A 115,343-nucleotide genomic window follows, 5' to 3' on the forward strand; every position below is an offset into this window, starting at 1 on the left:
TCACGCCTTAGACAAGATTCCCTTTTTGTTTATAGTTGTGTAGACATCATCTAGAGCAGGCGAGCGCTCCTCCCTTATCAGAAATGATATTGGCTTCTTGAAACGTGGTTTTATGGTTTCAAGAAGTCACTACTTCAGGCCATAGAGAAACTAGAGGGTTATCTCTCGAACGCTCACGGCGTCGGTGCGAGTTTCTGCTACGGTCGAAACTTGAGTACCTGGTAGTGCTGCAGCAGCTGAGCCTTGAGCTACGGCTTGTACTAAACATTCCACGGGGGTTTTGCCGAGTTCGTGGGCGATTAGATAGCCGGCAAGGGCGCAATCCCCTGCTCCGACGGTGCTGCGGACTTTTACAGGTTCGTGTATGGCGTGCCATGCGCCTTCTCGTGTGACGAGAACAGCGCCATTGCTGCCGAGGGTGGCGAGGACGGTGTCGATGCCACGGTCGACTAGCTCTTTAGCTGTACGTGCGGTGAGTTCTGCGTCTTTTTCGAGGGATTCCCAGGCTTCTGGTGTGCCGACGAGTTCAGCGAGCTCTTGGGCGTTAGGTTTGATGAGGTTTGGCATTCCGTCTTGTCCGGTGACTGCGTCACGTAGGGCGGTACCGGATGTATCGACCGCGATGAGTGGGGCTTTTTCTCCTTGAGCTTCGCGAATAGCGCGACCGACTACTGCGTAGTAGTCGCTGGGAACACCCGAGGGTAGGGAGCCTGCAAGAACTAGCCATGAGGCGTCGTGAGTCTCTTTAATTAGGAGGCGTGTGAGTTGTTGTTGTGCCACGTCGTTGAGAGGTTCACCGGGAGCATTGATTTTGGTGGTGGTTCCGTCTGGTTCGACGATGGTGATATTTGAGCGTATGGGCGCACCGATGGGCATGTTGGTGAAGTTGACGCCTTCTTCGCGTAGGCATCCTAGGACGGCGTCTTCGTCGTCGCCGGGAAGTATCGCGACGGTGTCGAAGCCAGATACTTTGAGGGCGCGGGCGATGTTGACGCCTTTTCCGCCGGGGTCGTCTACAGCGTGTTCAGCTCGTATGACTGCCCCTCGTTGGAGGACTCCGGGCAGTTCTACGGTACGGTCCATGCTTGGGTTAGCAGTTAATGTGATGATCATGCGATCAGTACCTCTACATTGGATTCTTCAAGTGCGGCAGCTAAATCACCGTCTGGAGCTTTATCGGTGATAAGGACGTCGATGTCTTCTAGCCCCGCAAAACGTACTAGTGATTCTCGTCCGAACTTTGCTGAGTCGCAGAGGAGTACCACTCGACGCGCAGATTTTACAATCGCGGTTTTGACGGTTCCTTCGTTAATTCCGGGGGTGCTGAGTCCGAAGTCTGCGTCTAGCCCGTTGACGCCGATAAAAGCGATATCGGGGCGGATGGAGGCAAAGTGTTCTGCAGTGCGTGAGCCGATGGCGGCCCACGTCATTTTTCGGACTTGGCCACCGATGAGGTCTAGAACGATGCCGTCAGCTTCAGCTAGTTTAACGGCGATGTGTAACGCATGAGTGATGATGAGACGGTCTGCCCCAGATTTGAGGCTGAAGTCTTCTGCTGCGATACAATCAGCGAGAATCTGTATCGTTGTTCCAGCGTCAAGAACGATAGCTCCGGCATCGGATTCTTGAAGGAGTTCGTATGCTTTGCGCGCAATACGATTTTTTTCTGGATTGTTTTCTCGCTGGCGAGATGCGATAGAAGATTCTACGGAGGTAGATTGTTCTACGGTTACAGCACCGCCGTGGACTCGTCGTAGGCGTCCCTCAGCTTCGAGGGCTGCTAAGTCTCGGCGAACTGTTTCCATTGTGACTTCATAACGGCGCGCTAGTTCTGCGCCATTGACTCGACGCGCGGTGGCAACGAGCTTCGCGATTTCAGCGCGGCGTTCTTCAGCGAACATAAGAAAATCACCTTGTATTGTGGAAATGAATAAGCCTTGTGAATTTGATTTTATGTGGGTTTATGTTGTTTCGTCAATGTAATAAGAGACGAACCCACACAATAATATGTGTTGTTATTCTCTCACCCGAGTTAAGCCCTACGACGCAACCGATACGAGGAATACTTCAACGTTACCACCGCAAAGACCCAACCGAGGGAAGCTCCTAAAGTATTAGCAAGAATATCTAAGAAAGAACTTGTACGCTGTGGTAAAAACAACTGAATACACTCAATCGTACACGTTACCAAAAAACCCACAAGCGGCACGTAAGAACGGTATCGTCGCCGAACGAGTAAAGTACCCAGAAAACCTCCTGGCACAAATAAAATAACGTTACTCAACCATTCCACAGTCGAATACGTAAACCAAGACGGCAACCATCCCGCTTCGTGCGAGTGTGCTAAGAACTCAGCCAGCCATAAACCGCCGCTATTATCATCAATATGTCTTGGCCAAAGGACGATAAAACCCAATGCCAGAAGATATAGCCCAAAACTTAGCTGAGCTGCACGGTATAACAGCCGTTGTGCAGATGGAACAAACATCAAGACCTCGTACTCAAATACCCTATGGTTTACCCACCAGAAGAGGTTCGTTCTCTTCTGCCCAACGGAACAAGCCATCAAGAGGAATCTCCAGAGCCTGAGCATTAGGTACGGTTTCTTTCCATTCTTCTCCTCGAGAAGCACTTAGCACACGACGAATCAGTGAACCGTGAGAGACCGCAATAATATGTTGTCCAGGATAGTCTGAGACAATCTGACGTAAAGTTTTGATACCGCGAACGTACACTGAACGTTCTGATTCGACTCCTTGATAAAAGGCGTCTGGTTCACGGCGAGCTTCAAAAGAAATATCTTGCCCTTCAGCCTCCCCATAATGACGTTCAACAAGGCCCTCATACGTTCTCGAAACCTCCACACCCAAATAGTTGCCAACAATTTGAGCGGTTTCTAAGGCTCTCGATAGCGGAGAAGACACTATCACATCACAACGAATGCCCTCCTGAGTTAGTTTCTGAGCGGTGTCGAGAGCTTGTTCACGACCAACTTCGTTCAGTTCAATATCGCTAGAGCCTTGCATGAGACTTTTTCTGTTCCAGTCTGTTTGCCCATGACGAATCATTAGCAAAGATCCCGTCAGAAGAGGCTCTACATCATGCATATTTTTTCCTTCGCGCGTTAGTAGGAGTATAAAAGTTCTATCCTTGATAAGACTCAAGGGTGTGAAGTGGCAGTTCAGTCACCGAAGCATTCTCGGGGATACTGTGTTCTTCACCAGTCAACGCCGTCATGATTTGAGCAATCCATAGACCATGGGCCACCACAATAATATGGCGGTTAGGATGCTTGGCAACGATCTCTTTAAGAGCGTTAATACCGCGCTGAATCATCTCAGAAAGAGGTTCAACGTCGGGGAATTGCTCTTGAATATCACGCCAGTGATATTCAGTTGCGACGAGCCCTTCCGCAGCGCCGAAGGAGCGTTCTTGAAGTCCTTCATGTGTACCAGAAACATCTAGGTTTAGATGCTCACCAATGATTTTTCCTGTCTCATAAGCGCGCGAAAGCGGAGAAGTGACGATTAGTTCCCAAGCAAACTCAGGAGTGTGTTCACGTATCTGTTGCTGGTAGTCAGTGAGATTTTGAGCGGCTACTTGTGCTTGCCCTCGGCCTGTATCATTCAACGGAATATCGCTACGGCCTTGAAAACGACGCTCAACATTCCACGCTGTTTGCCCGTGACGAATCAATACCATGCGAGCAGAAAAATCAGAAGATAAAGAACCCATGCCTCTTATTATCTCAAACTCTTAGAAGAAGCGAAGAGTTTGAAGTATAGAGATAAGGCACAGTTCTTGGTGTATCTTCCGCCGACTTCATGAATATGAAACAATGAAGCTATGTTTACTCATTCTGTTGACCCCGCATGGTTTCCTACGTGTGCCGTCTTCGATTGTGATGGAATACTCATCGATTCTGAACGCAGCTGGAATGCCGTCCAAAAACAAATTTTCAAAGAGTACGGAACAGAGCTAACTCCCGATATTGAACGGCAATTAGTCGGGGCGGCAGCTCCCGCGGTCGCCCGCACCCTCGCAGATAAGACACTACCCAACGACGCCACCGAGACAGCAGCAGAAGAACACTACCAGAAAATTCTGCATCATTTAATGAGTGTAGAACACGATGTGATTCGTGATGGAGTTCAGCTCATACCAGGAGCTCGAGAAGTCATGGCATTACTAGCTGAAGTCATGCCGGTTGCGGTAGCTTCCAATAGCAGTCAAGAATTATTGACATACAAAGTCAATCACCACCAATATAGCCAGTACCTTCAAACATGGGTTGGTTCAGATGCGGTTGCTCAACCTAAACCAGCGCCCGATATGTATTTAGAAGCTATCCGTCGCCTCGGCGGAAACCCTGCAGACACCCTCACCTTTGAAGATTCCGCAACGGGAACACGTGCGGCTCAAACAGCTGGAACCGTCACCATGGTGTACACCCAAGATATTGAGCATGCTCCAGCAGCTCAGGGGCATTTCGATAGCTTCCGTGACGAAAAGTTCCTCACCCAAATTAAGCGATGGATAGAGCTATACCGTGAGCACCACCCCAACTCCTAAATCACCCCAACACAACGGGAAGTACGGTCTTCGCTTCGACCAAATGGACGAAGAAGAACTCGAGTATTACCGCGAGTTCTGGGAGATACCGCAAACACCCGAAGATACCAACACCGTTGTATCTGAGCAAAGACTTATCAACGCAAAAATGCGAATGGTTTCGGGGCTGAGCTTCACGGTCATTCTCATTGGGTTGTTAAGCACCACATTGGGGTTCCTGAGTTCCTATCTTGTTGCAATAGTCGCAGGAATTGTCATTGTCATCGTCGGGGCCACGATTTTAATGATGGCAAGGCGCCGTTATACGAGGCTTCTTGGCACAAGCTATCGAACATTGCACATTCATCGGCGCCATAAACGGTGGTTTCGTATCGCCCATGTTCTAGCAGTTCTTGGGGTGCTGTGCGCCATAGCAAGTATGAGTATTATTCCGAAGATTTTTGAGCATGAAGAGATTGCTCTTACCCGAAGCCACGTTGTCCTATGGAATGAGCTTTCATTGCTCTTTCTTCTGGTTGCAGCACTTATCTACGGTATTAACTTCTTATCGGTTTATACCCCTGTCGACGATGATGAAAGCATCATTCGCCCTACCGATTATGCGCAACAACGTCTAGCTCAAGATCTTGCAAAAGATAAAAAACGCCATGACGATGAAGATTTCTACGATTCATCATGGATTAGTGGACGATAACAAAAACACTGAACACACTAGAAGGGGTGGGGTGAAACTCTTAGAGAGTTTCACCCCACCCCTTCTCTTTAACAAACCTTATCGGCGCATCACTTTACGAGCTAACGTGTTACCGACAAGCTGAATGAGCTGAACCAAAATGATAATAATAGCGACAACAGCCCATGTAATCGCATCGTTGAAACGCTGGTAACCGTCGACCAAAGCGACTTTACCAAGACCGCCACCACCGATGTAACCGGCCATTGCAGACATATCAACCACACCGATAACTAAGAAGGTGTATCCAAGGATGAGAGGGCCAAGTGCTTCTGGCACCATGACGGTGAAAAGAATACGCATCTTGGATGCTCCCATAGCACGAGCTGCTTCAATCACACCAGGATCGATAGAAACCATGTTTTGTTCAACGATACGGGCAATAGCGAAAGAAGCTGCAAAGCACATCGAGAAAATAGCAGCATTCACACCAAGGCGAGTGCCCACAACAATTGAGGTCAACGGCCCTAAAGCTGCCAGAAGGACGATAAAAGGGATAGGGCGAACAATATTAACAATGACGTTCAACAAGATGTTGATGGGTCGATTTGCCAGAATATTCCCTTGTCGTGTGGTGTACAGCAAAGCGCCAATTACTAACCCCACGAAACCAGCAATAATCATCGTAATCGAGACCATATAGATGGTGTCGAATAAGGCGGGAAAGAGTTTTTGGGGTAAGAATTTATCCCAGTCCACGTCATTAGCGGCAAGAAGAGTGCCATTAGCAGTTGTCAAAGCGCTCATCATTTAGCGAACCTCTCTTACGGCGGTAACGGTGGCAAGTTCAGCAACAACCGCATCAATACTTGTAACGTCCCCAACGAGTTCGAGGGTTAGGTTTCCGTAGCTTTTACCTTGTAGGGTTTCCATACCACCTTGTACAAAGTTAAATTGCACCCCACGTGCGCTAAGGTTAGAAAGAATTTTACCGATACCGTAGTTTCCTTCTGTCACCTCGATGTTAATGAGGTATCCACGGTGTTGTCGGCACAGTTTCTTAGCGTAATTGCCACGTGGAGTTTGTTTAACGGTGGTGGCGACAAAGCGTCGAGCAACTTCTGTGCGAGGGTTTGAGAAAACGTCATAGACGTTACCGAGTTCTACCACTGCACCTTTTTCCATGACAGCAACACGGTCGGCGATGGTCGAAACAACGTCCATCTCATGTGTGATGACAACGACGGTAATTCCGAGTTCTTCATTAACTTTTTTGAGAAGAGCAAGTACCTCGTGGGTAGTCTCTGGATCTAGTGCAGATGTTGATTCGTCTGCTAATAAGAGAGAGGGCGATGTTGCGAGCGCACGCGCAATACCTACACGCTGTTTTTGTCCTCCGGAAAGCTGATCGGGGTAGTTTTTCGCTTTGTCGCTGAGTCCCACAAATTCCAGCATTTGTTCGACTCGTTCACGGCGTTTTGCTTTATCCCATCCAGCAATTTTGAGGGGAAATTCGACGTTTGCTGCAACTGTTCGGGAGTTCATCAAATTAAATTGTTGGAAAATCATGCCGATGTTATGTCGAGCAACACGAATCTCAGATTCTTTTTTTCCAGAGATGGTGAATCCGTCAACGCTGAGGCTTCCAGAAGTCACGGTTTCTAATCCGTTGATTAGTCGGACGAGAGTTGATTTTCCGGCGCCAGAGTATCCGATGATAGCGAAGATTTCTCCACGCATAATCTCTAGTGAAACGTTGTTGACGGCGGTGACGATGTTCTTTCCGACGGTAAATTGTTTGGTGACGCCGTCGAGAACAACCATGGGTGTGGGGTTCTCCTGCTGTGCTGCGGTACTCATACTGATGCTTTCGGGATGTTGTTCGTCTCTAGCTATGCTCTATACAAGGCAAAGCGGTAACTGATATTGCAATCTTTGGTAGGTCCTTAAGACTGCCATAAAAATCAGCTACCGCTTTACTTATGTGAGGAAGATTAGCTTTGACGTTTCTCGTCTTCTGCTTTCTTGAGTGCTTCACGAAGGTCTTTGACGTCGGTGTTTACTTCTACAGCGGTTCCTTCAGTGTCTTCTTGGACGACTGCCTGAACTTCTGGGGTGTGGAAAAGCTTGACGATTTCCTTATATTTTTCGTTGTCAGCGTTATCGGCTTTGGCAACAAATAGGTTGACGTAAGGCTTCGCGGAGTCATCGGCTGGGTCGTCTTGAGCTAAAGCGTCTTTGGGGTTGAGCTTTGCGTCGCGGATGAAGTCATTGTTGATTACTGATGCGTCAACAGATTCTAAAGAGAGCACTGTTTGTGCAGCGTCAACAGGAGTAATTTTAACCTTTGACTGTGCGGTGTCGACATTGTCAACGGAAGGGTTTTTCACGTCATCGGAGGTGAAGGTGACGAGGTTATTTTTCTTGAGAAGAAGTAGCGCTCGCGCTTCGTTGACGGTGTCATTGGGGATGGCGATTTCTGCGCCCTGAGGGATGTCGGCTACAGAAGTGTGTTTCTTGGAGAACAGTGCCATGGGGTAAATAACGGTGGGACCGACAATTTGGAGGTTGTCGTTTGCTTCGACGTTGTAGTTTGAGAGGTATGCGATGTGTTGGAACCAGTTGAGGTCGATATCGCCGTTATGTAGTGCGGGGTTGGGCTGAGTGTAGTCGGTGAACTCTTTGTATTCGATGTCGATGCCTTTATCGGCAGCTACTTCTTTGAGTTTTTCGTTGACGGGGTCTGCCCCGACAACTCCGATGGTGATTTTGTTGTCTTCTGCTGGGGTTTGAGTGGAACCGCATGCAGAGAGCCCGAAAGCTAGCGGTAGGAGAGCCAAAGTGGCAACAAATTTCTTCACGGCTATGAATCTTTCTGTTGTTGTGTGCTTGTTGTGCAACCACTTTTTGAGCAGAACCTTCTGGTAGCTCTACCGCTAATCAAGTGGTGTCCTCCTGTGTTTGGTAAGGAGGTAGTTATCATTCAAACATGATGGAGCGATGAGTGCGAACTCGTTACGTTACGAGGTCGTTTTTCATAGTTTTAACGAAAAGAAGCGCAATAATGTCACAAAACGTAATATTACTGTTCTCCGTATTTCTCTTCTAATTTCTTCCGCACTTCACGACGCAGGGTCTTACCCAACATGGAACGCGGTAAATCATCAACCTCAAAGATTTTGCGGGGCACTTTATACCGAGTAACAAGACCGTAGCAATGTTCACGCAGCTCATTTTCATCTATCGCGCAGCCCTCTACCGGCACTACTGCGGCGACAACCATCTCGCCGCCACCAGGCTGAGGCAGACCCACCACAGCAGCATCTTGAACCGAATCATGTTGACGTAAAGCGACCTCAACTTCAGTGGGTGAAACGTTGAAACCTCCCGTAATGATGACTTCTTTAATGCGGTCTACCACGTATAGGTAATAGTCTTCATCAAAAGTCACGATATCTCCGGTGCGTAACCACCCATCCGGAGTAATTGCTTTCATCGTTGCTTCTTCACGCTTCCAATACCCGCGAAAACGTTGTGGGCCTCTAACCCATAGTTCGCCTTCGTCCCCAAGGGCAACATCCTCTAAGGTTTCAGGATTCACGACCCGAATATCTACCCCAGGAAACGGCACACCAATAGATCCGGCTCGCCGAGTATCGTTGAGGGCGTTACAGGTCACCAGAGGAGCACACTCAGTGAGCCCGTACCCTTCAATAAGGTACCCGCCAGATTGTTCTTCCCATTCAGCAACAAGTTCTTTCGGTAAGTTCATCGCACCAGAGACAGCATACCGAATTCCCTTGAGGGAGAAATTTTGTTCCTTTGCACGGTCTAGTAAACGACGATAAACCGGAGGAACAGCAGGAAGAATCGTTGGCATAACTTTCTTCATTGCTTTGAGGATCAAGTCGATATCGACTGTTGGAAAAATCACGAGACGAGCTTGACAGACCACTGCAATCGTCAGTCCAAGTGTCATCCCGTAGGCGTGGAATAGGGGAAGTACCGAATAGATGACTTCATCGTCCCCTGGTTGAATCCACTCTTCTCCCATACGCGCATTTGCTTCGCAGTTACGGTGCGTAAGCATTACGCCTTTGGGCTGTCCAGTAGTGCCTGAGGTGTAGAGCAACAGTGCTAAGTCATGAGCGGTTGGTCGATGATGTGAAGGGTCAATCGGAGAGTTTTTAAGGAGCGTTTTCCACGGCGTTGTTCCGCGAGCAGGTGCTGTAAGTTTTGCGCGGGAGGAACGAGCAGTCTTGAGCGGAAGTTTAAGAGCCGCACGCATATGCAAAGGCATGGCCTCTAACATGTTCACTGAATAGATACGTTGGGGGCGTACGTCAGCTGGCAAATTAGTCACGTTTGTTGCTGCTTTATCCCACACAATTGCGACTTTTGCTCGGTGGTCTTCGAACATATGGCGGAGTTCAGCAGAGGTGTATAACGGGTTATGTTCTACTACCACAGCACCCAAACGCATCACCGCATAGAAAGCAACAATATGCTGAGGGCAGTTCGGAAGAATGAGAGCAACTCTATCCCCCTGATTCACGCCCGCCAGACGAAGCCCCTCAGCTACACAACGAATTTGTTCGCCTAGTTCTGCATACGTTGTTGTGGCTCCAAAAAATTGTAAAGCAACTTTTTGAGGGACTTCACGCACTGCTTTTTCCATTAGATGACTTAGCGAAGTATCAGGAAGGTCTAAGTCATAAGAAACACCAGCACAATAGTTCTTGTACCAGGGACGATGAGCTAACGGAAAATCATTCTGAGCAGTGTTATTAGCTTTTTGCATACCTATGATTGTGCCACGAAAACCACTATGCGGGCATAACTCTCTCAGGGGAACATCCTTGAAGAGAGATACTTCATCTTTCTCTCCTGGGACAGTCTTTATACCATTTATGGCTATTCACTGACATACTTAGCTATATGGCTAAAAAACTTCCACCTATTACCGAAGAAGAGTTCAGTGAGCTGATTCGTCATATCACAAAAAGAATGTTGATTGGTGGGGCTATTGCGATTCTGATTGGGGTTGCCATCATTGCAATAACCGCATTCTTTAACAGCTGATACATCTTAGGTTTGAATAGCACACCCGTTGTCCACAAAGTCCAAGGCGCTGAAGATGAATAGAAATCATAGTTCGCAGAATCGTCCTGCCGGTCAAGACCCTTATCCGGCTGATGATGACGCCACTCGTATCATTCCCTCCTATGATGCTGGGTTCTACGACGATACCCCTACAGAGGTACTCTCTCATGAGGATGGGCCAACGCGCCCTTTTAATACTCGTAGCACGCAGAAGGGTTCCTCCTATGATTTTGACGCCCCCACTCAGGTGATAGGCGGAGCATCGAACTACCATCAACAAGGACACGGACACTATATGGAGGAGCCTCCAACGGCTCCATTCAATCAGTATTCGGCTTCGGCTCCTCCGCAGAGGAACTCTTCGCAGCCTTCAGGTTCTCAGCCTCAAACAAGTCATGCTATTCACCCGAAGACTGGTATGCCGGTGCGCCTGATGCAGATGCAGTTATTACCGTGTTTCTTGGGTTGGATTGTTGGCTACACCCTTTTTGGTTTTCTTCTAAACTTCTATGACCTTGCAATATCGTTATTAGGGGATCGTTTCGGTTTAACATCCTCTTACGGTTCAGAACATACAAGCGCAATTCAGGCAATGTTAACAGCGTCTGAAAGCACTATGAGCAACATACAGTTATGGGTGGTAAGCACCGCATTGCTCTATGGTATTGCTTTTTCTTTTGCCGGTTATACGGCAACTCGTCTGACACGAGTTAGCCCGTTTAAACAGTCTTTGGGCATTATGCTTTGGCACGGTCTTTTCGTTGTCATCACGGTTATTTTCTCTTTTATTCCTGTGGTCGCTCAGCCGTTCCATATCCCCTCGCTCACGCTATTATTTGCAGAGAATTTCCCGTATGGGTTCTTGCTATTTGCGGGGTCGGCTATCTGCATTTTTACGGGTTCGTTGTTGGGCTCTTTCTTTGGGCTAAGGTACGGCAAGCAGGTCGTTCAGGAGCAAGAACGTAACATAAGAGATTAAAATTTTTATTAGGCTTGCGAAGTATAAAATTTAGCACGTCTTATTAACTAAAGTTGTAAGATGTTACTACATCTAGCTGAACCTAGTTTTGGTTCACAAGAGCATAAAATAATTCATATATTTTAATGATCATTGAGGTGAACTGAACCCATATCCCACGCAGCGCGTGAGTTGGCAGGAAACCAGAGTATCTAACGGGGAAAAAATGACTCTTACACGAGTAGCAATTGTCGATGACCATGAAGTCGTGCGCGAAGGTATGCGTGCAGTAGCAGAAAAAGCAGAAGCAGTTGAGCTTGTAGCAGCTTCCCCTACCGTCAATGACTTATTAGTAGCTTTAGGGCGCAACCCCCGTAACCCCAGCACTGCAGACCTTGGAAAAATTAAACGAGACTGCGATGTTGTACTTTTAGACCTGTCGCTCCAAGACCGTTCCCGTCCTAGCGAAAACGTGGAATTATTACGTCAAGCCGGAGTCAAAGTCCTCATTTTCTCCATCGGTGAGAACCCCGCACTGATTCGTGAAGCGTTGAAGTCTGGCGCACTTGGCCTTGTCCGTAAATCTGAGCCTTTAGAACATGCACTAGCTGAGGCAAAAAATATTGCTGATGGTAAAGCTGTTGTCACTAAAGAACTCGCCGCAGCTATCGACGGAGACCACGAGTTCTCACGAGCAAATCTTTCTCCTCGAGAGCAAGAAACTTTGCGTCTATACGCTTCAGGATTCGCGCAAGTACAGGTAGCACGCCGTATGGGTATCAAACAGTCTGCGGTTAAAACTAATATCGATCGTATTCGTGAAAAATACGCGCGCGTAGGCCGTCCTGCCCCCACGAAGATTGACCTTAGAATTCGTGCTATTGAAGATGGACTGGTCGACACTATGGAAGATATTAGCAGCGCAGAACGTTACTTCTAATCAGGTAAGCACCGCAAAACATAACTGCTATACTGTTCTCTGCATTAGTAGAGATCGTAGCCCCCACTATAGGAAATAGGTTGAATAGACTCAGAACTGGAGCTACAAAAGACCTGTCACGCTCCTTGCAACAGGGTTTTTCGCTCCGGACCTTATTCTCTGGGGAATCCCGGCAGCACCGCACAGCCAATGACCTGGCGACGACCTATACTTTTGAGGTATTTTTTGCGCCCCTAGCAGTAGCTCTACTAGTACAAGGTCTTGCAATACCTAGTCACCATGTCATTGATTTTGCCCTCTGGCATATTATTTTCGCCTTATGTGTATTACTGCATTCTGCCAGTCTGATTTATCTGGGAATGCGCAAAGATGATTCGCCGAAGGTGGCTCTCTTACCCCCGTTGTTCATTGCCTACGCCGCATATCTGACCTGGCCGCTAGCAGTAACCCCTGAAACGAGCACTGCTCTCATGCCGTGGTGCCGTTTTCTTGGTCTTTACGGTCTCATCACACCCATCTGTCTAGGAAATTTCCGAACCGTTATTTATAACGTTATAGGACTTTCAGCAGCTCTTTTTGGCGGACTGATTTTTGCGTCTTATCGAGCGACATCAGAAATTCAATTAGATGAGGCTCTTGGACGAACAGTAACGTTTACGATAGCGGCGCTTATCCTCGGTACGATGTTCGCATATATCAAAGATTTTGCACGACGAACGGACTCCGTATATTCTGATGCACTCTCATCAAAACTTCAGCTTAACCGTTCAAAAGACCAGTCAAAAGACCTTCAAGAATTCGATAAGCTCGTCCACGATAATGTGATGGCAGCTCTCCTCGATGCCAGCCGTATGGCTGGACCGGTAGCAGATAGAACACGTACGCTTGCTCAACGAGCCATTAGTGTTCTTGAAGAAGAAGCCTATAAAGCTGAACCAAAGAGTTTTATCACCTTCCAAGAGCTCACCGAACAAATTGCCACAGGTGTATATCCTTGGAATACTCGTTTACGTTTCGTACCGGAAAAACGACAAACCTTCCCACGCGCTAATCCTAACAGCACCATACCAAACGACACTGCACGCGCTTTTACTCATGCCGTCACGGAGGCCGTCTCTAATAGTGCGCGACATTCTGGGACTCGAACGACCTTCATTAGTATTCGTACAGAACTGCGTAGACCGAAAAATTCCACGAAACGTGTCGATGAAGAGAAATCTTATATTTACTGCACCGTTAGCGATAAGGGGCAGGGCTTTGACCTTAAGAATCTTGATATTCGTCGCCTTGGTGTGCGCGTATCAATGATTCGTTCTATGGAAGAGGCTGGAGGGAGTGCAACTATTGAGTCAGCACATCATAGGGGCACGACCGTCACCATTCAATGGCCGAGTGATGACCATGCATAATACTCGTCAAATGTTCAATAAAAAATACCACAATATTACAAACGTTAAAAAGTATTATAATGCGCCGGCCTTCCGCGTCAGCTCACTAGCAATTTTTGTGCTTCTCTCTCTGGGATACCTTACATGGCATATATCATTAGCCGCTATCCCGCTCGGCAATGATGTAACCCTCATTGCATGCATTGTGTTGAACATGATTTTATTATTGTTCCCCACACAAAAAAGCATAAAACTCCCGCTCATTCTTTTACCAATCATCATGTTCGTTTCGATGCTTATTACGCAGTTAGCACTGAGCGACTTACCACATAACCTACGGCCTTTCTGGCTACTCTGGCCCGTTTCTGTCACCCTGATTACTTGCATTATTCTAGTGCTCCGGGAGCGCACCTATACTGCTGTTGCCATCTATATTATTTCGGCTTTATTAGTCGCTAAATGGCATCAAAATCTTTTTACCTCAACGCTCACCATTTTGGCAGAGTTCATCATTCCTGCATTTTTGATTAGAGCGGCATATATTTTCCGACAACAAATCGCTTCTATTGACAGCGTCCTCCGCCAAACAATACGACTCATTAAGCGTTTGCAATCTAATAACGCACAAGAACAAGATATTAGTAATATTGCCGCTCAACGAGTTCAAGAAGTACGAGCTTTGACCGAAGGCATGTTACACCGTATCGCATATAACGATGCTCCGATTACAGCTGAAGAAATTGATGACTTTCGTTTTACCGAGGCACAGCTGAGAGACACTATTCGTGGTCGATATATTGCGAATCGTTCCATTCTCGACGCTGCCCTTAAAGCTCGACGCAGAGGCGTCAAAGTGGATATTCTTGACGAGCGCGGTTGCTCACTCCCAGAAGCTGTTGAAAGCTCTCTGACTGAATGCGCGCTTGATTTATTAGGTCGCGCAACAGGCGGAACTATCACGATTCGCGCTTTTCCAGCCAACGACAAAGTTGCTGTCATGGTCGTTCATGATGGCAATGACGAAGATGACGAAAGCCCTTCAGCTATCGAGATTATGCAAGGAACTGGAGAAGTTATACAGTTCTAACAAGGCTGTTTCTCTCCTCTTCCCAAATAGCATATTTCCGAAGCCCCCATCGCCCATATGACGAATAACATACGATATCTTCTCGTAACGTGGAGTAAACGGCGCGAAAACAATACTTTGTAGGCTTATTTGCACTATAAAGTAAACAAGTTTAGGGACATACATTTTCAATACTTTTTGGAATAATTATTTTTATGTTGAGAGAAGTGGCAACCTCATCGGGAGGTACCAACATCTAAAAATTCTCTGGGAATGTTGGGGGACGGACCCAGAAAATATTCAACATACAAGGTGTAACACCAGGTTCTTATCAACGAAGATTGAAGAATCTTTTTGACCGTTGAGAAAGTTCTTGGGGGAGAACATCTCAACAACTCATATAAGAACACTTGTCATTCTGGGTAGTTCGCACTCATCATGAGTACCGCAGAGAATCCAGAATATAAGGCTGGTAATACACCGCCTTGACGTAAGGCCCGCAGGTTCTCGTACCTGCGGGCCTTACGTTGAGAAGAAACTCTCCCTAAATATTAAAAATATCAACCTCTGACTATTCCAAGAGCAAAGCTGGCTCTTCCAAGATGGCAGCAACATCCGCCATAAAACGAGCAGATAAATCACCATCAACCACACGATGATCAAAAGACCCGCCAAGAGTCGTCACCCAACGAGGAATCACCTCACCATCAACCACCCACGGCTTTTGCTTAATCGTGCCAAAAGCAATAATGGCAACTTCTCCCGGATTAATAATCGGAGTTCCCGTATCAATACCCAAAGCACCAATATTCGTAATGGTCATCGTCCCCTGAGCCATCTCACTCGGCTGTGTTTTACCTTCACGGGCACGAACCGTTAACTCATGGAGTGCTACAGCAAGTTCCTTCAACGAAAGCTCTTGAGCATCCTTAATATTAGGAACCATCAAACCCCGCGGAGTCGCTGCAGCAATACCCAAATTCATAAAATGCTTAATAAGGATCTCTTGATCAGTCCATGTCGCATTCACCTGAGGATTTCGAGCAGCTGCCCAAATAACAGCCTTTGCCAAAATCAACAAAGGCGTCACCTTAACCCCCGCAAACTGCTCTGAAGTTTTAAGACGTTTCACAAACTCCATGGTGCGAGTAGCATCCACATCCACAAAAATAGAAACATGCGGAGACGTAAAGGCAGACTTCACCATAGCCTTAGCAGTAGCTTTACGAACACCACGTACTTTAATCCGTTCAATACGGTCGCCACCAGAGCCCTGCGGTATCCAAAAAGACTCAGGGAAAACTTGCTCCGTTGTCGAATCTTTTTCACGCAGATGAGCCACATAATTTAATAAATCACTCTTAGTCACCTGACCATGATTTCCAGTAGGAACAACATCCGCAAGGTTAACCCCCATATCCTGTGCAGCTTTACGCACCGGAGGTTTCGCCAACATCTGCGGACGAGGAATAGAACCCACCGGCTGGTTAGCAACCGGTTCCTTCTCTACAACAGGAAGACGTTTAAGCCCTTCTTCCCACAAAGCACTCGCTTTTTCTGTCAAGGCGCTCAACGACGCCCTCGAAAAACGTCGTTCGTGAGAATCTTCCTGAACCGAATCATCAGATACTTGAGGCTGAGCAGATAACGCAGGCTGATGCTTCACCCCATCTGCTACACGGCGTTTACGGGCACGACGCTTGATAGGGTCAGCTTTAGGCCCCGAACCAACCAAAGTACCCTGGACTGAACTGCCCTGAGCGTTATTGTCTTCAGCAGCTTCGTGAGAGTTCTGCCCCGTAGACTCAGAATCCTTTTCGGAAGACGAGATAGTAGCCAACGCAGCACCAACCTCAAGAGTTTGCCCCTCCTGAGCGTGCAACTCCTGAACCACACCCGCATAAGGGGATGAAAGTTCCACCACCGATTTAGCAGTCTCTACTTCAACCAGCACATCATTAATCGCAACAGTATCACCGCAGGAAACCTTCCACAGAAGAATCTCTGCTTCAGTGAGGCCCTCTCCCACATCGGGAAGTCTAAATACCTGAGACATCGTTTGTATCCTTTCGTCTGAGGGAGATGGTTCTAATACAAGAACGAACGGTCAATAGCATCAAGAATGCGGTCAATACCGGGTAAAAATTCTTCTTCAGCTCTTGGTACCGGATAAGGCATATGAAAACCACCTACACGTAATACAGGAGCTTCTAGAGAGTAGAAGCACTGTTCTGTTACAGCAGCACTTAGCTCTGAAGATAATGACACAAAGGTACTCGCTTCTTGAACAATCACAGCACGCCCCGTCTTGTTCACAGAACCTGCAACCGTATCAACATCCAGCGGAGAGATAGAACGCAGGTCAATCACTTCAATATCGTGTCCATCGTCTAAAGCCGCTTCAGCTGCAGCTAAAGCAACCGGAACAAGAGCACCGTACGTGACCAAAGTCAGGTCTGTACCTTCTCGAAGTATCGCTGCATGGAACGGGTCATAATCATCTGCAGAAAAGTCGACATCACCCTTGAGCCAGTAACGACGTTTAGGCTCCATAAAGATTACGGGGTCGGGGTGTTGGATACTCTTTCGAAGCATCCAATACGCATCATGTGAAGATGACGGAGCCACAACACGCAACCCCGGCGTATGAGCAAAATAAGCTTCTGGCGACTCTGAATGATGTTCAATAGCGCCCACTGCCCCACCATAAGGCAAACGAATGGTTACAGGAGCACTCAACTGACCAGTAGAGCGAGTACGGATCTTAGCAAGCTGAGTTGTTATCTGGTTAAACGCAGGAAAAACAAAACCATCGAATTGAATCTCTGGCACAGGGCGTAACCCGCTCATGGCCATACCAATAGAAGTACCGATAATTCCAGATTCTCCCAAGGGTGTATCTAATACCCGTTGTGGCCCAAAATCTTGGTAAAGACCATCCGTTACACGGAATACTCCCCCGAGCTTTCCCACATCTTCACCTAAAACAATCACCTCTTCACAAGCTGACATCTCATCAGATAAGGCACGAGTAATCGCTTTAGATAACGCTAAATTTTCGTAAGTCATGTGTTTAGTCCTCGTCCTCAAAACCTTCGACATATTCACGGTAGAATGCTCTATCTGCTTCTGTTTGTGCATGCGGTTGTGCATAGACGTTATCGAAGTTTTTCTCAAAATCTTCTGGCTCAGAATTGAGTGTATAGTCTCGTACTCGTTGAGCTATCGTCGACGCTTCCTGCTGTACCTGTTCAAAAAAGGAATCTGCTACCGCATAGTAGTTTCGTAAATGCTTTTCTAAACGGATGAGAGGGTCTAGAGCTAAATATTCTTGGAGTTCTTGTTCTTCACGATATTTCGTAGGGTCATCAGCTGTTGTATGCGCACCTAAACGGTAGGTCTCTGCCTCAATCAAGACGGGGCCTTCTCCTGCCCGAATTTTTTCGAGAGCATAGCGGGTTGCTGCGACGACAGCTAAAACATCGTTGCCGTCTACTCGTAGCCCTTCGAAACCGTACCCTTGTGCTCTCGTTGCGATGGGCACACGCGACTGTGTTGTAAAAGGAACAGAAATAGCCCAACGGTTATTTTGCACGAAGAATAATACGGGAGCGTCGTAAGAGGCTGCGAAAACCATTGATTCATGAACGTCACCTTCGGTAGAGGAACCATCCCCGAAATAGACGGCAACTGCCGGTTGGGAAGAATCGCTCTGCAGTGAAGACAGACGTTTCAGGCCCATTGCGTAGCCAACAGCTTGAGGTACTTGAGCTGCAAGCACAACAGTATAGGGGTGAAAACGGTGCTTTTTGATATCCCACCCGCAGGTTCCAGAACCACGAAAAAACGGCATTAAATGTTCGAGAGGAATACCTCGAGAGAAAGCTAACGCATGCTCTCGATATGAAGGAACCACATAATCTTCGGATGATAGAGCAAACCCTGAGGCAACTTGAGCTGCTTCTTGTCCTCGGCTAGGAACCCATAGTGATAGTTGGCCTTGGCGTTGTAACGCGGTTGCTTCATCGTCGAAGCGACGAACAATCACCATTTGACGATAGAACTCTTGAAGTTCTTCTACCCCAATGTCTTTGACGTATTCACTGAACACTTCGTGTGAGGTTAGTTGAGCTGAAGCATCCATCAATTGGATCAACGGTGGAATATTGCTCGTACTGTGGTGACGTTCTACCATCGTTCCGCCTTCGTACAGATTAGTGGGTGTTACCTCCTTATACACTATTCCTCTTTGGTGGGAATACTCTGAATACTTGATGTTCTGCGTGTCCTTATTAAAGCGGTCTCACCAGTACAAATAAGCATTTTATGGGGTCATCAGAGCACTCCCACACAACGCTTCTTCACCCTCCTTAAAGGGAGCTAAAAATGTGTTCCTTCTGGGCGCTGAGGTGCATATTCAACCGATTCGCAGAGCGCAATCAAACGGTCGTTAGCTTCATCTTCTCCAATAGAAACACGAACCCCCTCGTGAGCAAAAGCACGCACAGATAAGGCACATGATTCAGCTCTTTGCGTAAAATCTGCAGTATTTTCACCAAGATTAAGCCACACAAAATTGGCTCGAGTCGTAGGAATCCACCACCCTAAATCCTGCAAAGCATGTACCACACGCTCACGTTCAGCAACGAGATATCTCACGCGTTCCATCACCACGTCACGGTGTTTAATGGATGCAATTGCGGCTTGTTCAGCGATACTGCTCACCGCAAAAGGTGTTGCTGCAACTCTCAGATATTGTGTTAGCTGAGGATGAGAAATGGAGTATCCGACGCGTAAACCGGCAAGTCCTTGAGCTTTTGAGAATGTCCGCAAAATAATAACGTTTGGATAATCAGGATAAACCGATAGCCCGTTGACCGGAGGTTCTTCTCCCGCCATAACCGGCGAAGCCTCACAGAACTCAAAGTAGGCTTCGTCGATGACCACCACAATATGTGAAGGGACCCGATCTAAGAAGGAACGGAGCTGGTGTTCTGTAACAGATGGCCCAGTAGGGTTGTTCGGTGTGCAAACAAGAATGACACGAGTTTTCTCAGTGATAGCTTCGACCATCGCGTCTAAATCGTGTGCGCCCTCAGCAGTGAGAGGGACCTGAACACTCTTCGCCCCAGCTAACCCCACACAAATAGGATATGCCTCAAAAGAGCGCCAAGCATAAATCACCTCATCTGCACCACCCTCAGCAGATGTTCCAGCGAAGGTCGCAAGAATCTGATTGAGTGCACCGAGGCTACCAGCACCGGTTACGATATCGTCAGCAGGTACTCCGTGTTCCTCGGCGAGCGCGTAACGTAGTGAGCTACACAGGGGGTCGGGGTATCGGTGAGCTTGAGTGAAGTTCTCAAGAATATGCGCCACTTCTGGTACTGGCCCGAGAGGGTTCTCATTAGAAGAAAGTTTATATTGTTCAAGTCCAGGTACTGGTTGTGGTGCTTTACCAGCAGAATATTGAGGTAATTGGGAGAATACTGCCCGTGGAGAGGGCAGTTGAGTGTTGTTATCGCAAGAAGGATTGTTCATAGTTTCGAGTGTAGTTCTTTCTGTTTTTCTTTTACACCTCCGTCTTGTTCATCTATGTTGGGGTGTTGTTGAAGTGTTGACGTTTTGTCTTATCTTTTTGCAGGATGGTAGTCATACCAGTATTCGTTGAAGGGGTTTTCTTCTGGCGTTAGGTAGTCGTTGCTGATGTCTTCTATTTTTTGGTGGGTGCTCGCGATTTTTCCGGCTTCTCCAGGAAGGTTCTGGGCAATAGATGAAGCAAAATGTGCCCCAACATGTGTGCCTGTTCTTAGGTCGTGAGCAAGTATTTCGGGTTTGCTGAGGTTTCTGGGCAATGTGGATCCAGCAATAACCGACAGCTTGGTTTTATGCTGTTTTTTCGAGAACTTTTTCATCATAGGTAGAGGCTGGTGCGCTCGTGGATAGTTTTCGGTGCTGATACGGTATTGGCGGTATCCGTGTTCGGTCGGGGCATGACGGCTCACTAATCCGGCAAAATATGATGTACTTCCTTGCCATATGGGGTAATGTCCAAAAATTTGTGTTGTTTCTCGAATTTTTTGGGCACGTTCTTGAGTTTCTTGAGCGCCGGTAGGAGTTTCTCTGTAGTGTGTCTCTAACATTGAGACGTTTGGGGTACGTGTGCTGTTGAGCGATGTTCCTTGGATACGGGTAACGCCGTCATCTTGGTCGGCAAGGACTTGTATGGGAATGTCTGTCGCTAGGGGCAAAGAACCGATGGGTGCGCCTTGAAGATATATTCCTTGTACATTGTGTTTTTTACGGAATTGTTGATGTGTTGATGCAACTGCAGCTATTGCTCCGCCTTGGCTAAATCCGGCTAAGTAGATGGGTGTATCTGATGGCAGGTTTGCCTGTTCTAAGGCAGTATCTAATAGTTGTAGTCCAGCAGAGCTTTCTTCCATCGGTGTTTCTGGTGAGTCTGTGACGGAGCTGAGGTTACTGGCGACACCAAGAGGACCACCATGTAAAGTGATACCGTCTGTATCGGTTCCTGGGACGTAAGCAACTACACCGTGGAGGTGTCCTGATTCGTCTTGGATGTGTTGTAAAAAGACGCCGTCGTATTCGACGTTGATTCCTTCTTGGTGTTGTAACTCATCAATAGTGTTGACGCCAGAGGATATGATATCCAAGTTATGTGCGTAATCAGCGGGGCTTTGAGGAATAACAAGTTGCTGTTCTATGTGTTCAAAGGTTGCATTGTCAGAGGCATCGTATGTTTGCACTCCTGATAGGTTTAATGTTCTGAGGTATCCTCCACGGTGGAGTTTATCTTCAACATATTCTGTGGCAGTTCTGCTGAGGGAGCTGATACCGTAAAGCTTCATTTTTTCTGCTCGACGACGGTTTGCGTATTCTTCACCGTTATATAGGTAGTCTCCCCAATACCCCATACCGAAGAAAATTCGTTGTCCTAAGAAACTCGTGATTGGACCAGCAACGGGCATCAGCGTTGTTGCGTCAGCAAGTGGACCGCCTGAACTAAAGAGTGAGCCCATCCAATACATGGCTGCCGGTAGTTGGGTTTGGCAGGTGCGTAAAAGCTCCGTAGCAATGTAATCAGCTTGTTCGTAGGCGATACTTGTTTGTTCGAGACGAACGGCAAGGTCTAGTTGTTCACTGGCGCGCTGTGTGCTGCACTGAGATAGTTCTAGGATTTCTGTGCCCAGAGAAAGACCTTGAGGGTGTAGGGCAAGTAGCTTCATCACATCAGCAGATATGATGCTCAGTTCTTGCGCAACCTGTTGATTTATTTCGTGCGTGCGGTGTAGGTGTGTTGAGTATTCTTTGAGGCTTGTCGTGTCTACTCGCAGAAGGGTGGTGTGCCCTTCTCGGATATTTCTCATCACTGTAGCGTGAGATTCTTTCAACCTTATAAGAGAAGAAGTCATGATGGGGGCTTTCTACGAGTAGGTAGGCAGGAAGTTCATCAATGGGTGGTGAAGGAGAGACTCTAGAGCTATTTGAGTATTTCTAACACTCTGTGTGTGGAGGATTTCGACACCGGTTATTGCAGCGTCACCGTATCGGTGTGCTTCTATGATGGCGTGATCTACCGCAACACCAGTAGCAGCGATAAGAGCGCTAAGTCTTTCTGCCTGTTGTGCTAGTTCTTCGCCAGCATGGATGAGGTCATGAGATTTTTCTTGAAGTTGATGTTCTAGATACTGTTGTGAGTGTTCTTCCTCTTCGATGAGCCGGTAAAAGTTTTTAGATGCGAGAGAGTCCCATTCCATCTGTGTTTTTAGGTGGAGGGTGCGTTGAATCTGTCGTTGATTTTCTTGTTGTTGGTCGAGGCGTTGGGCAAGTTGTTGTGTTTGTTCGCGGATGTGATGTCCAAGGTGAAAAAGTCCTTCAGCAGCAGGAGCACTTCGAGAAGTTCCTAAGCCATGCTGTTGTGCAAGAAGAAAAAGGTGTCGTTCTTCCATATCCATATGTATGGTCTCCTCAAAGGTGCATTTCTCTGGTGTAGGTGTTCTAGAGATACGCTAAATGAACAGTAGCAGTGAAGGGGAAAGAGAAGAAAAATTGTGGATAATATCGAGGCAAATGATGTTCTAAGTCGTATTTTCCACAAGATTGAAAGACAAGGTTTCTTGAGTATGACGCAACAGTAACTGCGCTTTTGACCTTTTCTGAGTTATCTCAACCGCAACTGGCATATCCCATGACAGAATAGAAATATGTCTCAACCTGATCTTTGCATGACTCTACCCAATGGACGACGTAGCCTCACTGGCTCAGCTATCGCGTTAGGCCCACTGGATGGCCGTTATAAAACGGTAACAGAGCCTCTCGTCGATTACCTCTCAGAAGCGGCTCTTAACCGTGACCGTATCCACGTCGAAATAGAGTGGTTCATCTACCTCTGCAAAAATAGTGTGCTTCCGGGGCTTTCACCCCTCACCGACGAACAAGAGCTCGCATTGCGTAGCATTGTCACCGAATTCTCTCCTGAGGATATTAACGAACTAGCGGAAATTGAAGCAACGACCGTCCACGACGTCAAAGCAGTGGAATATTTTATTGGTCGCCGCTTAGCAGCTATCGGGTTAGAACATCTAACTCCGCTCGTACATTTTGGGTGTACCTCAGAAGACATCAATAACCTTTCCTACGCTCTAGGTATTAAAGACGCAGTACACCACGTATGGATTCCACAAGCTGAAGAACTCATCACACAACTTCGCACCATGGCAGAAGATTCCGCTCATACTCCCATGTTGAGCCGAACCCATGGACAGCCAGCGACACCAAGTACCGTAGGTAAAGAATTAGCAGTCTTCGCCTACCGTCTTAATCGCCATCTTAACGCCGTCAAAGAAGTGCAGTTTCTCGGCAAAATCAACGGTGCAACAGGTACTTTCTCTGCACATGTCGTTGCTGCACCTAACGCTTCGTGGCTTAAAATCTCCGAAGAGTTTGTCACTTCATTAGGGCTAAGCTGGAACCCGCTCACGACCCAAATTGAAAACCATGATTGGCAAGCAGAGCTATACCATGCCATGTCACGGTTCAATCAGGTGCTACACAACCTCTGCACCGATATCTGGAACTATATCTCTATCGGTTTCTTCCGTCAGATTCCTGTTGCCGGAGCAACAGGTTCTTCAACTATGCCGCATAAGGTCAATCCCATTCGCTTTGAAAATGCTGAAGCGAACCTTGAAATTGCGAATGCTCTTCTTGGCACGCTCAGCGCCACATTAATTCAATCACGCTGGCAACGAGACCTCACTGACTCATCCTCACAACGTAATATCGGTATTGCCTTTGGCCATTCTGTTCTAGCAATGTCTAACGTCGTCAAAGGACTCAAACGTCTAGATGTTGCCGATGATGTGATGGCTCAAGACCTTGACCAGAACTGGGAGGTACTTGCTGAGGCCATCCAAATGGTCATGCGTGCCGAAGCGATCGCGGGTGTTGAAGGAATGGAAAACCCGTATGAACGCCTCAAAGAGCTCACCCGCGGACAACGTGTTGACGCCCAACGCCTCCAAGAATTTGTTGCCTCATTAGGGTTAAGCGCGCAGGCCCAGCAACGCCTATCCCAGCTCACCCCCGCACTGTACACCGGTATCGCACCCGACCTCGTACAGTTTATGAACCGTAGCAACTAAAATAGTGGTATCAACGGCTGAGGGTTGCACACCTCGTTATGAGGTGTACAACCCTCAGCTATATCTATGAAGCGATACGACCTACCCGAGAATTATTCTGCAATTTCTCCCTGAATAATTGAAGAATCTTTCTGCGCCTGTTGTTGAGCCTGAACAGAATCTTCAAAACGTGGTGCTCGCTCTGCAAAAGAAAGCGAAGCAGGGAACATCGGTGGAACCTCACCAAACGCTTCATGAGCTGCTTCAACAACTTTGCGTCCTAACGCCAAGTTAGCTCCACCGCCGACCACAGCACCAATACCAAAAGGTAAAGCACGGCCCAAAAGAGCACCTGATTGGCGTGTTAAGAACCGTTTCACAAACATATTGCGGATAGTGCGTTCTACACTAAAGAACTTCTGAGAATCTTTGCCCATCATCAGCCCCCACTTATTGGAGATACCGGCGGCCTTACCAGTCTGAGACATCAAAGTACTCATCAGAACAGCACCATCATCACCTAACATGATGCCCATGACCATGGCGCGTGCAGCTTCAGGGTTATCAACGTGTACGCCGTGAAGCTCCGCTAACGCTTGTACGTATAAGGCGGTACGTTCAAGATAGCCTCCTACCGCGAGGGCTGATAAGCCAACGGAGGTTGCAGTTCCCACACCGGGAATAAAAGCTGAAGCACCTACAGCACCACCACCGATGGTGATATCACGTAGATAAATAGTCTCCAAACGTTTTGCAATTTGTGCCGGTGACTCTTCAGGATGGCGTTCGCGAACTCGCATCACCATCGACACCACCAAAGGACGCTGAATCCTCAAAATGGTATCAAGGCTTTTCGTCAACGCCGGTTTTGGTTTACCGTCAGTATCAAAAGGGTTCTTCATAGAATCAAACATGCTTTTAGTAAACCACCTTAGCTACTATTTTTCAGCTTAAAAACGCCTATTCGGCGCTAGCAGTCACCTGAACAAGAATGTCTATAAAACTTTTGTTTTCTCAGAACATCACCAAACATCCAACAGGTCTGCATATTTCTTGTAATTACAAGGTTCTTCTGAACCGAAAACTTAACGCTAAAATAACTATTCTGCTGTTACACCCCATAACCGCAACCACGACCTCCCCCACTACCATCTGCCGAAAAGAAAGTAAATTTGTCTACATTACCGCTACGTACGATACGCCCCTCTGCACACACCGCCGGAGTATGGCTCGTCTTAGGTTCTTGCTTCTCACTACAATTTGGCTCAGCCTTCGCCGTCCACCTCTTCCCTCACATTGGCGCATGGGGTGTGAGCCTCTTACGCCTAGGCTTCGCTTCACTCATCGTCTTAGCATTCATCCGGCCTAATGTTAGAGTATGGAACACCCAACAATGGAAAGCTACCATCCTCTTCGGCATCTCATTAGGTCTCATGAACGGGTTCTTCTATCAAGCAATCGCCCGCATCCCTCTCGGATTAGCGGTCGCTATCGAGTTCGTGGGCCCACTCGTCTTAGCCATCGTCCTCTCTCGACGACTCATCGACTTTCTTTGGGCGCTCCTTGCCGCCACAGGACTTATCATTCTCGGAGTAGACGCCCTGAACGACTCTTCACATGTTGACCTGCTAGGCGTTCTCTACGCTCTAATTGCCGGCGGTTTCTGGGCGGCATACGTTATCACTAGCACCCGTTTAGGAGCCGTCATCCAAGGCAGTTCAGGACTCGCCGTAGGACTCTTCATTGCGGCACTCACATTATTACCCGTAGGAGCAGCCGGCGCCAGTATCGTCTTAAACGACATCAAACTACTACTCTTTGCCTTAGCCACCGCACTATTCTCATCACTAGTTCCAGCAACCTGCGAATTCGCGGCGCTGCGCAGAATACCCCAAAATACTTTCAGCATCCTCCTCAGCTTAGAACCAGCTATTGCGGCACTTGCCGGTTGGATACTGCTTGCGCAACATACGGGTCTCTACCGGTGGATTGCAATTATCCTCCTCGTTATAGCAAGTATCGGAATCACCGTCAGTTCCCGTTCAAAAGTTGTCGGGGCAAACGTCACCCTTCGCAGAAAAAGAAAAACCTCATAGGCTCTTCACAAAATCAGCAACCTGCCATGTATCTAAAACTGCACCAGGATGTGGCCCTGCAGCCTCTAAAAAGGCTCTACTCGACTCATCTAACACATGACGACTACCCACCAGAATCAAGTTGCCAGCCTGTTTCGCCGTCAGCATTGAACATTCGCATAAACACCACACATGCTCAAATACCTCTAACATGTGTTGAGCTTGAGAAGCAAAGAAGCTCAAACCGGGATCATCACCAACATTCACTAAAAGAACACCATCATCACTCAAAACACGTTGCGCTGATTCATAGAATCCGCGTTGCCGTAGATGTTCAGGAGCATCCCACCCCGAAAAAATATCGAGCACTATAGCGTCTACACCAGCTGGACTATCTAATAGTTGCGGTATCTGCGCTAACACCTCACGAGCATCAGCAACAACAGACTCACATTGCGTACCCGGCGGCAACGGAAGATGAGCAGTCACAAATTCAACGAGTTCTCGTTCAATATCGACAGCTACCTGGACAGAGCCAGGACGTGTTGCTTGAACATAACGCACAAGAGTTAACGCACCAGCACCTAAATGGGCAATACGCAATGGCTCCCCAGCATCAGCAAGCACATCAATCACATTGCCAATACGACGAAGATACTCATAAAAAATAGTCTCCGGAGACAACAAGTTAACATGAGACTGCTCTGCAGCACCAAGACAAAGAATATACGACCCTTGATTCATCTCATCAGGAATAATACGGGCCATAAGCCCCGATGTTGATAGGCGAAGAGAAGGATAAGCCACCGAGAGTCCTTAAGGAAGATTTCGATAATGTTGCTCAGAACCAAACGATTCTGGTTCTAACTGAAAAGTAGAATGTTCGATACTAACATCAAAATGTTCTGCTACACAGGCTTGTAAATGACGCAAAATCTCAGCACTATGACCCGAGGTAAAACATTCTTCTTCTAAAAGAATATGCGCTGTCAACACCGGTAAATCCGAAGAAATCTGAGAAACATGCAAATCATGTACCGCAACGACGTGTTCTTGAGATTCCAAATGTTTTTGCAATTCTTGAAGATCAAGATTACGAGGAGTCGATTCCAAAAGAACCTCAAATGTATCGCGAAGAAGCAACAACGTCCGAGGAACAATCAGCACCCCAATACACAAAGCAACAACAGCATCTGCACCGTACCACCCCGTTGTGCTCATCACCACCGCAGACACAATAACAGCAACAGACCCCAGAGCATCATTAACAACTTCTAAGAAAGCAGCCCTCATATTAAAGTTCTGGTGATCACCACCGACCAAGATAACAATCATCATAAGGTTGCCGATAAGACCAACAACACCAAAAATCAGTACTTCAGCGCTTGCGATAGGTTCTGGGGAGAAAAAGCGGCGTACTGCTTCAACAATGACGAGTGCCCCAACCCCCAATAGAATCGAGGCTTGGAACATTGCAGAGATAATTTCGACACGTTTCCAGCCCCATGTGCGACGGTGTGTGGAAGGCCGTAGTGCAAGCCGTGAAGCAATCAGAGCAACTGTCACACCTAGTGCATCGGTTAGTACGTGCACGGTATCCAAAAGAAGAGCTAAGGAACCAGTGAGAAAAGAACCAAAAAGTTGCGCGGCACAAAGCCCCCATGCAATAGCTGCAACGGCTAAAAGCTTACGGGGATTTGTCGAGGAATGAGAGTGATGATGTCCCTGATGAGAATGGTGTGAGTGTTCGCCCATAAATGTAATTCTTTCCCGATAGTCTTAGGGAAAATATGCTATCACTTAGGGTACGAAGTGAGGAGAGGAAAAGTCTGAAATCACACCGTTTTAGAGATTGGTTTTGAGCTGGCGTTGTTGAAGCAGAGGGAGGTTCTCTCGGGTGCGGTTCACCTGTGTCAGGTCAATATTGACGACAGCTAGAGCAGAGGTTTCGCCCAGTTCACAGAGAATTTCTCCATGAGGTGCTATGGCACGAGAATAGCCGATACCGGTGGGCATGCCGGAGCTCGGTGTCGGTGATAGTGCTTGGTCTACAGCAATAACATATGAGCCGGTATCAAGAGCACGAGCGCTGGTCAGTGTCTGCCATTGTTCGCGTTTATGAGGGCCATCTGCCCAAGATGCAGAGACGACCATACATTGTGCGCCGACCGCTGCCAAATGCTGGTAGAGCTCGGGGAAACGTACATCGTAGCAAGTACTGAGCCCGATACGGACTCCTTCGACGGTAACGAGAGTTGGTTCTTTACCGGCGATGATATGTTCAGATTCGCGGTATCCTAGGGCATCGTATACGTGTATTTTGCGATAATATTGAAATCTTTGCTGATTATCCGAATTTTTCGTATTATCTAGGGGAAATGCGCAACTGAGTTGGTTATAAACTCGGTGGGCGTCTAAGGGTTCAGGGGCGAATCCGCCAGCAATGATGTGGATACCGAGTTCTTGCGCGAGAGCAATAAGATTTTGTTCCCAATAGTAGTAGTGACAACGAGTTTGAGCGCGGAGGTCTTCCCCAAAGGGGAACATTGTTGCTTCGGGGAAGACCACCAGCTGAGCACCTTGTTGTTGAGCTTGTTCAGCGTAGTCTTGAACCGTTGTGAGATTTTCAAAAATGTTCGGTGTTGAGTGTATCTGCGCTAAAGCTATTTTCATGGTGCGTTCTCTGATTAGCTTCTGTGTTATTCGGTGATTCCAGCAGCCTTTTTAAATTCTTTGACCATATCGGCTGCGTCGGTTGAGGAATTGACATTTTCAAGGACTTTTCCATCTAGCACGAAGCTTGGAGTTCCTCGTACTCCAATTTTTTTACCTTGTTCAAAGGATGCTTTGATGATTTCTTCTGTTTTGCTGGCAGAATAGTCCGTTTTGAATTGGTCTATGTTAAGGTCGAGTTCTTTAGCATAGTCAGCGAATTTTTGGTAGGCGGCTTCTTCATTTTCAGATTCGCCCCACATCTTTTGTTCAGAGAAGACCTTTTCGGAGAAAGGGATGTATTTCTTCTGGTTTTGTGCACAAATCATTGCGCGTGCTGCAGAGATAGAGAAACGGTGCATAGGTAGTGGAAAGTTTTGAACGGTGACGTTGAGGATACCGTCGAGTTTTCCGGCTGCTTCGAGGTAGGCGGGGTCAGCTTTTTTGCAGTAGGGGCACTGGTAATCGGTAAAGAGTGTGACGGTTGGTTTGTCGTTGAGAACGGTATTGAGGTGGTATCCGTTGTCGTCTCGTACACCGGTGTCTACGGCTTTGGTGTTGCCGTGAGATGAGGCGGTGCTATCTGTTGTTCCGCAGGCGGTGAGTAGGAGTGTTGTAGCGGTGAAAGCGCTGACGCCAAAGAGAGTACGTCGGGTGTAAGGGGTATTTGTGTTCATGGTTGGTTCTCCGTTCCTATGATGGTGCTATTACTAGAAAACCATAGTGTATTGGTGTTTCTTGAGCACGCACCGTCATGAGACACAAAATATTTGCTGTGAACTGGCGTAAGAACGGGTGTTCTGGTACAGTGTTTTTCGTTCACTTTAGGGTGGATTAGGCCTCCATAGCTCAGGGGTAGAGCATTTCCCTCGTAAAGAAAAGGTCGTCGGTTCAAATCCGACTGGGGGCTCGATATTCAGCGCTTTTACCATGGTCATGGTAAAAGCGCTGTTTCAGTTAACGGGCTTTCTTTTTCGTTGAACTATTCGTCGAGGTGTCGTTATTAGGTCTCTTTGAACTCTTTTTAATGCTTTCCCAAGAAAATATATGTTTGCTTTGTGTGCCTCTAGATACAGTAACTATAAAGCGTTATTGTATTAGTACACTCGCTTTTAAAATTTTCTCATTTTGGAGGAAACTCTCTCATGCAACGGGAGCATTTCACATTCGATAAGCATCGAACAGGACTCCGTTATTCGCGCGGTTTTATCCTGCTCTTTTTAGTCGCACTCCTACCCTCAGCAGGTATCTGGTTCTTTTACCGTTCCCTTTTTCCTATAGATTCGTCTCTTGTAGGCACAGTAATCCTCACTATTGTTACAGCATTATCTTGGGCGTACCTCATCGGGTATGCAGATGACCGGCACACTGCAGGTTAACAGTTAAGGCGCTAATTACGCCACAATCCGTAAGTTTTCGCAAGTTCAGAAACTTTACGTGCACGCGCCAAACGTGGAAGGTATGAACCGTCTTTGGGAACTGCACCATTTGTTGATTCGGCTAACATTTCGCGTGCCCATTGAATTTCTTCTTCACTAGGAGCAAGCGCAATATTAATAGTTTCTGCTTGCTGAGGGTCAAGAAGTAATTTTCCGGTCATACCGTGGCTTGAGGTCACAGCGCAGTCACTCATCAAAGAGCCACCGTGTTTACCTAGCGAAGGGCCGTCAATAGGACCAGGCAAGCCGCCAACACGTGACGCTAACACAAGTTGAGAACGCGCGTAGGATAAGGCGATAGGGTCATCCGAGACGCCTGTATCTCGACGAAAATCACCCACTCCGAAGGCTAGACGGAACGTCCCCGGTGCACGCGCAATATCTACCACGTTCACCATACCTAAGGCAGATTCCACTAATGCAATAACCGGTGTACCAGCTGGCATCATCATCGCAGTTCGAGTCACTTCATCGGGGTGCTCAGTTTCTGCCAACATGACTCCGCGTAGTCCTTTAACGTTGCTGAGTGCTTGAACGTCTTTCTTCCAGTGTTCTGTTCTCATGCCGTTGATTCTGGCCCAAGTACTGACTTCCCCGTTGAGCAGTTCAACAATTTTTTCACGCGATTCGTCTTTAAAATCTTCAGGTGTCCCATCTTCAAGATCGATGAGGATGGAATCTGATTCTGACTCTAAAGCATTTGCGATATTTTCTTCAGAAGAAGCGGCTGAGACAAGTAACCAGCTGCGAGATAGGCGGGCAGGCAACGATGCGGCACGTTCATTGCGGTGAAAATGTGGCATGAGAGCTGTACTCCTAATGAGCCGATGATATTGTTCATCTCCAGTGTATAGATAGAGTCCTCAAGACTCCTAGAACTATGACGGTCTGAGAGCAGCTTTATCGAAAATCAATAGCCCTTGTCATATCCTCTAAAAATAGTTAAAACATCACATTTAAGATTCCTTACATCATAAGGTGTTTTATAGAACCTCGGAGTAGAGTGAATAGGTCGTAGCCTCGGCCTCTGAATATTTAGGAGTTTTAGTGCCTTCACCTGCATCACCTGATATACACGGTAGTTCTTCGTGGCTTGTTCCCGGTTCTCGTGAGCTACGCATGATTCTTATTGGACTGTTGTTAACGGTTCTTTTAGCTGCGCTAGATCAGACCATTGTTGCTACCGCATTGCCCACTATTGTTGGTGATTTAAACGGATTAGAGCATATTTCGTGGGTTATCACGGCATATATGATTTCTTCGACCATTACCTTACCCATTTACGGTAAGTTAGGTGACCTTTACGGACGAAAAACTCTCTTTCTATTTTCGGCGGTGGTTTTTCTTGTCGGTTCAGTGCTCTGTGGTGTGGCAGGGTCTATGTGGCAGCTTATTCTTTTCCGAGCAGTTCAAGGCATCGGTGGAGGTGGAATTTTTACAGGTGCAACAGCTATTCTTGCCGATGTGTTAGCGCCACGCGACCGTGGACGCTATATGGGCCTTATTGGGGCAGCTTTTGGTATTGCGTCTGTTGCCGGTCCTTTATTAGGTGGTTTCCTAACTGATGCGCTGAGCTGGCGTTGGGTCTTCTACGTGAATCTTCCATTAGGTGCTCTTGCGTTGTTCTTTATCCTCAAGTTTTTGCATCTTGGTACACCAAAACACGCTACGCCGCCACGTATCGACTATCTCGGTATTATTCTGATGGTTCTTGGTTCATCATCGCTTATTCTGGTGTCGAGCTGGGGCGGAACCGTGTACCCTTGGGGTTCTCCACAAATCAGGGCTCTCATCGCCTTAGCGGTAGTCAGTGTTGCGCTCTTTATTGCGGTGGAGTTACGCGTTAAAGAACCGTTGATTCCTTTAGGTATTCTCAAAGACCCTAATGTGTGGGTTTGCGTTTTCATGGGAGTCGGTGTCTCTGCTGCGATGATGAGCGTGGGCGCGTACCTTCCGACATTTTTCCAAATGGTGTGGGGTGTTTCTGCAACTGTTGCTGGTCTGATGATTCTTCCTATGACTTTTGCTCAAGTTGCCGCCACAATCATTTCAGGTCGTCTAATTTCTGCTACAGGAAACTATAAGTTGTATCTTGTTGCTGGGCCGGCTTTGATTATTCTGGGGCTTTTTGGGTTTAGCCTTATCGACCAGCACACATCGTACCTATGGTTATCGGTGTTGATGGTCGTAATTTGTGTTGGTATTGGTTTTACGTTGCAGAATACTCTGCTGGTTGTTCAAAATAGTGTTCCTCCACGTGATATTGGGGCAGGAACTTCTACAACAACATTTATCCGACAATTAGGGGCTTCTCTAGGAATTGCTGTTTCAGGGTCTTTATTTATTGGTAATCTCACGGCTTTTACACAACAACATTCTGCTCAGATGACAGCGCAGTCTCTCAACGCTCAACAACTCAGTTCGCTTACTCCACAGGTTTTGGCGTCTTTGCCGGAGACTGCTCAACAGCTAATTGCTGAAGCATTTTCTACGGCGATGCCTCCTATTTTCTTGTTCTCTATACCAGCGGTATTGTTGAGCTTTGTTCTCAGCTTTTTCATCCGACAGGTACCTCTACAAAAATAGGGGTTGAGAGATGTTCAATGGGCAGAATCTTCGCAAGGGAAGGTTCTGCCCATTTTTCTCGATGGATAGTCCGCTATATTTTCTAAAGTTTACGGGCTTTTTCTTATGCGCTTTTTTGCTGAGCTTTTGTATGTACGGACGCAAAATGCCGATCTTTATACCGTAACGCGGGAACTTCAATGCACCTATACATCAGGATGCCAAGAGTTAGACCGCTTGCTACGAGTGTTAGCACTAAGGCTGGGCGGGGAAGCATTTCAAGGTGTGGCTCAAGAAAATGGTAAAGAACATCGTGAGAGATATAGATGCTGTAGCTTGCTAGTCCTAAGAGTTGTAGGCCTTTCCACCGTAAAATATTCATCAGCTGCTCACCAAGTTTTTCACGAATCGCAATTTGCCCCCATAGAATCATCATGGCTGCGGCAATAGCTTGAATGGTGTAGCGAATTGTTTGACGGAAGAACTCATCGCGAATGAGCAGAGACACAAGATATAGAAGCACGGCAAGAATCACGATTGTGTTACGCCCCATGAGAGGAACAGTTCTACCGTCGCGGATTCTTCGCGTATTTCGGAACCGAGTACCAACGACACGGCGACCTTGAACTGCTGGAGTATTGCGGTAGGTAAAGAACCATAGTGCAACTAGCGTCCCTAGCGCAATAGCTTCAACACGAGTTCCTGTACCAAAGTAGATACGGTCTCCGGTGGCGTGGTGAAGGCTTAAATATATGCGAGAGCAGATTGAATAGATGATAGCGGTTGAGGCAATGCCTGCCACAATTTTTTTATAGTGTTTGCTTTTCACTGCGAAGAGCCAGATGAGTGCAAAGACAAGGTAGAACTGTTCTTCAATAGACAGGCTCCAGGTCACAACAGAACCGGGTAGAACTGTTACCTGTGAGTCTAGGTAACGCCAGTTGAAGAAGAAGAATATTTGTCCGAGGAAGTCGATGATATCGATTTTTCCGCCAAGGCTCATATAAATCAGCGTGGGGATAATTAACGCTAGGAGCATAGGTGGGAAGATTTTGATGAGACGTCGCATGTAGAATCCGCTGACGTCAAATCCTCCGGTTTGTTCTCGCTCTCTCAGAAGTAAGAATGTGATGATGAAGCCGGAGATGACGAAGAAAATGGTGACGCCAGAACCGCCAGGGACAAAGCTAAGACCTGCATGGGAAAATACGACGAGTAGGACGGCAAAAGCTCTCATAGCGTCGATGTGGGCGTAGCGGTTCATTGTTTCCTTTGAATTTGGGTTGATATCAGCGGTGTTATTTGTCGTACCGTATCCATGAAACCATAGCTCAGAGGTTTTTCTTCTCTACTCTGTAGCCACATTAATGGCTACTAATGTGGCGGGTTGAGCCACGTGTTGTGTTGTATGTGCCGGTTGAGTATTTTTCCGAGGTATTCAGCGCCGATAGAGCACATGAGGAGCGGCGCCCATAACTCCATCGGCGCGTGGGTGAGTTCTATGGTAAATAGTGCCCCAAAAAGTGCTGATGATTCGCTAGCAGATAATAATGATGTCGCGCCAAGGAGCATGAAGACCGGTAGTTGTTCGGGTGTTCCGGATGCGAGCGCGATATAGGCACCGATGCTTGCGCCAGTAGCTAACGCGGGTGTGAGGGTTCCGCCGGCGGCACCAGCTCGTAGGCTCAGAAGTGTGAGTAGTGGTTTGGTGATGGCGAGGATGAGGAAACTGCTGAGGGTAATTTTGTGGTGGAGTCCTTGTTCAATGATGAGGACACCGTTTCCTAGAATATTTGGCTGGTAGGTGGCGATGACTGCGGTGAGGAGCATGAGTGAGCATAGTTGTGCAGGTAGTTTCCACCAGTGGCGGGGGTGTTCTTTGCGTATTTTTTGGATGATGTTTTGGCTGATAATACGAAAGGTTGTGCCAAGTATTGCGCCGATAAGGGTGGCTCCAATCACCCATATCCAGCTGGAATATTCGAGTTTGTATGTTGGTAGTTGGTAGTAGGGTGTGGCTCCGTAGATGGCTCTAGGGATGAGGACTGCAAGATAACTGATCGTTAGAGCGGTGAGGATTTTGCTCCATTTTTTGGTGGGGGAAACGATGCTGATGGTGTAAGCGGCTCCAGCGTATGGGGTGTTGTAGACTGCCCCGAGTGCTGCACCGCAGGCGGCGGCGGTAAGAAAGTTGCGTTCTTCTGGGGTGAAGTGTTGTGGGTGGTAGAGACGGTGGGCGATGGTTGCTGCAAGTTGTCGAGGGGCGGCTTCTCTGCCGATGGAAGCTCCTGCGCCGACGAGGAATACTTGTGTGAAGGCGTCAATGGTTGTTCTGGTGAAGGGGTAGTGTTGCGCGCGTGTGGTGATGATGTCTTGGGTGCTAGGTAGGTTTTTTTGGCGTAGTTTCCACCAGCAGATTCCGCTGATGGCCCCGGCGGTTGCCATCATAATAGGTGTTAGGTGGGGCACCTGTTGAGTTTTGCTGATGAGGTTTTCGATGAGGTGGAGGAATTCGGTCAGGAGCACGCCGATGATTCCGGCGCTAAGAGCAACGGTGAGGGCGGCGAGGGTGAGGAGTATGTATTTGCGCCGTGGGTTGGTAGGGTGTTGTGGGGTGTTGCTCATCGTGTTTTAGTTTAGACGTTTTGGGGTCTTTGATGAGTACTGGCAGTGTTTAGGCGGATGCACTAATTTTTTGTTGTGCGTATTCGTTGTGTCGTTGTGTTGTTTCGTAGTGTGCTTGTTGCAGGAGTTCTTCTGCACGTTCAATGTGTTCTCGTACGGTTTCGACACGTCGCATGACGATTTCTTGTCGGTTGCATTGGAATTCGCAGCTTCCGGCGCAACGTACCATGGCAAGGGCCTCTGCGCATAGTGCGACGGAGTTTCCGGCACGAGATAGACACCGATGAAGTTCTGAGTAGATGCCGCTGGGTGATGCGGGGATGTCGGTGCTGTTGCTGGGCGCTAGTTGTTGGGCGCGGGCTGCGATTGTTCGTACGCGTGGTAGTAGATCGGCTAGGGCGTTTGCTTCTGGAACGACGAGTTCAAGGGTTCCGTCGTCTGGTAGTTTTTCGAGGATTTGGTGGAATCTGTCGATTCCACGGTTGAAGCGGTCGTGTGCGCGTCTCCAGATTCCTTGGCCGAGTTCTGCGTCGTTACGGCGTCCTTGTAAGAAGTCTTTGAGGCTCACGTTCTCCCCCTTTCATCTACTTCCTTTTTCTTAGGTTACCCTAAATTAATTTGCTGACACTATGTCAAACGCAACACTACGTTAAGAAGATTGAAAAATCACCTAGAGAGGGGCCGTTTTTGACTCGTGCACCTTCACGATTCATCTAATATTTTATGTTTTCTGACACAATGTCACCGTCAGATTTTGTATTCCTTTTGATTCTCTGATAGATTCTTCTACGGATGGTTGTCCGAGCGGCCGAAGGAGCTGGTCTTGAAAACCAGTAGGCGGTAACCCCGTCTCAAGGGTTCAAATCCCTTACCATCCGCCACGTAAAACCGTGTTTCTCATGAGTGGGGGACACGGTTTTTCTTTTAGGTTAAAGAACGGCTGGCTCTGACAACAGAATTATTTGACCACACCCCACAAAACAGCTAGTATGGTGAATGCTGTATTGCGGTTGAGTCAGATGTTGACGGGCTAAACACGATACGGTGTTGGAGACGTGCCAGAGCGGCCGAATGGACTTCACTGCTAATGAAGGGTCGGGGTTAAACTCGACCGGGGGTTCAAATCCCCCCGTCTCCGCCACATAAAAATCCCTGGGTGCTTTCATATGAAAGCACCCAGGGATTTTTATGTTCTCCTCAAAACTTAGAAAGTTCTAAAAGAAACTAGTCGCGCATCGTGATCTAATAGTTCAGACCAAGAAGTCTCCACCTCAAAGACCGCAATCGAAGAGGGCGGAAAACCATAAGAGATATCCATGAGTGATTCGTAGTCAGATGTTGAACTCATTAAATCCATTGCTGCATCTTGTACGCCCGGCAAGTGAGCCACTAACATCATTGAGCGAACAGAATCGGGGGTATTCTCAATGCACTGACGCAGCATACGAGCTGGAGCGTTATAGAGCCTCTCGTCGAGGGAGGCAGTTGGGGCTTTTTCTCCGAGAGCTTCGCATACCCATGTTGTTGTCTGCCGAGTGCGCAATGCAGCAGAAGAAACGATCATTTCGGGAAGAGTTCCTGTATGGTGCAGCCATTCGCCCGCGGCTCGGGCTTGAAGGTGCCCGCGAGAGGTGAGGGGGCGGTTGAAATCGTCCATACCCCAGTCAGCTTCAGCGTGACGCATCATAATCAGCGTTCGCGTGTCATCTGGTCTTTGTGAAAGTTCTTCAGCCATAAGCACCATCTTAGCCGGTCTCTAGCTTTGAGCTAGAAACTTTTTGAGGGCGTACACGGTCTCTTCCGGCTGGTCTGCGTGCACCCAGTGTCCAGCATTTTTAAACACAACTTTTTGCACACGTGGGAAGAGGCTCCTCATAACAGGGGTATCTTTTGATGTGATATATGGCGAGCACCCTCCTGCAATCCATAGCACCGGTCGGTTGAAGGAAAGGTTGGGGTTTTGCCATCCCATAATTTTCGGCAGGTTTTCAAAGAGCATTTGTAAGTTGGGTTGCCAAGAGAATCCTTCTTCTGTGCGAATGAGGTTTTGAAGTAAGAATCCTCGCACGCTAGAGTCTGGCACGGCTGGTGTTAGCATTCTATGGGCTTCGGCCCTCGTCGAGAATTCCTCGATAGGAAGTTTCAGAAGAGAGCCAAGCAGATGGGTAAAGTTTCCGTTAGAAGCTGAGGGTGCAATATCTAAGACTACGAGCTTTCGCACGAGTTCTGGATGTCTTAACGCTAAGAGCATTGCGACTTTTCCTCCCATGGAATGTCCAACGACATCAACAACGGGGGCGGGTTCGCCGTGGTATGCGCAGATAGCTTGTGCGACGCTATCTGCCATGTTGTTATAGTCGAAGGATTCTGTCCATGGAGAGTTTCCGTGGTTGGGAAGGTCGATGAGCAGAATTGTAAAGTCTTGTTCAAGGTTCTTTGCAATTGCGGTGAAATTTTTGCCACGTCCCATGAGTCCATGCAGAAAGACAATAGTTTTTGAGCCTGTTCCTAGAGACGTTATTGAAAGAGTTGGTGTGTCAGCCATAGTTTTTGTTTTTTCGTGTTTCTCTTTAAACCCGTATAGGCGCCTATTTTCTAGACGCCTACAGGGGTTTTTATACTATACGTTAGTTTAGATAGAGTATTCCGGAGCGGCCCAAACAACAACTTCGGGGTGCTCATAGAATCGGTAGCCTTGTCCTCGTACAGTACGTACCGTGTTAGCAAGACGCCCCAATTTTGAACGGAGTCGGCGAATATGAACGTCGATAGTTCGTTCATTGGGTGTTTCTTCAGCATCTCGCCAGAGGCTTGCGAGTAGTTCTTCTCGCCCAACGGTGCGTGCACCGTTTTCAACGAGGTAGTTCAAGAGTTCAAATTCTTTGTAGGTGAGGTTGAGGACTTCCCCATCTAGGAATACTTCTCGACGGGATAGGTCAATAAGAACACCAACGGAGTGAGCGGGTTTGTGCTCTTGGGATGAGTATTGTGTCGAGGAGAATGGCTCAGGCTGGTGGTGCACGGCGGTTGGGTCACCTAGTGCGTTGCGTACAACTTCAAGGTCTGTGCCTTCTGCGCCGGATGGTGCCAGCGCAACGGCTGCGTAGGAGTCAGCTTCTGGCACGATACCTCGGGTGTAGTCGCGTAGTTCTTGTACGATGCGTACGAGCGAGGTTCCGTTTGATGCTGCTGTTTCTTCAGAGAGCCCGACATAGATGACAAAACCGCGTGCTTCGCTCTCGGGGTGGTTGAGTTTTGCTGGTGGGTTGTCAATGTGAGGTGTTGTCATAGGACGCAGGTTTGCGGGGTGTTTGGGCATGTGACGTCCCTGAGTTAGGTTGGTCGCAGTGCGTTGAGTTGATACTCTGTTCCGCTGGGAGATATGGACGTATCCAGGTGCTCCGGACATTCTTTTTACCTGTCTTCTTGTGGTGGGATAAGAGCGCGCATCTAGGTGGTTGGTGCAGGATCTTCTGCTTTTCACGTATGAGGCTCTTGATCGCTTTACCGTTTTATCGTTGTATGATTTCGTCGATAAATCAAGTAACATTCCTCTGTTTTTTGGACGTTTGAGGGAAAAATCTCAAGAAATGATGTCTATACAGGCTTGCTTTTTCTCATATTTTGATACATAAAAATTCGCAAATATTATTTTTTATACACAAACAACCTGTATTTTCGGGGCGTACACTTTTGTTTGATATACACCAACCAACAACACCATGTAGCACTAGCGATTTGTCAAGACTAACCTCAACTTTTCTCCTTTTTCGTCCCTACTAACACCAAGATCAATAACCAGTCCCAAACTCACCCAGCCTAAACCACACAAGACCACATACCTCACAAAAAGCTCCCACCACCATCGCATTCTTCCAAGATTCACAACAAAGCACACGTACTAAATAGGTACACTAAGCGACCACCAACACCGAGCGACCCCAACATAACAACACCAAAACTCATCCACAAAGTGGGGAGCACTCCTTCATGCCAACACTTTCCCACATTTATCCCAAGAGTGTAGAAAAGAGCCTCTAAACACCACCCCAGCAACCCAAGATAATCTCACAAAAAATTACATTCAAACACTACGCAAAATATTAAACAACACGGTTTATACATTTTGTATGCAAATGGGGGTATAAGAGCGTGAACTCTTATACCCCCATTTAATAAGGTCAAAAATTTTTTAATGACGAAACGCCAGACGGTCCAATATCTGGCTACTGAGCAAGACCATATAGACGGTCACCAGCGTCGCCAAGACCAGGAACAATATACGCCTTATCGTTGAGACACTCATCTTCAGCAGCCAAGAACAAATCAACGTTCTCGAACCCATCAATGCCCTCACGTAAAGCAGCAATACCCTCAGGAGCGCCGATAATACACAAGCAAGTAATCTGCTCCGCACCACGAGCACGCAAGAACTTAATAGATTCGATCAACGTTCCACCCGTTGCAAGCATCGGATCAAGAACATACACCTGACGCCCCGACAGATCTTCAGGCAAACGCTCAGCATAGGTCACGATATCTAGAGTCTGCTCGTTACGAGCCATTCCTAAGAAACCAACCTCAGCAGTAGGAATCAAACGAGTCATACCCTCTAACATTCCCAAGCCAGCACGCAAAATAGGAACAACCAACGGACGTGGCTTCGTCAGAACCTTACCAGTTGTCGACGTAACAGGAGTGACAATCTCACGCTCTTCAGTACGAATAGTACGAGTTGCCTCATATGCCAAAAGTGTCACAATCTCTTCAACAAGCTGACGGAAAATTGGAGACGGTGTGTTCTTATCACGAAGAACAGAAATTTTATGTGAGACCAACGGATGGTCAAGGATGGTTAAACGCATACTCTCAAGCTACCATTTTCAGCCCAAAACTGTACCGCTGTCTCGACGAAAAACACAGGCTGTGAAAAAGATAATCACCACCGCACCACAAAGTCAGCATAAAAAGAGCCTCTCCACACTGACTTGCAGTATAGAGAGGCTCATCATCGCGGTGACGGAGGGATTTGAACCCTCGGTACGGGGTTACCGTACACAACATTTCGAGTGTTGCACCTTCGGCCGCTCGGACACGTCACCAACTGTGGCAAGTTTACCTGTTAATACCAAACATTCTCAACTTTTGAGCAGAAAAATTCGTCTCACACAGTTCCTCAACGCAAAATACACATCCTAGTGCGCAATATAAGAATCAACCGTCAACATCACAGCACGAGTAGCATCCTCAGAGGTACGCTCAGCAGCATGAATTTCACGGTCCATTGCAAGCATAAAAATAGACCCAAAAATAGAAATAGATACGGCCTCTGGATCTTGAGCATGGTCCACAGGGTAGCGAGTCCCAATCGCTTTGACCATATTTTCTAGTTCGCTCACCAAATCCTGACGAGTCTTCACAATCGCCTCAGACCAAGGTTCTTTACTGCGCCAAATCTCAGTAATCCACAAACGCGCAAAACCAGGATGCTCAGCCAAATATTCAAAAGCTTCCTTAATACCAGCCCTCATCGCCTCACGCGGATCAGACTTTTGAGACCCCTGTTGCACCCGAGTCTTCAAAAGCTGCGCACCATATTGAAGAAGCTGCTCAATCATCGTCTTTTTAGAACCAAAATTATAATAAACAGTTCCTTTAGAAACTCCAGCTTTAAGCGCTACTTCTTCCACCGTCGTCGCCTCAGCACCCTTCTGGCTCATAATCTCCAAAGCAGCCTGAAAAAGCTTGAATTGCGTACGGTTAGTACGCCCCGGACGGCGCGTTACCGCAGCAACCGCAGGGGTAGGATACTGAAAATCTGAGACAGATTCATCTTGAGTATGAGACACCGACATTAAACTGCAATCTCCGGATTAAGTTTCTTCAAATTCCATGTGCGATTCTTATAGGTTCCAATAAACCCTAAGAATAAACCGAAAACACCCCATGCGGCGAGAACAAGTACATCACCTGTAATCGCACCATAATCAATTCCATAGGCCAGACGGCGTGTACCGCTGAGAGCATACCCCATCGGAAGGAACGAATGTAACCAACGAATAGACATAGGTAACGTTTCATAGGGCATCATACCGCCAGCAGTTACCAACTGTACAATAAGCACCACAAGCGCTAAAAGCTTACCAGGAGCAGATAACAAAGCTACAAAACCATAAATCACAGCGGTATAAACACAAGAAACAAACGTTAAGAACAGCAACAAAAGCCACGGATGTTCCATCTTGAAACCAAGACCAAAATGTACCGCCAAGAACAACAAAAGAGTTTGTAATACGCCAAGAACAGCAAAAGGCCCCCAGCTACCAATAGCAATACGTAAGGTCGGAGCAGAAGACGCCAAAGCTCGCGTATTCTCTGGTCGTAGCGTTTGAACCAGCATCAAAGCGCCAATCCATAATGCCAATACAATAAAGAACGGCCCCATGCCTTCACCGTAAGTGCTTCCAGAAGCTAACGACGTCTCCTTAAGCTTGACAGGATGAGACATCACGTTCGCAATACGACGTTGCTCTTCCTCATTCAGTGAAGGGACTTTGTTCGTTCCCTCCTCTAGTCCTTCAGAGAGTTCTCTGGCACCATCTTGAAGCTTTTGAGTTCCCGAATGAATCTCTCCAGCACCCTGATCCAGTTTTGAGGCCCCGTTGTGAAGTTTCTGAGCACCAGAATGAACACGGTCAATTCCATCGTTGAGAGAATACTGCCCAGAAAGTGCTTGTTGCTCACCGTCAGCAAGCTGTTCAGCACCCTGAGCAAGCTCCCCCGCCCCCGAAGATAGGCGATGCGTTCCATGAGCAAGCTGCTCAGCACCATCAGATAATTTTTGTGAACCGTCAGAAAGCTGGTGTGTACCATCAGCGAGTGTCACAGTTCCTTGACTCAATTGAGAAGTACCTGCGACAAGGTCTTGAGCACCATGATGAAGTTTCTGAGCGCCCAAAGATAATTGGTGCATATTCTCAGAAACTTTTTGAGTACCATCAGCTACCTGTTGAGCACCTTGGAAACTCTTTTTTGCACCGTCAGCTAGTGAAACAGCACCAGTCTTAGCTTGTGTTGTAGCGCCTGCAAGCTTTTGAGCGCCTTGAGACAACTCCTGAGTAGAAGAAAGTAATGTGTTGATATGTTCGCCAACCGTTGACGTTCCATTCTCACATAGAGAAGAAAATTCTGTCATTTGAGCAGATATACCTTGTAAGACGGCAGTGTTAAGGTCTGTCAAAACCGCCTTATTTTCTTCTGACCCTAAAAGTTCAAGCATCTGCTGTGCTTGTTCTGGAGTCAGAGTTCCCTCTTGAACAAGAGCTTGCAAACGCCGTTCAATGTTCTGGTGAAGTTGTGCTGTCACGTCATCTGTCAGCTGGTGAGCATAGTGAGCTACTTGCTCTTCTGAGGTAGGAGCCTGACACATGGCGTTAAGCCCCGAAGCTAGTTCAGGTAGTGGGGAATCTGCCAGAGTTTTGTCTAAGGTTGTGTTTCCCTCAGCTAAACGGGCGGCACCTTCGTCGATAGCTGTTATACCGTCTGCAAGTTTTTGCGCCCCCGTAGAGAGCGCTTCAGTACCGTTTGCTAATTTTTGTGCACCATCGTTGAGTCGTATAGTGCCTTGGTCTAGCTGTTGAGCACCATCTGAGAGCGTTTGAGTGCCCTGAGCCAGTTGTTGCGCTCCACCATCGAGTTTTAAGGCACCTGTTGCAAGTTTTTGTGCACCTTCAGCCGCTGATTCGAGATGAGTGTTAAGCGTGTTTGCGCCATCGGCTAAACGAGAAGCCCCGTTCTGAGCGTCTTGCGTACCGTCTGAGAGCCGATGTGCGCCCTGAGCAAGTTTGGCAGATCCGTCCGCTAGTTTTTCTTGTCCGGTAAGAAGCTTAGTAGAACCGTCTTTGAGCTGTATTGTTCCGTCGCTCAGTTGTATTGTTCCGTTGTTGAGCGTGCTAGTTCCATCTTTGAGTTGCCCAACAGCATCGCTGAGAGTGATAGTTCCTTGGTCTAGTTGGTTGGCTCCATCGCTAGCTTCGTGCAGGTTTGAGTGAATGGTAGTGAAACTTGCGAGTAAGGCATTCGCTGTTTTATCGCCGACTTCCGATGCCACAGAGTCACGAACAGCTGTTCCAGCTTTTGCCACGATATTTGTCAGAATATAGTTGTTTGCATCGTTAGTAACTACTTCAATCCCCGCAGCTTGGGGGTCAATATCAGGAGTTTTGCCGTTTTCGTCGGGTACAAAAGACCCAGCAGATTGCAGTTTCTGAGAAAAATCTTGAGGGATAATTAGCGCAAAGTCGTAGACTCCTCGAGTGACATCTTCAACAGCTTGTTCTCGAGTTGATACTTTATGCCACGAAAAATTCGCTTTATCAAGGAGAGTTTTTTCGACGTCTTCTCCGATATTTATGGTTTCGCCGTCTTGGGTGGTTCCACCGGAGTCGAGCATGACTAACGCACCAGGAACGTCATCTACAGAATCGTAGGGGTCCCAGTTTGCGTATAGATATATTCCGCCATACAGCAAGGGAATACAAGCCATCGCCATGAGAACAAGTTTTGGCAGTATTCCTGCAGTGAGGCGTTTGAGTTCAGCGAGAGTAACTCTGAGGATGCTCATTTATTGTTGTTCACTCTCCTTTGCTGTATCAGGTTTATCTTGGGGAAGTTCGTGTTCTTTTTCTTCGTTCGAGAAGTTTGTTTCTGGATGTGAATCTTGTTCTTCGTGTGTTTTCACGTTTTCTTCGTTGAGGAGTTCATCGTGTGCGCTTCCTACCACGGCCTGTTTGCCGTCCCAGGTGGAGGAAATATGAGGGACAACAGCGACGACCGCGCGGGGGCGCTCTTCGTTTTCAGCTAGTTGTAGAAGGTATGGTAGCCACATGCGTGTGTGGTTGAGGTGCCGTGAGGGGGTATCAAAAACGAGTAAGTCTGCGTGCTGATAATTGGCGGCAAGAGTCGTCATAAGGCGAATATTTTGTTCTCCGGTTACTTGTTCATTCCAGAGGTTATCGAGGTCTTCCAATCCGTGTTCTTTAAGCCATTTCCCAGAGCGTGGTCTGGTAAATGGCCCCATGGTGTAGCTCAGCATTTCTGATACGTAATCACGAACTCTCATATGGTTTTCTGGTTCGTTGATGTTCGGAGAATCGATCAGTTCTGAACGACGACGAAGCTTTTTCATACTGGATTCTTCTCGGGAAGGCTTTTGAGGGTCTGTCCAAAGAATAGTTCCGCCAGAAGGTTTCATTCGCCCTGTGAGTGTTAGCGACAGCGCGGTTCTTTCGAGCTGGCTATCTGCTTGGATGAGGATGACTTCTCCGCGGTTGAGGGTGAAGCTTGTACGGCCAAAGAGCGCATTATGCCGCCCTTTGGCCCAGATGTTATCGACGATGAGCATAGTCTTCTCCCCCTATGAGCCACGTATTCTTCTCTGTGAGAAAATCATAACTTGAACTCGTCGGTCAGTTTCGGTGTTTTGGTGTGAGATTTTCAACCAACTACTGGCAGAAATATCACACCGAGCACTCAGCACTAGGGGTAACTTTCATGAACACCAGTCGTGAAGAACCTCAAAAGTGACCAGATGGACCGTGACTTTCTGAGCGTTTCTTTTCAAAAAAAGTTTTCATAAGAGATGCGCATTCTTCTTCTAAAACACCAGAATACACCTCGACAGAATGCGGGTATCTTCTATCACGCAGAACGTCATATAAGCTCCCTGCCGCCCCTGTTTTTTCTTCCCATGCACCAAGAACAACAGTTGATATTCTGCTCAACAAAATTGCGCCAGCACACATAATGCACGGTTCAATCGTCACAACTAACGTGCAGTCCTCTAAACGCCACTGTCCACATTGTTCGGCAGCTTCACGTAGAGCAATGATTTCAGCATGAGCGGTAGGGTCTTGGTTTTTTTCACGCTGGTTGTATCCACGACCAATAACACTTCCATCTGAAGTAACGACCAAAGCGCCGATAGGCACATCTGAGCTTTCTAAAGCGTGCTCCGCTAAAACTAAAGCCTCTTGCATCCATTTATGATGGTCTTGCCGTTTAACGCCACGCGCATGAATATATTCTGTGTTACACATATAAACTACTCAAATACTATTTTTATCTAGGAAACAGTTAAAGCAAAAGGATAAACACTATGTGCTCCAGCCCGATGCAGCTGACGAGCAATAACCGTCATACTCCATCTAGAGTTCACACAATCAGAGACAAGAAGCACCCTCGGATGATGCGCCTGCAAAAAATCTTTCATCGAGTCAGGAACCACATAAGAGTTCCACACCCCTAAACAACGAAAAACAGAATTGCCTTGCTCATGCGAGGTTGGGTGCACCAGCTGCACATCTCCTAAATCTTTAAGGCGCCCTGTTTGAGCAAGACCACGAGCAAGAGAAGACGCTAAACGCGGACGACGTTCAGATGGAATCCCAATCACAACCTGAGGACGATCCTGCCAGTCCCATTGAGCAAGCACTTTCACGCAAGCTCTACCTAATTCAGTAGATATTTCACCATCTTCAGCATTTTCTTTAAATATCTCTCGTAGGACATTACCCCACCCAATATCGCTCAATCGTGCCAGTGCTCGACCTTCACAGGCGCGCTCTTCATCGGGAATTTTTGAGCCCTGCGGTATATCTACGTCATCTTCAGCAAAGATACTTTGTTCAAGAAGTTTTTTAAGTCCACTTGGCCACATGCGACGAGGCTCAATATGAACACCAACTTCGCCAAAACTTTGTTCAGCAATATGACGAGAAGTGGAGCTAACCTGTTGTGGATACCAAATTCCTGAACAATTATCACAACGCCCACATTTCTTGGCAGTAGCGTCATCTAACTCTTGTGCCATGTAGACCATACGACATGAGGAAGTGTTAATGTACGAAACCATTGCTTCTTGCTCATGCTGACGCGTTTGCGCCACCTTTGCATATCGCTCATGATCGTATTTCCATGGTGTTCCAGTTGCCACCCAACGTTGAGAAACTCGATATACGGTGCCTTCTACAGAAAGTACCTTTAAAAGAAGTTCGAGGTTGCTGCGACGAATATCAACCATAGTTTCTAACGCGCTAATAGTCATGGGTTGATTCTGTTGCCGAGCTACTTCTAAGGCAGAAAGAACGGCAGAACAATTTTCTTCAGTGGGCATAGAAGCAGTTGCAAAGTATTCCCAAATATCTTGGTCTTCTAATCCTGGTAACAATAAGACGTCTGCTTGTTGAGTGCCGCGTCCGGCACGACCGACTTGCTGATAGTAAGCAATGAGACTCGATGGAGCGCCACAGTGAATCACAAAACCCATATCTGGCTTATCGAAGCCCATACCTAACGCACTTGTGGCAACGAGAGCTTTAACCTTATTAGCTCGCAGTGATTCTTCTGCTTCGATACGTTCTTCAACCGACATCTTCCCGCTATATGGTTGCACAGCGTATCCGGCAGTTTTAAGAATCCGCGCAATATCTTCTGCAGCAGACACGGTGAGAGTGTAGATAATTCCGGAGCCGGTGAATGTCTTAAGGTGCTCAACAAGCCAAGCGATGCGCTCTGTCGGATCTTTCATCTGAAGAACCCCTAGCCGGAGGGAGTCACGAGAGAGAGGACCACGCAGAATGAAGATATCGGAGCTTTGTGGAGAAGAGTTTTTTAGTGTCTTGTGAGAGTAGTTAAGCTGTTCTGCAATGTCTTCTATCACTCGTTGGTTTGCAGTGGCTGTTGTTGCCAGTATAGGAGTAGTGGGCTTTAGCTCTGCAATGATATTCCGAATACGTCGGTAATCTGGGCGAAAGTCATGCCCCCAGTCAGAGATGCAATGTGCTTCGTCAATAACGAGCAGCCCAAGGGATTCGACGATTTCTGGTAACCAGCGTTCGCAGAAGTCTGGATTGTTGAGACGTTCTGGCCCGATGAGGAGCACGTCTAGAGTGTTATCACGTAGTTGTTGTTGTATTTCATCCCAGTCAGTGACGTTTGATGAATTGATGGTGGCAGCTTTGACTCCAGCACGAGCGGCTGCTTGTACTTGGTCACGCATCAGAGCTAGTAGTGGAGAAATGATGAGAGCAGGACCTGCCCCATATGATCTCATCAGTAATGAGGCGATGAAATATACTGCAGATTTTCCCCATCCAGTACGTTCGATGACGAGGGCTCTACGACGATGTTGCACAAGAGCTTCGATAGCTTCGTACTGTCCGGGGTGGAAGGCTACGTCATTTTTTCCTGTGAGTTTTCTGAGAAGTTTTATTGCTTCTGTATGTAGCTCAGGCTGATGCGTCTGCGAGTAATTCGACATATCTTGTAGTCTACGGAAGCTTTTATGGATGCTAAAGCCTTTGGGAAGAGATGTAGGTAATCTTATGTTCTCAGCCTATACGGAGCTTTTACCTAGTAGAATCGGCAGGAGTTTACTTTCATTAGACCGTTATCAATAGGAAAGTTTTTTATGAGCCATCTTCTTTTGGCAGGTGTTCTTGACATGGTGCAGATGCCTATCGCGTTATTAGGTATAGATATCGAGAAGATTCTTGAGCAAGCTGGCCCATGGGCTTTGGCTGTGGTCACGTTGATTGTATTCATTGAATCTGGTGTGCTGTTCCCGTTCCTTCCGGGTGATTCTCTCCTCTTTACTCTCGGTCTTATTCACGTTCAGTTGGGCTTGAACCTTTGGGTTATGCTCTTGTGCTTGTGTATTGCTGCTGTTGCTGGTGACCAAATCGGTTATTATTTGGGGCATCGTTTTGGTCGTAGATTCTTTAGCGCCGATGCGAAGGTGTTGAACACTAAGAATCTTCATGCGGCAGAAAGTTTTTTTGAAAAGTATGGTGGCAAAGCACTGGTTCTTGCACGTTTTGTTCCTATTGTGCGTACTTTTGTTCCGTTAGCTGCAGGTATTGCGAAATATCGTTATCGTGATTTTGCGAAGTGGAATATTACCGGTGCGATTACGTGGGTCTTTACTCTTGTCTTTGCTGGTGTACTTTTAGGCGGTATTCCTTTTATCCGAGACAATGTTGAGGCTATCGTTATTGTGATTGTGGTTGCCTCTGTTCTTCCTGTCGGTGTGGAATATCTTCGGGAACGTCGTAAGGCTCGTCGCTCTTTCAAATAACAGTGGTTATACAGTAAAAGGTGGATATCTCCGGTGTTGGAGATATCCACCTTTTACTGTATGAGGCGAGATTAGTGAGATTCTTGTTCCATCAGTTCGCTGAAAAGTTCTGCGTTGTATTGGAAGCCACGGAGTGTTTCGTCAACGACGTTTTGACGTTCTTCTTCGCTCAGAGGTGCGTTATCAAGGAGAGTGCGGTATGAATCTTTGAAGATTTTAGGCTTGGGTAGCTCGTCGAAGCGATACATACTCAAGGCTTCTGAGCTAATTCCGTAGTGACGTCCCATCAGCACGGCTACTGCCTGCCCGCCAGAGAGGTCACCTAAGTAGCGTAGGTAGTGGTGCGAGAGGAAACGTTCTGGCGCTTGGGCACTTTCAAGGATGCGCTGAGCGTACTTGGTCGTTGCAGGCAGAGCTGGGTCGATAGTTTCTTGACCGAGTGCTTTGATATCGGCCCGGATTCGCTCGGTACGCGCTAGTTCTGGCTGGTTGAAGGGTTCAAGCATTTTGTTGCCGGCTTCTCGGTAGCCTTGGGCAACTTTTTCGAGGGCTTCGTACAGGTACACATATTGGTTGAGTAAACGCAGGTAGCTTTTTTCAGATAGTTCGCCCTTCATGAGTTTTGTCATGAATCCCGAGTGTTCTGCTGTTGAGTGCAGTTCTTCGCTTTCGCGTTTGAGTCGTGCTGAAAATTTTTCGGCGGGGATTTCTGTTGTTGCAGTGGCGTTCATGGTGTACTCCTGACATTTTAGTGACACGGTGTCACTAAATAACTTACTGACATAATGTCATTAAAATTCGTTTTATGCAAGCACGCGCTTCACAACAGATGATAAGGTTAGGGTAACTAAACATGTATGCAATTAGCGTACATTGTTGTAGCCTAATAGCATCATCCCTAAATAGCCATACCTTTCAGAGGAATATCATGCCGACACAACGCACAAAGCGCTCCTACGCTTTCTTGGCGACCGCAGCAATTGGCCTTTCCAGTTTCAGCACACTCCCCGCAACCCAAGCAGTCGAAACACCACCTGCAGCAAGCGAGCATATACAAACCCAAAAGACTCTTGAAAACTCCACAATGACGTGGGGCATCAAAGAATCTTTCCATAAATATGTCACCGGACCTATTGCCGCAGGAAACATCGAAGCAAGCGATGGAGCTTCCCTAAACGACCAACAAATTATCACGTGGGAACAGGGCCAAGGAGAATACTCCTTAAGCACAAAAACTGGACACATAAATTTTGGAGGTGCTCTTCATTACACTGGACACCACGGTGTACTTGACATCTCACTCAAAGACTTCCAGCTCATCTTTAACGCTGATGGAACCGGAACTATCAAAGTTTCAGGAACGTCTAAAGACATGGCTGGAAACATCACAGACCTAGAAAACGTCGACTTTGCAAACGTTGTCTTGACACAACCATCTTTCAAAGACAACACCCTCACCTTCACAAACGCTAATGCAACGCTCACCGAAGATGGAGCGAAACTCTTTGCGAATTTCTATAAGTCTGGTACAGAACTTGACCCTCTGACTATCAGCGCACAGATTGCGCCAGAGCCTGCTGAACCGACCGAGCCTGCTGAACCGACCGAGCCTGCTGAACCGACCGAGCCTGCTGAACCAACTAAGCCTGCTGAACCAACTAAGCCTGCTGAACCAACTAAGCCTGCTGAACCAACTAAGCCTGCTGAACCAACTAAGCCTGCTGAACCGACCAAGCCTGCTGAACCAACTAAGCCTGCTGAACCGACCAAGCCTGCTGAACCAACTAAGCCTGCTGAACCGACCAAGCCTGCTGAACCAACTCACGATTCCCTACAAAGTGTCGAATCAGCTCAAGCCACATGGGGCGTTAAAGAATCCTTTATCCACTACATCACCGAAGGTATCGCACAGGGAGAAATATCCCTCACCGACGTTGAAAACAACCAAAATGTTTTCGCCTTCACCAAAGTTAACGAATCAAAATCTGGATTCAACCCCCAAGAAAAAACCGGCGTATTCGCATTTGACGGAGTCCTACGATTCACAGGACACCACGGAAAACTCGATATCACTATCTCCAACCTACAAATTCAGATACGCGAAGGATCCGGATACCTTGTTGCAGACATGAGCACCAAGTCAATGGACGGATCAACCACATCTGCACCTGCCGTGTACCTTGGAAACATCGATATCAGCTCTCTAAAAATAGAGAAAAATATCGTCTCACTCACCAACGCGCCAGTCTCACTCAGCACAGCAGGAGCACAAGCCTTTGGCGGATTCTACCAAGCTGGCACAGAGATGGCACCGCTAAACCTTCAAGCTCAATTAGGTGAGACCACAGACAACACACTCTCCTACGACCGTGCAGAAAATCACCCAACTAAGCAGGATACCGAAGAAGAAAAACAAAGTTCACATTCTCAAGACTCTTCTGAACATCCAACCCAACAAGGGAATACAGCTACTCCTGAAACCACCACACCCAAGGGCAACTCTCATACACACGTATCACGTAACCCTTCTTCTGCTTCAGTAGCAACCTGTGTTCCAGTGCAAATCACCGAAACAGTACCTGGTAAAACCACTCAGGAAAGTACAGGAAAGAACATCATCTCAGCAGGTGTTCTTGACTGGGGACTTCGCACATCATTCCGCAATTACGTTGCCGGAGGAATTGCTCACGGCGGATGGAACCTTGACGGAGTTACCTACAATTCTGGTGCATTTACTTGGTCCAACGGAACAGGAAATATTGAAGGAGCAAAAGGCACCATATCCTTCAACGGCTCCATTAACTTCCACGGACATGACGGAGTTCTCAACACAACGCTTTCTAACCTTCGTGTAGAAATCAACGGAAAACGCGGAACTCTCTACGCACACGTCAACGCAAACTCCATGGAAGGCAAAAACGTTGACTACGGAATCGTCGCTTTTGCTGATCTTGACCTTTCAAAGATGTCAATGAACGAGCAGAAGATTTCTGTTGTTTCTGCTCCAGCAGTACTCACCGCAGCTGGAGCAAAATCCTTCGCAGGCTACTATAACGCCGGCGAAACACTTGACCCCATCTCTTTCTCTGGAACTCTTACACCCGAAACAAAGAGCGTCACAGGTCAGCCCACAACAGTCACCCGAACTGCATACCGTGGAGCAGGATGCACAGCTGAACAACTCGCATACACCGGAACTTCCCAAACTGTTCCATTCCTCATTGCTGGTGGCGGAATGCTCACCCTCGGTGCAATGCTTCTTATCACAGCTCGTCGCCGACGCACAGCATAACCTCACAACGCTATCGTCGATAGCTTCAATCAAGCTGTTCGGGTAGATTACCCATCCGTTGTCTACCCGAACAGCTTTTTTAAAACCACAATTTTGGAGTTTCCATGCGCCCAACCATATCCTCTGCTTCCCTCTCTAACCCATTCCGCGCTGTTATCGTACTTTGTTTGCTTCCTCTCCTATTCCTTCTCACTGGTTGTGGAGTAGGAACACTCAATAACTCTCAGCAAAGTTCATCATCACCATCATCTAACTCGTCAGCTCAGGCAGAATCTGAACATCTATCGGAGCTAGAACAAGGAACAAAATACCTCGAAGAACACGCATCAAAAAACCCCAAGGAACTAACTGGTACTGCAACAGCACAAAGCGTTGGAGCGGTGCTTCCTCTTGAAAACCCACAACAACCCCAGCTACCTGTAACAGTCACCGACCATCAAGGCACAGAAGTCACCGTAGAAAAAGCTGACAGAATTCTAGCCCTTGACCTGTACGGAACCCTTGCCGAGACAGTGCAAGGACTAGGCTTAGCTGACCATCTAGTCGGCCGCGTTACCTCAACAACAGAACCGTCGTTGGCACAACTTCCAGTTGTTACGCAGAACGGCCATGACCTCAACGCCGAAGCTATTATTGCTTTACATCCTGACGTAATTCTGATGGACACCACAAACGGCCCTCTAGAAATTACAGAACAGCTACGTAGTGCTGGACTGACCGTCGTACATTTTGACCCTAAACGTTCTTTACATACCATCAGTGAACAAATTACTGCCGTTGCGCACGCATTAGGTGTTCCTGAATCTGGAGAACGTCTCAACAAGCGAGTCAGTGCTGAGCTATCTCTCGTCCAAGAATCTATTGCGCGTGTAGCACCCAAGGAAGACTCACAAAAAGTATCCATGGCGTTCCTATACGTACGTGGTACAGCAGGAGTCTTCTTTGTTCTCGGTCAAGGTTCTGGAGCTGACGATCTAATTACCTCAGTTTCCGGTATTGATGCGGCCTCTGAAGGAGGCGCACAAGGAACAACTCCTGCAACATCTGAAGCCCTCGTTAAACTCAACCCCGATTTGATTCTCACCATGACTGGCGGATTAGAATCAACCGGAGGATATGAAGGATTTTTAGCTCGTCCTGGTGTCAGTGAAACAACTGCTGGTAAAAACCATCGCATTATTGATATGAACGACGGTCAGGTTCTCTCCTTTGGGCCTAATACTCCAGCCGTATTACTTTCCTTAGCTCAAGCAATTTATATTCCTGCACAGGAAGCGAAAACCTCCTAGTGTTCACCAGTTGGATTCAGCAAAGAAAAGTTACCCTAACGTTCATGACAATGTCGGCGCTCTTGATTGTTGTCGTGCTAACTTCTGCCGCTCTTGGCCAGTTTCAGGTACCTGTTACTGAAGTATTTTCTTCCATCTATCGACGATTCTTTGGGGGCTTAGACACCTTACAGCTCTCAGATGCCACGCTATGGAATATTCGTTTTCCCCGCATCCTTCTTGGAGTGCTTGTGGGTGCTGCTCTCGGTGTTTCTGGTGCTGTCATGCAATCAATTTTTGGTAATCCGTTAGCAGAACCAGGCGTTATTGGAATTTCTGCAGGAGCAGCCGTTGGAGCATGCACAGCTATCGTCTTTGGGTGGACGTTCCTTGGAATTTTTACTGTTCCAGTTTTTGCGTTTTGCGCGGCTTTACTCACCACAGCTTTGGTATATATCTTTTCTCGCTCACACGGTAAAGCTGAAGCTCTTTCGATGATTCTTGCCGGTGTCGCAATTACGGCAGTTGCAAATGCTCTGATTGCTTTAATGATTTTTATCGCAGATGACGCTTCTCGTGACCAGATTGTTTTTTGGCAGATGGGCTCACTCAACGGAGCAACATGGAAAGCAGTCTATACAGCTTTTCCTATTATTGTGATAGGTCTTGTCATTTGTGCATATATTGCTGCTGAGCTCAACCTATTAGCTTTAGGAGAAAGAGCTGCTCAACACGCAGGAGTCCATGTTGAAAGGCTTCGTATCATTGCTGTTATTGCAACAGCCCTTCTAACGGGTGTTGCGGTAGCTTATGCGGGGATTATTGCTTTTGTCGGGCTGATTGTCCCCCATGTGTTACGTCTACTTTTAGGGCCCTCAAATACTTTGCTTCTTCCAGCATCTGCTTTAGGCGGGGCGTTGCTGATTGCTTCTTCAGATTTAGCAGCACGCACTCTTGTTGCTTTTGCAGATTTACCTATTGGTATTTTTACAGCACTTGTTGGTGCCCCAACGTTCTTCCTCCTGTTACGGAGAACCATCAAAAAAGGACGTGTATAGCGTGCTCAATGTTCATAATGTTTCGGTCTCTATCGGGGCAAAAGACATCCTTTCAGAGGTTTCTTTTAAGGCTCATGCCGGTGAGGTGGTTGCTCTTATTGGGCCTAATGGGGCTGGTAAATCGACGCTTCTTTCAGCAATTTGTGCCGATGTTTCGCTCAGTTCTGGGCAGGTAGAATTTAACGGTATTTCCTTATCGTCATTGTCGGCTCGTGAACTTGCTCAAAAGCGTGCTGTTCTTCTCCAAAAAACGGAAGTTTCTTTTCCGTATTCAGTAGAAGAGGTCGTTGCGATGGGGCGCACACCGTGGAAGGGCACATCTGCTGCTCAAGAAGATGAAGATATTATCCAACGGTGTATGCGCATTACTGAAGTTGAGCATATGGCGTTACGGGATATTACGACGCTCTCCGGTGGTGAGTCGGGTCGTGCTCATCTAGCACGTATTTTTGCTCAGAGTACGGAGCTCATTTTGCTCGATGAGCCGACAGCAGCATTGGATATTTTGCATCAAGAGCAGACTCTTAAAAATGCTCGTGCTTTTGCTCAGCAAGGCGCTACTGTTGTGGTGGTGTTGCATGATTTAGATGTTGCTGGAGCGTACGCTGATTCTATTGTGCTGTTAAATCGTGGCAAAGTTATTGCTCAAGGGTCTCCTGAGCAGGTGTGTACCTCTCAAAGGCTCAGCGAGGTTTATGGTCACCCTATTGAAGTGTTGCGTCATCCTTCAAATGGTAGGCTTCTGGTTCTTCCAGAACGGCATGAGTCCTAGATAAAGATTCTTCCATCATTTTTCTTAGGATATATACCTCCTAGGGATGAGGTATTCTGACGCTTCTGTGGTTACTCTGATATAGAGTCGTCTTAGGCTGTATAGGTCGTATATTTTATTCATCATCATAATGGGGTTTATTTCGTGAAAAATACTGGTTCGGTATCAACTGATTCCACGTTAAGTACGCCCTCGTCTGAGGATCTTGTGAAGAATGGGCTAAATGAGGTTCAGGTTGAACAGCGTGTTCATGCTGGTATGACGAATCATCAAGATCAGTCTTCTTCTCGTAGCACTTTGACGATTATTCGCACTCACTTATTTACCCTTTTTAACCTTGTTTTGGGTCTATGCGGTGTAGTTGTTATTGCTTTGGGACGTTGGCTTGACACCTTATTTCTTTTGGCAGCGATTGCCAACGTTGTTGTTGGTTTTATTCAAGAGTTCTCTGCCAAACGTAAACTTGATCAGATTGCATTATTGCGTCGTGATCCGGTGAGTGTCATTCGTTCGGGCTCTGTTGTTCAGCTTCCTATGGAACAACTTGTTGTCGATGATGTTGTATTGCTCAAACGCGGTGATCAGGTCCCTGCTGACGCGTTAGTGTTAAGTTCTGACGGATTAGATGTTGATGAGTCCATGCTCACTGGAGAGAATGATCCAGTTGCTAAACGTCCTAATGACAAGGTTTTGTCAGCTTCTTCTGTTGTGGGTGGAACTGGCCGTGTCCGTATTTATGCAGCAGGTACGTCATCTCACGCAGCGAAGTTAGCTCAAGAGGCTCGAAAGTTTAGCGTTATTCATTCTGAGCTTCGCGCCGGAATGGAACGCGTAGTTCGGTGGATTACCTATGCGTTAGTACCAATTATTGCAATTGTTCTTAACGGGCAGATGGTAGCTGCTGGTGGCTGGCGCTATGCTTTTGAGCATAATGTCTGGCAAGACGCCATTATCGTTGCGGTGTCTTCTATTGCTTCTATGATTCCTCAGGGGTTAGCCCTGATGACAACGATTTCTTTTGCGACTGCTGCAGTCAAGCTTGCTCAAGATGATGTTCTGATCCAAGAACAACCTGCCGTTGAAGTACTCGCTCGTGTTGACGTGGTGTGTTTTGATAAGACAGGCACTCTCACTGAAGGCGGCGTACGTTTTAATGAGCTCCTGCCGTTATCTGTTCAAACATCACAGGACGACTCTTCTTCTGCCCTGTCAGAGGCGGGGCAACAGGCTCTTGCGTGGTTTGGTGCTGATGAAAACGCTAATCCTACGGCAGCAGCTTTAGCTGACGGTTTCCGTGTTGTTCCGTCAAGCCCCGTACGCGGTGTTATTGCATTTTCGTCTGCATTACGGTTTTCTGCGGTGGAGTTTGATACTGGAGCGTGGATATTAGGCGCCCCTGAAGCTCTCTTAGAGGGTGGCTCTGCAGAAAGAGAGCGTGCTCAGCAACTTGCTTCTAGTGGATTGCGTACAATGGTGCTTGCCCATGCTTCATCTTTGGAGCGTGACGCAAAGGGTGAGGTGGTACCTCGTATTCCCGCTGCGTTGAAGCCACTTTGTTTTGTAACGTTCCGCGAGCAAGTTCGTAAAGAAGCACCTGAGACGTTGGCGTATTTCCGGTCACAGGGAATTGATTTGAAAGTTCTTTCTGGTGATAATCCGCAGACTGTTGCGGCAGCAGCAAAGACTGCTGGTATGGATGTTTCTGCTGGTGCTATCGATACGTCCTTATTACCTGATGAAGGCCCTGAACTTACTGAAGCCGTGTTGAACCATGCTGTTTTTGGTCGTGTGAATCCTCAGCAGAAGAAGAATATGGTTCTTGCATTGCAAGAGCATGGTAAGACTGTTGCGATGACTGGTGACGGTATTAATGATGCGTTAGCTCTCAAGCATGCTGATTTAGGTATCGCCATGGGAAATGCTGCTCCAGCGACGAAGGCTGTTTCTCGTTTGGTTCTTTTGGATGGACGTTTTGACCGGTTACCGTCGGTGTTGGATGAGGGCCGAAAGATTATCGCCAATATTGAGCGTGTGACGAATCTATTCCTTTCAAAGACAGCGTTTGCGATTTTATTGGGTATCACCTTGGGTATTTTGTGTTGGAAGTTCCCCTTCTTACCACGTCAGTATTCAACAGCTGATTTGTTGATTGTTGGTGGCCCAGCGTTCTTTATTACGATGTTCCCTAATACTCGTAAATATGTTTCGGGATTCTTGAATCGTGCATTGCATTATGCGATTCCTACCGCGGTGATTATTACGACGATGCTTGTTAGCGTTAATTTCTTAGGTCGTTCTTTGGGTAGCGCTGTTGTTGAAGAACAGATTCAGACGGCTACTTTTATCACGTTGACCATGATCGGTATTTATAACGTGACAACCGTTATACGTCCGTTGCGCTCATATCGTTTAGCGATGGTTGGGTTGCTCTATCTTGGTATGGTTGCAGCAATTCATGTTCCTCTCTTACATGAATATCATCAGTTTATGATGCCTCCGGCAGAGCTACATCTGTGGTCTGTTGTTCTTGGTGTTCTTGGCATTGTTCTTGTGGAAGTGAACCTACGTGTCCATCAGCGTTGGTTGCGTCGTTATCACCCTCAAGCTGTTGAAGCAGAACGTGCGGCTCGTCTCTCATAACGTTTCCAAAAATCAGTTTTGGTGTAAGAAGGATGGTCGTTTTAGACAAGTTTTTTAAGATATTTCCCTTGGAGATATTCCTCAAACGAAATATATACTTGTCAATTACGTTTTATGTAGATAGCTGTTATTTTCTGCGGGTATTGCAAGAAAACGCTCAGAGGGTGTAAAGTTACTGCCGAAAGCGCTTCTTCAAGCGTTTACTCATACCATCACAGGATTGTTACTGAGATAGCAGGCAAGACCTGAGTTACATTGTTCAACATCATCATTTTTAGATGCACTATTTGTTGAACCACCGGTTATATTACGGTAGCTCTCACAGCAGAGAACTACTTTCCAAAGTATTACTTTGAAAACTCGGTGAGGTGTAGCTCGGGTCTTTTATGTTTTCTCAGGACTTTCCGCACACACCAATCCAGAAGGAGTACCAGTGAACAACTCCGAGATGGGTGCCAAAATCCTCGAAGGTCTTGGCGGCCCAGAAAATATCTCGCACTTCACTCACTGTGCAACCCGTCTGCGCGTGACCCCTAAATCACGCTCAGCAATCAACACCGAAATGATCGAAAAGGTCCCCGGTGTTCTTTCCATCATCGAACAGTCCGGACAGACTCAAGTTGTTCTTGGCGACAAAGTCGAAGCTGTTTACAACGACATGCTCAAACTCCCCGGCATGAGTGCTATTGGAGAAGGCTCCAACCAGTCCTCCGCTGAAGGCGAGAAAAAAGCAAGCGTACTAACCCGCGTATTCGACGTTCTCTCCGATTCATTCCGCCCTGTTCTTTGGGCGTTGCTTGGCACCTCGATGATTTTGACCCTCATCGTATTCATGCAGCAAATTGGATATTTTGGCCAGTACGTTGACCTTACCGGCGAAACCGTAAACATCGACATCGTTAACGGACCTCGTCTAGCAGATCCAGAAGTTGCTGCAAAGATGCTCGATGAGTGGCGTCTCGCTTACCCCTTCTGGTTCCTCATGCTCGCTGCATCACTTTCTGTTTTGCAGTTCATGCCCATTATGATTGGCGCTACCGCAGCTAAGCGCCTTGGCGCAAACATGTGGGTTGGTGCAGCTATCCCTGCAGCACTCATGACCGGTGTATTCCAGGGCTTCAACAATATTGCAGTTGATGGCGTTGTCAACGTTCCATTCCTTGGCTTAGACCTTCCGCTATACGTTATGAACTACACCGGACAGATCTTCCCACCGCTCTTTGCTGCCGCACTTCTTGCTCCACTTGAGCGATTCCTCAAGCGCATTATTCCTACCATGCTCCACATGGTATTCGTGCCCATGATTTCTGTCATGGTTTTGGTTCCTGTTACTGCGTTCCTTGTTGGTCCTTTCGGTATCAAGTTCGCATTGGCTATTTCTGACGTCATCGGCGGAGTTAACGAAGTTGCTCCTTGGCTTGTTGGCGGCCTCATTGCAGGTCTCTACCTCTTCATGGTTCCACTTGGTCTACACTGGCCTTTGAACGCTGTGATGATTAACAACCTTCAGACCATCGGTACCGACTTCATTCAGTCCCCTATGGGCGCATACAACTTCGCAGTATTCGGTCTTGTTACCGGTGTTGCTATCCGTGCTAAGCAGAATAAAGAGCTTCGTCAGACTGCTGTTGGTGCAGCCGCTTCCGGTTTGCTCGGCGGTATTTCTGAGCCTTCCCTCTACGGTGTTGTGCTTCGCTACAAGCGCGTTATCCCCATCATCTTGGTTCCCGCTGTTATCGGTGGCGCAACCATCTCCGCTTTGGGTGTTAAGTCTTACGCCTTCGCGTTTACCTCCTTGCTATCTATCCCTGCAATGCAGCCTGCTGGCTACTACGTCATCGGTCTTGCTATCGCGTTCTTCGGCGCAATGGCTGGCGTTCTTGTCTTCGGCTACGAGTCCAAGACTCCTGCTACCGGCAAAGTAGCTGAGAAAGTAGCTGCTACCGCTGGTGCTGCTGCAGGCGCTGCCGGTGCCGCTGCTGGTGCTGTTGCAGATAAGGCTCAGGCTGCTACCTCTGCGGTTCAGGAAAACCTTCCTTGGGCTTCTGGTGAAGCAGTGGAGATTTCTTCCCCTCTTGAAGGCGAAGCTATCGCATTGTCTGAGGTTCCAGACCCCATCTTCGCAGCTGGTCAGCTCGGTAAGGGTGCAGCAGTTGTTCCTAGCGGAAACTCTGTTGTTGCTCCTGCTGCAGGCAAAGTTGCCGCCATCCCCGCTTCTCGCCACGCTATCGGACTCAAACTCGATAACGGTGTAGAACTTCTCATTCACGTCGGTATCGACACCGTCAACCTCAATGGCGAAGGCTTCAACGTTCTCGTTGCTAAGGGTGACCGCGTCGAAGCTGGTCAAGAACTTCTTACCTTTGACCGCTCCGTCATTGAAAAAGCTGGCTACTCCCTCGTCACCCCCGTCCTTGTCACTAACACCGTCAAGTACGAAGACGTTGCAGGCGTAACTGGCGATGTAAACACCTCAAGCAAGTTGCTCTCTATCACCGCTAAATAAGGGATTCTTCCTTTTCTCAAAGTGCTGATATAAAAGGCTGGGTGTCTTGCCAAAGATTTTTGGTAAGACACCCAGCCTTTGTCTATTGAAGGAATATTTTTATGGGTGCAGAGGTAAAACTTTATGCACGTGTGGAATACCAGCTTCCATAAATTCTTCACCGTATTCTTCGAACTCTCGATATAACGTATCTTTCAGATAAGACTGTGCTGTTAGCTCAATACGATTAGCTGATGTATTTTCTTTAATCCAACGAATACCGGTTTCAAGGATGGTGCGTCCAAGTCCCGTTCCTCGAGCTTTCTCGTGCACTGCAACTCTTCCGATTGTCCAAGCCCCAGGCATCAGTTCATGTGATTCATCGACGTATTTGCCACAGTCGAACATCCGGATATACGCCAAGATTGTTCCGTCATCGGCCTGATGAAACATGTGTATACAGTTAATATCTGTTTCGTCAGGGTCTGGTTCAGTAATTTTTTGCCCGCGGGTAAAAACTTCGGCTCTGGTGCAATAGATTCCGTGCAGTTCGCGAAGGGTTAGCTCATCAAAAGATTTGACCGTAAAGTCTGGTTCTTGGTCTTTAGCCATCGTAACCACCTTAGAATCTGTCATTGTGAATAAGTGACCATAAACGAAAACCCCGCTCTGGAATATATACCAGAACGGGGTTTTTGCGGTGCGCCCTGTGGGGCTCGAACCCACGACCCACGGATTAAAAGTCCGATGCTCTACCAACTGAGCTAAAGGCGCTCCACCAAGCTCAAACGAACTCAGCAGGTACTACTATACAGCAATTATCGAAAAAGTAAAAACTCCACAGAGAATATTTTTAACGCGATAAGGAGCACATTTAAACCCTCTCACCCTCAACACTAAAAAACCTAGAATATCCCTATGCCCCAAAACCCTCAGCCCAACAGAACACACCACCGCCCCGTCACATTCTCCACTGAGGTATTCGACCGTTACCCTGGTGGTTCAGACCCCCAAACAACCGCACAGGCAGCACACTATTCAGCGCATGCACTATTACAACAAGGAAGAAAAAATACCGACCCAAACATTACCCAAAAACTTGTCCACTTCACCGACACCTTCGGACTAGAAACACTCGCAGAAATGTGGTCACAAGCGTCTGCTCTCTCTTTACCTGGCGCACTCTGGAGAATCTACCTCATTAGAGACACCGTCCACACACATACAACACAAATCGCGCACTACTATGCTCGCGGAATGGAACAAAACTGGCGTTCCTCCCTCATCGCAGGTGTAGCAGACCCACCCACCGAACAAGAAGTCGCAGAAACCACCAACACCATTCTCACCGGAGCCTACACCGGAGATTTCGATATAGCGTTAGAACGTTTCGCCGCATTCTGCGCTGTTATCGCAACAGGACAACGAGCTACCGCGCACACCATTGTCTCGGGAAAGAACTCCCCGACTCCCCCACATCAGACAACACTGCAATATCAGCTACGCCCCAGTGCAGAAGTACAGACAGAAGCACGCAGAAGAGCAGAACAACTACACGCCAAAACTCAACAACTCCTCACAATCTCCCAAGATCTCGAACAAGCAGCACAATTATGGCGAGCAGGCACCCTCGAATAGACACCAACAACGCTATCTACACATGCAGCATCATCGGTATCGAACGTTTGACATCCTTAGCAAAAGAGAAGAAACTAGATATAGATGTCAGGCTGCTAATAGGTAGCCCCGGGCTCCAAAAATATAGCCGCTACGAGCGGCCTTCCGCCGAGAGGCGCTCCCAGCCTGACATCGCCTAAAACACTTCCCCAGAACGGCTCATCTGCCTGCATCACCACTACGCACATCATAAGTTTGCGGGGAACCACCCGAAGGAAAGCCGTGTTTGACTATTTATTCCTCTCTGAGAACTCCTCCCTCAAGTCTCTAGCAGAACTTTCACGAAAAGTTATCAACTCAGCAGACATGCTCTCAGAACTCGTGGGCTCCATAGAACAAGCAGACACCTCCAACATCCTCGATGAGATGTTCACACAAGAAGCACAAGCACAAGACCTCTTCTTTACCACCATGACACTCGTACGCAGCTCCTTCGCTGCTCCCCTACCTCGAGAAGACCTCTACACGCTAGCAAACCACCTGATGACAGCGGTAGAACGCCTCACCAGTGCCGCACATGTGCTTTCACTACACCGTATCGACAGGTTCCCCTCACATCTGACCACGATGCTCGACCTCATCCAACGAGAAGCCGTCCTAACAACAGCTGTTATCCCAAAACTCGAAGACCTCAAAGGACTCGACGAATACTGGATTGACATGCTACGCATCTCACGCCAAGCAACACGCACAGCAGAAATCTACAGTGCCGAACTTGTAGACCAAAATAACAGCCAACATTATATGAAGCACTTCCAATTCATTACAGAGCTCAAAGCTGTATCTGATTCCATGAGAGCAGTCTCCGCGCAAATTGGTCGCATCGTGGTACAGGAATCATAAATAGTGAGCATCATCCTGTTTATCCTCGCATTTTTAGGACTCACCGGCTATCTTTTCGTCACGGGATTCCATGATGCACCCAACGCCGCCGCCGTCCCCGTACGAACCCGCGCACTCACACCAAGAATAGCGTTACTTGTCGGCGCCTGCCTTAACTTCTTAGGAGTCCTCGCTGGTACAGCCATCCTCACAAGCCATCACTCACAATGGGTGAAGGTACCGCTTAACAATGTAGGTTTAGCCATCCTCCTCACAGCTTTCTTCGCTCAAATAGTATGGGGACTCATCACCTTTTGGCTTAGGATGCCATCCTCGTCCACCCACGCTCTTTTTGGCGGACTCATTGGCGCAGTCTGGGCGGCAAACGAATCAAATATTGCGACCGTTAACCCGCTCACAGAGTCTTTTAAAAGCTTCATTCTTGTTCCGTTTCTGGTGCTTCCTGCCCTAGTATTTTTCCTCTCGTGGGCAACAGTTTTTCCTCTATCTCGCCTGACGTCTAAGGCATATCCGCGTGCAGTGCATAAGGTCTCACGCCACGCAATGTCGATGTCAAACTCAGCTATTTCTCTCATACACGGGATTCAAGTAGGACAACGAGCATTATTGTTCTTCTTATTAATGTGTCTATGCGCAGATATATCACTCACCCCGTTATGGGTTATCGTGGCCATCCTCTTCTTTGCGCTAACCCTCGCAGCAGGAACCCTCGTGGGCGGATGGCGTATCGGGCACACCTTTGCACATAAAATGGTTCAAATCGACCCATTCCGTGGTGCAGTTGCACAGGGAACAACAGCAATAGCTCTCTTCTTATCTCAAGCTTTTCTGCACACGCCCGTATCTTCATCTCATTTTGCCTCCGCCTCCGTGCTCGGCGCAGGCATCAATCAAAGATTCTCTTCTGTACGTCTTCCTATCACACTCAAGGTTATTTTGACATGGGTGGCAACAGTACCTGCGGCGTTCTGTATCGCCTCATTATTCTTCCTGCTACTCTCCCCAGCTCTCAAATAGCCTCAAAATCTTTGCATGAATTATTCATGCACACTCGTACTGCATCACATATACGATGAGGGGTGTAACGCATACACGCGTCACACCCCTCATCTTCTAACCGCAGAACTTCGGTCTTATCCGAAACGACCAAGAATATAATCTTCAGTTGCCTGCTCTTTCGGTCGGCTAAAGATCTCTCGAGTATCACCGTACTCAATCAGTTTTCCAGGCTTACCAGTTCCAGCAATATTAAAGAATGCGGTCTTATCTGAAATACGTGATGCTTGGTGCATATTGTGGGTCACGATCACCACGGTATAGTCTTCTTTCAGTTCATTAATCAAATCTTCTACCGCCAAAGTAGAGATAGGGTCTAACGCAGAACACGGTTCGTCCATCAAAATAACTTCAGGTTTGACGGCGATAGAACGAGCAATGCATAGACGTTGCTGCTGGCCGCCAGAAAGATCACCGCCCGGCTTATCAAGACGATCTTTGACCTCATTCCACAGGTTTGCACCTTTCAAAGAAGTCTCTACTAGCTCATCCGCATCACTCTTAGAAATCTTACGATTATTGAGCTTCACCCCAGCAAGAACGTTCTCGCGGATAGACATCGTCGGGAACGGATTAGGACGCTGGAAAACCATACCAATCTTCGCACGAACTGCTACAGGATCAACTCCCTTACCATACAGATCATGCCCGTCAAGGCGAATACTTCCGGTAACGCGAGCACCGGCAATAACTTCGTGCATACGGTTCAACGTACGTAAGAACGTTGACTTACCGCAACCAGAAGGCCCAATAAAAGCAGTGACCGAGCGCGGTTCAATCGTCATATTGACATCTTCTACAGCAAGAAAACCACCGTAGTATACGTTGAGGTTTTCAACATCGATTCGCTGAGACAAAAGAGTTTCCTTAACTATTGCGAGTGGGAGAGAAAAAGTATTATGAGCGGCTTGTCTTCGGGGCAAAAACCTTTGCCACCAGTCGAGCAGCTAGGTTCAACACCATGACAATGACGATAAGTACAAGAGCAGCTGACCACGCTCGACCTTCAGAAACGGCAGCAGCGGTTGGGCTAGTTGGCGTCATCAACTGGTAGTAGATGTATGTTGGCAATGTTGCCATCCAACCACCAAAAGCATTCCAGTTGATGGAGGTGACAAACCCTGCAGTTACAAGAATCGGGGCAGTCTCACCAATGACGCGCGCAATTGCAAGAGTCACGCCGGAAGCAATACCAGAAATGGCAGTAGGAATAACAACTTTCATGATGGTGCGCCATTTACGAACGCCTAACGCATATGCAGCTTCACGTAATTCGTTAGGAACAATACGAAGCATCTCTTCTGCGTTACGGACCACGGTAGGAACCATCAGAACTGATAAGGCTACAGCCGCAACAAAACCTGTTCTTTCAGAGGGGTTAGCTGTTGCGAACGCAAAGAATGATGCCGCAAAAAGACCAGCCACAATTGACGGGATACCTGTCATCACATCGACGAAGAAAGTAATTGCTTTTGCGAGGACACCACCTTTAGCGTATTCCACAAGGTAGATAGCCGTAAGCAAACCGACAGGAACCGACATCACTGTTGCAAGAAGAGTAATCTCTAATGTTCCTACTATCGCGTGGTAAATACCTCCAAGTACGGCGCCTTCACCGCTTAATGCAGCGTTATCGTGAACACCTGTTACACCCTTCATCGAGGTGCTCAACAAATCAACCGATAGGTGAGGCAGACCTTTAGAAAGAACAACCCAAATCACCGAGGTCAATGGGATAAGAGCACCGATAAAAGCTCCAAGAACTAGGAACCGTGCTAAAGAATCCACTCCACGGCGTCGCCCTTCAACCATTCCCGTCACTATCGGAGCAGCAATGATGAAAGTTACCGCAGAAAAGATACCCCAGCTAATCCACGAAAATCCAAGAACAGAAGCGAGCGCCGCTCCTAGTAGTACCGATGAGGTGGCTACTGCTAGAGGCATCCAGCGTGGTGCTCGGTGGACTCCAAAATAATCAGATGATGATAATGCGATACTCATGAGTTATGCCTTCTTGCGGTAGCGGCTGACAATAAGTCGTGCTGCAATGTTGACGATGAGGGTGATGACGAAGAGCACCAAACCGGCTGCGATGAGTTCTGACATGCGTAAGCCATAAGCTTCAGGGAAGTTCAACGCAATGTCTGATGCGAAGGTTTGGTTTCCGGAGGAGATGATGGAGGCGGTGAGTGGACCTCCAGAGAGTACGAGGGTGACGGCCATGGTTTCGCCGAGTGCGCGTCCTAGTGCCAGCATGACGGAGGAGATAATTCCGGTTCGTGCAAAGGGAAGGACCGTCATACGAATCATTTCCCAGCGTGTTGCCCCTAAGCCTAGTGCTGCTTCTTGTTGCAATTTGGGGGTTTGGATGAAAAGTTCACGGCACATAGAGGTGATGATGGGCAGAATCATGATGCCAAGGACGACTCCTGCGGTGAGGATAGTTTTACCTGTTTGTGAGGTAGCCCCAGAGAAGATGGGCATCCATCCCATGTGTGTTCCGAGCCAGTCGTAGATAGGTACAACGTGTGGTGCGAGCACCATTGCTCCCCATGCGCCAAAGATGACGGACGGGATTGCGGTGAGCAGGTCGATGAGGTAGCTGACCGGTTTCGCAATTTTCTTTGGCGCGTAGTGGGAGATGTAGAGGGCAATACCGATGCCCATGGGTGTTGCGAGAAGTAGCGCTATGGCGGAGGCAATAAGCGTTCCAACTGCTAGCGGGTAGATATAAGACCAGAAGCTACCTTCGGTGAGTTCTGCTGCTGGGGCGGAGAAAACTGGGGCTGCTTGGATGATAAGAAATATCGCAACGGACGCAAGAACAGCGAGAATGAGGATTCCTGCGCTGAGTGATATTCCGGAGAAAATCTTGTCGGTGGCGGGGCTACCTGCATGCGTTGCCTGTGCGAACGGGTTGGGTGTTGCGCTGTGGGAGGGGTGTGAACCTTGGGGTAGGTTTGTCCCGTGTCCTGGAGTTTCAGAATAGTGTGTTTCTGTTGTTCCTGGAAGTGTGGACCGTATTTGGGTAGTCATGGATGCGCTCTATCTCGGTTCTGCGTTCGTTGCTGATATTTATTTCGCGACGGTGATGGATTCGACGGCTTTTTGTGCTTCGTCGCGTAGTGCTGGTGTGAGCGGTGCTGAAGATGCGGCGTTAGCAGCGTCTTGCTGTCCTTTTTCGGATACGACGTAGCTTTCGTAGGCTTTGACGAGGTCTACGGTGTTCTGGTCTTTATAGGTGGAGCATACGATGTGGTATGAGACGAGCACGATGGGGTACGCCCCATTTTCGTTAGGGGTACGGTTGATGTCGATGGACATATCGTGTTCGTTCATGGAACCAACTCGTTCAGAAATTTCTACAGTTTTAGCGGCAGATTCTGGGGAGAGTTTGACGTAGTCCTCACCACTTTTGACGGATACTGTTCCGAGGGTTCCGATAGCTGATGCGTCGGCGTAGGTGATGGCGCCTTCAGTTGCTACGGTGGTGGAGACGACACCGGAGGTGCCTTTATTTGCTTCACCGGCGTATTCAGAAGGCCAGTTACCGTCAGCTTCTTTACCCCATGCTCCGTTTGAGGCGGCTTCGAGGTATTCGGTGAAGTTTTTGGTGGTGCCTGAGTCGTCAGAGCGGTGAACGACGGTGATGGTGGTGTCAGGAAGTTCTACGCCTTCATTTTGGGAAGTGATTGCGGTGTCGTTCCATTTGGTGATGTCGCCTTTGAAGATTTTTGCGATGGTTTCACCGTCGAGTTTGAGTTCTTTGATTCCCGGTACGTTGAAGGCAATTGCGATGGGTGAGATATATACGGGGATGTCGATGCCGCCTTCTGCACCGCAGACGGCTTTAGATGCTTCGTATTCTTCTTTGGACAGGTGGGCGTCAGAGCCGGCGAAGTTTGCTGCTCCTGCAAGGAATGCTTTACGTCCTGCGCCGGAGCCGTCAGGAGAGTATTGTACGTTTGCGCCACTGTGTTCTGCAGCGAAGCCACTTTCCCATGCGGTAATTGCTGCTTGTTGTGAGGATGCGCCAATACCGGTGAGCGTTCCACTGACGTTGCTTTGAGCGTTGGATGAGGAATCGTTGGTGGTTGTTTTGACGGCGTTATCAGATCCGCAAGCAGAAAGAGCGAGTAGTCCGATAAGGGCTAGGGAGCCGGTGCTTGCAAGAGCTTTTGCTTTCACGAATTGTCCTTTTCCGTATGTGAAGAAAATCTGAGATATTCTCTATCTCAGCTGTATGGGTAGACAGTTGAACAAGTGTCGGTAGCTGTCTCATACAGGTGTAACTCTAGGAGTGGAAAGTTTCTCATAATGAACACTTACGTAAACGGTTCCTTAACTCTGTGCGATTTTCTTGTTCTTTGTGTTGAGCGCCTACACTAGAGAGCATGGGAGTTTCACACGCGTGGTCGCGTCTTGTACAGAGTTTTTGTGACTGGTTTATGTCCGGTATGAGAAGGGTTCGTGAGGGATTTTTTCAGTCTCTTCAGATTGTTGCTTCTGGTATCGGTGCTTATATTTTTGCTCAGCATGTGCTTGGGCATAGTGAACCAATTTTTGCGGCAACGGCAGCGATTGTTTCTTTAGGGTATGTACGCGGTGCTACTCATGCGCGGAGGATGTTAGAAGTAACTATCGGCGTGACGTTGGGTGTCATTATTGGTGATGCGTTGATGCTGGTTCTGGGACGCGGCATTTGGCAAGCTGCCGTGATTCTTCTGATTTCTATTTTGGTGGCACGTTTTCTTGATGATGGCATTATTTTTACGATTCAGATGGGTTTGCAATCCTGTCTGGTGGTTTTGATGACGCCCACGGTTGAGGGGCCTTTTTTAAGGAGTCTTGATGCGATTGTTGGTGGCGCTTTTGCTTTCTTGATGATGTTTCTTTTCCCGAAGGATCCTCGTGTTTCACCTCGTTGGAATTCTCAAAAGTTATTGGCAGCTTATAGTGATGTGCTCAAGGAGTCTGCTGCAGCGATAGAAACATATGATTCTAAGGCTGCGTGGATGGCGTTAGCCAGTGCTCGTAGTTTACAACCGTTGTATGCAACAGCAGATGGTGAAGTGGTAACGGCTAAGGGTATGGCTCAGTTATCGTGGTTAGGTCGCAGTCATCGACGTGAGTTATTGGAGTTATCTTCTACGTTGAATGCTGTTGATTTGGCGATTCGTAATACGCGGGTGTTGAATCGACGGATGGCTTCAACATTGGATCATGTGCAACTTTCTGAAAGCGCCATTATTTCTTTAACGACGGTGCTTTCTAAGTTGAGTGTTGCGGTGACCTTGTTAGGTGAGGCGGTTTCTCACCGTGAGGAGCATATCCGTTTGGATCTTAAAAGTCAGGCGGAACGTCATTTAGTGCGTATTGCTCAACAGCTTGATCCGGTATTAATGGGTGTTCGGACATTAGAGGCAGAGTCTTTGGTGTTGATGGTTCGTCCTCTTGTGGTTGATTTGTTGGAGGCTACGGGCAAGTCTCATGATGAGGCGGTTCAGTGTTTGGTGCCGTTGACAGTTTCGATGACAAAGCATGCGCCACGCACTCAGCAGATTCCGGTGATTCCTCAAGATCCTCAGAAACAGCGTGAACTTTTAGAGCAGGCTCTTGAACAGTCTGAAGATTCTTCTACTAGTGGACGAGGTTTGTGTCCTGATGATACTCGTGCGTTGAATATTGTGTTGCGCTCTCAGCTCAGAGGGGATCAGTAGTGCCATGTTGGTAGGCTGTATGTTGAGTTTTAGTGTGGAGGGTCGTTGATGAGTGCTCGTAAGTCTTCTCGTTCTGCGAATACGTATCGTTGTGCTGAGTGTGGTTGGACAACTGCGAAGTGGGTGGGGCGTTGTGGTCAGTGTCAGCAGTGGGGAACGGTAGAAGAAATTCATGGTGCTGCTGTTGCTAAGACTGCTCCTGCTTCTGCGGTAGCTCAGCCGGCTCGTCCTATTGGGTCGGTTGATTCTACGGTTGCTCAGTATATGCCGACGAGTAATCCTGAGTTTGATCGGGTGCTTGGTGGTGGTCTTGTTCCTGGTGCGGTGATTTTGATGGCTGGTGAGCCAGGTGTCGGTAAGTCCACGTTGTTACTTGATATTGCGGCTCATTTTGCGCGTGGTACGGGCTCTGATTCGTCGCATCGGGTGTTGTATATTACCGGTGAGGAGTCAGCGGCTCAGGTGAAATTGCGCGCTGATCGTATTGGTGCGGTGGCAGATACGCTGTTTTTGACGGCTGAGACGGATTTGAGTGTGGCTTTAGCTCATGTTGAGCAGGTGAATCCGGCACTCTTGATTGTTGATTCGGTGCAGACTCTTGCTTCTACTCAGGTGGAGGGAAGTGCCGGTGGTGTGACTCAGGTGCGTGAGGTTGCTGCTTCGTTGATTGCTGCAGCAAAGTCACGGAATATGTGCACTCTTCTTGTGGGTCATGTGACGAAAGAGGGCACGATAGCTGGCCCACGTCTTTTAGAGCATTTAGTTGATGTCGTGTGCCAGTGTGAAGGTGATAAACATTCGCAGATTCGTCTTTTGCGTGCTGTTAAAAATCGTTTTGGCCCAACCGATGAGGTCGGGTGTTTTGATATGCATGAGGACGGGATTGCGCCTGTTACTGATCCGTCGGGGCTTTTTGTGTCGAGGACGGCGCACCCTGTATCTGGTACGTGCGTTACGGTAACGATGGAGGGGCGTCGCCCACTATTGGCAGAGATTCAGGCGTTGTTGGATCAGTCTTCTACTGCTCAGCCCAGAAGGACGACGTCTGGGCTTGATCATTCTCGTATCGCGATGCTTTTGGCTGTACTTCAGAAGCGTGCAGGGTTTCATGTGGGTTCTTTAGATTGTTATATTTCGACCGTTGGTGGCGCAAAAATTGCTGAGCCAGCATCTGATTTAGCGGCGGTGATGGCTTTAGCGTCGGCTGCGCAAGATCAGCCTCTGCCGCGTAAGCTTGCTGTTTTTGGGGAGGTTGGGCTTGCTGGTGAGGTGCGTCCTGTTCCTGGTATTCGTCAGCGTATTGCTGAAGTTGCGCGCCTAGGTTTTACTCATGTCATTGTGCCGGCTTCTCCTACGGGCGTGGGTGAGGTTCCTGCTGGTGTGAGCGTTCGGGAGGTTATTTCTCTGAACGAAGCTTTAGCGTTGTTGTTCCCTGCTGAGAAGTCCTCTAAAACCTCCTAATTTAAGGTTTATGTTGTTACTGGCATAAGATGGTTTTGTGCAGTCTGTCTACAGTGAACGTCTTCTTAAAACTATTGCCCGTATTGCTCCTGGCACCGAGTTGCGTGAGGGGTTAGAGAGAATCCTTCGTGGTCGAACCGGCGCTCTCATTGTGCTCGGCAATGATAAGACGGTATCTCAAATATCTTCTGGCGGTTTTGCGATTCATACAGAGTTCTCTGCAACTCGGATTCGAGAGCTTGCAAAGATGGATGGCGCTATTATTTGTGATCGTGAGGCGACACAGCTCATCCATGCTGGTGTTCAGCTTTTACCTGACCCTAGTATTCCGACGCAGGAGTCTGGTACGCGTCATCGTACTGCTGAACGTGTTGCGGTCCAGACGGGTTTTCCGGTGATTTCAGTGAGCGCGTCCATGTCTCTTATTTCGGTGTATGTGGATGGTATCCGTTACACGGTGGAAGATTCTCAGGTGTTGATGAGCCGAGCTAATCAAGCGATTCAGACGTTGGAGTCTTATACGAAGCGTTTAGAGCAGGTTCTTCAGTCGTTGTCTTCTTTTGAGATTGAGTCGAGTGTTACGGTTCGTGATGTTGCGGCTACTTTGCAGCGTATGGAGATGGTGCGTCGTATTTGCACTGAAGTTGGGTTTTATGTGTTGGAGCTGGGAGTTAGTGGTCGTCTCATTGCGTTGCAATTGGAGGAGCTGACTCGTCCGGATACTCCCGATGCTCGAGTGATTCTTCGTGATTATTTGCCGGCAGAAGGAACCCCTGACACTGATCAGGTTGAGCAGGCACTTACGCGTTTATATTCTCTTGATGATAGAGAACTTGTTGATTTTTCGATGATTGCAGATGCTATCGGTTTGGATGGGCAAAATTTGGATGTTTCGCTGTATCCGCGTGGGTATCGTCTGTTATCGGGGATTAAGTCTATGCCAGGGGCAGTTGCTTCTCGTATTGTTGAACAATTTGATGGTTTGCAGGGGCTGATGTCAGCTAGTCTCGATGATTTGCGTGCCGTTGATGGTATTGGTGAGCAACGTGCTCGTGTAATTCGTGAATCTCTTTCACGAATGGCAGAGGCATCTTTGCTTGAACAGTTCAGATAAAAATACGGCGTATTATTTTTCAGCGTTAAAGGTTGAGCGCCGACAATGTTTTCACATTGTCGGCGCTCAACACGTTAAACGTTAAGGTTTGAGGTGCTAGCCGGTAACGATGATACGAACAGGCTTAGAGTGTACACCGTTTACGCTTGCAGTAGCCCAGTAGTGTCCAGGTTGGATGGTGCGCTTGGTGCCACAACCGAGGACGTTCAAAGAACGGTCCCAAGTAATCACTTTAGTGTCGGTTGCGCCGGCAGCAATTTCTGTCGGGTCGATGGCAGCAGCGTTGCACTGTGCATAGTTGTATACCTGAGCAGGTCCAGAGATGATGTTGACGTCAACAGCTCCAGCGTTACCGCCAACGGTGCAAGGAGTTCCAGCTGTGTTGGTGTAGGTTACTGCCATAGCGGGGAACTGTCCGGCGCCGTAGGAGTTCTTATCGACAGTCAAAGAAACAGCCATATCTGCTGCGGAGCAAGCTGATACTACGGCGGGGCTTTGCTCTTCGGTAGGTTCAGCGGTAGCAGTCTCGGATGCAGTTGCATCTTCAGTGCGCTGTTCCTGAGTTGGTTCAGCTGCAGCAGTCTCTGCGGCTTCTGCAGATGCACTAGCTTGTGCGTCCTCTTCTTTTTTCTGCTCTTGAGCATTATCTGAAGCCTGCGCAGAAGCAGAATTATCTGCTTCGTCTTTATCTTTGTCGCCGTCTTTATTGTCGGCGTGGGCAGACGCTGAAGCTCGGTCTGTAAAGTCGCTAAAAGGAGCAGCTGAAGAACTGGATGCTGCTGTTTGTGAAGCAGAAGCGTCTGTGTTCTTGGATGAGCCGCTAAGCGCTCTAACAATAGACACGAAACCCCAGATAAGAAGGATCAGCACGAGAAGAAGTGCTAAGAGTGCAAAAATACGACGTCGGATGTACACCTGCTGTGTAGGCTCGTCGCCGTGTGGATCTTCGAAACCATTTTGAGACATATATCTAGAATAGCGTGTATCGTGCCAGTTTTCTGCCCCTATTGGCTATGGATATGTTAAATCCTTTATGGTGTTCTTGTGGCTTCTGAGCATTTTCATTCATCACCATCGGCACAAGAACTCGCCGTCATCCACCAAAACATTATTTCGTGGTTCGAGAAGAACCAAAGAGACCTTCCGTGGCGTGCCCCGACACGCACGGGCTGGGAGGTGATGGTCAGTGAGTTCATGCTCCAACAAACCCCCGTCAAACGTGTGTTACCGGTTTGGGAATATTGGCTTGAACGGTGGAGTACACCGGCTGCTCTTGCGGCAGAAGATTCTGCAACTATTCTTAGGGCATGGGGACGGCTTGGGTATCCTCGGCGCGCTCTTCGTCTTCATGAAGCCGCAAAGACGATTGTTGAAAAACATTCTGGTGTCGTCCCTAAAAGTTACGAAGAGTTAGTGGCGCTACCCGGTGTTGGCTCATATACGGCTGCTGCTATTAGTGTTTTTGCCTTTGGTGGCAGAGCAACAGTTATCGACACTAATATTCGACGAGTTCATAGCAGACTTGTTTTGGCGAAAGCCTTACCGGGTAAATCTCTTACAGCAGCGCAAACTCGATTAGCGCAGTCACTCATGCCAGAATCTTTAGAGGACTCTGTTCAGTGGAATGCGGCAACAATGGAGCTTGGTGCTCTTATCTGCACTGCACGTACCCCGCAATGTCAGGTATGTCCGGTACAGGAGCATTGTGCGTGGGTTCGCGCAGGAAAACCTCCAGCAGATTACACCCCTAAGGGGCAGACTTGGCACGGTACAGACCGTCAGCTACGAGGTGCTATTATGGCGGTTTTGCGTCAGGCACTCACACCTGTGCCACCAGAAATGTTCTTTGATGCTCATACGGTAAATCATCGCCCAGATATTTCTGAGGAGCTAACGCATTTACATCAGCTCAATAGTCCTTTTGAGCAGAAAGAACGGTGTCTATCTACGCTAGTTCATGACGGGTTAGCTCAAAGAACTTCATCGGGTCTGAGCCTTTAAAGAGTGAGGTGTTTTCCCTGCCTTGCATTACACGTTCACGCGATACATAACACAGGAATCTTAAACCAGCTAAAACCTCGGTTGCCTGCTCCAGCTTCTTTGGAGTATTCTACTCTCACATATGGCTAGGCAGATACAGGAAACTAAACCTCCCTCCCCCTGTGCAGGGGAGGGAGGTTTACTAGTCATTGACTGCATCCATGGTTTCTTGAGAGCTGAGGTGCTCCCAGGAATGCCTCTACTCTTCTGTTTCGGAGCTTTGAGCGTGCTCAACGATTTCTTCAGCTTCTTCTTCTGCCTCGTGGGCGGAGAAGTCTACTGAGTCCTCAGATAGCTCGCTCATCGTGACGGAAGAGAACACAAATTTTGCGAGATCTCCTTCGCCCACCGTGTCGACCGTGATTTTTTCTCCCGGTTTGATTTCTCCAAAGAGAATCTTTTCAGAGAGAACATCTTCAATGTTCCGTTGCATCTCACGGCGGAGTGGGCGTGCACCCATTGCAGGATCGTATCCCTTTGTTGCCATCAGAATCTTCGCAGAGTTCGTCAGTTCAATGCTCATGTCCTGCTCCGCAAGACGCTGAGCTAAACGACCAGTGAACAGGTCCACAATCTGCAAGATTTCAGTCTCAGAAAGCTGCGGGAAGACGACGATGTCATCAACACGGTTCAAGAATTCTGGACGGAAATGCTCTTTGAGGCTTTCCATCACGCGTGCTTGCATCCGCTCATAGTCACCTTCAACATCTCCAACGCTTTGGAAACCGACAGGCACTTTACGTGCCATATCACGAGAACCAAGGTTAGTGGTCATGATGATAACAGTGTTCTTGAAGTCGACGACACGTCCTTGCGAATCTGTGAGGCGACCGTCTTCAAGAATCTGTAGAAGCGAGTTGAAAAGGTCGGCATGTGCTTTTTCAACCTCATCAAATAGAACAACAGAGAACGGCTTACGACGTACTTTCTCGGTGAGCTGTCCGCCTTCTTCAAAGCCCACATATCCGGGAGGTGCACCGAAGAGACGAGAAACGGTATGTTTCTCTTGGTACTCTGACATATCCAAGGTAATGAGTGCTGATTCATCGCCAAAGAGGAACTCTGCTAGAGCTTTAGCAAGCTCGGTTTTACCAACACCGGTAGGACCAGCAAAGATGAAAGAGCCTCCGGGACGGTTGGGGTCTTTGAGTCCAGCACGGGTTCGACGAATAGAACGAGAAAGAGCTTTAATAGCGTTCTTTTGTCCGACAACTCGTTTGTGGAGTTCATCTTCCATGGTGAGTAGGCGGCTGGTCTCTTCTTCAGTAATCTTGTAGACAGGAACGCCCGTTGCGTAGGCAAGAACTTCAGAAATCACGTCGGGAGTCACTTCACCGAATTCGTCTCCGCCTTCGCGCCATTTCTTTTCTGCCTCATCTTTTTTCTCGATGAGTTGTTGTTCGCGGTCACGAATCTCTGCTGCTTCTTCGAATTCAGAAGCGGCGATAGCAGCTTCTTTTTCTGCTTTGAGCTGTGCGATACGTTCTTCGAGGTTTTTAATCTCTGGTGGTGCAGTCATACGTTTGATACGTAGACGTGCGCCCGCTTCGTCGATGAGGTCTACTGCCTTATCGGGGAGGAAACGGTCAGAGATGTACCGCGCAGAAAGGTTTACCGCTGATTCGATGGCTTCATCTGAGATGGTCACGCGGTGGTACGCTTCATACTTGTCGCGTACGCCTTTGAGAATTTCAATAGCCAAAGCTGGCGAAGGTTCATCTACCTGAATAGGTTGGAAACGACGTTCTAAGGCAGCATCTTTTTCGATGTGTTTGCGGTACTCATCCAAGGTGGTTGCGCCGATAGTTTGCAATTCGCCGCGAGCAAGCATGGGCTTGAGGATTGAGGCTGCGTCGATGGCGCCTTCTGCTGCACCAGCACCAACGAGAGTGTGGATTTCGTCGATGAAGAGGATGATGTCGCCACGGGTGCGAATTTCTTTGAGAACTTTTTTGAGTCGTTCTTCAAAATCTCCGCGATAGCGTGAACCAGCTACGAGAGAGCCGAGGTCGAGTGAGTAGAGGTGCTTGTCTTTGAGCGTTTCGGGAACGTCTCCGTGCACGATTGCTTGAGCAAGCCCTTCAACCACAGCAGTTTTACCGACACCAGGTTCACCGATAAGTACGGGGTTATTCTTAGTGCGGCGTGAAAGAATCTGCATGACGCGTTCCATCTCGCGGTGCCTACCGATGACCGGATCCATTTTGCCTTCGCGGGCAGCTGCGGTGAGGTTACGTCCGAATTGGTCGAGGATGGCAGAACCGGCAGGCGCACCTTCTTTGGAGTTTCCAGCACCAACGCCGGCAGTTTCTTTGCCTTCGTTGTTTCCGGAGTATCCTGCGATGAGGTCGGTAACAGTTTGACGTATTTTAGCGCCGTCTATGCCGAGTTTGGTAAGAACCTGATTTGCGACACCTTCATCGGCGCGCACAAGCCCCAAGAGGATGTGTTCGGTGCCAATGTATCCGTGGTTGAGCTGAATAGCTTCACGCATCGAAAGTTCTAGAACTTTCTTTGCTCGCGGGGTAAAAGGAATATGCCCGGATGGCGCTTGAGCACCAGGGCCGATGATGTCTTGAACTTGCTCTCGAACACTCGAGAGACTCACTCCTAGGGATTCTAGTGCACGCGCAGCGATACCTTCGCCTTCGTGGATAAGTCCCAATAGGATGTGTTCGGTACCGATGTAGTTGTGGTTTAGCATGCGCGCTTCTTCTTGCGCTAGAACCACTACGCGCCGAGCACGGTCGGTAAATCGTTCAAACATTGAACACTCCTCACAAAATATTACGTTATGCAAAACATTACGCGTATTTTTGTTCTTTCTGGGGGCTGTTCGCATGCGGTGAAAAGATGAGGATTCGTTAGGTTCCCTCTGCCGGAGGCGTTGAGGGTCTATGTGAAGTGTTAAAGTTTGGTAGTTCTGAGCTATCTGTTAGGTGCTTATCAATTTGTTAAAAAAGAAAATGAATACTATTGGTAACATTCATGAGCATTTAGTTTCTTTAAAAACTATTAAGATAAGAAAGCTTATAAAATAGTTTCAGTAGGAATGCCGAGGATATATCAATACATACATATCCCCTAAAGTGTGGACTAGAAAAACATAAAAGAAGAACTTTATATATTTTCTCAAGAAAATACATAAAGACCTTAAAGATTTTGGGGCCTCCCAAACAGGAGGCCCCAAAATCTTTAAAAATCAGGTAAAAGATAGCAGGTTCTTAGAAATCGCCCTTAGTCTTCTGCTGAGCGTAGTATTTATCCTGAATATCCTGGTGGATACGACCGCGGTCAGAAACGTCATAACCGTTGTCTTTAGCCCATTTACGAATAGCAGCAGTCTCGGGATTACGCTTAGGCGCAGAAACCGAACGTGAACCAGCAGGACGGCCAGGAGTTCGCGCACCCTGCACACGACGTGCCTTCGCTGCGAAAGGACGCACAGCATCACGCAAGCGAGCTGCATTTGCGCTAGACAAGTCAATCTCGTACTGGCCACCATCAAGACCAAAACGCACAGTCTCCTCTGCGGGACCGCCGTCGAGGTCATCTTCAAGAATAATCTTTACCTTTTGAGCCATTACGTTTCTCCTGAGTTATCTAAACCGTAGCAAAGGACACCACTTAGAACAAAGAAAGAATTATTCTTCTCATTCTAAGAAACAGAATCCATACATTTATATACTATATATCCCTTAGAAGAATAGCAATAAATACGAATAAGGTGAAAATAAATAGTGAAAAAACACTATTTTTATTTAACCTCAGTATCTTTTGACTCTCCCCCTCCAAAAGGATCACGAGTACCCTTTGAACTCTTCACATTCTCATACCATTGCTTTGCGTCTTCTTCAATCCCACGTGCAGTAGCTCGTTCCGTCCTATCAGCACGAGTAATCCAACGCAAAATGAAAAAGAGAACAATACCTGCCCCTAAAGAAGGCATAATCGCAATAAGATAATCCATCACCGAACTCATTTCCTCATGAAAACTTTTCTCTAGAATATCGTGCTTATACAAAACGTTGCCCACAGGAACTCCTGCAGGCAACGCTTTCACACAAGTTTAATCAGCTTCTGGCTTCATCAACGGGAACAGAATAGTGTCTCGAATACCAACATTCGTAAAGAGCATAATCAGACGATCCACACCAAGACCAATACCGCCCATTGGAGGAGCACCATACTCAAGAGCACGCAAGAAATCTTCATCCAACTGCATCGCTTCATCATCTCCACCAGCAGCAAGAAGAGATTGCTCCGTCAAACGCTCACGCTGAATTACCGGATCAATAAGCTCCGAGAAAGCAGTGCCACGTTCCATGCCACCAATAATCAAGTCCCAAGCCTCAATCAGCCCCGGCTTATCACGGTGAGGACGAGCCAACGGCTGAGCCGACGGCGGATAATCATACACAAAAGTAGGATTAAGCAACGTCGGTTCAACAATTTCACCAAAGAGCTCCACCACAAGTTTTTCAGCATCCCACTGAGGGTCTATAGAAATATCGTGCTTCTGAGCAATATCGCGAAGTACCTGAGCGGGAGTCTCCGGAGTAATCTCTACCCCAACAGCCTCAGACAGACCAGGATAGACTGCAACCCACTTCCATTCACCGCTCAAGTCAATAGTGCCTTTATCAGTTTCAATCTGGTAAATGCCTACAGCCTCAGCACAAGCCAAAATAATCTCACGCATACGCTCAGCCATCACAAACTGATCAGCATACGCTTCGTAGCATTCTAACGTTGTGAACTCTGGGCTGTGAGTAGAATCGACACCCTCATTACGGAAAACGCGCCCGATCTCATATACGCGCTCAATACCGCCAACCTGCGCACGTTTTAAGAAAAGCTCGGTAGCGATACGCAACGTCATATCTTGGTCAAACGCGTTCAGGTGTGTACCAAACGGACGCGCCGCAGCGCCACCATGAATCAGCTGCAAGATAGGAGTCTCAACCTCAATATAGCCGTGCCCGTTTAGAACATCACGAATAGTTTGAGTAATTTTTGCACGCTTAATTACAAGCTCACGAGCCTCATCACGAACCATCAAATCGAGGTAACGCTGGCGGACACGAGTCTCGTCGTTCAGTTCCTTATGCAACGTTGGCATAGGGCGTAACGCCTTAGAAGCCATCTGCCAAGAATCAGCCATCACAGAAAGTTCACCGCGACGAGAAGAAATCACTTCACCATGAACAAAAACGTGGTCGCCAAGATCAACTAAAGCTTTCCAATCAGCAAGGGCTTCTTCGCCTACACCGGCAAGAGAAATCATCGCCTGAATACGAGTACCGTTACCCTGCTGTAAACTTGCAAAGCACAGCTTACCGGTATTACGCACAAACACGACACGCCCAGCGATACCCACAATATCGCCGGTAGTATCCTCAGCATTAAGCACACCGTCGTATTTTTCGCGGATAGCCTCAATAGTGGTCGTTACAGGCACACCCACGGGGTATGCTTCACGTCCTGAAGCAAGGATATCTGCACGTTTGCCCAAACGAATCTGCATCTGTTCAGACATATCTGCAATAACTGGCATTTCTGAAGAAACGCCCTTCTGATGATTAGTCACGTAAAAAACCTAACGTCTTTGAATATATAGCGGAAAAATTAGTTTAATTCCATGTTGTCAATGAGACGAGTCTGCCCCACATAGGCTGCCACGAGAGCCAAGACCTTTGATGAATCAGCTGCTGGAGGCTCAAAGGTTTCTGAATCAATTACTTCAAGATAATCTAAGCGCACACCTTCAACAGCGTCAATGCGTTCGCGAGCAGCGCTAATATCATCTTCAGTGAGCCCACGAGTAATCTGCTGTTCTCGAAGCATCGCTAATGTACGCGATAACACCAGCGCACGCTCACGATCTTCAGCACTCAAATATTGATTGCGAGAAGAAAGAGCTAAACCGTCATCAGCACGCACAATAGGCACCGGCTTAATCACAATATCGTGGTTAAAATCCTGAACCATACGCTGAATCAACGACACCTGTTGTGCGTCTTTACGACCAAAATATGCGTTGACAACATGATGACGAGCACTAGATTTAAGAATGTTAAAGAACTTATTGACAACCGTCAAAGCACCATCAAAATGCCCAGGACGTGTTTTACCTTCAAAAAGATTTCCGAGCTTCCCTGAAGACACCGTAATCAAAGGGGTGCCAGAAGGATACATTTGGTCGTTATCTGGGGCAAAAACAATATCGGCACCAGCTTCTTGCGCAACCTGAACATCTGATTCAAGGGTGCGTGGATATTTCTCGTAGTCTTCGCCAGGACCAAACTGTAAAGGATTGACAAAGACTGAGACCACAACAACATCATTTTGTTCGCGAGCGCGACGGATGAGCGTGGCGTGTCCTTCATGTAATGCGCCCATGGTTGCCACATAACCCAATGTTACGGGTGTTGCGGGTTGTTCTTCTGTTGCCTGCTGGTGAGCTTGTTCTTGGGCTCGTTCAAGTGCTGAACTGACGCTTTGGCGAAGTTCATCAACAGAACGAATAATTATTGGACTACTCGTCACGGGGTGAAAGATCCTTTCATCATGTGCACTAAAACGTTAGCGTTGTAAGGCGTCTAGGACGCGTTCAAGCTGTTCATCACTCAATGCGCCTCGCGCGTGAGCTCTCTGCGCAGTGGCTTGAGCTAACGCTACGTACGCTATCGAGATATCTTCAGAGTTCTCTTCTTGTGCATACTGGCTAAGTTCTTGTGCGTGTGTGTGTACCGTCTGAACATCGGCTCGAGCTACTGGTCCTGTAAGCGTATTTTCGCCAGAAGATAACACGTTATCTAACGCTGCTTGAAGGAGCGGACGTAAATAGTGTGCAGGTTGGGGAACCCCAATAGATTCGAGAATTTGTAGTGATTGTCCAGTAATGGTCACAAGGTGGTTTGCCACATGTGCCAATGCCGCGTGGTACAGTCCACGGTCTGTTTCTGCAATAGTTACCGGTTCAGCACCCATCTCAACGCTTAGTGCCTGAGCAATAGGTAGAAATGGTGCCGGCCCTGTTACTGCGCAACAAGTATCTTGTAAACGCGCTAGGTCCAGAGATAGCCCAGTGAAGGTCATGGCCGGATGAATTGCTAAACAAATTGCACCTTGTGCGGCAGCTGGTTCAAGAACCGAAATGCCGTGCATACCGGAGGTATGAAAAACGATTTGTCCGTTTTTCCAACCGACAGTATGCGCTATTCCTTCAACAACGGAAGTAATAGCATCATCAGGTACAGCAAGTAATACGACTTCAGCTTCTTGCACAATATCGGGGATACTGCGAAGAGGAACGCCAGGTAGTAGCATCTCAGCACGTTCGCGAGAAGCCTCTGAGATGGCGTGTACCCCGACGATGGTATGTTGAGCGGCCCGTAGGGCGGCGCCGAGGACGGCACCTACCTTACCGGCAGATATCACACCAATTTTCATGCGGGCTGGTTGTGTAAAACTCACGGGTAACAGCTTACCCTAGTTGTTTCCTTAGATTCTGCCCTTATGCACACTTATCGGTAGACGTCACGATGAGTTTGCACAATTCTTTGGGCATCTTCGGCATGAATGTTCTTATTTGTGGCGGAAATAGGGCCCACAATAGTCCAAATGTTAACGGTGCGTGCCCCGTAATGTCGTTCTAAAGGTGAAGAGCGCACATCAACAGATTGGATAAACTGGTAGGGGATGATGGAAAGCTTGTAGTACAAGACACCGTCACGAAGGATGAAGTATTTATCGGTGAGGGTAAACCCTGCACGGCGGTACGATAGTGGACGTAGCCACCGGAGTTTTGCTACACGAGGATGAAAACCAGCCTCAGTACCTCGAGTTCCATGAGCGTAGAGAAGCCATCGGCCTGTTACCCGTTCCTCATGGACGGGGAGAACCATGTCTAAGATTTTTTCGAGTTCTTCACCTGTTGCAAGAACAACTAATTCTTCCGTAATTTTTTTATCGTTCATCATGTCTTTGATGCCGTAGCCGGCGACGTTGATTACGACTTTGTACCAGTTCAAAGATCGCCAGAGAACGCTCTGATTAATCTGTAGCCCTTGGATTCTTGATACGGGTACGCTCTGGGTCACGGTATCGAATAATCCATAACGAATTTTAAGACCTTCAGGAGTATCTGCAATACGGAAATTATAGCGGCGGGCAAAAGTGTTAAATAGAGAGCTCGCAAAACCAAACAAAATGATGATGGACGTAATGTTTGAGAAGGAGAAAGAGTATCCACCGAGCTCTCTCAGATTAATTACTATGAAGATGAAAAGAATCAGAAGCTGGAACAGCACTTTCACGTCCAACAATAATGACGCGACAAGACGCTTGGGCGGAACTCTTAGAAGCTCTTGTTCTGAGGAGTCCTCGACTGCCGTAGACGTTGGGAGATTCTCCTGCTGTAAAAATTGTTGCAGTTTCTCTTCTTCCGAGAGCACTACGGTAGGTACGTCTTCTGATTCTTCTCGTGCGGGCGCAGCATGCTGAGACTGCTTAACGTCCGTTATTCTTTGGAGCAAAGTCGAACGTAATTGTTGAGCATGTTGGTGTTTGAGGAATTTAATCGAGAGAGCACTACCGTCTCCGTCCGCTACGTCAACTGTCATTTCTGATAGACCAAAAAGACGAGCGAGGAATGGGGACGTAATATCGATAGACTGAATTTTGTTGATATTTGCTTTACGGTTCTTTTTAACGAGAAGAACCCCCGTTTTAAGGTGGAAGAATTTTTCTCCAACAGCAAAGAATGTAAAGAACCAGCCAAGATACGTTACCCCATAATAAATCACCACAGATAACAGTGCCGGAACAAAAATTTTAGGGGTTGAAGTAATGAAAGTTAAAAAGTCTCGTAGAGACTCGAGCAAAGAAGTATCTGACTCTAAAAACCCCGATTCGAAGAGTTCTTTACCGGTAATCCATACGATCCACGCAAGAATAAACCAGCTTGAGGCAAGAGGACTCAGCGGGTGAGCACGTTTCCAATGAAGTTCTTCATCTGGTACTTGTTCGCTATTTTGAGGTTCGTCATGTGTGTTGTTCTTGGCATCATCGTGTCCAAGAGAAAAATTATGTTCTTGTGGTGTTTCGCTCATCGTTACTTCACCATCTGTTCTACGCCGTCTTGAGTCAGAATCTCTCGTATTTTTTCAGCTTCAGGTTGAGGAAGCCCCGGGATTTTTGCCTCTGTTCCAACAGAAGCTGTATGAAGCTCTAGAGAAGCGAGTTTAAAGATTCCTGACACGAGGCCAGAGGTGACGTCTACGTATTGCAAACGTCCATAAGGAACAGAGATGACTTTTCGCATCAAGATTCCTCGGGTGATAACGAGATGGCGTTCATCAAGGTGATACCCAATAGATTTGACGTAGCGAGGCGCCAGCAGAAGGTATGTCAGTTGTCCGAGGAAGAGAACGCCTAAGACTCCCAGAATAATAGGAAGTTTGAGGCCAGAGGAGAAGAACTCGTCTTCACGAAACATCCAGACAAGGCCTGCGACACTCATGATGACCAGCAGGAAGATGGCCCTATTGATAAGGATAATCTTCACATAGGAGGGTGATACTCGTATCCACGGCCGCTGCTCAATATCTTCTATTGTTGAGTTCTGTTGAGTCATGAGAAGGTACCTCATTTTCTAGTGGCCATAACTTTAACTACACACTATCGAAAAGTAACCTGCATCTCAACCTTCAAAATAGTTATTAAATATCATCCTGACGTGCATATCCACGGCTATCACGCTCAAGAATGTGCTCGTCTTTAGGGGAATGATCGTCAGAATCAGAAGGTGGTATTTTACACAGATGCTCTACCCAAACACCGACACCACATAAAAGCGTACCGGCAAGAACATCAATAATCGACGTTGCCAGCGGAGGCCATGCGGCACGAAGAGTGAACATATACAACTGGTACGAAAGCAATGCGCTATGCCAGCCAGCAATCATCACACCCGTATAGGCGCTAGATTGAGCCAGCACAACAGTACGAGCTGCCAAAAGAGGGTTCATTCGCCCAGCATCAACCCGCCGGTCTCGCTGACGAAAACGTGATACCTGAACACCCAACCACATCAAGGGGGCACAAATTATCACTGAAACGAGAAGACTCGAAGGTGAAAGCATCAGCTCTGCGCCACCCCAACGCACACTCAGCGCATTAGCTAAGGCGCCAACCATAAAAGCACCAAGAAAAACACTGAGTAATACTCTCAGACGTAAAGACGTCATGCACAAACCACCGGTGCTTCACGAATTTCGCGGATACCATCACGGTCTTCAGCTTTTTGCGCTAACTCAGCAACCGGCACACCTTGTAGCTCGGCAGAAGGATCCATCCGCACCCACGGTTCAAGCACAAAAGCGCGTTCAGCGGCGCGAGGGTGAGGAATCGTCAAGTCGGTCTGACTCATCTGCATATTGCCGTATTCAATGATGTCAATGTCTAAGGTACGAGGCCCCCAGTGAACCTCGCGTGTACGGTGATGTTTAGACTCCACGCTCTGCGTGTACTCAAGCAACTCAAAAGGACGTAAATCAGTCTCAATTTGAATGACCAGATTCAAAAAATCAGGTTGCCCTTCAGGCCCACCCACTGCAGCAGTTACCGCAACCGGAGAGATATTCTGTACAGAAATCTGAGGATGACTACACAAATCTGCGATACCTCTAATGAGGGTCTCTTCTCTATCCCCCATGTTTGAACCAAGAGCCAAGATAGCAGTTACGCTCATTTTTTCTCCCTGAAAATTGTCACCGAGACATCCGAGAAAGTCACCTCAATAGGAGCTTTCGGCTTATGTACGGTTATTTCAACGGCAAGAAGAGGGAAATGGTCTAACACTTCTTGCGCAATTTTTTCTGCCAACGTCTCAATCAAATCGACAGGTTCACCCATCACCACATCACGGATAGTTTCAGCAACTTCAGCATAATTTGCTGTATATGCAACGTCATCGTCTGCAACAGCTCGCGAGAAATCTGTGAACATCGTAATATCAACAAAGAATGGCTGCCCAGTTTGCCGCTCACTATCAAGAACGCCGTGATACCCGACGCACCCAACACCATTGAGGGTGATACGGTCTGCGGTACGATACGCAGAGGGCACAGCTTGTTCTGTAATAGTGCGGTACTCCGTCACAATGTTCCTTTGTTCGGCAGTATGGGGTATTACCGTCTCCTATTATCCACTGTTCCTGAGCATGCTTAGTGTTGTTTGTCGCCACATTGAATACCATCAATATTTCAACGAAGACCCTCTTCCGCACCATTGCAAGGTTTTAGAGTTAAAAACCGAACTAAATGCGCTTGGAATAGAGGTTAAGCTCACACATGTTTTTAGGTCAAAAACACCTCATGTCGCTTCATCAATAGAAAAACATCACATTTCCGAAGAATAAGCTCTCACTTGTTGAACAACCGCAAGAGCGTCGGCGCTAGAGCGAACATCATGAACCCGCACACCCCACGCACCATTTAACGCCGCAATAACACTCAGCGCTGCCGTCGCCGCATCACGCTCATCAACAGTACGCCCCCGAGGCTCAACACCCAGGCATTCAGCACGTTGACGATCTTCAGCCTCCAATAAACGCCCTAAAAAGCGCTTACGAGATCCAGCAATCAATAGCGGGTGCCCCAGCTCTTGAAAACGTGTCATCGATGCACATAACTGCCAATCTTGCATACCAACTTTTGCGAAACCTAAACCAGGATCAAGAATGATATTCTTCGACGCCACTCCCCCAGAAAGAAGACGATCACGCAAAGAACGAAGCTCAAAAAACACTTCATCAACAACATCCTCATAGCTGGCGCAATCATTCATCGTCTCAGAAGTACCACGAGCATGAGTCAAAATATAAGGAACATCCAGTGACGCAACCGTATCAATCATCTGCTCCGAAAGATTCATTCCCGAAACATCATTAATAATGTCTGCACCAGCTTCAACCGCAACACGAGCCGTATCGGGGTTAAGCGTATCGACACTCAAAAAAGCAGGAATATCACGTAATTTCTCAAGAACAGGCAAAATACGGCGCTGTTCCTCAACACTTGAAATACGGGTAGAACCAGGTCGAGTTGATTCACCACCAATATCAATAATCGTGGCACCATCTTCAACCATACGGTATGCATGGTCTACTGCTTCTTGCAACGTATAGTGTTCACCACCATCCGAAAAAGAATCAGGAGTGACATTCAGAATACCCATCACATGAGTACCAGAAGAAGAAAACACAGAAGACACCACAACGCCCACTTTCTAAAAATTTATCGATAGCAACTAAAACATACAGACACCACAAGAATACGCACAAGTACACACCGCATAAGGGTGAGGGCACCTACGATATTTTCGTAGGTGCCCTCACTCTTGCATCGGCAGAAGATTCTTCACAAACTTCCGGAACTACGAGCAAGAACTATTAATCAAGCTCATCGCCTCAGCACGAGTTGCCTCAGCACGTAATTGACCGCGCACAGCACTCGTTACGGTCTTAGCGCCCGGCTTACGAACCCCGCGCATTGCCATACACATATGCTCAGCTTCTACAACAACAATTGCACCAGCTGGACGAAGATACCGCTCAATAGCATCCACAATCTCCGTCGTCATACGCTCTTGCACCTGCGGACGTTTAGCGAATAAGTCCACCGTACGAGCCAACTTTGAAAGACCTGTCACTTGCCCAGAATCTCCCGGAATATACCCCACATGCGCATGACCAAAAAACGGTACAAGATGATGCTCACACGTAGAGTAAAACGGGATATCCTTCACAAGCACTAGTTCTTTATGATCAATATCAAAAGTCGTCCCCAGAATATGGCCGGGTTCATCATGCAAACCAGAGAACATCTCTGCATAAGCGCGCCCCACTCGAGCAGGGGTATCGACAAGACCCTCACGATCAGGGTCTTCCCCAATCGCTAATAGAATCTCGCGAACAGCTGCTTCAATACGAGGCTGATCCACGGCCATTAGCGTGCACCACCCCAAGGACTCCCATCTGAACCGCGCGCATCACTATCATTTCCGCCCAGTCCAGGAGAAGGATGAACATCTGTCGCTGGTTTCTCAACCGGAGAAGAATCCGTATCAATCACAGGCTGTTGAACAATAGGCTCATTCTCTTGCGAATCTTCTGAAGAACCATCCACCTCACTAGGAGCCTTTACTGGGGGTAAAGAAGAAGGTTCACGAGTTGTTTTAGAGTACCAATGTGAACGCTCAGGACGTTTACGAACATCCTTGAAAATCTCTGCAATCTCTTTCTCAAGAAGAGTTTCTTTCTCAAGAAGAGCATAGGCAAGACGATCCAAAACATCACGGTTCTCAGTCAGAATCTCAAAGGCCTCATCATGGGCGTTCTCAAGCAAAGCAGCAACTTCTTGGTCTACCACATAAGCAAGTTCATCCGAGAAATTATTGCCTCCACCAGCGCCACCGCCAAGGAACGGATCAGACTCACGAGAAGCAAGACGAACAGAGCCGATACGTGAGCTCATGCCGTACTCAGTAACCATCTTACGAGCTGTTTCAGTAGCTTTTTGAATATCATTCGAAGCACCGGTAGAAGGATCATGGAAGACCACTTCTTCTGCTGCACGTCCGCCCATGGCGTAAGCCATCTGATCAAGTAGCTCATGACGAGTTGTCGAATATTTATCGTCCTCAGGCATCACCATGGTGTAGCCCAACGCACGCCCACGAGGAAGAATCGTAATCTTTGTTACCGGAGAAGAATTACGCAAAGCAGCCGCAACCAAGGCGTGTCCGCCTTCATGATAAGCGGTAACTTTTCGTTCATGTTCTTTCATAATGCGAGAAGAACGCTGAGGCCCAGCCATCACACGATCAATAGCCTCATCGATAGCACGCTCATCAATCACGTTTCCACCATCACGAGCTGTCAATAGCGCAGCCTCATTCATGACATTTGCGAGGTCGGCGCCGGTAAACCCAGGAGTTCGTTTCGCCACAGAAGACAGTTCCACACGACGATCAATAGGTTTACCTGTAGCATGCACTTCAAGAATGCGTTGACGCCCCTTCAAATCAGGAGCATCCACTCCAACTTGACGGTCAAAACGACCCGGACGCAACAAAGCAGGGTCTAACACATCAGGTCGGTTCGTTGCAGCAATCACAATGATATTTGAGGTTCCGTCAAAACCATCCATCTCAACAAGAAGCTGGTTTAGAGTCTGCTCACGCTCATCGTTACCGCCACCCATGCCGACACCGCGTTGGCGGCCTACAGCGTCAATTTCGTCAACGAAAATGATGGCAGATTTATGGTTCTTAGCCTCTTTGAAGAGGTCTCGCACACGAGAAGCACCCACGCCCACGAACATCTCCACAAAGTCAGAACCAGAAATAGAGTAGAACGGGACTCCAGCTTCTCCAGCAACAGCTTTCGCAAGAAGAGTCTTACCGGTACCGGGAGGGCCATACAAGAGAACGCCCTTAGGAATTTTTGCGCCAAGACGAGTAAATTTCTCTGGTTCAGCAAGGAACTCACGCACTTCTTCAAGCTCCGCAAGAGCTTCATCAACACCGGCAACATCAGAGAACCGTACGGTCGGGTTGTCTTTATTGAATTTCTTTGCACGAGACTTCGAGAAGTTCATAATCTGAGAGCCGCCAGAACTGACTCGAGACATCAAGAACCAGAACAATAAAGCAATCAGAACAAAAGGTGCAAAGAACGTCAGTAACGAAGTAAACCAGTTACTCTGCACAGGCTGATCGGTGTAACTCTTCAGTTTTCCATTATCCACAGCCTGAACCACATCACCAGCGCGAGCATTTACGAAATAGAATGTGACATTCTTTCCGAGATTCTGCCCCTTAGGAGTGGAATAGTCGTCTTTAAGCTCTAAATCTACGCGCTGATCGCCATCATAGATTTTCGCGCTCACAGCTTTATCGTTCTTCAATAACTCTAAGCCGACATTCGTATCGACACGGTTTGAACCGTTAAACATCGAGGTAATCGAAAAAGTCGCGAAGATGGCTAAAGCGAGCACCACCCAGAACCATGGTCCTGAGATGAACTTGCTGAAGAACCCTTTATCTTCTTCTGGGTTCTTATTGGTTTTTTGCGCCAATGCGGTAATCCTCCAAATATGGGTGACTACCCGTCTAGTAGAAGCACGAGGCAACCACTATAGGGGCAGAGGTTATTCTGCACATTAATGTACAGGTGAAACCTGTTAAGTTCCCGTTCAGTCAGGTGCGTTCCCCTCAAGGCTAAAATTTTACGGTGCGAGCGAGCGTACTATTTTTACCTCGTTCGCACCGTATAAGAGGAGAATCTTAGGTGTATTTAGGAATAGACGTGCGGAGCTAAAGTCGCAATGCAGTCCAAGTTACGGTAGCGTTCTGCAAAGTCTAAACCGTAACCAATCACAAATTCAGGGTCGATATCCCAACCAACATATTTGCACTGAACATCAGTTTTAACGCATGTTGGTTTACGCAGAAGAGCACAGATTTCAACAGAGTTTGCACCACGAGAAATGAGGTTCTGTTGAAGCCACGCAAGAGTAAGCCCAGAATCAATAATGTCTTCGACAATCAGAACATCACGTCCAGTCAAGTCGGTGTCAAGGTCTTTGAGAATACGAACAACACCAGAAGACTTTGTTCCAGAACCATAAGAAGAAACAGCCATCCAGTCCATGGTGTAATGGGTACTCAATGCTCGTGAGAGGTCTGCAACCACCATAATTGCACCCTTGAGAACACCTACCAGCAGAACTTCTTTACCTACGTAATCTTTATCAATCTGTGCAGCGAGTTCTTTAATCTTTGCGTCAATATCTTCTTTGGTGAAAAGAACGTGTTTGATATCGTCCTGTACGTCTTCTGCCTTCACGATTCCTCTAATCCTTTGTGATTAATATGGGGGCTGTAGAAAATTAGTGTACCGTCTAGCAGATAGCTGCGCTAAAGCAAACCGGCACCTAAACATGTTTTTCTCGGTATTCGTTCTTTAAGTATGGAGCTTACACGGTGGTGAGTAAAACAATAACCCCAGTTTCTTTCAAAAGAATCTCTTTTTTCTCTGCAGATGAACGAAGTTCCACTGTAACTTTCGCAGGTGGACGGCGACGGTAAGCACTCACCTTACCCGCCAACTGTATAGGGCCAGCAATAGTGTGACCGCATAAGAGTTCTCCTAATGCTTGTAAACGTTCAAAACTTGGATTTTCTCCGCCCAAAGAACGAACCGCCAAAGATAATACTCGATGCTGTAAAGCTGGATGTTCTTGACTCAACGCATAACGGTTAATCACTACGACACCCTGCATATTAGTCTCAGTAGGAAGGTTTAAAGATTCAACTCCGCCTACCGCTGAAAGTTCAAGTTGTACCCTCGTAAACGCTCTTTCGGCTTCTTCTTCAAGATGCTGTGCGTCAGGTCCGCTAATAGCAGCAGTACGAGCCAATGAGAGCGCAACAGAACCGCCTAGATGTTCTTCCAAAAAAGGAAGAATGCTATGACGGACCTTCGCTCTCATAAGTTTCTGGTCGAGGTTCGTAGGGTCATGCCACGGGTCTAAACCCTCAGCAACACAAATTTGTTCGACTTCATACCGACGTAAATTCAGCAGAGGACGGAGATAATTCACACCATGGTGAACACGCACCGGACTCATCCCGCCTAAAGATTTTGTGCCCGACCCTCGCGCTAAACCAAGAAGCACTGTCTCTGCCTGATCGTCTAACGTATGTGCGAGCATAATTCCTTGTGCACCAGTTTCTTTAACGGCATCTTCAAACGCCGCATATCGTGCAATACGTGCCGCCATTTCAGGTCCCTCATGGGCAGCGTCAACAGTAACAGAACGTACAAGCACCGGAGATAATCCCATATCACGGCATGTTTGTGCAGCCTGTGCAGCGACTTCGTCAGAGCCTGCTTGAAGCTGATGATCAACAATTATTGCACCGATACGTATCTCACCACGACGCACGAAATGAGCGCTCAATGACGCTAACGCTAAAGAATCAGGGCCACCAGAACAACCCACCAAAAAAAGTGGAGGATTCTCTTGTGGACGCGCTTTACCTGAAGCGTGAATAAGTGTTTGTCCCAAAAAATGATTGATGTTTTGTTCAAGAAGGGTGCGAGCGCGTCCTACTGCCGGATGCAAACGTCCTCGTCGTCCGTTTTGCATCAGTTATTCTCCTGCCCAAGGGATGACGTGCTCCGTTGACGCTAACACCCTATCAATCCACTGCTGAGGGTGATGTATTTCTTGCTCAGTAGGAAGATTCTCAGGGCGTTCCCAAATCATGTTGAAACGGTCCATGCCCTGAGCATCCACAATGTATTGAACGAATTTTTGTCCGTCTTTATATTGTTGAAGTTTTCGTTCCATGCCAAAGAGTTTTTGCACTATTTTGTGGAAGAAGGTGTGTGTTTGGCTGCGACGGTTAAACCGTTGGCGAATAGTTTTGATACTAGGAACTACTGATGCGTCAATAGAGTCCATGACAACGTTAGCGTGACCTTCAAGAAGACTCATGACGGCAGTAACTTTAGAAAGCGTCTTATGGGCAGAATCGTTCATCGTAAAAGAGGTCGGGTCTGAATCAGTAGAGCGAGAGTCTCCTAAAGAACTTTTGGCCGTATAGATTACGCGCCCAAAAAGTTCTTCAGTGTTCGACCCTAGATCTGAAGATAGGCGGTGTACTAGCTGAAGGATATACTCATCAAGCCATGGTGCAGCAGCAAACTGCACGCGGTGTGTTTGTTCGTGCAGGCATACCCACAGTCTAAAATCTTCGGGGTCAAGGTGAAGTTCTTCTTCTAAGGCAAGGATGTTAGGTGCTACGAGCATGAGCCGCCCACCGGAGGCCCCGTACCCGGCGCGGGCAGCATATGGTTCGTATTGTCCTAGTACTCGTGTAGAAAGATAAGCGAGCACGGCACCGACTTCAACTGCTGTTGCATAGTTGACTAAGGTTTTTTGGGTTTTTGTTAGTTTCTTCATCTTCTGCACAAGACGTGAAGAAGGTTCGGTGTTGAGCATTGTTGAGAATGCTTGCGTATTTGCTTGAGACCATGTGGGGCGGTCTATGACGAGAACCTGTGAATCTGTGAGTTGGTGGGCTACCTCAAGTTGAGTAATACGGTATACATGTTCAACGGACGCTAAAGCCGCATAACGGATACTTTCTACGGCACGAGTCATCTCTTGAACTGTTTTTTGAGGTCCAGCAGGTACGAGCTGAGCGGCAACTTGGGCTGCTGTATCCCAAGCTACGAGGTGAGAAAGAGTATTTTTTTGAGTCATTGTTCTTTACTCTATACCACAGTTTTCTCATCTTTCTTATCCTGCAGTTCTTCGCTGAGCACAAGTTTTGTGCTTCAAAAAATGTTTATTATCGAGGTGTTTGCTTGTACTAGCTCTTTTTATGGAAGGCTGTTGCGACTTTGACATATAGGTGCGTTGAAAGGTTTTATGCGTCGTATATCCTCTATAAAAAATAGACGTCATGGGCAAGAACATATATGTCTTGCCCATGACGTCTATAGGTCTTGATAAAAGTTGTTAAACCTTAAACCTGCGAATTATGCGTTGTGGCGGTCGATAGCTTCTTGAACCATTTTTTCTGCAGCTTCACGGCCTTCCCAGCCTTCGCCTTTAACCCATTTTCCGGATTCGAGGTCTTTATAACGTTCGAAGAAGTGCTGGATCTCTGCTTTGAGCTGTTCAGAGACATCTTCAAGTTCTTGGATGTGGTCATAGCGTTTATCGGCAGGGACACATAGTACTTTTGCGTCTCCGCCAGCTTCGTCAGTCATATTGAAAACTGCGATGGGACGAGCTTCAACCACTACGCCAGGGATAACGTCAACGTCGAGGATGACCATTGCGTCGAGAGGATCACCGTCTTCGCCAAGAGTGTTATCGAAGTATCCGTATGCGGTGGGGTACTGCATTGAGGTGAAAAGAACACGGTCAAGACGGAGACGTCCGGTTTCGTGATCGATTTCGTACTTTACGCGTGAACCGCGATTGATTTCGAGGGTGACGTCAAGTTCCATGATGTCTCCTTATATGTTGTGAGTTGGGGCGTACCTGTTGCAGGTACGTTTAGCATATCGGTGTACAGTCTAACCTAGACATGAGATATACCTGAGGTTTTACGGCTATTCTCTTATAGTCTAACGTTCGTGACTTTTGCTGGTGAATAGTATTGGGAGGATATATGAGCGGTGAGGAATCTATGTCTTCGTCAGAGACATCAAAGAAACGTCAATGGATATTACCTAGCGTTTTAGGTGTTGCGACGCTAGGTGTTGGAGTTTGGGCAATACCTCACGTGCAGTCAGCCTATACTTTAGCTGATGGCACGACGTCCGCATATGTTAGCCCTCAACCCGTTCAGGTTTCTTCTACTGTTCATCCTTCAGTAACCCCTCAGGCAGAGACTCTTACGCAAACTCTTGACCAGATTTTAGACTCTTTACCTGACGGTAATGTGACGGGACTGGTCGTGGATAAAGATTCTGGAGAAGTCCTTTATCAACGTGGTGCTGAGCAGCAGAGAGTTCCAGCATCTAACCTGAAAATTCTTGTTGATTATGCTCTTCTTGATCGAGTTGATCCAACAGAACGTTATGAAACAAGTGTTCGTCGTCAAAACGACGTTTTAACGCTCGTAGCAGGCGGGGACACACTTCTAGGAACTGGTCTTTCTCAGCCCGATGATATTGTGGGGCATGCTGGTCTACGAACACTTGCACAAGAGGTAGTTCAGGGCTTATCGCAGGGACCTTCACATTATCGTGTCAATCTTGATACGTCTATCTATCGTGGGCCTTCAGTTAATCCGGCGTGGGCGCAAGGAGATATTGATGCTGGCGAGGTCACTGCGGTGAGTCCTATAGCGTTTTATTCGCATTATTCTCCAGACGATCAGGGGAAGGCTTCTCGTTCTCGACCGGCAGAAGCAGGGCAGGAAGTACACCGTTATTTTGTGTCTTTGCTGAACGAGTTAGGTGCACAGAAGAACCTGAGCTTTTCTCTTGGGGAAGAGGAACCTGGCACCGAGAACTCAGAACGTATTGCGCAGGTTAGTTCTGCAACGGTTGCTGAACAGGCAGCGTATATGATGCAACATTCAGATAACATGTTGGCAGAGACTTTAGGGCGCAATCTTGCAGTTTCTTTAGGGCGTGAAGGGTCTTTTGAGCAGGCACGTGCTTCTATTCAAGAAACGTTAGAGCAGAACGGTATCGATACTGCAGGATTTCATCCGGTAGATATTTGTGGCCTTTCAGGTGAGAATAAGGTGACGAATAGAATGATTGTTCAGGTGCTTGAAGCCATTGCTGATTCGTCTGCCCACACGACATTGGCCTTGGACGGTTTTCCAGTTGCTGGTGGTTCAGGTACTTTAGCGTTACGTTTCAACTCTGCTGATACTCGACAAGCTCAGGGGTATGCACGCGCAAAAACAGGGACGCTATATTCTGTTATTTCTCTATCGGGTTATGGGTATTCTGCTTCTGGTAAAACTTTGGTGTATTCGTTTATCACAAATGACATTACTCGTATTGACGGGGCTAAGGAAACGTTGGATCGTGCAGTTACTGCTCTGGTGCAACGCTAGGTGCGGTAAATATAAAGCTTTGGGTGTGAACCAATATTGGTTCACACCCAAAGCTTTATATGGATGAAGTTTTGTACTGTGTCTTAGCTTTTGAAGACGCGTACACGTCCTGTGCGTGAATGCCAGGCGATGGTGTAGCCTTTGCTGAAACGCTGGTGCACTTCAATACCGTGGCGATATTCGCCGGTGATGGGGTATCCGTATCCGCGTTCGTAGTCGTTGCGGCTCCATTCTGCGGAGATTGCACCGTATTCGAGGATGGGGTGCGCGCCGTAGCGTGGGTGCCACATAATTTTGGTGACGCGATTTCCTCGTTTGAATCGCTGGTATGCGCCGCCGCCGATGAGCCCGCCTGTTTCGTACATGAGGGGGTATCCTAGGACGTTTTCTTCACCGTGTCGTGCCCAGTACCGACCAATATCACCTTCAAAGTGCACTGGGTACGCGCCGGTGTCTGCGGTCCAAAGGAATTGGGAGATGTTGCCGTTTTTGCTGTAGTTCTGGTAGATACCGCCTTCGACGAGTCCACCTTTTTCGTTCATGATGGGGACGCCGAATCGAGCTTCGCCGCCGCCGTTACGGTAGCTTGCGCCGATTCCGCCTTTGATGGCGTAGGTTGGCTGTGTGGATTGTGTTGCGACACGGCTTCCGCCAGCGATGGTGGGCTGGATGTCTGATGGTCCACGTCCACGTTCGTAGCGGTAGATTCCGACGTTTCCGAGGACTCGCCAAGGGAGTCCTCGTCCGTTGCCGTAGCATAGTCCGATTCCGCAGGTGTTTGCTTGTGGAGCAAGAATTGCGGCGCGGTGCGGTGGTGAGCTCTTCCAGAATGCTAGAAGTTGGCTGATATCCCCGTTGTAGGACAGTGCGATAACTTCGCGTACGAAATTGTATCCACGAACCTTAGGGTTGTACATAAATTGGGTGCCATGTGAGAAGTAGCCCTGAATAAATTGGCGACGAGCTTCTCCGTCCATTACGGTTGCAACAGTTGCTGAATGTTGCAGGGGTTGGAGACCGTATTGTGCGCGGTATTGGTTGATGAGGTTGAGTAGGCGCTGTGCATCTGCATTTCTGTATGCAGTGCTTACTCGTCGAATATCGCTATAGGCGGCTTGGGCAGCGGTGCTACCTAGCACTGTTGCTCCGAGTCCCGCAAGAGCAATTTTTCCTACCTGGCGTCGGTTAGGAAGAAGACTCTTGAGTGAACTGAGTTCTGTATTTGACATGTCTTTCTCCGATGGCGATCTTTTGGAATGCTGTAATAACGGACAATGTGCGTACACAACTTTATAGAATCGTTATCAAATTCTATGGATATTTTATGGTTTTTTGTGATTTTTGTATCCATATCTTCGATAATTCACAGGATTCGAACACTGCTTAGTGTCTCTATATTTCAATTACAAATTCATGTTATCTGTGCGTTTTCTTGCACAAATACACAGATAGCTTAGTTTGCTGTTATGGCTAACGAGGGGCACATTTGAGATAAATTCACAGGTTTTGTTCGATAATTAGCTGAGTTTTCTTGGCGTTTCGTTCACCACTATTCACAGCTTTTCGAAAATCAATTCAGAATATGAGATATATTCGATTATTTATTCGAACACTAGATATATTCATCCGTACCACTATATTCTTAATCGACATAAAAGTAATTAAATGAAAAATATGTATTTTATTAATATCTCACGCAAAAATTTGACTTTAACCTGACAAACTTATTCCCATTAGACGCTGTTAGCGGAACATTTACCATCTATTTACCCGCCTTTAAAACCACAACATTTTTTGCCATACAACGGCATAATCCTCTGCACCCACTCAAGAATGCACAGGTTTTACCACTACCCCCACAACGCAAACCACGACCGCTAAAATCAGTACAACAAGACCACAAGCTCGTCCACGAACAGGCACCCTCATAGCACGAAAGACACCATGAGTTCAGAAGAGTTCGAAGAACACACCCCATACCTATTTCACCAAGAAAACCTCACCATAATCCTTGGAAAATCAGCAAAGCTAGCAACCATCAAAGGACTCATACACTCCACCCAAACACCCACCACGACAACATACTGGGGGCAACACGCATCAGAAGAACTCATAAGCTCCATCGCCACACCCCTGACCAGCCAAAATTTCTGGGAGACAATCACAGAGGGGCTCCTTCTGCAAACCCATTGGCCCACACATCCAGGGGGAACCCTCTACTACCCCACCACACCCCCATGGCTCAACAACGCACCGTCATGGGAATATGACCCCATCTGCCCACCTGACGGGCTTGGAGCTCTCGGAGGATGGATACACGTCAAAGGACATGTACTACCAAACCACCAAATCGCCCTCTTCCAGCTCACAGACGAAAACTCATTCTGGATTTTTAGCTCACCAGAAACACTCCAACAAATACTTCACCTATGCAAAGACATCGCGCCCATAAGAGAGCACTTCGAATACGCCACAGGCTACCTTGGTGATGATGCACAGTACCAGTGCCTAGCACTACCTATGACCTGCAGAAACACCCTTGAAGATGAGCTCACACTGCAAGGAAAACACTACGATTCTTTTTTCTGGGAGTAAGCTACGCCTCTTTTAAGCGCGAAGACTGGCATACTTAACTCGTGTATGTTTTGACCTTTATTCGTCGCAAGGGCGCAAAAGCTCTCCCCTTAGAAGAGCTCTGCGACAAGCTCAACACCCTAGAGCCGTTCATCCCCTTCACCAAAACCTACCCTGACGAACTACAAGGCGCATTTAATCACCCAGAACATGCCATACGAGCATTCCTCCTCGGAGCCCTCTATAACGGGTACTGGATTGGTATCGGAGTGGGAGGACTACGAGCCCCACGCTTTGCAATGGCTTTAGGAGCTGTGGGAATACCAGAATGCTCTGGAGAAGCCATTAGCTATTCACGTCTTGCCGTAGAACAAGCCCCCACCGGAGCACCCTCAAAATGCGTTGTGGTACTCGGTCATGACCAAAAGCTCTCACAGCACGCCACAGGTATTGCACGATTGCTCTATCGAGTCTGTGCAGAACGTTCAGAAGCTGAAAACCGTGTTATATCCTTACTGATCCCAGGTGTTCGAGGACAGCAAAAAGCAGTAGCACAAGCCCTCGGTATCAGTTCGCAAGCAGTCAGCAAAACACTAGTTAGAGCACAATGGCATGAACAAGAAGCGGCGTTACCGGTGCTTCAGGAGCTCCTCAGCTCTATCCATCGGCTGACGCCAAAGTATTAGAACTCTTACGAACGTCGTGGCAAAGAACAAGTAGAACCCGGAAGCCGCCAACGATTCTGCGCAATCAGAGCATACACTTTTTCAGCAGGCAAACGCCCGATAGAAGACAACAAGCAACGCCCTAAAACTCGCAAAGAACGGTGCTGACTCGTCTTCAGAACAAGACCTACCGCAACCACACCATAAACGGTATGTCCGTCATCTGTCACAAGTGGAATAGCTCGAGAAAAACGTTGAGGGTCAACCTTTGAAGAAAACTCCTCATCGCTCCAGGCCGGAAGAATGTCAGCACGCACCTCTTGCTGAGCAAGCCAACGTCCTGCTTGAGTGCAAATACCACAGTCAGGGTCATAATAGAGTTTCATGCAGTATCGCCTAAGGAAGAAGAGTCGCTAAGGTACGTGCTACGCCATCGTCATAGACACTAGTAGTGACCTCATCAGCAACAGCAATCACTTCCTCAGGTGCTTGTCCCATGGCAACTCCACGAGCTGCCCAATGTAACATCTCTTTATCGTTGTGCCCGTCCCCAATAGCAATCGTATGCGCGGGGTCTATGCCGAGGGTGCGCCGTAGCTGCTCTAGAGATGAGGCTTTTGACACACCGTGTGCAGCGATATCTAACCATGCGGTCCAGCCGACGGCATAGTTTACTCCATGAAGACCTGCAGCATAAATAGCTTTTTTGAAGGTTTGAGGATCAACGTCCTCAGCAAAAACGACAACACGAGTAGCTTCACGATGTTCAAGGAGTTCAGATTTTGTGACGGGTATCGATTGTGCACCAAAAGATCCGTCTTCAAAATCATCTGTTGCGTAAATATCACCGGCGACGGTCTCTAACGCCATCTGAGCGTACGGGATTTTCTCCTGCAATAAGCTCAATGCGCGCTGCGGGTTAAACGCAACACTATCAATAACGTGGTAACCATCATTAGCCGATAGCTTGAGGGTAACCGCACCATTTGAAGTCACCATATAGCCTTCGCTCATACCGAGCTGTTGCGCGATGGGAAGTGCCGCTTGACGAGAACGCCCCGTCGCGATAATCACGGCGTGTCCGGCTGAGATAACATCTTGAACAGACTTTTTGACAGCCTCACTTAGTGTTCCGTCGTGATGTACTAGAGTACCGTCAATATCTATGGCAATAAGGTAACGGGTATCTGGTTCAAGAACCCAATGACTTGAGACAGGCGGGTGGACTCGTAGTTTTTCCATCATAGTTTCAGGTGTCTTTTCTTGTGGTGGGTTCAGGGTAAAAATAGCGGTCGTTCAAAGACTCTACCCGCTCAATAAGCTACCCATCATACTGGAGTATTAGCGAGTATTCTCTCCTGTTAGTATATTCCTATGTCTCTTTCTGATTTATCTGAAAGCACCCAAAACTATCTTAAAGAAATCTGGGGAATATCGGAGTGGTCTCAGCAAGTACCGACCACAACATTATTGGCACAAAAAACTGGCAATAGGCCTTCAAGTGTTTCTGATGCGCTCAGAAGGTTAGCGAATGCTGATCTGATTTCGTATCGCCCATATGCTCCGATTGAGCTAACAGAACTAGGGAAAAAATATGCGGTGTCGATGGTTCGTCGACACCGCCTTTTAGAGACTTTTCTTGTGCAAGTTCTCAACTACCCTATTGACAAGGTTCACGATGAGGCAGAGGTTTTAGAACATGCTGTTTCCGACATCATGATTGAACGTATTGATGCGTTATTAGGGCATCCCACCCGTGACCCTCATGGTGACCCAATTCCTGCCGAAGACGGCACAGTAGATAACCCAGAACAGAGCACTCTCACAGACTATCTTCTAGAACATTGCTGCCAAAATCCACAGCGCCTAAGAATAGAACGTGTTAGTGATAAAGATGCCAAAATTCTCAGCTTCTTTATTCAACACCAACTCGTCCCAGGAAAGACTATTCTTGTACGTGGCAGCAGGAACCTAGAAGATATACAAGTTCGTCATGAAGGGTCGTCAGAAAGTATTGAACTTAGCTCTGAACAGGGGCAGAAGATTTTTGTGATTGAGTGCGAATCTTAGTGTAGATATGCTCTGAGATGAAGACTACCGCAAACATGACTCCTTGAGTAAGCACCACTGCCCCACCAGGAGAAATATCAACATAGTAACTAATGTATAGTCCGCTAATAGACCCGACTAATGCAAAAGTCACTGAGTAGCACAGCATTGTTGTGAATTTATTTGTCAAAAGACGTGCTGTAGAACCAGGAATAATCAGCATTGCAACAACCAAAATAACACCAACAACTTGCAGTGCAACGACAGATGTTAACGCCAAGGAAAACAGCAAGATACCTGATAGTACACGGGTAGATAATCCAATAGCTGCAGCATATGAAGGGTCAAACGCGTAGAGAGTAAGATCTTTACGTTTGTAAAGCAAAACACCTGTTACGAGGGCAGCTAGTACACATACCTGAGTAAGAGCAGCAACGCTGACACCAAGAACGTTGCCATAAATGATTTCATTGAGGTCAATATGTGAAGGCGTGATAGAAACCATCACAATGCCTAAAGCAAAAAGAGTTGTAAAGACGATACCCATGGCAGAGTCTTGTCGAATCTTTCGGTGTGAGCCAACAGCCCCGATGAGCATCACCGCCACCAGAGCAGTGACAAGCGCGCCAATAGCAAAAGGAATCTGAAGGATATAAGCAAAGACTACTCCAGGTAGCACAGCGTGAGAGATAGCATCCCCCATCAAAGACCAGCCCACAAGAACCAACCAACAAGAGAGCACTGAACAGACTAGTGCCGCAACAATAGTTACGGCAAAAGCTCGTTGCATCAGCCCTAGGCTAAGCGGGGAAAGAAGAAATTCAAGCATGGCAAGGTTCGCTTTCTGTCCGCATTGTTGGTGTAGTTAATGCGGGCTGGTTTTGAAGGGGAAAAGAAAAGTTACTGGGAAGATAAAACATCCGTACCAAAAACCTTCATAAGATTTTCGGGACGAAGAACTGTTTCGACGTCAGCATGAGCAAGTACTGTGCGTCGCAATAGAATTGCTTCGGTTGCGAGCTGACTCAAAGAGCTTAAGTCGTGGGTGGAAACGAGAATAGTTGCCCCATCTCGTGCTAACTCATTGAGGAGGCTAACAATCATCTTTTCAGAACGTTTATCAACCCCTGCAAAGGGTTCGTCAAGTAAGAAAATGTTCGCTCCTTGCGCCATCGCACGCGCAACAAAAGCTCGTTTCCGTTGACCGCCAGAGAGTTCGCCGATTTGGCGTTCTGCAAGGTCTGTGAGTTCTACACGTTCTAATGCCCGTGCAACCGCCTGTTTTGCTTGAGCATCGAGACGACGAGTTGTGCCGAGCCGCCAGTATGTCCCCATTGAAACCACATCACGAACAGACACCGGAAAGGTGAAATCTATCTCTTCGCTTTGGGGAACATAACTGACGACTCCAGTCGAACGCGCCTGTTGTGGGCTGTGACCATCAAGGGTAACAGTACCTGTGCAGTCACGATGTACTCCCATCATGGTTTTGAAAAGGGTTGATTTTCCTGATCCGTTCATCCCAATCAAACCGCAGATACGTCCTGATTCGACGCTAAAGTTAACGTCATCAAGGGCGTGGACGGAACCATAATGGGCAGAAACCCCAGTAACTTTAATGGCGCTCATAATATTTTTACTTTTCCTGAGTTAGAGCTTTGGAGATGGTCTGTGCGTCGTAGGTGATCAGGTCTAGATAGGTCGGAACAGGCCCGCCCTCTTCAGAGAGGGAGTCCACATATAGGGTTCCGCCAAAAGGTGTTCCTGTTTCGGTGACAACCTGTTGCATGGGATTGTCAGAGACTGTGGATTCGCAAAATACTGCGGGGACTTTTTTGTCTTTGACGAATTCAACAACTGATTCAATTTGCGAAGGTGTTGCTTGGGCATCAGAGTTAACAGCCCAGATGTATTTTTCTTGGAGTCCAGCGTCTTTAGTGAGGTAGGAGAACGCACCTTCACAAGTAACGAGTGCTCGCTGTTCTTCGGGGATACTGGAGATACTTGTCACGAGACTATCATGTACCTTTTGTAGTTTTTCTTGGTAAGCAGAAGCATTAGCACGGTAGTCAGACTCGTGCGCCGGGTCAAGTTTAACGAATGCGTCAGCAATGTTATCTACGTATTTTTTGACTACGAGCGGGCTCATCCAAGCATGAGGATTAGGTTTTCCCGCATACGCATCTTCAGTGATGCTAATTGGTGTAACGCCTTCACTAACTTTTACGTGAGGTGCATGGGTGTTCTGAACAAATTTTTCGAACCAAGTCTCCAGATTGAGTCCGTTATCAAGAATGAGGTCTGCGTGAGTTGCCTTTTCAATGTCACCAGGAGTTGGTTCATAATGGTGGATTTCAGCACCGGGCTTTGTAATCGATTGAACGTCGAGGTGGTCACCAGCAACATTTTGTGCAATATCTTGGAGAACAGTGAAGGTTGTGAGGACATGTGGTTTGTCAGTGGAGGCTGATGCTTCTGCGTTGCTCTTTGCTGATGGGGAACCAGCGCCTCCGCAGGCGCTAAGAAGCAAGACTGCTGAAGTGCACAGAGCTAGGAATTTAGGTGATTTTTTCACGATGAATACCTTTCACATCATGATGTTTGATAAGGCTATACCTTGCATTAGGTGAGGATTAGAAGTCTGTGTGTATTGACGAGTATAGCTTAAATGTTCGTCTAGACGAACATTTTTTTAGAGTGTCCCGTTAACACTCCAAATACGACAAAAGAGGCAACCCTTGAACGCCCAAGGATCGCCTCTTTTTTAGCGGCTAAAACAGCAAAAGTATTATTGAGCCACAGGAATAACCTCTAACCCGCCCATATATGGACGCAACGCTTCAGGGATGCGAACAGAGCCATCAGCCTGCTGGTGTGTTTCTAGAATGGCAACAAGCCAACGGGTCGTTGCTAAAGTACCGTTCAATGTAGCCACTGCACGAGTACCACCCTTCTTCGTCTTCCCTGAAGAGTCAACGGTATCGGCAAGACGTTCACGAATATTCAAGCGACGAGCTTGGAAAGTTGTGCAGTTTGAGGTTGAGGTCAGCTCACGGTAGGTGCCTTGAGTAGGAACCCACGCTTCGCAGTCAAATTTACGGGCAGCAGAAGATCCAAGGTCTCCAGCTGCTGTATCAATAACACGATAAGACAACTCGCATTTTTGAAGCATCTGTTCCTCCCAGCTCAGAAGCTGAGCATGCATATCTTCAGCCTCTTCTACGGGGCAGTACACAAACATTTCAGCTTTATTGAACTGGTGCACACGAATAATTCCACGAGTGTCTTTTCCGGCAGAACCAGCTTCGCGACGGTAGCAAGAAGACCAACCAAGGTATTTCTTTGCACCCTGAGAGAAGTCAATAATCTCGTCTGCATGGTAACCAGCTAAAGCAACCTCAGAAGTACCAACAAGGTACAGGTCGTCACGCTCTAGACGATAAATCTCATCATCGTGTTTGACGTTAAAACCGGTACCGTTCATTGTTTCTGGGCGTACCAGAGTAGGTGTTGTCATCATGGTGAAACCGTCAGAAATAGCCTGATCTAACGCCATGAACAACAACGCTTGTTCTAAACGAGCAACATGGCCTTTGAGGAAGTAAAAACGAGAGCCAGAGACTTTAGCCCCACGCACCATGTCAATACCGTCTACTAGTTCACCAATCTCAAGATGGTCACGAGGAGAGAAACCTTCTGCCTCAAAGTTTCGAGGTTCACCAACGGTCTTGAGAACAACATAGTCATCTTCTCCGCCGACGGGGACACCATCAATAACAAGGTTTTCCATGCGGGTCAGGAGTTCTTCTTGCTGCGCTTGCGCTTTTTCAGAAGCAATTTTCGCTTGAGCTACACGTTCAGAAAGTTCTTTGACTTCAGCAAGCAATGCCTGCTTTTGTTCTCCTTGAGCCTGAGCGACCTTCTTGCCGAATGTTTTCTGTTCAGCACGCAGATTCTCAAATTCAGTGATGCTAGAACGGCGGGTTGCATCAGCTTCAAGAATCTGGTCTACCAAAGACTCATCAGCGCCACGTTTACGCTGCGATTCACGGAATAGGTCTGGGTTTTCACGAAGAAGGTTAATATCAATCACGGTATAAATTTACCGCAATTACTGCGGGTTCGCTCAAATTCACACACCCCATAGTTGATACGCTAACTATCATGAACATCAGCACACGGAAAATAGTCATCTATAGCACTCTCGCTTTAGGTGCAGGATGTAGCGCCGCTACGTGGGCGTTTAATATGCTCAGCAGACACGGAGGGCGAGACGTTTTCCCTATATACCAGCCATCACATGTGATGCTGTCACCGGGAGAGCCTCAGAAGGTTGCGGTTATTTTTAATCCAACGAAACCTCAGGCAGAGTTAAGTTGCCAGACCATCAAGGAACAGTTGGCTCAGGCGCAATGGCCAGAGGCATTATTTTATGAAACAACGGTTGAAGACCCCGGCTATCAAGTTGCGCAAAAGGCTTTAGAGCATGGGGCACAGCGCGTTATAGCTATTGGTGGTGATGGCACAGTTCGTGAAGTTGCTTCAGCTCTAGCCGGCAGCGAGGCCACGTTAGGTATTGTGCCGATGGGTACAGGTAATCTTCTCGCACGCAATCTTAACTTAGCCTATGGAGATGTTGCAGAGTCAGTTAATACTGCCTTGTATGGGACTCCCGAACGGGTTGACATGATTCAGATGAAAATGACTCATCGAGATCAGAGCATCACTGAACGGCGCTACATCATCATGGGTGGGGCAGGTTTTGATGCCCAAATTATGCATGACACTGATGAAAAGTTAAAAACTAGATTTGGGTGGGTTGCGTATTTGCAGGCAGGTTTAAAAAATCTTCTCAAACCACGTAAGTCTGTCAAAATTACAGTAGATGATCGGCCTCCTATACGACGTAAAATCCGTTCAGTTCTTATTGCTAACTGTGGTCAGGTGCAAGGCGGGGTAAATCTTACGTCTACGACAAATGCTCAAGATGGTCAGCTAGAAGTTATTATTCTGGCTCCTCGCAATTTGAGTGAGTGGATTATTGTAGGAGTGCAGTTTGTTCTAGGTCCTCAAATATTCAATAAGCGCCGACGAGTTCTTGAACATGTAGTGGGCAAGAGTGCAAATATTAAGTTCGTTCGAGAAGAACAGCCGGTAGAGATTGACGGGGACACTCTTCCTCATGCGATTCGTTTACAGGCGGAGGTCTTACCAGGCGCGGTGAAGATTTCGCTTTATCCTCAAGAATCAGAATAAGAGCTAAATGGTGGGGTGTATATTCTGAAGATGGAATATACACCCCGTGATTTTATAGTCATCTAAGGGATAAGTTATTGCAGTAGGGATTTTACCCACTGCTCAGCTTGAGAGAATGCCTTATCAGTATGCACAGGGTCTACAGTATTTTTTTCGTAGAGTGCACGAGGATATGACCCTAAAAAGGTGAGTTGCGGGCTGATTCTATGGAGTCCACGTAGCGCATCTTGCATCCGTGATTCAAAGAGGTGACCGTCAGCGTCAATTGAGAAAAAGTATGACCCCAAGAACTGTCCTGTTGGACGCGATTCGATACGCGAAAGGTTAATACCACGAGTCGAGAATTGTTCTAGGAGGTTAAGTAATGCTCCAGGTTCATCTTGAGGCAATGGAACTACCAGCGTTGTTTTATCTGCACCAGTAGGTTCGGGGATAACGGGGTTTTTTGCAACCAAAATAAACCGTGTAACAGCTTGTTTGTTGTCACCAATGTTTTCTGCAAGGACAGTTAGCTCAGGGTTGTTTTGAGCGACAGCTGGTGCACAGACGGCAGCATCATAGGTCGGGTGATTTTCAAGTAATCCCATGGCGGCAGCCGCTGTTGATTGCTCTGGAACATAGTCTGCTTGTGGAATGTGCTGTTCTGCCCACTGTCGTATTTGTGCCCATGCATGGGAATGTGTTGATACACGTTGAATATCGTCAAGGTTGATATTTTTGCGTGCTACGAGGGAGAATTCGATGGGTACGAGCACTTCGCGGATAATTCGCAAGCTTTTTTCACGAGCGATAGAGTCAAGCGTTGCGCTGACTCCTCCTTCTACAGAATTTTCGATAGGGACCATAGCCGCGTCTGCTTGATCTAAGAGAAGTGCTCTAAAGGCGGCAGGAACGGTGGGTGAGGGGAAGCGTTCACTGGTATGAGTTTCGGGGATGCTCAGAAGTGCCGATTCGGTGAAGGTTCCAGATGGTCCGAGGAAGGTGTAGCGCATGCGTTCTAGTGTATCTGTTTCTTAGGAGGTGTTTTGACGTAGCGACAGGTGTATAAAAGATGCTTGGGTTAGGCATCATGACGGTGTTTTACATATTAAACAACCACCCAAAGGTGAAGTATCTCACACATAATTGTTATCTTTGCGCAACCGCTAGAGAATGATATTTAGGTCACACAAGGCCTATTTGTATATTTCAGTCCAATGGAGGATCTCATGCGCATTAGCGTACCCCGCGAGATAAAACCACAAGAACAACGAGTTGGCATGACCCCAGACGGTGCTCACGCTCTCGTCGAAGCGGGACATGACGTTCTTGTAGAAACCGACGCCGGCGTCGGTGCAGGCTTTAGCAACAAAGAATACCAAGAAGCTGGTGCACGCCTTGTCAGCGCAGATGAGGCATGGAACAGCGCAGAACTCCTTGTTAAGGTCAAGGAACCCATCGAATCCGAATACCAGTATCTACGCGAAGATTTAACCCTATTTACGTATCTTCACCTTGCAGCAGACAAACCACTCACACAAGCTCTCATAACAGCAAAGACACGTGCTATTGCTTATGAAACAGTACGTGTTGGGCGAGCCCTACCGTTACTGCTACCCATGAGTGAGGTTGCAGGTCGTCTTGCCGGCTCTGCAGCAGCACAATATCTACTCGGCTCCCAAGGTGGCCCCGGCATCCTTCTTGGTGGCGTTCCAGGTGTTGCACCAGCACGAGTCGTTGTCCTTGGCGGCGGCAATGTTGGTACCCATGCGGCACAGATGTGTGTAGGACTTGGCGCCGAAGTCACCATTCTTGAAGGATACGGCCCTCGAGTACGCGAATTGAATACTATTTTTGGTTCTACAGCTCGTATTCTGAACTCAACACCACGCAATATTGCGCGTGAGATTTCCGAGGCAGACGTTGTCGTTGGGTCAGTGCTTGTCCCCGGGGCAAAAGCTCCTAAGCTAGTACGCCGAGAGCACCTGTCTTCTATGAAAACTGGTGCATTGCTCATCGACGTAGCAATTGATCAGGGTGGTTGTTTTGAGACTTCCCGACCAACCACCTATCAAGACCCTATCTATGAGGTCGATGGCATCCGTCATTATTGTGTCGCAAATATGCCGGGGGCTGTTCCACGTACCTCTACGGTGGCACTGACCGATGCCACCTTGCCTTATATCCTCAAGCTTGCACAGGGCGTTGATCAAGCATTAGCAGAAGATTCTTCCTTGCAAGCAGGGCTCAACACCGATAGCGGAAAAATTATGTTCCCTGCCGTTGCAGACGCATTTCCTGATTTAGTGAAGTAAGTTCCCGCTTGTTCATATGTCATAGGGGTGGTGTTCAAGAACAAAATTCTTGAACACCACCCCTATGACGCACTGTGCTTGTATCAGGTAAAGATATTTTAGGAAGTTTGTTTTAGTCGTTGCGCTGCTTCAGGGTCAGAATCATTGAGGAATTTTTCAATGCGTGCAGATTCATCTGATTCTCCTATTGCATCAGCTGCTTCTCCGAGCAAGAATAAGGCTTTTAGAAAACCTCGGTTTGGCAAGTGAGTATAGGGTATGGGACCGTGCCCACGCCAGCCATTAGCGCGGAGAGAATCTAGCCCGCGGTGGTATCCCACACGAGCATAAGCATAACCTTGAATCAGATTACCTTCCTCCAGCGTTTTTTCCGCAAGAAGCGCCCAAGCCAGTGACGATTTAGGAAAGGATTGCGCTAACGCTTCAGGCGATTCCCCTTGTTCAATGCGGGCAAGCAATTCCGTTTCTTCTGGCAAATAGGTGGGGGCAGGCCCGTCTAGAAGATTTTTTCCGGCTAAAGACATGATATTTTTCCCTCTTTTTGTGTAATTACAATTTTTTATCCCTCACCTATTATGCAAGGAGTATACGCAGTCATCCTACCGAGGATTACCCTGACCTTAGTTCATTTACGGCACACAAGAAAAGCTGCCCGCCACAACAAGTTGATGACGAGCAGCTTTTCAATCACCTAATAAAAGTTAGCTACCTCTAAGAGAAAATACTTAGTTACGTTATTCGGCAAAAGAGGTCACACCGTTGACGCCTAGAACGCTATCTCTTTTTGATGTTTCAGGGTGCTCTACCTGCTCAAGGTTCTGAGTTTTGTACCATTTGATAGCAAGAAGGTTCTTTTTAAGCTGAGTAATTAGCACTGCGACAACCAACGCTCCAACAGCAAGCGCCACTAAAAGATATATGAGAACAAACACCGTTGTTGTTTCTACAGACATCGCAGATTCTCCTTAAGATTGCCGATGCATTTTGGGTAAAACATTTCACCCTTGTGAGCAATATTACTCTTCATATTCTTAGAAAGTCAACAAAATCTTTAGAAAATCAATAAAAAATACGGTGCGACAAGCTCACATTGTGAACCTGTCGCACCGTAACAACGATAAAACGTTATTCTTGCAAGAACTACTTGATAGATGTTCCCACAGAGCCAAGCTGCTGGGCAGCCTCAACAACGCGAGCGCTCATGCCAGCTTCTGCTGCAGCGCCCCATACACGAGGGTCATAGGTCTTCTTGTTTCCGACTTCGCCGTCAACTTTAAGAACACCATCGTAGTTGGAGAACATGTGTCCAGCAACAGGGCGGGTATATGCGTACTGGGTGTCAGTGTCAATGTTCATCTTGACAACACCGTAAGATACAGCATCGGCAATTTCTTGCTCAGTAGAACCAGAACCACCGTGGAATACAAGGTAGAAGGGCTTCTCTTTACCGTACTTCGCGCCGACTTCTTCCTGAATTTCTTTGAGAAGTTCAGGGCGGAGGTGAACGTTACCGGGCTTGTAAACGCCATGGACGTTACCGAAAGTAAGGGCTGCCATATAAGTGCCTTTTTCACCAAGTCCGATAGCTTCTACAGTTTTGATAGCGTCTTCAACAGTGGTGTAGAGAGAATCGTCAATTGCGCCTTCTACGCCGTCTTCTTCGCCGCCGACAGCACCGATCTCGACCTCAAGAACCTGATGGTTTTTTGAGGTGCGAGCAATCATTTGCTGTGCAATTTCGAGGTTTTCTTCGAGGGAGATAGCAGAACCGTCCCACATGTGAGAGTTGAAGATGGGGTCTTCGCCGCGTGCGACAGCTTTCTCTGATTCTTCAAGAAGGGGAAGAACGTAAGAATCTAGCTTGTCCTTGGGGCAGTGATCGGTGTGTAGTGCAATGTTTACATCGTATTGCGCTGCGACAACTTTGGCGTATGCGGCAAATGCAAGTGCACCAACGACCATATCTTTTTTCGTTGAACCAGACCAGTAAGCTGCGCCACCGGTTGATGCCTGGATAATACCGTCAGATCCTGCTTCTGCGAAACCTGCGATAGCAGCGTTGAGTGTCTGAGAGGAAGTAACGTTGATTGCAGGGTACGCAAAACCTTTAGTCTTTGCGTTTTCGAGCATTTCTGCGTATTTTTCCGGGGTTGCAATAGGCATGCGGACTCCTTGGAGTTTTGTTAGATAGTCACCGGTATTGATGACTGAGTGTTCACGGTACACTTATTCGCCAACTAGGTGATACAAGCGCACGTTCGTACCTCTCATTCTAGCAACTTGCTGGCTAATAGCTACGGAATTTTTCGCAATGTTTCGGACATAAACCCACTTAATAACACGCTATTTTGTCACGTTACAAACAACTATTACCAGCTTTAACACCTCTTCTATGGAAAGAAAAAGCCAAAGAACGCAGTAAAACCCACGCTTTTCCAAGCCTTTAAATACCACTGAGCCAAGAACTTCCTTAACCTCACACAATGGCACATCACAGCCCCGAACAACACATTTAGAACAATTCTCATCTTTTGGAATAAAAGATGTCTTTTTCTGCACTATCGGCGCGCCTAAGATAGCTTTACCACCAACCTTGTGGCTAGAATCGCCGAATATGCATCACATTTTGTGAGGGTTCAACGACGCGCCCTCCACACAGCTATAAAGGAACTACCACTATGAGTAATCCGCACCCACACGTCACAGGGGATCACCTCAAAAACTATGAGCCAGTCCCCACACAAACTATCGATCAGGTACAACTTTCACGAGGCTCACGCGCAGAAGAAATAGAATCCGGTGAACGCACCAAACGGCTCATCGGCCTATTCGGAGGTCTACTCGCAGCACTTCTGACGTATTGCATCCTGCCAGCAGATATGCCTCATGCTGCACGACTCACCGCCGCAACAGCCGTTCTCATGGGTGGCTGGTGGATGACAGAAGCGCTCCCCATCCCCGCAACGGCACTTCTACCGCTCGTCATCTTTCCTGTCCTCAATCCAGAAGTAAAAATCAACGACGTAGGAGCCTCCTACGGCAACAGCATCATCTTCCTCTTCATGGGAGGATTCCTCCTAGCCCTTGCCATGCAACGCTGGAACCTGCACCGGCGTATCGCCCTTCTCACCCTACGAGTTATGGGCTCTCGCCCCTCAGCCATGGTTGCTGGATTCATGATAGCTACAGGCTTCCTCTCCATGTGGGTTTCCAACACTGCAACAGCTGTCATGATGCTCCCCATCGGCGTTTCAGTTCTAACCCTTATCGCTCAAATTCAGCATAAAGATACAGGAACAAGCACCAAAGATGCGACAGCAGAACTCGTCACATCAAATTTTGGTACGGCACTCATGCTCGGTATCGCGTACTCTGCATCTATTGGTTCGCTAGGAACGCTCATTGGAACCCCACCAAACACCCTACTTTCCGGTTACCTTGCTGATACGCACAACATCGTCATTGGTTTTGGTCAGTGGATGCTTGTTGGTGTGCCCCTAGCCGTCATCATGTTATTCATTTGCTGGTTTATGCTCACCCAAGTAGTATTCCGACCCGAAATTAAAGAGATTCCAGGCGGTAAAGAACTCATCAATAACGAGTACAAGAAACTTGGACCCATGAGCTCAGGAGAGCTTCAAGTACTCATTATCTTCATTGGTGCAGCACTTGCATGGATTCTCGTCCCCGTTATCTGGGGCAAACAAGCGCCTATCACCGACGCCGGAATTGCCATCCTCGTCGGATGTATTCTCTTCATGCTCCCCGCTGGCAAAGCCGGTAAAAAAGGTGTTCGACTCATCGACTGGGATACTGCGATGCAACTACCTTGGGGCGTCCTCATGCTTTTTGGTGGAGGCCTTGCACTCTCTAGCCAATTCACAAAATCCGGTCTTACCGAATGGATTGGCAAAGCAGTAGGTCACCTCGACGCGCTACCTCTAGTGCTCATGATTTTCTTAGTAACAGCAGGAGTAATCTTCCTCACAGAGTTAACCTCAAATACTGCAACAGCAGCAACTTTCTTACCTGTTGCCGGTGGTATCGCCATGGGAATGGGATTCAACCCAATGCTACTAGCTATTCCTGTTGCGCTCTCAGCAACCTGCGCTTTCATGCTTCCAGTAGCTACCCCGCCCAACGCCATTGCATACGGCTCTGGTTATGTCTCCATCTCGCAAATGATTAAAGGCGGTTTCTGGCTCAACGTCATCGGAATCTTCCTCATTACCGCAACCACCATGACTCTAGCCACCTGGGTCTTTTCCCTCTAACAACAGAAATATAACGGCCCAAAACTAAGAGATACATTGCTGGTGGGGCGGTTAAGAATGTTCTTAACCGCCCCACCAGCATCGTTTTAATAGTTATAAAATCCTAGGACGAATGCACTTTTTGCCCAAAAACATGGCGACGCACCCATGCGTGCATGGCCACTGCTGCAGCACTTGCCGCGTTCATCGAACGTGTAGAACCAAACTGTTCGATAGATAAAGTAGCTTCTGCTGCATGGTGAATCTCTGGTGAAAGACCGGGGCCTTCTTGCCCAAAAACAAGAACACATTTTTCAGGTAGATCGTAAGTTTCTAACTGCTGTGAATCTGGAAAAATATCGATACCAATAACAGCAATATCTTCGCTACGCGCCCACTCTAAGAACTCTTCAATCGTGGGGTGGTGACGCACATGCTGATACCTGTCAGTTACCATTGCGCCGCGTCTATTCCAACGCCGTTTACCGATAATATGTACTTCTTGCGCAAGGAACGCATTAGCTGTACGTACAACAGTTCCAATATTCAAATCGTGTTGCCAGTTTTCAATAGCAACATGGAAGTTGTGACGTTTGGTGTCGAGATCAGCAATAATTGCTTCCATTTTCCAGTAACGGTATTTATCAACAACGTTACGGCGGTCGCCTTCTCGTAGGAGCTGCTCATCCCACCAGTCACCTTCTGGAAGCTCTCCTTCCCACGGGCCAACACCAATGGTGTGAGATAGCTCCGCGGAGGTTTTTTCGTCTTTTGAGCTAGCGTATTCTTCGCTCACCTTATCTCCATCTGCCAAGAAAAGAGTGGTAGCAGCGACACCAGAAAAGGTGCAGCTGCTACCACCAGAAAAGTTTTTTAGTCGAGACCTAAATCAGTTTTTGAGTATGCGTAGAGGCAAGGGACTCCTGCAACCTCTTCAATATGTTCTTTTGCGCCAGTAGCACGGTCTACAATCACAGCCACAGCAACTACCTGAGCGCCGGCAGCGCGTAAAGCTTCAACCGCGGTCAAAGCAGACCCACCGGTGGTTGAGGTATCTTCAACAGCGACAACACGGCGTCCTTGCACATTAGGGCCTTCTACCTGACGTCCCATACCGTACGATTTCTGCGCTTTACGAACCACAAAAGTGTCGATAGCGCGGTCTTCGTCGCCGGCAGCGCGCATGATGGCATGCCCGACAGGATCAGCGCCCATGGTGAGCCCACCAGCGGCATCAAATTCAATACCGGCAGAGTCAATCAGGTCTAACATGACCTGACCGACAAGACGTGAAGCCTCATGGTGTAAGGTTACTCGACGCAAGTCCACATAGTAGTCTGCTTCCTGACCAGAAGCGAGAGTTACTTTTCCGCGAACAACGGCAAGTTCTCGGATAAGTTCTTGTAGGCGTTGGCGAGCTTGTTCAATGGGCATTTTTTCGGAGAGCTTAGTCATGCTCTCTAGTCTAGTCATCTTCTTCAGTTCACACGAGATAAAGCATCGCTAAGATGATGAAAAACTCGTAGGTATCTACGCTTCGGCATCATGGCGAGTTTGGTTGCCAGCGGTGAACATTTGATTCGGTAGTACACAGTTATTCTGTTTGCGAAGCAACTGGTTCTGCGTTGGGCCTGCTACTTTTCACAAGCGGGAACACTTTTTGACCCTGAATAGTTAAGTGTGTACCCCACAGTTAGGGGGTACTCGAGCATGCTCGTTTTACCTTATAGAATGACTATTTTTGCGTGCTGCTTTGACAAATAAAAATGTCATCACGGCGCACATAAAAACACCAAGAACAGCAAGCGCAACAGAAGTGGCCACACTTAGATTTAGCACCATCGGAACGAACAACATGACGGTGACAATAGCAACGACACCGAGATAGTAAGCTGGAAGCCATTTCGTATTTTTCATATTTTTAATGATAGACACACAGTATTTCTTACAGTATGTATAGACACAGTCAAAAGGCTGACATTTCCCACCAGCCGCAACTTTCACCCCGCACAATTCACTTATTGAAGCATTCCCTATCGTGCGGCCAAAGAGAAAAGCTGGCTTCGTAAAAACGACTCTTGAACACTTTGAATTACTCCCTGATGTGTTTGCCGAGGAGCCTTTTCGGTGCAGGTTTTCGATATGGGTTTTTCGGGTGTACTGGTTGCTCGTTGTTCCCGTGCCAAAACCAGTGAAATTGGAACGGGTTATATATTTGGTGAGAATACTACTTTTGGAAACTAGTTAAAGTAGCATTCCCCAAAGATTTCGCTGCCTCAAATGCCACATATCTCTCAACAATTGAGGCATTTGGGAACACCCGCGCATACTCTGCAATTGCTTGTCTACGTTGACCTGCTACAACATAACCACGGAACGCCTGTAGCTCTGGTGTTGCAAAATACTCGTAGACACCTTTCGTCTGAAACATTCGCAACAGAGTTTTTACCTTTTCATTTCCAAACATTTTTCTCCTAAGTATCCCATGAGGTTGCGCACCAGACACCTGCAGCTACCAGATATGTCACGATACCTACGAGTCCGCCTTCAAGCACATTGACATCAACTAGCCAAGCTAACGCCCAAGCTACTTCATACCAATTCTGAGTTGCTAGAAGATAGTCGCTGACCGGCAAAAATCCAGCTGTAGGAGCTGGGCAACCATAGTTCCAGTCAACTTCACACCTGAAGGCGTTAAGCACAGAAGCAGTTTCTTAAAAATCATGAAACCCTCCCGCTCTTATTATGCAAAACATATGTTATGCATGACTTGTATCTCACTGTAGAGAGCTTTTTGAGAGAAGTAAACGTCAAAACAGGTATTTTTAAATATCAAAACAAGTATTTTCTAGTTACTTGGGGTATCCCCCCTGCTCTGTTCGGCAAAGAGTGAGCGCTGGACGCAACTAGATAGTACAAGTCCAGTTAGTTACTCTTACAAACCACCACACGGCGACAAGAACCACCCCTTAGCTTCCAACACCAACAGTTGCCACCAGAGCCAACATCAACTACGCGAAAACGTGGTCAATGTCGATAACCAACACACGATAGAAAGAGGGGCTGGTCTGGTAAAATGCGTACTTGTATAGGTCTACCCGTAGGGTTTTGGTCAGCGGGGCGCTCTTGGTTTCCAACAGAGAAAGACCCTCTGGGTGTCTGTGACGTGTACGGCGAACCGGGCTTCTTTTGTTGCGGCTCTGCTGGGTACTGCTAGACGCGTAGACACAAGCTTGAATTCCTTTCGCGGTAAGACGC

106 protein-coding genes and 5 tRNA genes are annotated in these 115,343 nt (G+C 47.6%); 35 read left to right on the forward strand and 76 right to left on the reverse strand.

Going from position 1 to position 115,343, the window contains the following annotated elements; translation table 11 throughout:
• Nucleotides 1-150 precede the first annotated feature (150 nt).
• The 5 genes from ACN083_RS01350 to ACN083_RS01370 all read right to left on the reverse strand — a co-directional run bounded on the left by ACN083_RS01350 (nucleotide 151) and on the right by ACN083_RS01370 (nucleotide 3,735).
• Entirely contained in the window at nucleotides 151-1,113 is a 963-nt protein-coding gene (locus ACN083_RS01350; RefSeq protein WP_419101033.1) for a 1-phosphofructokinase family hexose kinase, read from the reverse strand.
• Nucleotides 1,110-1,901, reverse strand: coding sequence for a DeoR/GlpR family DNA-binding transcription regulator (locus ACN083_RS01355; protein ID WP_419101034.1), 792 nt, complete (start codon nucleotides 1,899-1,901; stop codon nucleotides 1,110-1,112). The genes ACN083_RS01350 and ACN083_RS01355 overlap by 4 nt, the downstream gene beginning before the upstream one ends.
• A gap of 131 nt (nucleotides 1,902-2,032) precedes the next feature.
• Complete coding sequence (locus ACN083_RS01360; protein WP_419101035.1) at nucleotides 2,033-2,488, reverse strand: VanZ family protein; 456 nt, start codon at nucleotides 2,486-2,488, stop codon at nucleotides 2,033-2,035.
• Between the two features lie 22 nt (nucleotides 2,489-2,510).
• Entirely contained in the window at nucleotides 2,511-3,107 is a 597-nt protein-coding gene (locus ACN083_RS01365) for a histidine phosphatase family protein (RefSeq protein WP_419101036.1), read from the reverse strand.
• Nucleotides 3,108-3,144: 37 nt separating this feature from the next.
• Nucleotides 3,145-3,735, reverse strand: coding sequence for a histidine phosphatase family protein (locus tag ACN083_RS01370; protein WP_419101037.1), 591 nt, complete (start codon nucleotides 3,733-3,735; stop codon nucleotides 3,145-3,147).
• Between the two features lie 111 nt (nucleotides 3,736-3,846).
• Between ACN083_RS01370 and ACN083_RS01375 the strand changes: the two genes are divergently transcribed.
• Together ACN083_RS01375 and ACN083_RS01380 are read left to right on the forward strand one after the other, a co-directional pair.
• Complete coding sequence (locus ACN083_RS01375) at nucleotides 3,847-4,572, forward strand: HAD family hydrolase (RefSeq protein ID WP_419101038.1); 726 nt, start codon at nucleotides 3,847-3,849, stop codon at nucleotides 4,570-4,572.
• A complete protein-coding gene (locus tag ACN083_RS01380; RefSeq protein ID WP_419101039.1) occupies nucleotides 4,550-5,266 on the forward strand; it encodes a hypothetical protein in 717 nt (238 codons plus the stop codon). Before ACN083_RS01375 ends, ACN083_RS01380 begins: the two co-directional genes overlap by 23 nt.
• A 78-nt stretch (nucleotides 5,267-5,344) precedes the next feature.
• Here the strand turns inward: ACN083_RS01380 and ACN083_RS01385 are convergent, their stop codons facing one another.
• From ACN083_RS01385 to ACN083_RS01400, 4 genes are all read right to left on the reverse strand, one after another.
• Complete coding sequence (locus tag ACN083_RS01385; RefSeq protein ID WP_419101298.1) at nucleotides 5,345-6,052, reverse strand: methionine ABC transporter permease; 708 nt, start codon at nucleotides 6,050-6,052, stop codon at nucleotides 5,345-5,347.
• Nucleotides 6,053-6,055: 3 nt separating this feature from the next.
• Entirely contained in the window at nucleotides 6,056-7,105 is a 1,050-nt protein-coding gene (locus tag ACN083_RS01390; protein WP_419101040.1) for a methionine ABC transporter ATP-binding protein, read from the reverse strand.
• Between the two features lie 134 nt (nucleotides 7,106-7,239).
• A complete protein-coding gene (locus ACN083_RS01395) occupies nucleotides 7,240-8,106 on the reverse strand; it encodes a MetQ/NlpA family ABC transporter substrate-binding protein (protein ID WP_419101041.1) in 867 nt (288 codons plus the stop codon).
• A 221-nt stretch (nucleotides 8,107-8,327) separates the two neighbouring features.
• Nucleotides 8,328-10,046: a long-chain-fatty-acid--CoA ligase gene (locus tag ACN083_RS01400; RefSeq protein WP_419101042.1), complete on the reverse strand. Its 1,719-nt coding sequence runs from the start codon at nucleotides 10,044-10,046 to the stop codon at nucleotides 8,328-8,330.
• Nucleotides 10,047-10,183: 137 nt separating this feature from the next.
• On the opposite strand from ACN083_RS01400, the gene ACN083_RS01405 reads away from it, so the two are divergent.
• From ACN083_RS01405 to ACN083_RS01425, 5 genes are all read left to right on the forward strand, one after another.
• Complete coding sequence (locus ACN083_RS01405) at nucleotides 10,184-10,327, forward strand: hypothetical protein (RefSeq protein ID WP_419101043.1); 144 nt, start codon at nucleotides 10,184-10,186, stop codon at nucleotides 10,325-10,327.
• 55 nt (nucleotides 10,328-10,382) lie between these two features.
• Complete coding sequence (locus ACN083_RS01410; protein ID WP_419101044.1) at nucleotides 10,383-11,327, forward strand: hypothetical protein; 945 nt, start codon at nucleotides 10,383-10,385, stop codon at nucleotides 11,325-11,327.
• A 205-nt stretch (nucleotides 11,328-11,532) separates the two neighbouring features.
• Nucleotides 11,533-12,246 (forward strand): LuxR C-terminal-related transcriptional regulator, encoded by a 714-nt coding sequence (locus ACN083_RS01415; protein WP_419101045.1) that lies wholly within the window; start codon nucleotides 11,533-11,535, stop codon nucleotides 12,244-12,246.
• A gap of 80 nt (nucleotides 12,247-12,326) precedes the next feature.
• Entirely contained in the window at nucleotides 12,327-13,655 is a 1,329-nt protein-coding gene (locus ACN083_RS01420) for an ATP-binding protein (protein WP_419101046.1), read from the forward strand.
• Nucleotides 13,642-14,721, forward strand: a complete 1,080-nt coding sequence (locus ACN083_RS01425) for a hypothetical protein (RefSeq protein ID WP_419101047.1) — start codon at nucleotides 13,642-13,644, stop codon at nucleotides 14,719-14,721. Before ACN083_RS01420 ends, ACN083_RS01425 begins: the two co-directional genes overlap by 14 nt.
• 550 nt (nucleotides 14,722-15,271) lie before the next feature.
• Here ACN083_RS01425 and ACN083_RS01430 read toward each other — a convergent pair.
• From ACN083_RS01430 to ACN083_RS01455, 6 genes are all read right to left on the reverse strand, one after another.
• Entirely contained in the window at nucleotides 15,272-16,756 is a 1,485-nt protein-coding gene (locus ACN083_RS01430) for a dihydrolipoamide acetyltransferase family protein (RefSeq protein WP_419101048.1), read from the reverse strand.
• Nucleotides 16,757-16,788: 32 nt separating this feature from the next.
• Nucleotides 16,789-17,769, reverse strand: a complete 981-nt coding sequence (locus ACN083_RS01435; RefSeq protein WP_419101049.1) for an alpha-ketoacid dehydrogenase subunit beta — start codon at nucleotides 17,767-17,769, stop codon at nucleotides 16,789-16,791.
• 4 nt (nucleotides 17,770-17,773) lie between these two features.
• Nucleotides 17,774-18,895 (reverse strand): thiamine pyrophosphate-dependent enzyme, encoded by a 1,122-nt coding sequence (locus tag ACN083_RS01440; protein WP_419101299.1) that lies wholly within the window; start codon nucleotides 18,893-18,895, stop codon nucleotides 17,774-17,776.
• 185 nt (nucleotides 18,896-19,080) lie between these two features.
• Nucleotides 19,081-20,241, reverse strand: coding sequence for a histidinol-phosphate transaminase (locus ACN083_RS01445; protein ID WP_419101050.1), 1,161 nt, complete (start codon nucleotides 20,239-20,241; stop codon nucleotides 19,081-19,083).
• An 89-nt stretch (nucleotides 20,242-20,330) separates the two neighbouring features.
• Nucleotides 20,331-22,136: a hypothetical protein gene (locus ACN083_RS01450; RefSeq protein ID WP_419101051.1), complete on the reverse strand. Its 1,806-nt coding sequence runs from the start codon at nucleotides 22,134-22,136 to the stop codon at nucleotides 20,331-20,333.
• A gap of 12 nt (nucleotides 22,137-22,148) precedes the next feature.
• On the reverse strand, nucleotides 22,149-22,679 hold the full coding sequence (locus ACN083_RS01455; RefSeq protein ID WP_419101052.1) for a hypothetical protein: 531 nt from the start codon (nucleotides 22,677-22,679) through the stop codon (nucleotides 22,149-22,151).
• Nucleotides 22,680-22,928: 249 nt separating this feature from the next.
• Between ACN083_RS01455 and purB the strand changes: the two genes are divergently transcribed.
• Nucleotides 22,929-24,368, forward strand: a complete 1,440-nt coding sequence (gene purB / locus ACN083_RS01460; RefSeq protein WP_419101053.1) for an adenylosuccinate lyase — start codon at nucleotides 22,929-22,931, stop codon at nucleotides 24,366-24,368.
• Between the two features lie 92 nt (nucleotides 24,369-24,460).
• On the opposite strand, the gene ACN083_RS01465 is transcribed toward purB, so the two are convergent.
• Nucleotides 24,461-25,261, reverse strand: a complete 801-nt coding sequence (locus tag ACN083_RS01465; RefSeq protein WP_419101054.1) for a di- and tripeptidase — start codon at nucleotides 25,259-25,261, stop codon at nucleotides 24,461-24,463.
• Nucleotides 25,262-25,519: 258 nt separating this feature from the next.
• Here ACN083_RS01465 and ACN083_RS01470 point away from each other — a divergent pair, with 258 nt between their 5' ends.
• Nucleotides 25,520-26,443 (forward strand): EamA family transporter, encoded by a 924-nt coding sequence (locus tag ACN083_RS01470; RefSeq protein ID WP_419101055.1) that lies wholly within the window; start codon nucleotides 25,520-25,522, stop codon nucleotides 26,441-26,443.
• Here the strand turns inward: ACN083_RS01470 and ACN083_RS01475 are convergent.
• The 4 genes from ACN083_RS01475 to ACN083_RS01490 form a co-directional block, all read right to left on the reverse strand.
• On the reverse strand, nucleotides 26,438-27,190 hold the full coding sequence (locus ACN083_RS01475) for a spermidine synthase (protein ID WP_419101300.1): 753 nt from the start codon (nucleotides 27,188-27,190) through the stop codon (nucleotides 26,438-26,440). The two genes, ACN083_RS01470 and ACN083_RS01475, sit on opposite strands and share 6 nt — an antisense overlap.
• A gap of 48 nt (nucleotides 27,191-27,238) precedes the next feature.
• On the reverse strand, nucleotides 27,239-28,177 hold the full coding sequence (locus ACN083_RS01480) for a cation diffusion facilitator family transporter (protein ID WP_419101056.1): 939 nt from the start codon (nucleotides 28,175-28,177) through the stop codon (nucleotides 27,239-27,241).
• Nucleotides 28,178-28,267: 90 nt separating this feature from the next.
• A complete protein-coding gene (locus tag ACN083_RS01485; protein WP_419101057.1) occupies nucleotides 28,268-29,095 on the reverse strand; it encodes a nitrilase-related carbon-nitrogen hydrolase in 828 nt (275 codons plus the stop codon).
• A 26-nt stretch (nucleotides 29,096-29,121) separates the two neighbouring features.
• Nucleotides 29,122-29,811, reverse strand: coding sequence for a DsbA family protein (locus ACN083_RS01490; RefSeq protein ID WP_419101058.1), 690 nt, complete (start codon nucleotides 29,809-29,811; stop codon nucleotides 29,122-29,124).
• A 161-nt stretch (nucleotides 29,812-29,972) separates the two neighbouring features.
• Between ACN083_RS01490 and ACN083_RS01495 the strand changes: the two genes are divergently transcribed.
• Nucleotides 29,973-30,044: transfer RNA gene (locus tag ACN083_RS01495), tRNA-Thr, on the forward strand.
• Nucleotides 30,045-30,279: 235 nt separating this feature from the next.
• Nucleotides 30,280-30,513 carry a hypothetical protein gene (locus ACN083_RS01500; RefSeq protein WP_419101059.1) on the forward strand — a complete coding sequence of 78 codons (234 nt, stop codon included), beginning with the start codon at nucleotides 30,280-30,282 and terminating at the stop codon, nucleotides 30,511-30,513.
• An 11-nt stretch (nucleotides 30,514-30,524) separates the two neighbouring features.
• Here the strand turns inward: ACN083_RS01500 and ACN083_RS01505 are convergent, their stop codons facing one another.
• On the reverse strand, nucleotides 30,525-31,376 hold the full coding sequence (locus tag ACN083_RS01505; RefSeq protein ID WP_419101060.1) for an HpcH/HpaI aldolase/citrate lyase family protein: 852 nt from the start codon (nucleotides 31,374-31,376) through the stop codon (nucleotides 30,525-30,527).
• 244 nt (nucleotides 31,377-31,620) lie between these two features.
• Between ACN083_RS01505 and ACN083_RS01510 the strand changes: the two genes are divergently transcribed.
• Nucleotides 31,621-33,159, forward strand: a complete 1,539-nt coding sequence (locus ACN083_RS01510) for an MDR family MFS transporter (RefSeq protein ID WP_419101061.1) — start codon at nucleotides 31,621-31,623, stop codon at nucleotides 33,157-33,159.
• Between the two features lie 103 nt (nucleotides 33,160-33,262).
• On the opposite strand, the gene ACN083_RS01515 is transcribed toward ACN083_RS01510, so the two are convergent.
• The 3 genes from ACN083_RS01515 to ACN083_RS01525 all read right to left on the reverse strand — a co-directional run bounded on the left by ACN083_RS01515 (nucleotide 33,263) and on the right by ACN083_RS01525 (nucleotide 36,331).
• Nucleotides 33,263-34,402 (reverse strand): acyltransferase family protein, encoded by a 1,140-nt coding sequence (locus tag ACN083_RS01515; RefSeq protein ID WP_419101062.1) that lies wholly within the window; start codon nucleotides 34,400-34,402, stop codon nucleotides 33,263-33,265.
• Nucleotides 34,403-34,512: 110 nt separating this feature from the next.
• The gene (locus ACN083_RS01520) at nucleotides 34,513-35,763 is read right to left on the reverse strand and encodes a chloride channel protein (protein WP_419101063.1); all 1,251 of its coding nucleotides are present in this window, start codon (nucleotides 35,761-35,763) and stop codon (nucleotides 34,513-34,515) included.
• A gap of 49 nt (nucleotides 35,764-35,812) precedes the next feature.
• Nucleotides 35,813-36,331: a dehydrogenase gene (locus ACN083_RS01525; protein ID WP_419101064.1), complete on the reverse strand. Its 519-nt coding sequence runs from the start codon at nucleotides 36,329-36,331 to the stop codon at nucleotides 35,813-35,815.
• A 222-nt stretch (nucleotides 36,332-36,553) separates the two neighbouring features.
• On the opposite strand from ACN083_RS01525, the gene ACN083_RS01530 reads away from it, so the two are divergent.
• Both ACN083_RS01530 and ACN083_RS01535 read left to right on the forward strand, forming a co-directional pair.
• Nucleotides 36,554-36,644 (forward strand) — tRNA-Ser (locus tag ACN083_RS01530).
• Between the two features lie 168 nt (nucleotides 36,645-36,812).
• A tRNA-Ser gene (locus ACN083_RS01535) sits at nucleotides 36,813-36,904 on the forward strand.
• 63 nt (nucleotides 36,905-36,967) lie between these two features.
• Here the strand turns inward: ACN083_RS01535 and ACN083_RS01540 are convergent.
• The 10 genes from ACN083_RS01540 to ACN083_RS01585 all read right to left on the reverse strand — a co-directional run bounded on the left by ACN083_RS01540 (nucleotide 36,968) and on the right by ACN083_RS01585 (nucleotide 48,082).
• Nucleotides 36,968-37,498, reverse strand: coding sequence for a SixA phosphatase family protein (locus tag ACN083_RS01540; RefSeq protein WP_419101065.1), 531 nt, complete (start codon nucleotides 37,496-37,498; stop codon nucleotides 36,968-36,970).
• Between the two features lie 21 nt (nucleotides 37,499-37,519).
• Nucleotides 37,520-38,308 (reverse strand): alpha/beta fold hydrolase, encoded by a 789-nt coding sequence (locus ACN083_RS01545; protein ID WP_419101066.1) that lies wholly within the window; start codon nucleotides 38,306-38,308, stop codon nucleotides 37,520-37,522.
• An 87-nt stretch (nucleotides 38,309-38,395) separates the two neighbouring features.
• Entirely contained in the window at nucleotides 38,396-39,172 is a 777-nt protein-coding gene (locus ACN083_RS01550; protein WP_419101067.1) for a winged helix-turn-helix domain-containing protein, read from the reverse strand.
• Nucleotides 39,173-39,989: 817 nt separating this feature from the next.
• Complete coding sequence (upp, locus tag ACN083_RS01555) at nucleotides 39,990-40,628, reverse strand: uracil phosphoribosyltransferase (RefSeq protein ID WP_419101068.1); 639 nt, start codon at nucleotides 40,626-40,628, stop codon at nucleotides 39,990-39,992.
• A 149-nt stretch (nucleotides 40,629-40,777) separates the two neighbouring features.
• Nucleotides 40,778-40,865, reverse strand: a tRNA-Ser gene (locus ACN083_RS01560).
• Nucleotides 40,866-40,958: 93 nt separating this feature from the next.
• A complete protein-coding gene (locus ACN083_RS01565) occupies nucleotides 40,959-41,612 on the reverse strand; it encodes a TetR/AcrR family transcriptional regulator (RefSeq protein ID WP_419101069.1) in 654 nt (217 codons plus the stop codon).
• A 5-nt stretch (nucleotides 41,613-41,617) separates the two neighbouring features.
• Nucleotides 41,618-44,386 carry a YhgE/Pip family protein gene (locus tag ACN083_RS01570; protein WP_419101070.1) on the reverse strand — a complete coding sequence of 923 codons (2,769 nt, stop codon included), beginning with the start codon at nucleotides 44,384-44,386 and terminating at the stop codon, nucleotides 41,618-41,620.
• Nucleotides 44,387-45,166: a multidrug ABC transporter ATPase gene (locus ACN083_RS01575; RefSeq protein WP_419101071.1), complete on the reverse strand. Its 780-nt coding sequence runs from the start codon at nucleotides 45,164-45,166 to the stop codon at nucleotides 44,387-44,389.
• 172 nt (nucleotides 45,167-45,338) lie between these two features.
• Complete coding sequence (gene tadA, locus ACN083_RS01580) at nucleotides 45,339-45,860, reverse strand: tRNA adenosine(34) deaminase TadA (protein WP_419101072.1); 522 nt, start codon at nucleotides 45,858-45,860, stop codon at nucleotides 45,339-45,341.
• 26 nt (nucleotides 45,861-45,886) lie between these two features.
• The gene (locus ACN083_RS01585; RefSeq protein WP_419101073.1) at nucleotides 45,887-48,082 is read right to left on the reverse strand and encodes a RecQ family ATP-dependent DNA helicase; all 2,196 of its coding nucleotides are present in this window, start codon (nucleotides 48,080-48,082) and stop codon (nucleotides 45,887-45,889) included.
• A gap of 150 nt (nucleotides 48,083-48,232) precedes the next feature.
• Here ACN083_RS01585 and ACN083_RS01590 point away from each other — a divergent pair, with 150 nt between their 5' ends.
• Nucleotides 48,233-48,898 (forward strand): VTT domain-containing protein, encoded by a 666-nt coding sequence (locus ACN083_RS01590; RefSeq protein ID WP_419101074.1) that lies wholly within the window; start codon nucleotides 48,233-48,235, stop codon nucleotides 48,896-48,898.
• A gap of 71 nt (nucleotides 48,899-48,969) precedes the next feature.
• On the opposite strand, the gene ACN083_RS01595 is transcribed toward ACN083_RS01590, so the two are convergent.
• Nucleotides 48,970-49,629: a heme oxygenase (biliverdin-producing) gene (locus tag ACN083_RS01595; RefSeq protein ID WP_419101075.1), complete on the reverse strand. Its 660-nt coding sequence runs from the start codon at nucleotides 49,627-49,629 to the stop codon at nucleotides 48,970-48,972.
• Nucleotides 49,630-49,826: 197 nt separating this feature from the next.
• On the opposite strand from ACN083_RS01595, the gene ACN083_RS01600 reads away from it, so the two are divergent.
• The 6 genes from ACN083_RS01600 to ACN083_RS01625 all read left to right on the forward strand — a co-directional run bounded on the left by ACN083_RS01600 (nucleotide 49,827) and on the right by ACN083_RS01625 (nucleotide 60,434).
• Complete coding sequence (locus ACN083_RS01600) at nucleotides 49,827-52,190, forward strand: HtaA domain-containing protein (protein ID WP_419101076.1); 2,364 nt, start codon at nucleotides 49,827-49,829, stop codon at nucleotides 52,188-52,190.
• 104 nt (nucleotides 52,191-52,294) lie between these two features.
• A complete protein-coding gene (locus tag ACN083_RS01605) occupies nucleotides 52,295-53,479 on the forward strand; it encodes a heme/hemin ABC transporter substrate-binding protein (RefSeq protein ID WP_419101077.1) in 1,185 nt (394 codons plus the stop codon).
• 44 nt (nucleotides 53,480-53,523) lie between these two features.
• Nucleotides 53,524-54,516 carry a FecCD family ABC transporter permease gene (locus ACN083_RS01610; RefSeq protein ID WP_419101078.1) on the forward strand — a complete coding sequence of 331 codons (993 nt, stop codon included), beginning with the start codon at nucleotides 53,524-53,526 and terminating at the stop codon, nucleotides 54,514-54,516.
• Between the two features lies 1 nt (nucleotide 54,517).
• Nucleotides 54,518-55,288, forward strand: a complete 771-nt coding sequence (locus ACN083_RS01615) for a heme ABC transporter ATP-binding protein (protein WP_419101079.1) — start codon at nucleotides 54,518-54,520, stop codon at nucleotides 55,286-55,288.
• A gap of 144 nt (nucleotides 55,289-55,432) precedes the next feature.
• The gene (locus ACN083_RS01620) at nucleotides 55,433-57,928 is read left to right on the forward strand and encodes an HAD-IC family P-type ATPase (RefSeq protein WP_419101080.1); all 2,496 of its coding nucleotides are present in this window, start codon (nucleotides 55,433-55,435) and stop codon (nucleotides 57,926-57,928) included.
• A 433-nt stretch (nucleotides 57,929-58,361) separates the two neighbouring features.
• Nucleotides 58,362-60,434 (forward strand): glucose PTS transporter subunit IIA, encoded by a 2,073-nt coding sequence (locus ACN083_RS01625; RefSeq protein WP_419101081.1) that lies wholly within the window; start codon nucleotides 58,362-58,364, stop codon nucleotides 60,432-60,434.
• Between the two features lie 99 nt (nucleotides 60,435-60,533).
• On the opposite strand, the gene ACN083_RS01630 is transcribed toward ACN083_RS01625, so the two are convergent.
• Nucleotides 60,534-61,025, reverse strand: a complete 492-nt coding sequence (locus ACN083_RS01630) for a GNAT family N-acetyltransferase (protein ID WP_419101082.1) — start codon at nucleotides 61,023-61,025, stop codon at nucleotides 60,534-60,536.
• Between the two features lie 89 nt (nucleotides 61,026-61,114).
• Nucleotides 61,115-61,187, reverse strand: a tRNA-Lys gene (locus ACN083_RS01635).
• A 144-nt stretch (nucleotides 61,188-61,331) separates the two neighbouring features.
• Here ACN083_RS01635 and ACN083_RS01640 point away from each other — a divergent pair.
• The 3 genes from ACN083_RS01640 (at nucleotide 61,332) to ACN083_RS01650 (ending at nucleotide 63,950) form a co-directional block, all read left to right on the forward strand.
• Entirely contained in the window at nucleotides 61,332-62,051 is a 720-nt protein-coding gene (locus tag ACN083_RS01640) for a histone acetyltransferase (RefSeq protein WP_419101083.1), read from the forward strand.
• 261 nt (nucleotides 62,052-62,312) lie between these two features.
• On the forward strand, nucleotides 62,313-62,933 hold the full coding sequence (locus tag ACN083_RS01645; protein WP_419101084.1) for a DUF47 family protein: 621 nt from the start codon (nucleotides 62,313-62,315) through the stop codon (nucleotides 62,931-62,933).
• A 3-nt stretch (nucleotides 62,934-62,936) separates the two neighbouring features.
• On the forward strand, nucleotides 62,937-63,950 hold the full coding sequence (locus ACN083_RS01650; RefSeq protein ID WP_419101085.1) for an inorganic phosphate transporter: 1,014 nt from the start codon (nucleotides 62,937-62,939) through the stop codon (nucleotides 63,948-63,950).
• A 116-nt stretch (nucleotides 63,951-64,066) separates the two neighbouring features.
• Here the strand turns inward: ACN083_RS01650 and pstB are convergent, their stop codons facing one another.
• Genes pstB through pstS form a run of 4 tightly spaced genes read right to left on the reverse strand, consistent with a single transcriptional unit; the run spans nucleotide 64,067 to nucleotide 68,177 of the window.
• The gene (gene pstB / locus ACN083_RS01655; RefSeq protein ID WP_419101086.1) at nucleotides 64,067-64,846 is read right to left on the reverse strand and encodes a phosphate ABC transporter ATP-binding protein PstB; all 780 of its coding nucleotides are present in this window, start codon (nucleotides 64,844-64,846) and stop codon (nucleotides 64,067-64,069) included.
• Nucleotides 64,847-64,886: 40 nt separating this feature from the next.
• A complete protein-coding gene (gene pstA / locus ACN083_RS01660) occupies nucleotides 64,887-65,990 on the reverse strand; it encodes a phosphate ABC transporter permease PstA (RefSeq protein ID WP_419101087.1) in 1,104 nt (367 codons plus the stop codon).
• Between the two features lie 3 nt (nucleotides 65,991-65,993).
• Nucleotides 65,994-67,025: a phosphate ABC transporter permease subunit PstC gene (gene pstC, locus ACN083_RS01665; RefSeq protein WP_419101088.1), complete on the reverse strand. Its 1,032-nt coding sequence runs from the start codon at nucleotides 67,023-67,025 to the stop codon at nucleotides 65,994-65,996.
• Between the two features lie 39 nt (nucleotides 67,026-67,064).
• Nucleotides 67,065-68,177, reverse strand: coding sequence for a phosphate ABC transporter substrate-binding protein PstS (gene pstS / locus ACN083_RS01670; protein ID WP_419101089.1), 1,113 nt, complete (start codon nucleotides 68,175-68,177; stop codon nucleotides 67,065-67,067).
• Between the two features lie 206 nt (nucleotides 68,178-68,383).
• Here pstS and ACN083_RS01675 point away from each other — a divergent pair, with 206 nt between their 5' ends.
• Genes ACN083_RS01675 through disA form a run of 3 tightly spaced genes read left to right on the forward strand, consistent with a single transcriptional unit; the run spans nucleotide 68,384 to nucleotide 72,284 of the window.
• A complete protein-coding gene (locus ACN083_RS01675; protein WP_419101090.1) occupies nucleotides 68,384-69,709 on the forward strand; it encodes an FUSC family protein in 1,326 nt (441 codons plus the stop codon).
• A 48-nt stretch (nucleotides 69,710-69,757) separates the two neighbouring features.
• Nucleotides 69,758-71,170, forward strand: a complete 1,413-nt coding sequence (gene radA / locus ACN083_RS01680) for a DNA repair protein RadA (RefSeq protein WP_419101091.1) — start codon at nucleotides 69,758-69,760, stop codon at nucleotides 71,168-71,170.
• 37 nt (nucleotides 71,171-71,207) lie between these two features.
• Complete coding sequence (gene disA, locus ACN083_RS01685) at nucleotides 71,208-72,284, forward strand: DNA integrity scanning diadenylate cyclase DisA (protein ID WP_419101092.1); 1,077 nt, start codon at nucleotides 71,208-71,210, stop codon at nucleotides 72,282-72,284.
• A gap of 96 nt (nucleotides 72,285-72,380) precedes the next feature.
• Here disA and ACN083_RS01690 read toward each other — a convergent pair whose 3' ends face one another.
• Nucleotides 72,381-73,250, reverse strand: a complete 870-nt coding sequence (locus ACN083_RS01690; protein WP_419101093.1) for a hypothetical protein — start codon at nucleotides 73,248-73,250, stop codon at nucleotides 72,381-72,383.
• 78 nt (nucleotides 73,251-73,328) lie between these two features.
• Between ACN083_RS01690 and ACN083_RS01695 the strand changes: the two genes are divergently transcribed.
• Nucleotides 73,329-74,285, forward strand: a complete 957-nt coding sequence (locus ACN083_RS01695; RefSeq protein WP_419101094.1) for an A/G-specific adenine glycosylase — start codon at nucleotides 73,329-73,331, stop codon at nucleotides 74,283-74,285.
• 238 nt (nucleotides 74,286-74,523) lie between these two features.
• Here ACN083_RS01695 and ACN083_RS01700 read toward each other — a convergent pair whose 3' ends face one another.
• The 18 genes from ACN083_RS01700 to ACN083_RS01785 all read right to left on the reverse strand — a co-directional run bounded on the left by ACN083_RS01700 (nucleotide 74,524) and on the right by ACN083_RS01785 (nucleotide 93,423).
• Nucleotides 74,524-77,091 carry an ATP-dependent Clp protease ATP-binding subunit gene (locus ACN083_RS01700; RefSeq protein ID WP_419101095.1) on the reverse strand — a complete coding sequence of 856 codons (2,568 nt, stop codon included), beginning with the start codon at nucleotides 77,089-77,091 and terminating at the stop codon, nucleotides 74,524-74,526.
• Nucleotides 77,092-77,548: 457 nt separating this feature from the next.
• Nucleotides 77,549-77,908 carry a histone-like nucleoid-structuring protein Lsr2 gene (locus ACN083_RS01705; protein WP_419101096.1) on the reverse strand — a complete coding sequence of 120 codons (360 nt, stop codon included), beginning with the start codon at nucleotides 77,906-77,908 and terminating at the stop codon, nucleotides 77,549-77,551.
• 173 nt (nucleotides 77,909-78,081) lie between these two features.
• Nucleotides 78,082-78,360 (reverse strand): hypothetical protein, encoded by a 279-nt coding sequence (locus ACN083_RS01710; RefSeq protein WP_419101097.1) that lies wholly within the window; start codon nucleotides 78,358-78,360, stop codon nucleotides 78,082-78,084.
• Between the two features lie 33 nt (nucleotides 78,361-78,393).
• On the reverse strand, nucleotides 78,394-79,881 hold the full coding sequence (gene lysS / locus ACN083_RS01715) for a lysine--tRNA ligase (protein WP_419101301.1): 1,488 nt from the start codon (nucleotides 79,879-79,881) through the stop codon (nucleotides 78,394-78,396).
• A gap of 71 nt (nucleotides 79,882-79,952) precedes the next feature.
• Nucleotides 79,953-80,873 carry a pantoate--beta-alanine ligase gene (panC, locus tag ACN083_RS01720; RefSeq protein WP_419101098.1) on the reverse strand — a complete coding sequence of 307 codons (921 nt, stop codon included), beginning with the start codon at nucleotides 80,871-80,873 and terminating at the stop codon, nucleotides 79,953-79,955.
• Nucleotides 80,874-80,909: 36 nt separating this feature from the next.
• On the reverse strand, nucleotides 80,910-81,803 hold the full coding sequence (locus tag ACN083_RS01725) for a Rossmann-like and DUF2520 domain-containing protein (protein ID WP_419101099.1): 894 nt from the start codon (nucleotides 81,801-81,803) through the stop codon (nucleotides 80,910-80,912).
• Between the two features lie 50 nt (nucleotides 81,804-81,853).
• Complete coding sequence (locus ACN083_RS01730) at nucleotides 81,854-83,440, reverse strand: PH domain-containing protein (protein WP_419101100.1); 1,587 nt, start codon at nucleotides 83,438-83,440, stop codon at nucleotides 81,854-81,856.
• Between the two features lie 2 nt (nucleotides 83,441-83,442).
• Nucleotides 83,443-83,964 (reverse strand): PH domain-containing protein, encoded by a 522-nt coding sequence (locus ACN083_RS01735; RefSeq protein WP_419101101.1) that lies wholly within the window; start codon nucleotides 83,962-83,964, stop codon nucleotides 83,443-83,445.
• A gap of 85 nt (nucleotides 83,965-84,049) precedes the next feature.
• Nucleotides 84,050-84,577, reverse strand: a complete 528-nt coding sequence (locus ACN083_RS01740; RefSeq protein ID WP_419101102.1) for a DUF3180 domain-containing protein — start codon at nucleotides 84,575-84,577, stop codon at nucleotides 84,050-84,052.
• Complete coding sequence (gene folK / locus ACN083_RS01745) at nucleotides 84,574-85,080, reverse strand: 2-amino-4-hydroxy-6-hydroxymethyldihydropteridine diphosphokinase (RefSeq protein WP_419101103.1); 507 nt, start codon at nucleotides 85,078-85,080, stop codon at nucleotides 84,574-84,576. Before folK ends, ACN083_RS01740 begins: the two co-directional genes overlap by 4 nt.
• Complete coding sequence (gene folB, locus ACN083_RS01750) at nucleotides 85,077-85,490, reverse strand: dihydroneopterin aldolase (RefSeq protein ID WP_419101104.1); 414 nt, start codon at nucleotides 85,488-85,490, stop codon at nucleotides 85,077-85,079. Before folB ends, folK begins: the two co-directional genes overlap by 4 nt.
• Before the next feature lie 240 nt (nucleotides 85,491-85,730).
• Nucleotides 85,731-86,603 carry a dihydropteroate synthase gene (folP, locus tag ACN083_RS01755; RefSeq protein WP_419101105.1) on the reverse strand — a complete coding sequence of 291 codons (873 nt, stop codon included), beginning with the start codon at nucleotides 86,601-86,603 and terminating at the stop codon, nucleotides 85,731-85,733.
• A 162-nt stretch (nucleotides 86,604-86,765) separates the two neighbouring features.
• A complete protein-coding gene (gene folE / locus ACN083_RS01760; RefSeq protein ID WP_419101106.1) occupies nucleotides 86,766-87,338 on the reverse strand; it encodes a GTP cyclohydrolase I FolE in 573 nt (190 codons plus the stop codon).
• Entirely contained in the window at nucleotides 87,338-89,470 is a 2,133-nt protein-coding gene (gene ftsH, locus ACN083_RS01765) for an ATP-dependent zinc metalloprotease FtsH (RefSeq protein ID WP_419101107.1), read from the reverse strand. The genes folE and ftsH overlap by 1 nt, the downstream gene beginning before the upstream one ends.
• A gap of 218 nt (nucleotides 89,471-89,688) precedes the next feature.
• Nucleotides 89,689-90,240 (reverse strand): hypoxanthine phosphoribosyltransferase, encoded by a 552-nt coding sequence (gene hpt / locus ACN083_RS01770; RefSeq protein ID WP_419101108.1) that lies wholly within the window; start codon nucleotides 90,238-90,240, stop codon nucleotides 89,689-89,691.
• A 130-nt stretch (nucleotides 90,241-90,370) separates the two neighbouring features.
• Entirely contained in the window at nucleotides 90,371-91,546 is a 1,176-nt protein-coding gene (tilS, locus tag ACN083_RS01775) for a tRNA lysidine(34) synthetase TilS (protein WP_419101109.1), read from the reverse strand.
• A gap of 3 nt (nucleotides 91,547-91,549) precedes the next feature.
• Nucleotides 91,550-92,668: a zinc-dependent metalloprotease gene (locus ACN083_RS01780; protein WP_419101110.1), complete on the reverse strand. Its 1,119-nt coding sequence runs from the start codon at nucleotides 92,666-92,668 to the stop codon at nucleotides 91,550-91,552.
• A 278-nt stretch (nucleotides 92,669-92,946) separates the two neighbouring features.
• Nucleotides 92,947-93,423 carry an inorganic diphosphatase gene (locus tag ACN083_RS01785; RefSeq protein WP_419101111.1) on the reverse strand — a complete coding sequence of 159 codons (477 nt, stop codon included), beginning with the start codon at nucleotides 93,421-93,423 and terminating at the stop codon, nucleotides 92,947-92,949.
• A 182-nt stretch (nucleotides 93,424-93,605) separates the two neighbouring features.
• Between ACN083_RS01785 and dacB the strand changes: the two genes are divergently transcribed.
• Nucleotides 93,606-94,994, forward strand: coding sequence for a D-alanyl-D-alanine carboxypeptidase/D-alanyl-D-alanine-endopeptidase (gene dacB / locus ACN083_RS01790; RefSeq protein ID WP_419101112.1), 1,389 nt, complete (start codon nucleotides 93,606-93,608; stop codon nucleotides 94,992-94,994).
• A gap of 83 nt (nucleotides 94,995-95,077) precedes the next feature.
• On the opposite strand, the gene ACN083_RS01795 is transcribed toward dacB, so the two are convergent.
• Nucleotides 95,078-96,223 carry a CAP domain-containing protein gene (locus tag ACN083_RS01795; RefSeq protein ID WP_419101113.1) on the reverse strand — a complete coding sequence of 382 codons (1,146 nt, stop codon included), beginning with the start codon at nucleotides 96,221-96,223 and terminating at the stop codon, nucleotides 95,078-95,080.
• Nucleotides 96,224-96,938: 715 nt separating this feature from the next.
• Here ACN083_RS01795 and ACN083_RS01800 point away from each other — a divergent pair.
• Both ACN083_RS01800 and ACN083_RS01805 read left to right on the forward strand, forming a co-directional pair.
• The gene (locus ACN083_RS01800) at nucleotides 96,939-97,589 is read left to right on the forward strand and encodes a hypothetical protein (RefSeq protein ID WP_419101114.1); all 651 of its coding nucleotides are present in this window, start codon (nucleotides 96,939-96,941) and stop codon (nucleotides 97,587-97,589) included.
• Nucleotides 97,590-97,630: 41 nt separating this feature from the next.
• On the forward strand, nucleotides 97,631-98,254 hold the full coding sequence (locus tag ACN083_RS01805) for a recombinase RecJ (RefSeq protein ID WP_419101115.1): 624 nt from the start codon (nucleotides 97,631-97,633) through the stop codon (nucleotides 98,252-98,254).
• 5 nt (nucleotides 98,255-98,259) lie between these two features.
• Here the strand turns inward: ACN083_RS01805 and ACN083_RS01810 are convergent, their stop codons facing one another.
• Together ACN083_RS01810 and ACN083_RS01815 are read right to left on the reverse strand one after the other, a co-directional pair.
• Nucleotides 98,260-98,619 carry a thiol-disulfide oxidoreductase DCC family protein gene (locus ACN083_RS01810; RefSeq protein WP_419101116.1) on the reverse strand — a complete coding sequence of 120 codons (360 nt, stop codon included), beginning with the start codon at nucleotides 98,617-98,619 and terminating at the stop codon, nucleotides 98,260-98,262.
• Between the two features lie 10 nt (nucleotides 98,620-98,629).
• The gene (locus ACN083_RS01815; protein ID WP_419101117.1) at nucleotides 98,630-99,478 is read right to left on the reverse strand and encodes an HAD family hydrolase; all 849 of its coding nucleotides are present in this window, start codon (nucleotides 99,476-99,478) and stop codon (nucleotides 98,630-98,632) included.
• Between the two features lie 129 nt (nucleotides 99,479-99,607).
• Between ACN083_RS01815 and ACN083_RS01820 the strand changes: the two genes are divergently transcribed.
• Nucleotides 99,608-100,303: a metal-dependent transcriptional regulator gene (locus ACN083_RS01820; protein WP_419101118.1), complete on the forward strand. Its 696-nt coding sequence runs from the start codon at nucleotides 99,608-99,610 to the stop codon at nucleotides 100,301-100,303.
• On the opposite strand, the gene ACN083_RS01825 is transcribed toward ACN083_RS01820, so the two are convergent.
• The 4 genes from ACN083_RS01825 to serS form a co-directional block, all read right to left on the reverse strand.
• Nucleotides 100,254-101,111, reverse strand: coding sequence for a metal ABC transporter permease (locus tag ACN083_RS01825; protein ID WP_419101119.1), 858 nt, complete (start codon nucleotides 101,109-101,111; stop codon nucleotides 100,254-100,256). The genes ACN083_RS01820 and ACN083_RS01825 overlap by 50 nt on opposite strands.
• A 71-nt stretch (nucleotides 101,112-101,182) precedes the next feature.
• Nucleotides 101,183-101,911, reverse strand: coding sequence for a metal ABC transporter ATP-binding protein (locus ACN083_RS01830; RefSeq protein ID WP_419101120.1), 729 nt, complete (start codon nucleotides 101,909-101,911; stop codon nucleotides 101,183-101,185).
• 7 nt (nucleotides 101,912-101,918) lie between these two features.
• On the reverse strand, nucleotides 101,919-102,857 hold the full coding sequence (locus ACN083_RS01835; protein ID WP_419101121.1) for a metal ABC transporter substrate-binding protein: 939 nt from the start codon (nucleotides 102,855-102,857) through the stop codon (nucleotides 101,919-101,921).
• 213 nt (nucleotides 102,858-103,070) lie between these two features.
• Nucleotides 103,071-104,375, reverse strand: a complete 1,305-nt coding sequence (serS, locus tag ACN083_RS01840) for a serine--tRNA ligase (RefSeq protein ID WP_419101122.1) — start codon at nucleotides 104,373-104,375, stop codon at nucleotides 103,071-103,073.
• A gap of 71 nt (nucleotides 104,376-104,446) precedes the next feature.
• Here serS and ACN083_RS01845 point away from each other — a divergent pair, with 71 nt between their 5' ends.
• A complete protein-coding gene (locus ACN083_RS01845) occupies nucleotides 104,447-105,538 on the forward strand; it encodes a diacylglycerol/lipid kinase family protein (protein ID WP_419101123.1) in 1,092 nt (363 codons plus the stop codon).
• Nucleotides 105,539-105,612: 74 nt separating this feature from the next.
• Here ACN083_RS01845 and pheA read toward each other — a convergent pair whose 3' ends face one another.
• A complete protein-coding gene (gene pheA, locus ACN083_RS01850; RefSeq protein WP_419101124.1) occupies nucleotides 105,613-106,530 on the reverse strand; it encodes a prephenate dehydratase in 918 nt (305 codons plus the stop codon).
• 216 nt (nucleotides 106,531-106,746) lie between these two features.
• Here pheA and ald point away from each other — a divergent pair, with 216 nt between their 5' ends.
• A complete protein-coding gene (gene ald, locus ACN083_RS01855) occupies nucleotides 106,747-107,832 on the forward strand; it encodes an alanine dehydrogenase (protein ID WP_419101125.1) in 1,086 nt (361 codons plus the stop codon).
• Nucleotides 107,833-107,930: 98 nt separating this feature from the next.
• Here the strand turns inward: ald and ACN083_RS01860 are convergent, their stop codons facing one another.
• The 3 genes from ACN083_RS01860 to fbaA form a co-directional block, all read right to left on the reverse strand.
• A complete protein-coding gene (locus tag ACN083_RS01860; protein ID WP_419101126.1) occupies nucleotides 107,931-108,356 on the reverse strand; it encodes a DUF3151 domain-containing protein in 426 nt (141 codons plus the stop codon).
• Between the two features lie 210 nt (nucleotides 108,357-108,566).
• Nucleotides 108,567-108,785, reverse strand: coding sequence for a hypothetical protein (locus tag ACN083_RS01865; protein WP_419101127.1), 219 nt, complete (start codon nucleotides 108,783-108,785; stop codon nucleotides 108,567-108,569).
• 187 nt (nucleotides 108,786-108,972) lie between these two features.
• Nucleotides 108,973-109,995: a class II fructose-bisphosphate aldolase gene (gene fbaA / locus ACN083_RS01870; protein WP_419101128.1), complete on the reverse strand. Its 1,023-nt coding sequence runs from the start codon at nucleotides 109,993-109,995 to the stop codon at nucleotides 108,973-108,975.
• A 515-nt stretch (nucleotides 109,996-110,510) separates the two neighbouring features.
• Between fbaA and ACN083_RS01875 the strand changes: the two genes are divergently transcribed.
• Nucleotides 110,511-112,106 (forward strand): SLC13 family permease, encoded by a 1,596-nt coding sequence (locus tag ACN083_RS01875; protein WP_419101129.1) that lies wholly within the window; start codon nucleotides 110,511-110,513, stop codon nucleotides 112,104-112,106.
• A 103-nt stretch (nucleotides 112,107-112,209) separates the two neighbouring features.
• On the opposite strand, the gene ACN083_RS01880 is transcribed toward ACN083_RS01875, so the two are convergent.
• From ACN083_RS01880 to ACN083_RS01900, 5 genes are all read right to left on the reverse strand, one after another.
• Nucleotides 112,210-112,881: a TrmH family RNA methyltransferase gene (locus ACN083_RS01880; protein ID WP_419101130.1), complete on the reverse strand. Its 672-nt coding sequence runs from the start codon at nucleotides 112,879-112,881 to the stop codon at nucleotides 112,210-112,212.
• Nucleotides 112,882-112,958: 77 nt separating this feature from the next.
• The gene (gene pyrE / locus ACN083_RS01885) at nucleotides 112,959-113,540 is read right to left on the reverse strand and encodes an orotate phosphoribosyltransferase (protein ID WP_419101131.1); all 582 of its coding nucleotides are present in this window, start codon (nucleotides 113,538-113,540) and stop codon (nucleotides 112,959-112,961) included.
• A gap of 264 nt (nucleotides 113,541-113,804) precedes the next feature.
• Nucleotides 113,805-114,020: a hypothetical protein gene (locus ACN083_RS01890; protein WP_419101132.1), complete on the reverse strand. Its 216-nt coding sequence runs from the start codon at nucleotides 114,018-114,020 to the stop codon at nucleotides 113,805-113,807.
• Nucleotides 114,021-114,312: 292 nt separating this feature from the next.
• Nucleotides 114,313-114,552: a hypothetical protein gene (locus ACN083_RS01895; protein WP_419101133.1), complete on the reverse strand. Its 240-nt coding sequence runs from the start codon at nucleotides 114,550-114,552 to the stop codon at nucleotides 114,313-114,315.
• Nucleotides 114,553-114,559: 7 nt separating this feature from the next.
• The gene (locus ACN083_RS01900) at nucleotides 114,560-114,787 is read right to left on the reverse strand and encodes a hypothetical protein (protein WP_419101134.1); all 228 of its coding nucleotides are present in this window, start codon (nucleotides 114,785-114,787) and stop codon (nucleotides 114,560-114,562) included.
• Nucleotides 114,788-115,343: the final 556 nt, after the last annotated feature.

It is taken from the genome of Rothia sp. CCM 9418, assembly GCF_048512825.1.
Taxonomy (GTDB): Bacteria; Actinomycetota; Actinomycetes; order Actinomycetales; family Micrococcaceae; genus Rothia.

Bases quoted from the DNA above. Each gene is read 5' to 3' on its own strand.
- ACN083_RS01350 (WP_419101033.1), bottom strand. From the start codon at position 1,113: ATGATCATCACATTAACTGCTAACCCAAGCATGGACCGTACCGTAGAA.
- ACN083_RS01355 (WP_419101034.1), bottom strand. From the start codon at position 1,901: ATGTTCGCTGAAGAACGCCGCGCTGAAATCGCGAAGCTCGTTGCCACC.
- ACN083_RS01360 (WP_419101035.1), bottom strand. From the start codon at position 2,488: ATGTTTGTTCCATCTGCACAACGGCTGTTATACCGTGCAGCTCAGCTA.
- ACN083_RS01365 (WP_419101036.1), bottom strand. From the start codon at position 3,107: ATGCATGATGTAGAGCCTCTTCTGACGGGATCTTTGCTAATGATTCGT.
- ACN083_RS01370 (WP_419101037.1), bottom strand. From the start codon at position 3,735: ATGGGTTCTTTATCTTCTGATTTTTCTGCTCGCATGGTATTGATTCGT.
- ACN083_RS01375 (WP_419101038.1), top strand. From the start codon at position 3,847: ATGTTTACTCATTCTGTTGACCCCGCATGGTTTCCTACGTGTGCCGTC.
- ACN083_RS01385 (WP_419101298.1), bottom strand. From the start codon at position 6,052: ATGAGCGCTTTGACAACTGCTAATGGCACTCTTCTTGCCGCTAATGAC.
- ACN083_RS01390 (WP_419101040.1), bottom strand. From the start codon at position 7,105: ATGAGTACCGCAGCACAGCAGGAGAACCCCACACCCATGGTTGTTCTC.
- ACN083_RS01400 (WP_419101042.1), bottom strand. From the start codon at position 10,046: ATGCAAAAAGCTAATAACACTGCTCAGAATGATTTTCCGTTAGCTCAT.
- ACN083_RS01405 (WP_419101043.1), top strand. From the start codon at position 10,184: ATGGCTAAAAAACTTCCACCTATTACCGAAGAAGAGTTCAGTGAGCTG.
- ACN083_RS01410 (WP_419101044.1), top strand. From the start codon at position 10,383: ATGAATAGAAATCATAGTTCGCAGAATCGTCCTGCCGGTCAAGACCCT.
- ACN083_RS01415 (WP_419101045.1), top strand. From the start codon at position 11,533: ATGACTCTTACACGAGTAGCAATTGTCGATGACCATGAAGTCGTGCGC.
- ACN083_RS01425 (WP_419101047.1), top strand. From the start codon at position 13,642: ATGACCATGCATAATACTCGTCAAATGTTCAATAAAAAATACCACAAT.
- ACN083_RS01430 (WP_419101048.1), bottom strand. From the start codon at position 16,756: ATGTCTCAGGTATTTAGACTTCCCGATGTGGGAGAGGGCCTCACTGAA.
- ACN083_RS01435 (WP_419101049.1), bottom strand. From the start codon at position 17,769: ATGACTTACGAAAATTTAGCGTTATCTAAAGCGATTACTCGTGCCTTA.
- ACN083_RS01440 (WP_419101299.1), bottom strand. From the start codon at position 18,895: ATGGTAGAACGTCACCACAGTACGAGCAATATTCCACCGTTGATCCAA.
- ACN083_RS01445 (WP_419101050.1), bottom strand. From the start codon at position 20,241: ATGAACAATCCTTCTTGCGATAACAACACTCAACTGCCCTCTCCACGG.
- ACN083_RS01450 (WP_419101051.1), bottom strand. From the start codon at position 22,136: ATGACTTCTTCTCTTATAAGGTTGAAAGAATCTCACGCTACAGTGATG.
- ACN083_RS01455 (WP_419101052.1), bottom strand. From the start codon at position 22,679: ATGGATATGGAAGAACGACACCTTTTTCTTCTTGCACAACAGCATGGC.
- purB (WP_419101053.1), top strand. From the start codon at position 22,929: ATGTCTCAACCTGATCTTTGCATGACTCTACCCAATGGACGACGTAGC.
- ACN083_RS01465 (WP_419101054.1), bottom strand. From the start codon at position 25,261: ATGTTTGATTCTATGAAGAACCCTTTTGATACTGACGGTAAACCAAAA.
- ACN083_RS01475 (WP_419101300.1), bottom strand. From the start codon at position 27,190: ATGGCCCGTATTATTCCTGATGAGATGAATCAAGGGTCGTATATTCTT.
- ACN083_RS01480 (WP_419101056.1), bottom strand. From the start codon at position 28,177: ATGGGCGAACACTCACACCATTCTCATCAGGGACATCATCACTCTCAT.
- ACN083_RS01485 (WP_419101057.1), bottom strand. From the start codon at position 29,095: ATGAAAATAGCTTTAGCGCAGATACACTCAACACCGAACATTTTTGAA.
- ACN083_RS01490 (WP_419101058.1), bottom strand. From the start codon at position 29,811: ATGAACACAAATACCCCTTACACCCGACGTACTCTCTTTGGCGTCAGC.
- ACN083_RS01500 (WP_419101059.1), top strand. From the start codon at position 30,280: ATGCAACGGGAGCATTTCACATTCGATAAGCATCGAACAGGACTCCGT.
- ACN083_RS01505 (WP_419101060.1), bottom strand. From the start codon at position 31,376: ATGCCACATTTTCACCGCAATGAACGTGCCGCATCGTTGCCTGCCCGC.
- ACN083_RS01515 (WP_419101062.1), bottom strand. From the start codon at position 34,402: ATGAACCGCTACGCCCACATCGACGCTATGAGAGCTTTTGCCGTCCTA.
- ACN083_RS01520 (WP_419101063.1), bottom strand. From the start codon at position 35,763: ATGAGCAACACCCCACAACACCCTACCAACCCACGGCGCAAATACATA.
- ACN083_RS01540 (WP_419101065.1), bottom strand. From the start codon at position 37,498: ATGGCTGAAGAACTTTCACAAAGACCAGATGACACGCGAACGCTGATT.
- ACN083_RS01545 (WP_419101066.1), bottom strand. From the start codon at position 38,308: ATGGCTGACACACCAACTCTTTCAATAACGTCTCTAGGAACAGGCTCA.
- ACN083_RS01550 (WP_419101067.1), bottom strand. From the start codon at position 39,172: ATGTCCGGAGCACCTGGATACGTCCATATCTCCCAGCGGAACAGAGTA.
- upp (WP_419101068.1), bottom strand. From the start codon at position 40,628: ATGCGTTTAACCATCCTTGACCATCCGTTGGTCTCACATAAAATTTCT.
- ACN083_RS01570 (WP_419101070.1), bottom strand. From the start codon at position 44,386: ATGAGCATCCTCAGAGTTACTCTCGCTGAACTCAAACGCCTCACTGCA.
- ACN083_RS01575 (WP_419101071.1), bottom strand. From the start codon at position 45,166: ATGCTCATCGTCGATAACATCTGGGCCAAAGGGCGGCATAATGCGCTC.
- tadA (WP_419101072.1), bottom strand. From the start codon at position 45,860: ATGTGTAACACAGAATATATTCATGCGCGTGGCGTTAAACGGCAAGAC.
- ACN083_RS01585 (WP_419101073.1), bottom strand. From the start codon at position 48,082: ATGTCGAATTACTCGCAGACGCATCAGCCTGAGCTACATACAGAAGCA.
- ACN083_RS01590 (WP_419101074.1), top strand. From the start codon at position 48,233: ATGAGCCATCTTCTTTTGGCAGGTGTTCTTGACATGGTGCAGATGCCT.
- ACN083_RS01595 (WP_419101075.1), bottom strand. From the start codon at position 49,629: ATGAACGCCACTGCAACAACAGAAATCCCCGCCGAAAAATTTTCAGCA.
- ACN083_RS01600 (WP_419101076.1), top strand. From the start codon at position 49,827: ATGCCGACACAACGCACAAAGCGCTCCTACGCTTTCTTGGCGACCGCA.
- ACN083_RS01605 (WP_419101077.1), top strand. From the start codon at position 52,295: ATGCGCCCAACCATATCCTCTGCTTCCCTCTCTAACCCATTCCGCGCT.
- ACN083_RS01610 (WP_419101078.1), top strand. From the start codon at position 53,524: ATGACAATGTCGGCGCTCTTGATTGTTGTCGTGCTAACTTCTGCCGCT.
- ACN083_RS01630 (WP_419101082.1), bottom strand. From the start codon at position 61,025: ATGGCTAAAGACCAAGAACCAGACTTTACGGTCAAATCTTTTGATGAG.
- ACN083_RS01640 (WP_419101083.1), top strand. From the start codon at position 61,332: ATGCCCCAAAACCCTCAGCCCAACAGAACACACCACCGCCCCGTCACA.
- pstA (WP_419101087.1), bottom strand. From the start codon at position 65,990: ATGAGTATCGCATTATCATCATCTGATTATTTTGGAGTCCACCGAGCA.
- pstC (WP_419101088.1), bottom strand. From the start codon at position 67,025: ATGACTACCCAAATACGGTCCACACTTCCAGGAACAACAGAAACACAC.
- ACN083_RS01675 (WP_419101090.1), top strand. From the start codon at position 68,384: ATGGGAGTTTCACACGCGTGGTCGCGTCTTGTACAGAGTTTTTGTGAC.
- radA (WP_419101091.1), top strand. From the start codon at position 69,758: ATGAGTGCTCGTAAGTCTTCTCGTTCTGCGAATACGTATCGTTGTGCT.
- ACN083_RS01690 (WP_419101093.1), bottom strand. From the start codon at position 73,250: ATGTCTCAAAATGGTTTCGAAGATCCACACGGCGACGAGCCTACACAG.
- ACN083_RS01700 (WP_419101095.1), bottom strand. From the start codon at position 77,091: ATGTTTGAACGATTTACCGACCGTGCTCGGCGCGTAGTGGTTCTAGCG.
- ACN083_RS01705 (WP_419101096.1), bottom strand. From the start codon at position 77,908: ATGGCTCAAAAGGTAAAGATTATTCTTGAAGATGACCTCGACGGCGGT.
- lysS (WP_419101301.1), bottom strand. From the start codon at position 79,881: ATGCCAGTTATTGCAGATATGTCTGAACAGATGCAGATTCGTTTGGGC.
- ACN083_RS01730 (WP_419101100.1), bottom strand. From the start codon at position 83,440: ATGAGCGAAACACCACAAGAACATAATTTTTCTCTTGGACACGATGAT.
- ACN083_RS01735 (WP_419101101.1), bottom strand. From the start codon at position 83,964: ATGACTCAACAGAACTCAACAATAGAAGATATTGAGCAGCGGCCGTGG.
- ACN083_RS01740 (WP_419101102.1), bottom strand. From the start codon at position 84,577: ATGACGTCTTTACGTCTGAGAGTATTACTCAGTGTTTTTCTTGGTGCT.
- folK (WP_419101103.1), bottom strand. From the start codon at position 85,080: ATGAGCGTAACTGCTATCTTGGCTCTTGGTTCAAACATGGGGGATAGA.
- folE (WP_419101106.1), bottom strand. From the start codon at position 87,338: ATGGCCGTGGATCAGCCTCGTATTGAAGCAGCTGTTCGCGAGATTCTA.
- tilS (WP_419101109.1), bottom strand. From the start codon at position 91,546: ATGCAAAACGGACGACGAGGACGTTTGCATCCGGCAGTAGGACGCGCT.
- ACN083_RS01780 (WP_419101110.1), bottom strand. From the start codon at position 92,668: ATGACTCAAAAAAATACTCTTTCTCACCTCGTAGCTTGGGATACAGCA.
- ACN083_RS01785 (WP_419101111.1), bottom strand. From the start codon at position 93,423: ATGGAACTTGACGTCACCCTCGAAATCAATCGCGGTTCACGCGTAAAG.
- dacB (WP_419101112.1), top strand. From the start codon at position 93,606: ATGTCTTCGTCAGAGACATCAAAGAAACGTCAATGGATATTACCTAGC.
- ACN083_RS01795 (WP_419101113.1), bottom strand. From the start codon at position 96,223: ATGTCAAATACAGAACTCAGTTCACTCAAGAGTCTTCTTCCTAACCGA.
- ACN083_RS01800 (WP_419101114.1), top strand. From the start codon at position 96,939: ATGAGTTCAGAAGAGTTCGAAGAACACACCCCATACCTATTTCACCAA.
- ACN083_RS01810 (WP_419101116.1), bottom strand. From the start codon at position 98,619: ATGAAACTCTATTATGACCCTGACTGTGGTATTTGCACTCAAGCAGGA.
- ACN083_RS01815 (WP_419101117.1), bottom strand. From the start codon at position 99,478: ATGATGGAAAAACTACGAGTCCACCCGCCTGTCTCAAGTCATTGGGTT.
- ACN083_RS01820 (WP_419101118.1), top strand. From the start codon at position 99,608: ATGTCTCTTTCTGATTTATCTGAAAGCACCCAAAACTATCTTAAAGAA.
- ACN083_RS01825 (WP_419101119.1), bottom strand. From the start codon at position 101,111: ATGCTTGAATTTCTTCTTTCCCCGCTTAGCCTAGGGCTGATGCAACGA.
- ACN083_RS01830 (WP_419101120.1), bottom strand. From the start codon at position 101,911: ATGAGCGCCATTAAAGTTACTGGGGTTTCTGCCCATTATGGTTCCGTC.
- ACN083_RS01845 (WP_419101123.1), top strand. From the start codon at position 104,447: ATGAACATCAGCACACGGAAAATAGTCATCTATAGCACTCTCGCTTTA.
- pheA (WP_419101124.1), bottom strand. From the start codon at position 106,530: ATGCGCTACACCTTCCTCGGACCATCTGGAACCTTCACCGAATCGGCA.
- ald (WP_419101125.1), top strand. From the start codon at position 106,747: ATGCGCATTAGCGTACCCCGCGAGATAAAACCACAAGAACAACGAGTT.
- ACN083_RS01860 (WP_419101126.1), bottom strand. From the start codon at position 108,356: ATGTCTTTAGCCGGAAAAAATCTTCTAGACGGGCCTGCCCCCACCTAT.
- ACN083_RS01865 (WP_419101127.1), bottom strand. From the start codon at position 108,785: ATGTCTGTAGAAACAACAACGGTGTTTGTTCTCATATATCTTTTAGTG.
- fbaA (WP_419101128.1), bottom strand. From the start codon at position 109,995: ATGCCTATTGCAACCCCGGAAAAATACGCAGAAATGCTCGAAAACGCA.
- ACN083_RS01875 (WP_419101129.1), top strand. From the start codon at position 110,511: ATGAGTAATCCGCACCCACACGTCACAGGGGATCACCTCAAAAACTAT.
- pyrE (WP_419101131.1), bottom strand. From the start codon at position 113,540: ATGACTAAGCTCTCCGAAAAAATGCCCATTGAACAAGCTCGCCAACGC.
- ACN083_RS01895 (WP_419101133.1), bottom strand. From the start codon at position 114,552: ATGTTTGGAAATGAAAAGGTAAAAACTCTGTTGCGAATGTTTCAGACG.